Source organism: Corynebacterium pacaense, from assembly GCF_900169525.1.
In the GTDB taxonomy this organism is placed as follows: Bacteria; Actinomycetota; Actinomycetes; order Mycobacteriales; family Mycobacteriaceae; genus Corynebacterium; species Corynebacterium pacaense.
Genome location: NZ_LT821239.1, coordinates 1 through 115,343 on the forward strand (window position 1 = coordinate 1; position 115,343 = coordinate 115,343).

Annotated in this window: 101 protein-coding genes, 1 tRNA gene and 2 pseudogenes (1 of these 104 running past the window's edge); 43 read left to right on the forward strand and 61 right to left on the reverse strand. The window is 63.6% G+C overall.

The features are described from left to right. Positions 1–62 precede the first annotated feature (62 nt). From istA to B7E02_RS00245, 4 genes are all read right to left on the reverse strand, one after another. Positions 63–1,157 carry an IS21 family transposase gene (gene istA / locus B7E02_RS00230; protein ID WP_245802101.1) on the reverse strand — a complete coding sequence of 365 codons (1,095 nt, stop codon included), beginning with the start codon at positions 1,155–1,157 and terminating at the stop codon, positions 63–65. 260 nt (positions 1,158–1,417) lie between these two features. Continuing rightward, positions 1,418–3,331, reverse strand: coding sequence for a hypothetical protein (locus tag B7E02_RS00235; protein WP_080791604.1), 1,914 nt, complete (start codon positions 3,329–3,331; stop codon positions 1,418–1,420). A gap of 35 nt (positions 3,332–3,366) precedes the next feature. After that, a complete protein-coding gene (locus B7E02_RS00240) occupies positions 3,367–4,014 on the reverse strand; it encodes an AbfB domain-containing protein (protein ID WP_143336574.1) in 648 nt (215 codons plus the stop codon). Between the two features lie 206 nt (positions 4,015–4,220). Beyond that, positions 4,221–5,567 (reverse strand): LGFP repeat-containing protein, encoded by a 1,347-nt coding sequence (locus B7E02_RS00245; RefSeq protein ID WP_080791611.1) that lies wholly within the window; start codon positions 5,565–5,567, stop codon positions 4,221–4,223. A gap of 211 nt (positions 5,568–5,778) precedes the next feature. Here B7E02_RS00245 and B7E02_RS13875 point away from each other — a divergent pair, with 211 nt between their 5' ends. Together B7E02_RS13875 and B7E02_RS00260 are read left to right on the forward strand one after the other, a co-directional pair. Next, a complete protein-coding gene (locus tag B7E02_RS13875; protein ID WP_143336575.1) occupies positions 5,779–6,567 on the forward strand; it encodes a hypothetical protein in 789 nt (262 codons plus the stop codon). Between the two features lie 30 nt (positions 6,568–6,597). Further along, entirely contained in the window at positions 6,598–7,251 is a 654-nt protein-coding gene (locus B7E02_RS00260; protein WP_080791621.1) for a hypothetical protein, read from the forward strand. A gap of 27 nt (positions 7,252–7,278) precedes the next feature. On the opposite strand, the gene B7E02_RS00265 is transcribed toward B7E02_RS00260, so the two are convergent. From B7E02_RS00265 to B7E02_RS00280, 4 genes are all read right to left on the reverse strand, one after another. Continuing rightward, positions 7,279–8,097, reverse strand: coding sequence for an NADPH-dependent oxidoreductase (locus tag B7E02_RS00265; protein WP_080791625.1), 819 nt, complete (start codon positions 8,095–8,097; stop codon positions 7,279–7,281). Positions 8,098–8,230: 133 nt separating this feature from the next. After that, positions 8,231–9,157, reverse strand: coding sequence for a nucleoside hydrolase (locus tag B7E02_RS00270; RefSeq protein ID WP_080791628.1), 927 nt, complete (start codon positions 9,155–9,157; stop codon positions 8,231–8,233). Beyond that, on the reverse strand, positions 9,150–9,866 hold the full coding sequence (locus tag B7E02_RS00275; protein ID WP_080791631.1) for an AAA family ATPase: 717 nt from the start codon (positions 9,864–9,866) through the stop codon (positions 9,150–9,152). Before B7E02_RS00275 ends, B7E02_RS00270 begins: the two co-directional genes overlap by 8 nt. Continuing rightward, positions 9,867–10,586 (reverse strand): AAA family ATPase, encoded by a 720-nt coding sequence (locus B7E02_RS00280; RefSeq protein WP_080791634.1) that lies wholly within the window; start codon positions 10,584–10,586, stop codon positions 9,867–9,869. Positions 10,587–10,681: 95 nt separating this feature from the next. Here B7E02_RS00280 and glsA point away from each other — a divergent pair, with 95 nt between their 5' ends. The 3 genes and pseudogenes from glsA to B7E02_RS00290 all read left to right on the forward strand — a co-directional run bounded on the left by glsA (position 10,682) and on the right by B7E02_RS00290 (position 13,338). After that, positions 10,682–11,683, forward strand: coding sequence for a glutaminase A (gene glsA, locus B7E02_RS00285; protein WP_080791635.1), 1,002 nt, complete (start codon positions 10,682–10,684; stop codon positions 11,681–11,683). 133 nt (positions 11,684–11,816) lie between these two features. Beyond that, positions 11,817–12,044: pseudogene (locus tag B7E02_RS14545) on the forward strand (MFS transporter); the annotation flags it as partial. Between the two features lie 52 nt (positions 12,045–12,096). Continuing rightward, positions 12,097–13,338: an MFS transporter gene (locus tag B7E02_RS00290; RefSeq protein ID WP_245802214.1), complete on the forward strand. Its 1,242-nt coding sequence runs from the start codon at positions 12,097–12,099 to the stop codon at positions 13,336–13,338. Here B7E02_RS00290 and B7E02_RS00295 read toward each other — a convergent pair. After that, the gene (locus B7E02_RS00295) at positions 13,316–13,696 is read right to left on the reverse strand and encodes a DUF1304 domain-containing protein (RefSeq protein WP_080791638.1); all 381 of its coding nucleotides are present in this window, start codon (positions 13,694–13,696) and stop codon (positions 13,316–13,318) included. The genes B7E02_RS00290 and B7E02_RS00295 overlap by 23 nt on opposite strands. Before the next feature lie 104 nt (positions 13,697–13,800). Here B7E02_RS00295 and B7E02_RS00300 point away from each other — a divergent pair, with 104 nt between their 5' ends. Then, positions 13,801–14,385: a TetR/AcrR family transcriptional regulator gene (locus B7E02_RS00300; RefSeq protein ID WP_080791640.1), complete on the forward strand. Its 585-nt coding sequence runs from the start codon at positions 13,801–13,803 to the stop codon at positions 14,383–14,385. Here B7E02_RS00300 and B7E02_RS00305 read toward each other — a convergent pair. The 5 genes from B7E02_RS00305 to B7E02_RS14550 all read right to left on the reverse strand — a co-directional run bounded on the left by B7E02_RS00305 (position 14,366) and on the right by B7E02_RS14550 (position 18,749). After that, on the reverse strand, positions 14,366–15,691 hold the full coding sequence (locus tag B7E02_RS00305; protein ID WP_080791643.1) for a M20/M25/M40 family metallo-hydrolase: 1,326 nt from the start codon (positions 15,689–15,691) through the stop codon (positions 14,366–14,368). The genes B7E02_RS00300 and B7E02_RS00305 overlap by 20 nt on opposite strands. Before the next feature lie 12 nt (positions 15,692–15,703). Next, positions 15,704–16,369: a methionine ABC transporter permease gene (locus tag B7E02_RS00310; protein ID WP_080791646.1), complete on the reverse strand. Its 666-nt coding sequence runs from the start codon at positions 16,367–16,369 to the stop codon at positions 15,704–15,706. Beyond that, positions 16,366–17,370: a methionine ABC transporter ATP-binding protein gene (locus tag B7E02_RS00315; protein WP_080791649.1), complete on the reverse strand. Its 1,005-nt coding sequence runs from the start codon at positions 17,368–17,370 to the stop codon at positions 16,366–16,368. The genes B7E02_RS00310 and B7E02_RS00315 overlap by 4 nt, the downstream gene beginning before the upstream one ends. Continuing rightward, positions 17,370–18,203 carry a MetQ/NlpA family ABC transporter substrate-binding protein gene (locus tag B7E02_RS00320; protein ID WP_080791652.1) on the reverse strand — a complete coding sequence of 278 codons (834 nt, stop codon included), beginning with the start codon at positions 18,201–18,203 and terminating at the stop codon, positions 17,370–17,372. The genes B7E02_RS00315 and B7E02_RS00320 overlap by 1 nt, the downstream gene beginning before the upstream one ends. A gap of 243 nt (positions 18,204–18,446) precedes the next feature. Then, positions 18,447–18,749, reverse strand: coding sequence for a hypothetical protein (locus B7E02_RS14550; protein WP_245802102.1), 303 nt, complete (start codon positions 18,747–18,749; stop codon positions 18,447–18,449). A 74-nt stretch (positions 18,750–18,823) separates the two neighbouring features. On the opposite strand from B7E02_RS14550, the gene B7E02_RS00330 reads away from it, so the two are divergent. Further along, on the forward strand, positions 18,824–19,729 hold the full coding sequence (locus tag B7E02_RS00330; RefSeq protein ID WP_245802103.1) for a cytochrome b/b6 domain-containing protein: 906 nt from the start codon (positions 18,824–18,826) through the stop codon (positions 19,727–19,729). Between the two features lie 36 nt (positions 19,730–19,765). Here B7E02_RS00330 and B7E02_RS00335 read toward each other — a convergent pair whose 3' ends face one another. Next, positions 19,766–20,434 carry a DedA family protein gene (locus B7E02_RS00335; RefSeq protein WP_080791654.1) on the reverse strand — a complete coding sequence of 223 codons (669 nt, stop codon included), beginning with the start codon at positions 20,432–20,434 and terminating at the stop codon, positions 19,766–19,768. A 149-nt stretch (positions 20,435–20,583) separates the two neighbouring features. On the opposite strand from B7E02_RS00335, the gene B7E02_RS00340 reads away from it, so the two are divergent. The 5 genes and pseudogenes from B7E02_RS00340 to B7E02_RS14715 all read left to right on the forward strand — a co-directional run bounded on the left by B7E02_RS00340 (position 20,584) and on the right by B7E02_RS14715 (position 24,428). Continuing rightward, a complete protein-coding gene (locus B7E02_RS00340) occupies positions 20,584–22,467 on the forward strand; it encodes a potassium transporter Kup (protein WP_080791657.1) in 1,884 nt (627 codons plus the stop codon). A gap of 45 nt (positions 22,468–22,512) precedes the next feature. Next, positions 22,513–22,701, forward strand: a complete 189-nt coding sequence (locus B7E02_RS14450) for a transposase (RefSeq protein ID WP_218672363.1) — start codon at positions 22,513–22,515, stop codon at positions 22,699–22,701. Between the two features lie 247 nt (positions 22,702–22,948). Continuing rightward, positions 22,949–23,212 (forward strand): annotated as a pseudogene (locus B7E02_RS14865) (transposase); the annotation flags it as partial. Further along, positions 23,209–23,565 carry a transposase gene (locus B7E02_RS14460; protein WP_245802104.1) on the forward strand — a complete coding sequence of 119 codons (357 nt, stop codon included), beginning with the start codon at positions 23,209–23,211 and terminating at the stop codon, positions 23,563–23,565. The pseudogene B7E02_RS14865 and the gene B7E02_RS14460, both read left to right, overlap by 4 nt. A gap of 734 nt (positions 23,566–24,299) precedes the next feature. Next, entirely contained in the window at positions 24,300–24,428 is a 129-nt protein-coding gene (locus B7E02_RS14715) for a hypothetical protein (RefSeq protein ID WP_281248211.1), read from the forward strand. Between the two features lie 353 nt (positions 24,429–24,781). On the opposite strand, the gene B7E02_RS14555 is transcribed toward B7E02_RS14715, so the two are convergent. Continuing rightward, positions 24,782–25,048, reverse strand: coding sequence for an AAA family ATPase (locus B7E02_RS14555; RefSeq protein WP_245802105.1), 267 nt, complete (start codon positions 25,046–25,048; stop codon positions 24,782–24,784). Positions 25,049–25,381: 333 nt separating this feature from the next. On the opposite strand from B7E02_RS14555, the gene B7E02_RS00370 reads away from it, so the two are divergent. From B7E02_RS00370 to B7E02_RS00400, 7 genes are all read left to right on the forward strand, one after another. Beyond that, positions 25,382–26,362: an SPFH domain-containing protein gene (locus B7E02_RS00370; RefSeq protein WP_080791668.1), complete on the forward strand. Its 981-nt coding sequence runs from the start codon at positions 25,382–25,384 to the stop codon at positions 26,360–26,362. Positions 26,363–26,366: 4 nt separating this feature from the next. Further along, a complete protein-coding gene (locus tag B7E02_RS00375) occupies positions 26,367–26,561 on the forward strand; it encodes a type II toxin-antitoxin system antitoxin (RefSeq protein ID WP_080791670.1) in 195 nt (64 codons plus the stop codon). After that, a complete protein-coding gene (locus tag B7E02_RS00380; protein ID WP_281248212.1) occupies positions 26,558–27,148 on the forward strand; it encodes a DNA-3-methyladenine glycosylase I in 591 nt (196 codons plus the stop codon). Before B7E02_RS00375 ends, B7E02_RS00380 begins: the two co-directional genes overlap by 4 nt. A gap of 72 nt (positions 27,149–27,220) precedes the next feature. Then, the gene (locus tag B7E02_RS00385) at positions 27,221–27,820 is read left to right on the forward strand and encodes a DUF1707 SHOCT-like domain-containing protein (RefSeq protein WP_080791672.1); all 600 of its coding nucleotides are present in this window, start codon (positions 27,221–27,223) and stop codon (positions 27,818–27,820) included. Continuing rightward, the gene (locus B7E02_RS00390; RefSeq protein WP_080791675.1) at positions 27,789–28,562 is read left to right on the forward strand and encodes an NADPH-dependent F420 reductase; all 774 of its coding nucleotides are present in this window, start codon (positions 27,789–27,791) and stop codon (positions 28,560–28,562) included. The genes B7E02_RS00385 and B7E02_RS00390 overlap by 32 nt, the downstream gene beginning before the upstream one ends. 173 nt (positions 28,563–28,735) lie before the next feature. Further along, positions 28,736–29,995: a pyridoxal phosphate-dependent aminotransferase gene (locus tag B7E02_RS00395; protein WP_179129674.1), complete on the forward strand. Its 1,260-nt coding sequence runs from the start codon at positions 28,736–28,738 to the stop codon at positions 29,993–29,995. A gap of 14 nt (positions 29,996–30,009) precedes the next feature. After that, positions 30,010–31,260 carry a YibE/F family protein gene (locus B7E02_RS00400; protein ID WP_080791681.1) on the forward strand — a complete coding sequence of 417 codons (1,251 nt, stop codon included), beginning with the start codon at positions 30,010–30,012 and terminating at the stop codon, positions 31,258–31,260. 919 nt (positions 31,261–32,179) lie between these two features. On the opposite strand, the gene B7E02_RS00410 is transcribed toward B7E02_RS00400, so the two are convergent. The 7 genes from B7E02_RS00410 to dcd form a co-directional block, all read right to left on the reverse strand. After that, the gene (locus tag B7E02_RS00410) at positions 32,180–32,884 is read right to left on the reverse strand and encodes an ATP-binding cassette domain-containing protein (RefSeq protein ID WP_080791687.1); all 705 of its coding nucleotides are present in this window, start codon (positions 32,882–32,884) and stop codon (positions 32,180–32,182) included. Then, positions 32,884–33,657, reverse strand: a complete 774-nt coding sequence (gene urtD, locus B7E02_RS00415; RefSeq protein ID WP_080791691.1) for an urea ABC transporter ATP-binding protein UrtD — start codon at positions 33,655–33,657, stop codon at positions 32,884–32,886. The genes B7E02_RS00410 and urtD overlap by 1 nt, the downstream gene beginning before the upstream one ends. Then, on the reverse strand, positions 33,654–34,688 hold the full coding sequence (urtC, locus tag B7E02_RS00420; RefSeq protein ID WP_245802189.1) for an urea ABC transporter permease subunit UrtC: 1,035 nt from the start codon (positions 34,686–34,688) through the stop codon (positions 33,654–33,656). Before urtC ends, urtD begins: the two co-directional genes overlap by 4 nt. A gap of 113 nt (positions 34,689–34,801) precedes the next feature. Beyond that, on the reverse strand, positions 34,802–35,686 hold the full coding sequence (gene urtB, locus B7E02_RS00425) for an urea ABC transporter permease subunit UrtB (protein ID WP_080794312.1): 885 nt from the start codon (positions 35,684–35,686) through the stop codon (positions 34,802–34,804). After that, positions 35,686–36,978: an urea ABC transporter substrate-binding protein gene (gene urtA, locus B7E02_RS00430; RefSeq protein WP_080791696.1), complete on the reverse strand. Its 1,293-nt coding sequence runs from the start codon at positions 36,976–36,978 to the stop codon at positions 35,686–35,688. The genes urtB and urtA overlap by 1 nt, the downstream gene beginning before the upstream one ends. 398 nt (positions 36,979–37,376) lie before the next feature. Then, positions 37,377–38,696, reverse strand: coding sequence for a UDP-glucose dehydrogenase family protein (locus B7E02_RS00435; protein ID WP_143336577.1), 1,320 nt, complete (start codon positions 38,694–38,696; stop codon positions 37,377–37,379). A gap of 80 nt (positions 38,697–38,776) precedes the next feature. After that, positions 38,777–39,346, reverse strand: a complete 570-nt coding sequence (gene dcd, locus B7E02_RS00440) for a dCTP deaminase (protein WP_080791699.1) — start codon at positions 39,344–39,346, stop codon at positions 38,777–38,779. A 93-nt stretch (positions 39,347–39,439) separates the two neighbouring features. Here dcd and B7E02_RS00445 point away from each other — a divergent pair. Both B7E02_RS00445 and B7E02_RS00450 read left to right on the forward strand, forming a co-directional pair. Further along, positions 39,440–39,513: transfer RNA gene (locus tag B7E02_RS00445), tRNA-Gly, on the forward strand. A 278-nt stretch (positions 39,514–39,791) separates the two neighbouring features. Next, positions 39,792–41,258, forward strand: a complete 1,467-nt coding sequence (locus B7E02_RS00450; RefSeq protein WP_143336578.1) for an amino acid permease — start codon at positions 39,792–39,794, stop codon at positions 41,256–41,258. 86 nt (positions 41,259–41,344) lie between these two features. Here B7E02_RS00450 and B7E02_RS00455 read toward each other — a convergent pair whose 3' ends face one another. Together B7E02_RS00455 and B7E02_RS00460 are read right to left on the reverse strand one after the other, a co-directional pair. Further along, positions 41,345–43,033 carry a VanW family protein gene (locus B7E02_RS00455; protein ID WP_425429769.1) on the reverse strand — a complete coding sequence of 563 codons (1,689 nt, stop codon included), beginning with the start codon at positions 43,031–43,033 and terminating at the stop codon, positions 41,345–41,347. A gap of 64 nt (positions 43,034–43,097) precedes the next feature. Further along, positions 43,098–44,237: a glycoside hydrolase family 3 N-terminal domain-containing protein gene (locus B7E02_RS00460; protein WP_080794315.1), complete on the reverse strand. Its 1,140-nt coding sequence runs from the start codon at positions 44,235–44,237 to the stop codon at positions 43,098–43,100. Positions 44,238–44,338: 101 nt separating this feature from the next. Between B7E02_RS00460 and B7E02_RS00465 the strand changes: the two genes are divergently transcribed. The 5 genes from B7E02_RS00465 to B7E02_RS00485 all read left to right on the forward strand — a co-directional run bounded on the left by B7E02_RS00465 (position 44,339) and on the right by B7E02_RS00485 (position 51,048). After that, complete coding sequence (locus B7E02_RS00465; protein WP_080791706.1) at positions 44,339–44,815, forward strand: universal stress protein; 477 nt, start codon at positions 44,339–44,341, stop codon at positions 44,813–44,815. Positions 44,816–44,932: 117 nt separating this feature from the next. Further along, positions 44,933–46,093 carry an AI-2E family transporter gene (locus tag B7E02_RS00470; RefSeq protein WP_080791709.1) on the forward strand — a complete coding sequence of 387 codons (1,161 nt, stop codon included), beginning with the start codon at positions 44,933–44,935 and terminating at the stop codon, positions 46,091–46,093. 62 nt (positions 46,094–46,155) lie between these two features. Continuing rightward, positions 46,156–46,362, forward strand: a complete 207-nt coding sequence (locus B7E02_RS00475; protein ID WP_080791710.1) for a DUF2613 domain-containing protein — start codon at positions 46,156–46,158, stop codon at positions 46,360–46,362. Then, the gene (locus tag B7E02_RS00480; RefSeq protein ID WP_080791712.1) at positions 46,337–49,363 is read left to right on the forward strand and encodes an alpha-(1->3)-arabinofuranosyltransferase domain-containing protein; all 3,027 of its coding nucleotides are present in this window, start codon (positions 46,337–46,339) and stop codon (positions 49,361–49,363) included. The genes B7E02_RS00475 and B7E02_RS00480 overlap by 26 nt, the downstream gene beginning before the upstream one ends. Next, positions 49,363–51,048: a hypothetical protein gene (locus B7E02_RS00485; protein ID WP_080791715.1), complete on the forward strand. Its 1,686-nt coding sequence runs from the start codon at positions 49,363–49,365 to the stop codon at positions 51,046–51,048. The genes B7E02_RS00480 and B7E02_RS00485 overlap by 1 nt, the downstream gene beginning before the upstream one ends. Before the next feature lie 151 nt (positions 51,049–51,199). On the opposite strand, the gene alc is transcribed toward B7E02_RS00485, so the two are convergent. From alc to B7E02_RS00540, 11 genes are all read right to left on the reverse strand, one after another. Continuing rightward, positions 51,200–52,207 carry an allantoicase gene (gene alc / locus B7E02_RS00490; RefSeq protein WP_080791719.1) on the reverse strand — a complete coding sequence of 336 codons (1,008 nt, stop codon included), beginning with the start codon at positions 52,205–52,207 and terminating at the stop codon, positions 51,200–51,202. A 40-nt stretch (positions 52,208–52,247) separates the two neighbouring features. Then, positions 52,248–53,534: a DUF6986 family protein gene (locus tag B7E02_RS00495; protein WP_143336579.1), complete on the reverse strand. Its 1,287-nt coding sequence runs from the start codon at positions 53,532–53,534 to the stop codon at positions 52,248–52,250. A 78-nt stretch (positions 53,535–53,612) separates the two neighbouring features. Further along, positions 53,613–53,801: a hypothetical protein gene (locus B7E02_RS00500; RefSeq protein ID WP_080791721.1), complete on the reverse strand. Its 189-nt coding sequence runs from the start codon at positions 53,799–53,801 to the stop codon at positions 53,613–53,615. Beyond that, entirely contained in the window at positions 53,794–54,321 is a 528-nt protein-coding gene (locus tag B7E02_RS00505) for a class I SAM-dependent methyltransferase (protein WP_080791724.1), read from the reverse strand. Before B7E02_RS00505 ends, B7E02_RS00500 begins: the two co-directional genes overlap by 8 nt. Next, entirely contained in the window at positions 54,322–55,182 is an 861-nt protein-coding gene (locus B7E02_RS00510) for an urease accessory protein UreD (RefSeq protein WP_080791726.1), read from the reverse strand. Further along, positions 55,179–55,790 carry an urease accessory protein UreG gene (ureG, locus tag B7E02_RS00515; protein ID WP_080791728.1) on the reverse strand — a complete coding sequence of 204 codons (612 nt, stop codon included), beginning with the start codon at positions 55,788–55,790 and terminating at the stop codon, positions 55,179–55,181. Before ureG ends, B7E02_RS00510 begins: the two co-directional genes overlap by 4 nt. 28 nt (positions 55,791–55,818) lie before the next feature. Then, positions 55,819–56,514: an urease accessory protein UreF gene (locus B7E02_RS00520; RefSeq protein WP_080791730.1), complete on the reverse strand. Its 696-nt coding sequence runs from the start codon at positions 56,512–56,514 to the stop codon at positions 55,819–55,821. Next, positions 56,495–56,974, reverse strand: coding sequence for an urease accessory protein UreE (ureE, locus tag B7E02_RS00525; protein WP_080791732.1), 480 nt, complete (start codon positions 56,972–56,974; stop codon positions 56,495–56,497). The genes B7E02_RS00520 and ureE overlap by 20 nt, the downstream gene beginning before the upstream one ends. Before the next feature lie 20 nt (positions 56,975–56,994). Next, on the reverse strand, positions 56,995–58,710 hold the full coding sequence (ureC, locus tag B7E02_RS00530; protein ID WP_080791733.1) for an urease subunit alpha: 1,716 nt from the start codon (positions 58,708–58,710) through the stop codon (positions 56,995–56,997). Continuing rightward, entirely contained in the window at positions 58,707–59,048 is a 342-nt protein-coding gene (locus B7E02_RS00535; RefSeq protein WP_080791736.1) for an urease subunit beta, read from the reverse strand. The genes ureC and B7E02_RS00535 overlap by 4 nt, the downstream gene beginning before the upstream one ends. A 37-nt stretch (positions 59,049–59,085) precedes the next feature. After that, positions 59,086–59,388, reverse strand: coding sequence for an urease subunit gamma (locus tag B7E02_RS00540; protein ID WP_080791740.1), 303 nt, complete (start codon positions 59,386–59,388; stop codon positions 59,086–59,088). 436 nt (positions 59,389–59,824) lie between these two features. Between B7E02_RS00540 and B7E02_RS00545 the strand changes: the two genes are divergently transcribed. Beyond that, positions 59,825–61,123, forward strand: coding sequence for a dicarboxylate/amino acid:cation symporter (locus B7E02_RS00545; protein WP_080791742.1), 1,299 nt, complete (start codon positions 59,825–59,827; stop codon positions 61,121–61,123). A 29-nt stretch (positions 61,124–61,152) separates the two neighbouring features. Here the strand turns inward: B7E02_RS00545 and B7E02_RS00550 are convergent, their stop codons facing one another. Continuing rightward, positions 61,153–62,211: an acyltransferase family protein gene (locus B7E02_RS00550; protein ID WP_080794320.1), complete on the reverse strand. Its 1,059-nt coding sequence runs from the start codon at positions 62,209–62,211 to the stop codon at positions 61,153–61,155. Positions 62,212–62,250: 39 nt separating this feature from the next. Here B7E02_RS00550 and B7E02_RS00555 point away from each other — a divergent pair, with 39 nt between their 5' ends. Both B7E02_RS00555 and B7E02_RS00560 read left to right on the forward strand, forming a co-directional pair. Next, on the forward strand, positions 62,251–63,030 hold the full coding sequence (locus B7E02_RS00555; protein ID WP_080791744.1) for a porin PorA family protein: 780 nt from the start codon (positions 62,251–62,253) through the stop codon (positions 63,028–63,030). Between the two features lie 8 nt (positions 63,031–63,038). Continuing rightward, on the forward strand, positions 63,039–64,493 hold the full coding sequence (locus B7E02_RS00560) for an MmpA family trehalose lipid delivery protein (RefSeq protein WP_080791746.1): 1,455 nt from the start codon (positions 63,039–63,041) through the stop codon (positions 64,491–64,493). On the opposite strand, the gene B7E02_RS00565 is transcribed toward B7E02_RS00560, so the two are convergent. From B7E02_RS00565 to B7E02_RS00580, 4 genes are all read right to left on the reverse strand, one after another. Next, a complete protein-coding gene (locus B7E02_RS00565; protein ID WP_080791749.1) occupies positions 64,465–65,481 on the reverse strand; it encodes an ABC transporter substrate-binding protein in 1,017 nt (338 codons plus the stop codon). The genes B7E02_RS00560 and B7E02_RS00565 overlap by 29 nt on opposite strands. Positions 65,482–65,511: 30 nt before the next feature. Then, entirely contained in the window at positions 65,512–66,321 is an 810-nt protein-coding gene (locus B7E02_RS00570) for an ATP-binding cassette domain-containing protein (protein ID WP_080791753.1), read from the reverse strand. Then, positions 66,318–67,379, reverse strand: coding sequence for an amino acid ABC transporter permease (locus B7E02_RS00575; protein WP_080791756.1), 1,062 nt, complete (start codon positions 67,377–67,379; stop codon positions 66,318–66,320). The genes B7E02_RS00570 and B7E02_RS00575 overlap by 4 nt, the downstream gene beginning before the upstream one ends. A 140-nt stretch (positions 67,380–67,519) precedes the next feature. After that, positions 67,520–68,833: an ISL3 family transposase gene (locus B7E02_RS00580; RefSeq protein ID WP_080791761.1), complete on the reverse strand. Its 1,314-nt coding sequence runs from the start codon at positions 68,831–68,833 to the stop codon at positions 67,520–67,522. A gap of 206 nt (positions 68,834–69,039) precedes the next feature. On the opposite strand from B7E02_RS00580, the gene B7E02_RS00585 reads away from it, so the two are divergent. After that, positions 69,040–69,684: a GNAT family N-acetyltransferase gene (locus B7E02_RS00585; protein ID WP_245802107.1), complete on the forward strand. Its 645-nt coding sequence runs from the start codon at positions 69,040–69,042 to the stop codon at positions 69,682–69,684. 270 nt (positions 69,685–69,954) lie between these two features. Here the strand turns inward: B7E02_RS00585 and B7E02_RS00590 are convergent, their stop codons facing one another. From B7E02_RS00590 to B7E02_RS00605, 4 genes are read right to left on the reverse strand one after another with little or no spacing between them, the layout of a single operon-like run. Further along, positions 69,955–70,794, reverse strand: a complete 840-nt coding sequence (locus B7E02_RS00590; RefSeq protein ID WP_080791764.1) for a transglutaminase family protein — start codon at positions 70,792–70,794, stop codon at positions 69,955–69,957. Between the two features lie 11 nt (positions 70,795–70,805). Beyond that, complete coding sequence (locus tag B7E02_RS00595) at positions 70,806–71,717, reverse strand: alpha-E domain-containing protein (RefSeq protein WP_080791767.1); 912 nt, start codon at positions 71,715–71,717, stop codon at positions 70,806–70,808. Continuing rightward, complete coding sequence (locus tag B7E02_RS00600) at positions 71,711–73,315, reverse strand: circularly permuted type 2 ATP-grasp protein (RefSeq protein WP_080791769.1); 1,605 nt, start codon at positions 73,313–73,315, stop codon at positions 71,711–71,713. Before B7E02_RS00600 ends, B7E02_RS00595 begins: the two co-directional genes overlap by 7 nt. Positions 73,316–73,370: 55 nt before the next feature. After that, positions 73,371–74,498, reverse strand: coding sequence for a glycosyltransferase family 4 protein (locus B7E02_RS00605; protein ID WP_080791772.1), 1,128 nt, complete (start codon positions 74,496–74,498; stop codon positions 73,371–73,373). 97 nt (positions 74,499–74,595) lie between these two features. On the opposite strand from B7E02_RS00605, the gene B7E02_RS00610 reads away from it, so the two are divergent. Both B7E02_RS00610 and B7E02_RS00615 read left to right on the forward strand, forming a co-directional pair. After that, entirely contained in the window at positions 74,596–75,177 is a 582-nt protein-coding gene (locus B7E02_RS00610) for a hypothetical protein (RefSeq protein ID WP_080794324.1), read from the forward strand. Beyond that, positions 75,162–75,947 (forward strand): class I SAM-dependent methyltransferase, encoded by a 786-nt coding sequence (locus tag B7E02_RS00615; RefSeq protein ID WP_080791775.1) that lies wholly within the window; start codon positions 75,162–75,164, stop codon positions 75,945–75,947. The genes B7E02_RS00610 and B7E02_RS00615 overlap by 16 nt, the downstream gene beginning before the upstream one ends. Positions 75,948–75,975: 28 nt before the next feature. On the opposite strand, the gene B7E02_RS00620 is transcribed toward B7E02_RS00615, so the two are convergent. After that, entirely contained in the window at positions 75,976–77,808 is a 1,833-nt protein-coding gene (locus B7E02_RS00620) for a phosphoenolpyruvate carboxykinase (GTP) (RefSeq protein ID WP_080791778.1), read from the reverse strand. Positions 77,809–78,597: 789 nt separating this feature from the next. Here B7E02_RS00620 and trmB point away from each other — a divergent pair. The 5 genes from trmB to B7E02_RS00645 are packed head-to-tail and all read left to right on the forward strand — an operon-like array spanning position 78,598 to position 83,821. Then, positions 78,598–79,362 (forward strand): tRNA (guanosine(46)-N7)-methyltransferase TrmB, encoded by a 765-nt coding sequence (trmB, locus tag B7E02_RS00625; protein ID WP_080791780.1) that lies wholly within the window; start codon positions 78,598–78,600, stop codon positions 79,360–79,362. Continuing rightward, on the forward strand, positions 79,362–80,048 hold the full coding sequence (locus B7E02_RS00630) for an NYN domain-containing protein (protein ID WP_080791785.1): 687 nt from the start codon (positions 79,362–79,364) through the stop codon (positions 80,046–80,048). Before trmB ends, B7E02_RS00630 begins: the two co-directional genes overlap by 1 nt. A 7-nt stretch (positions 80,049–80,055) precedes the next feature. Next, positions 80,056–82,350, forward strand: a complete 2,295-nt coding sequence (locus B7E02_RS00635; protein WP_080791791.1) for an MMPL family transporter — start codon at positions 80,056–80,058, stop codon at positions 82,348–82,350. 11 nt (positions 82,351–82,361) lie between these two features. Beyond that, positions 82,362–83,459: a lysylphosphatidylglycerol synthase transmembrane domain-containing protein gene (locus tag B7E02_RS00640; protein ID WP_080791794.1), complete on the forward strand. Its 1,098-nt coding sequence runs from the start codon at positions 82,362–82,364 to the stop codon at positions 83,457–83,459. After that, entirely contained in the window at positions 83,456–83,821 is a 366-nt protein-coding gene (locus B7E02_RS00645; RefSeq protein WP_080791797.1) for a DUF3054 domain-containing protein, read from the forward strand. Before B7E02_RS00640 ends, B7E02_RS00645 begins: the two co-directional genes overlap by 4 nt. Before the next feature lie 183 nt (positions 83,822–84,004). On the opposite strand, the gene B7E02_RS00650 is transcribed toward B7E02_RS00645, so the two are convergent. The 11 genes from B7E02_RS00650 to B7E02_RS00700 all read right to left on the reverse strand — a co-directional run bounded on the left by B7E02_RS00650 (position 84,005) and on the right by B7E02_RS00700 (position 103,276). Next, a complete protein-coding gene (locus tag B7E02_RS00650; RefSeq protein WP_080791799.1) occupies positions 84,005–85,558 on the reverse strand; it encodes an acyl-CoA carboxylase subunit beta in 1,554 nt (517 codons plus the stop codon). Between the two features lie 6 nt (positions 85,559–85,564). Further along, positions 85,565–90,406 (reverse strand): type I polyketide synthase, encoded by a 4,842-nt coding sequence (locus tag B7E02_RS00655; protein ID WP_080791800.1) that lies wholly within the window; start codon positions 90,404–90,406, stop codon positions 85,565–85,567. A 374-nt stretch (positions 90,407–90,780) separates the two neighbouring features. Next, on the reverse strand, positions 90,781–92,646 hold the full coding sequence (locus B7E02_RS00660) for a FadD32-like long-chain-fatty-acid--AMP ligase (RefSeq protein WP_080791802.1): 1,866 nt from the start codon (positions 92,644–92,646) through the stop codon (positions 90,781–90,783). Between the two features lie 155 nt (positions 92,647–92,801). After that, positions 92,802–93,725 carry a cutinase family protein gene (locus tag B7E02_RS00665; RefSeq protein ID WP_080791805.1) on the reverse strand — a complete coding sequence of 308 codons (924 nt, stop codon included), beginning with the start codon at positions 93,723–93,725 and terminating at the stop codon, positions 92,802–92,804. Between the two features lie 3 nt (positions 93,726–93,728). Continuing rightward, on the reverse strand, positions 93,729–94,265 hold the full coding sequence (locus tag B7E02_RS00670; protein WP_080791809.1) for a DUF732 domain-containing protein: 537 nt from the start codon (positions 94,263–94,265) through the stop codon (positions 93,729–93,731). Continuing rightward, positions 94,265–96,214 (reverse strand): alpha/beta hydrolase-fold protein, encoded by a 1,950-nt coding sequence (locus B7E02_RS00675; protein WP_080791812.1) that lies wholly within the window; start codon positions 96,212–96,214, stop codon positions 94,265–94,267. Before B7E02_RS00675 ends, B7E02_RS00670 begins: the two co-directional genes overlap by 1 nt. 367 nt (positions 96,215–96,581) lie before the next feature. Continuing rightward, positions 96,582–97,607, reverse strand: a complete 1,026-nt coding sequence (locus tag B7E02_RS00680; protein WP_080791815.1) for an alpha/beta hydrolase — start codon at positions 97,605–97,607, stop codon at positions 96,582–96,584. Positions 97,608–97,778: 171 nt separating this feature from the next. Then, positions 97,779–99,734, reverse strand: coding sequence for an arabinofuranosyltransferase AftB family protein (locus B7E02_RS00685; protein WP_080791818.1), 1,956 nt, complete (start codon positions 99,732–99,734; stop codon positions 97,779–97,781). A 74-nt stretch (positions 99,735–99,808) separates the two neighbouring features. Then, positions 99,809–100,813: a decaprenyl-phosphate phosphoribosyltransferase gene (locus B7E02_RS00690; protein WP_080791820.1), complete on the reverse strand. Its 1,005-nt coding sequence runs from the start codon at positions 100,811–100,813 to the stop codon at positions 99,809–99,811. Continuing rightward, entirely contained in the window at positions 100,810–101,316 is a 507-nt protein-coding gene (locus B7E02_RS00695) for a phosphatase PAP2 family protein (RefSeq protein ID WP_080791822.1), read from the reverse strand. The genes B7E02_RS00690 and B7E02_RS00695 overlap by 4 nt, the downstream gene beginning before the upstream one ends. Beyond that, on the reverse strand, positions 101,306–103,276 hold the full coding sequence (locus B7E02_RS00700; RefSeq protein WP_080791825.1) for a glycosyltransferase: 1,971 nt from the start codon (positions 103,274–103,276) through the stop codon (positions 101,306–101,308). Before B7E02_RS00700 ends, B7E02_RS00695 begins: the two co-directional genes overlap by 11 nt. A 316-nt stretch (positions 103,277–103,592) precedes the next feature. Here B7E02_RS00700 and B7E02_RS00705 point away from each other — a divergent pair, with 316 nt between their 5' ends. Beyond that, positions 103,593–105,002: a DUF5129 domain-containing protein gene (locus B7E02_RS00705; RefSeq protein ID WP_080791827.1), complete on the forward strand. Its 1,410-nt coding sequence runs from the start codon at positions 103,593–103,595 to the stop codon at positions 105,000–105,002. Here B7E02_RS00705 and B7E02_RS00710 read toward each other — a convergent pair. Then, positions 104,959–105,444, reverse strand: coding sequence for a phosphatase PAP2 family protein (locus B7E02_RS00710; RefSeq protein WP_245802108.1), 486 nt, complete (start codon positions 105,442–105,444; stop codon positions 104,959–104,961). The genes B7E02_RS00705 and B7E02_RS00710 overlap by 44 nt on opposite strands. A 301-nt stretch (positions 105,445–105,745) precedes the next feature. Here B7E02_RS00710 and cysK point away from each other — a divergent pair, with 301 nt between their 5' ends. Continuing rightward, positions 105,746–106,702 (forward strand): cysteine synthase A, encoded by a 957-nt coding sequence (cysK, locus tag B7E02_RS00715; RefSeq protein ID WP_080791833.1) that lies wholly within the window; start codon positions 105,746–105,748, stop codon positions 106,700–106,702. A gap of 70 nt (positions 106,703–106,772) precedes the next feature. Here the strand turns inward: cysK and glf are convergent, their stop codons facing one another. Then, complete coding sequence (gene glf, locus B7E02_RS00720) at positions 106,773–107,978, reverse strand: UDP-galactopyranose mutase (protein ID WP_080791836.1); 1,206 nt, start codon at positions 107,976–107,978, stop codon at positions 106,773–106,775. Between the two features lie 206 nt (positions 107,979–108,184). Here glf and B7E02_RS00725 point away from each other — a divergent pair, with 206 nt between their 5' ends. After that, positions 108,185–110,269 carry an N-acetylmuramoyl-L-alanine amidase gene (locus B7E02_RS00725; protein WP_080791839.1) on the forward strand — a complete coding sequence of 695 codons (2,085 nt, stop codon included), beginning with the start codon at positions 108,185–108,187 and terminating at the stop codon, positions 110,267–110,269. 97 nt (positions 110,270–110,366) lie between these two features. Here the strand turns inward: B7E02_RS00725 and B7E02_RS00730 are convergent, their stop codons facing one another. Together B7E02_RS00730 and B7E02_RS00735 are read right to left on the reverse strand one after the other, a co-directional pair. After that, complete coding sequence (locus B7E02_RS00730) at positions 110,367–111,020, reverse strand: response regulator (protein WP_080791841.1); 654 nt, start codon at positions 111,018–111,020, stop codon at positions 110,367–110,369. Positions 111,021–111,029: 9 nt separating this feature from the next. After that, a complete protein-coding gene (locus B7E02_RS00735) occupies positions 111,030–111,857 on the reverse strand; it encodes an alpha/beta-hydrolase family protein (protein WP_245802109.1) in 828 nt (275 codons plus the stop codon). Positions 111,858–112,897: 1,040 nt separating this feature from the next. On the opposite strand from B7E02_RS00735, the gene B7E02_RS00740 reads away from it, so the two are divergent. The 3 genes from B7E02_RS00740 to B7E02_RS00745 all read left to right on the forward strand — a co-directional run. Then, positions 112,898–113,713, forward strand: a complete 816-nt coding sequence (locus tag B7E02_RS00740) for a sensor histidine kinase (RefSeq protein ID WP_179129620.1) — start codon at positions 112,898–112,900, stop codon at positions 113,711–113,713. Positions 113,714–113,867: 154 nt separating this feature from the next. Continuing rightward, entirely contained in the window at positions 113,868–114,056 is a 189-nt protein-coding gene (locus B7E02_RS14560; RefSeq protein WP_245802110.1) for a hypothetical protein, read from the forward strand. Positions 114,057–114,140: 84 nt separating this feature from the next. Beyond that, positions 114,141–115,343: the 5' portion of an HNH endonuclease signature motif containing protein gene (locus B7E02_RS00745; RefSeq protein WP_245802111.1), read on the forward strand. 15 nt of this gene lie beyond the right edge of the window; 1,203 of the gene's 1,218 nt are visible here — the first part of the coding sequence; it begins with the start codon at positions 114,141–114,143; its stop codon lies off the right edge, out of view.

Below are 115,343 nucleotides of genomic sequence, written 5' to 3' on the forward strand. Positions count from 1 at the left end.
AACAACCGAAGGCTTCACGGTAGCCTTGGAATGGTCAGCCCCGACGAGTTCGAGGCGACCTACTACGCGGCCCTCACCGAGGAGTCGCTCCCCGCATAGAAGCGGCACAGAACCCGGGCCGGTTCATGGCGGATAGCAACAGTGAGCAACCGATTGTGGAACGCGGGTCCTGCGAGGTAGAAATTATCATCGACGGTGATCGTTCCGGTGTTGTTGGCTTTACGGGTTTCATAGCGCACAGGGTCAAACCCGATTCCGGGGAGATCGATAAAGGCTTCACGATCTTCGGTGAATAGCTCGGCGATCGGCTGCTTCTTACGATAGTGGATCTGCTGTGCTAGGTGTTGGCATTTGTTGAGGAAAGTCGTGTTCAGGCTGCGTAAAGATGTGGTGACCGGTTCGGGGACCATGAAATTTCGGCGGAGGAATCCAACGGCGTTTTCGACGCTTCCCTTTTCGTTTCCGGAATAGGGGTTGCAGTAGCGGGCGGTGGTTCTGTAGTGGAGCTTGAATGCGGAGAACATCGTCGACTCCATGATGTGTGTACCGGTACGGCGTCCTGCGCCGGTGGCGTTATCAAAGATTAGTTGTTGGGGTACACCACCGATGTGTTCGAAGATGGTGCGTAGTCCGTGGCAGACGCATTCGGCGGTTTCGCCGCGGTATCCCTGGATAAAGCGCATGTTTGAATACGGGAATGTCACGATCAGAATGTGCAGGGCGAGACGATCACCGGCGATGATGGCTTCGGCTTGTCCGAAGTCCACCTGGGCTGTGCCGGGGTGCCATGTTAGTTCGAGGTATCCCTGGCTGGGAATGCGTTGGTTTTCTCTCCAGGCTTTGATGAATCGTTGCACTGGCGAATACGAGCCTTGGTAGTCGTATTCCTCCACGAGCCGGTCGAAGACTCGTTTGCTGGTGTGTCGTTGTTTACGGGGGCGGGTTTTGTCTTCGTTGAGCCATTCTTCGATGGTGGTGTGAAGTCCGTTGAGGGTTTTGGCTCCGGGGCGTCGGGTTGGGGTGGGAGGTTGTGGGGAGAAATCATCGATGCTGGTGTATTTGGTCACCGAGTCTCGGCTTATCCCTAGTCGGCGGGCGATTTCACGGCCGGATACTCCTTGGGAGTCAAGTCTTCTGATACTTTCAACAGTGGTCATGGGTACTGCCATCTTCTTTCGGGTTCCTCCGGTTGTCTTAGCGCTTCTGCTTGTGAAATGGATTGAGAAGCGTCAAGGAAGGAACTTAGCTAACAGTGGTGGACCTGTGGCCCTTTTGCTTTGGGGTGGGTGTCTTTGTGGGGGATTTGGGCGGTCGTGACTTGGTGTGGATTGGGTGGCTGGTTTCTGCGCTTTTCTGGCCGGAAACCTGCCGCTGAGATGGCCGGGATTCTCTGCTGAATCGGCCTACAAAGAGTTGATCACACACACTCATACTGACCTAGTGCAAAGGGATAACCGCTGACTGCGAACTCAATGATGGCCTCGTCGGTGCCGGAGGTCATCACCACCGCCGCGGCACCTCGAACCGGTTCCGGCGCATACTGCACCAGTTCCAATGTCTTCGAATACAGTTCCTCCGTGTGGTCCTCAAGATCCACATCCAGATCCTCGGCCAGCTCAACAATCCGGTCTCCGGAGGCACGCCAGTTCTTCTTCGCTCTTTCCTTCTCCGCTTCATCCCGCTTAACGTTCTCTTCTGCCTGAGCATTCGCATGAGCTTGTTCGTATCGTTGTTCACGTTCGTCGGTGAAGAGTTTTTCCCGGGCAGTATCAGCAAGTCGAGAGATTTCCAACGCCAGAGTCGCTGTCGCTTCCGCTGCATCCGCAGCCTGCTGCGCTTTCTGCGCAGATTCACCAGCTTTCTGAGCAGCGACGGAAGCATCACCTGCATGGGCAACCGCTTCATAGGCAGCCTGCGCAGCAAACTTAGCCTGGGATTCAGCCTCGACGGCCGCAGCCTGAACCTCATCGACCTTCCCGGCTACCTGAACGATGAGATCGTTGACTCGATTGGATGCTGCACGCGCACGTGAGGCGGCCGCACGTGCCACAGCAGCACCCTCTCGAGCCTCCGCAGCTGCCTGTTCGCTTAGACCAGCCGCCGACGATGCCTGCTCTGCCGCGGCCGCCGCCGCGTCAGCATTCGATGCGGCATTACCGGCTGCAGCACTGGCATTATTAGCGTGAAACTGTGTCTCCGCCGTTTTCGCAGCGATCAAGGAAAGATCCCTGGACAACCCGCCCAACCGCTCCGCTTCTTCAGCGGCCTTGCGAGCATCCGCAGCAACCCTCGAATCACCATAAGCTGCTGCCGCATGTTGTTGGGCAGTGGCTGCATAGCGCTGAGCTTGAGCTGCACCAGCCGCTGCACGGTTCATAGCTTCCGCAGTGCGTATCATCGCCGCCTGGGCTTCATCCGCCGCAGCAACCGCCTCGTCGGCGGACTGCCCCGCCAACCTCGCCATTTCACCAGCTTGTTGTGCTCCAGCCTCCGCCTTCTTCACCGCCGCGCCGGCAGCCAGCGCATGGTCGCGCGAACGCTCCGTGGCCAACCGGGCCGCCTCTGCAGAACGTTCTGCCTGTTTTCCGTTCTCTACAGCATCGTTGTAGGCGTCGATCGCGGCGTCGGTTTCAGAACGTACACGATCCACCAATGCTGAAACGTCGAGTACTTCCTGATCCGCGGCCGCTGCCGCGAACTGTCCGAACTCGAGGAACTCGGTGATCACCTGATCCGAACCACTCGTCAGTGCGTACTGAGAACCCGACGCAACAGATGGCAACGGGGAAGCAGCTAGTTCGTACAGGGAACGCCGCTTATCGTGGGATTCGGCCTCAAACTGACCTGAAGAGATGAAAGCGGTGACGGCCTCATCACCGCCAGCCAACGCCTCCTGCGCCCATTGGGTAACAACATCGTTCGGGTCACCTTCGCTCAGAGCTGTCACCGTTGCACGGTCATCAATCAGCTGAAGCGACTCCCACCCGGAGTCGATGAACTCAAGCATTTCATCGACGTTTCCGGTTTCAAGAATCCGGTTTGCCTCAGCACCCGCCGTTGGTCCCGTAACTTTCACCAGAAAGGCGAAGATTCGTTCAAGATCAGCCTTCTGTGCTTCCACATATCCGGTATCAGCGAACTCCTGAAGTCCTTCGCCGCCGTCCGCCAATGCTGCGATACCAGCCGCAGCCGCATTCGGGAGAGGACCCATGGCAGCATTGACTGCAAGTTGGCGTGCAGCAGTCGGAAGCTCCTGCGCGCGCGCTTCGGGAACGCCGTGGGTGAATACAGCACCGAAAAGAACTGCAATGAAGGCTACCGTGCCCACCACGCAACGGAACCACGACTTAACTGTTTTATTGCATCTCATGACTGCGGGTCCGCCAATCCGCGGTCAAGCCGCCACAATCCGCTATTTGAGGAGTTGGACTTCAACCCCACTGATCCCAGGCCGGTGTTCTCCAGCCAACGTCCGGTGCCATCGGCGAGCCGTAGACGAACCTGTGTGCTATTCACCTCAGTCACACACCATGTCGCGCGATTAGCCACAGGTGATGAGGTCCGCACCACCCCACCCGCAGTTGCTGCTGCAGCCTGAAGGTAAACCCCTGGATATGAAGCGCTCTGGAGGCTGACACACGAAGGGTCGGACAGGCCGGCCCGAACAACGAAGGACGCATCCAGTCGATCTTCAAATCCGCTGTTCTGATTGACCGATTTCAGCTTCGCTTTATCGTCGAAAACGTCAAACCCCAGCGTTCCCTGCGAGAGAAAGGCGCTGTTGTAGAAGGAGACAGCAGATCCTTCCTGTATGATCCCCTGCCCCTGCCCGGAGGTTGCCGATGGGGTGCCCACCACCATCTCAATGACTCTCGAACGAGCACGATCAACATCGAGAGTTCTCACGGCTCCGGCGGCGATTGTCTCTTGCCAAAACACATTTCCTTCCGGAAGCCTGAAAGCCACAGCAACGTCAGAAGCCGATCGGTTGTAGATTCCGTAGACTTTCGCCACGTCGGTTCTTATCCAGCCTGTACCAGTGGTTTCAAAACAAACGGATCCCTCCCACCGGAGGTGTCCAATTGAATCTGGGGCCGGCTGTAGTTACACACGGCAGCACTGACGCCACCATCGCTACCTGGCGTGGCATTGGCTATGGAAGGTGCCACGAGTAGCGCTACAAGTGCGGTTCCGAGGGTAAGGGCATGTCGCTTTATCATTTATTCAACCTCGCATCCCGCGACGGCGCATTCTTCCAGTGGAAGAAGCTCAGACGGCACCGGGGAAGTACGCTCCTCAAATGACGTCATGGTCGGTGAGAGCTGTTCTTCAAAAGGTGAGGCGGAAACACCCGCGAGAGAGTCCTCCTCGATTCCCTCCACCAGATACACGGTCTTCATATTGTCCGTCGCGGAAAGGATGTTCCCGCCCATCTTCGCCCAGGAAGCGGCACCGATCCGTCGATTGTTGAAGGGGCCAGACCACTGTGCAGTCGCAATCGGCCCGAATGACTCAACGCTCAGTGACACCCAGGATGTCGTCGGTTCCGAGGTTCCGAATAGTATCTGCGAGGCGGAATTGGGGAATACCAAATCGGCATCTGTCGATCTGCTCGATACCAGAGTGAACGTGAAGGTGGTCGTTCTCCCTGCGCCTTCAGGAGATCCTGCCGTGGTAGTCAACGCGAAGCCGTCATCAGCGATCGTGGATACCTTCACCGTCTCCTGCAGTCCGCCCATGGCTGTGAGTTCGCAGGTGGAGCCAACCGTGATTCTTGTCGGGCAACTGGAGTAGGGGAACAATGTGGAGAAAGCACGTTTCACATGCTGATTCAACCCCTCTGGTCCAAGATGAGCTGTTTTCGATCCAGCAGAGAAATCGACCGGAAAAATAGGTACAACAACGCGGTAGCTCGAATGCGGCTTCTTGTCGCTCACAGGCAGAGGAGTCAGGGAACGCAGTCCCACCCGCACGTCACCATTTTCAAAATGCTGGACACCTGTCGCGTCCAAGACATCAAGTCCAGGATCCGACGTGGGTAGCCCAAGCGGTGAATTCTCCCAGCCCTGTGTACTCCAGTATTCCTTGATGGCTCCAGATACGGGATGCGCCCCTGTCTCCGGGCTCCAATAGATGGAACCCCCTTCAAAGTGATTGAAGCGGCCCGTGCGGTTCGGCAGCGCTGTTTCGTCAGTGGTGGGATACCCCAGATAGCCGCGCTCCCAATCCTTTTCCTCCCACTTGGATCTGATGAGTCCACCAACCTGCCGTGCCACTCCACCGGAGACGTCCGCATTCCAGAAGATTGAGGCATCATTCTGAAAATGCTGGTTTAACCCTCCGCGGGCTCCGGGTGTCTCATCACTGATGGCATCTCCCCAGGCGGAATGCCCTCCCAACCTGAGGTAGGTCTCCGCTATCGCCCCGCGAATCCACTTACCATGAAATACATCGGCGTACGCGACCGGCGTAGCCACCATTGTTGCTATCAGTACAGTTGCGATAATGGCGCCAGTGAAAGCGTTCCTTTTTTTCGTTGGCCTCTCATAGTGAACGGACGCTATCATTGGAAATATCTGTGTGCAGGGTGAAAATCTGATGAATAAGAGCTGTTACCCCAATTCAGGGGGAACACGTTCCGCACTCCCAACCGGTGAAATACCCACTTTCGCACTACTCCCACCCATAACTTAAGCACCACTGGCAACAAACGCTTATGCTGATCCTGCACATTGGCTTCCAGCCTGGCCAACTAGAGGATAGACGACCTACTGAACCATGAGATTCCCCACGCGTTCCTGCCTGACTACACTGACACTATCCGCCACTGCACTGCTCTTCACTGCTTGTAGCAGCGAGAACTCGTCCACCGAAGTGACATCCTCAAGCTCAAGTACCAACAGCGCAACCAGCACCCAAAAGAAGTCCGCAGCGCTATCGGAACTCATCGTCGATACCTCCCTCACCCCCGAGGGATTCGAGTACACCCCGCCCGCCCAAGAAGGCGAACCTTCACTCAGCGAAATCCTTACAGCAGGCGGCGCCGAAGAAGGTCTGCCGATCGCGGACAGCATTTTCGAGCCGTCGCAATGCGAGGGCGTTGCCATCGACTCGCTCACCATTCTCGATTGGATGATGGAGCCGACCGACACCACGGCAACCGCAGGTTACAGCAGCATCGCCAATGCTTCCGATGCGGTGTTTGTCAATATCACCTCGGTCCCGGTAGATCCTCAGATCTATCCGGCCAGTCTCAGCGAATGCACCGAATTCACCCGCAGCACAGCAGAATCCGCGGACCAGGGTGCCATGCGCTACAGCACCCTCCCCGCGGATATCACCGTCGATGGTGCCGAGGTCCTGGTCTCCGCGAATGTGACGCTCAACGACGTAAGTCTGAATAACGCCGCCCTGAGCGGCGAGGCAATCGGGCAGAGCATCACCATGGTCACCGCGACCACCGACGGCATCACTTTTACTGTCGCCGCACCCGACACTGTTGACGTGGACCTGATCACGACCATCGCCAACGAGCAGGCGAAGCGCATCTCCGCCTCCCACAGCTGATCTCCATAAAACCACAGAAAGAGCACTCCAGTGTCTGACCTTCCCACCGAGTTTCACAGCGATCTCTTCCCCGCCATCAACGATCACCTCGAGTTTCGCGGCCTAACCTACGTCTTCTTCGAGCAGTTCACCCTGCCCACCCCTGAACAACTGGAGCTGGTGGCATCCCAGCTACCCGGTTGGTCCCTGATCACCTGGGGATGGTGGAACGGGGACGCTGACATCGAGGACCAGGATATTGAGGCGATCACCGACGACGGTGACAGCCTGAGCACCCTGTCCGAGACGATCATCCCGTCTGACCTGCTCGGCGAGGGACGCGAACCCCAGCCGATCGAGGCGGTCGAAAGCCTCGAAAGCATCTATGCTGAGCAGGACAACTGGGGATTAGTGGCAATCAGCTGCCCCACCTGGACCACGGTCGCGGCCTGCGAATGGCGTGGCTGCATGAATGTCGCGGAACCAGGCGAAATGGCACTGGCACTGAAGAGTTGGAACACCGCCTGGGGTGTGGAGGTCCTCGCCTTCGGCGGTGAGGAGGACGACGCGGACCTTCTCCTCCGCGTTCCCCCTGCCCATACCGACAATCCCGACATGATCCATGCCTTCGCCGTCGCCGCTGATCAAGTAACTGTTTTCAACGATCCTGCACTGGGGCAGCTGATCAGCTTGTGGTTCGACTAGGTCGTCGAAACGCAAGGAGAACGATTCCTACTTCAACCCGAACCCGGCGCGCTCCAGCACCCGCCGCAGGAACTGCCTGTTGGTTTTGGTCACGCTTTCCGACGCCGCCCTGTGCGCCGTCTGCCGCGACCACAACTGATGCTGCCCGTAGCGGGAGTAGTAGGTGTTGAGGGCTTGGTCGTAGGCGTCGATAAGCAAGGGATCGGGCGCGGAGTAGGTGTCCCAGTGCACGATCGCCTCCTGCGGAAGGCGCGGCTTGATGCCCGCGGGCTCGGAAGGATCGAGGTGTCCCACCTCCAGGCCAACAACGGGCACGATCTCCGGAGGAATGCCGAGCAGTTCCTGCACCGCCTCCACATCGTTGCGCACGGAACCGAGATAGAGGGTGCCCAGGCCCAGCGACTCAGCCGCGATGGCCGCATTTTGCGCCGCGATCCCCGCATCGAGGAAACCGAGCCCCACCTCATCGAGGTAGTCGAGCGCACCGGTGGGCAGATCCTCGCGGGCTGCCACAGCACGAATCCGCGAGTAATCGATGAGCCAGATCAGCACCACCGGCACCTGCTCAAGATGCGGGTACATCTGGCGGGTGATCGTGGCCAGACCGTTCTTCAGCTCCGGGTCGCGCACGGCGATGACGGAGATGACCTGCTTATTCGATGAGGTCGCCCCCGACTGCGCCGCAGAGATGATGGTGCGGATCGTGTCCTCATCCACCGGCTCATTCAACCATTTACGCACCGAACGGTGTCGGTGAAGCAGGTCGAGGGTGTCATTCCACTCCGGTGGCGTCCACTGGGTGGGTGCGCCATAGCGCGCAGCGAGGAGTTCTTCCGGTGTCGTCATTGATGTCCTTCGTCGGTGATCATTTGCCAGACCAGGCTACCCTCACCGCATGGGTGTGCTGCTGCTTTGCAACCGTGGTGGATCAAAAATCGGTGATGTCCAAAGCGATGCGCTGTTTCCAGCCAACTTAAACTCATGGAGCGGCGGGCGGGAACGGCGGCGACACCGCGCGGAGGAGTTCCGCGTGGGCGGCGGCGATGTCCACGGTATCCACGATGAGGGCGTTTCGCGGTCGGCCCCAGTGCCCGCGAACATCGGCGACCGTGGTGCCGCGCAGCAACGGGGAGTCCGCCTCAACGTCCACCGTCGCCTCGTAACCGGAGTAGGGGACCGTGTCCAGCGAGATCATGCAGGTGAGAAGGTCATGGATCTGCGCGAGGTAGCCCTCCCCCTGCTTTTCATGGAACTCGAAATAGAAGCGCAGCATCTCGGGCAGGTGGCGGGCTATGGGGATGGGTCCGAGGGCGTGGATAAGCATGGACAGTGAGGCCGGATCAAGGGTGAACTGCTCGGTCACACCGAGGGAGCATACTGTGATCGGTGACGTGGCCTGGGCAAATGCTTGCTTCGCCGCGTGTGGATCCACCCAGGTGTTCCACTCCGCCGTCGGCGTGGTGTTGCCGGGGTAAAGGTAGGCACCACCCATGAGGGCCGCCCCCGGGACAGGGCCATAGGCCGCGAGGTTGGTCGCGGGGCCGGTGATGATGTGGCGTAACTGCGCCCCCTTCCATAAGCGCCGCCAATCACCGGCAGGCACCTCCACCTGGCCCGGATCGACGTAGCCGAGGCCGTGCTCCCCGTGTGTCTCCGGGGTCGTGACCAGCGGAACATGCCGTGGCCCGGGCAATCCGGGGACCACGGGAATCTCGGGCACGCCGCACTGGTCGAGCACCCACCCGGTGTTGATCGCCGTCTGCTCCACGCCGACATTGCCCGCGGTGGTGGTGGCTCCCACAAGACGGATCTCCCCGCGCTTATGGAGGGCCGCCAGATAGATCAGTGCGAGAGCATCGTCGATGCCGGTGTCGCAGTCAATGAGAACGTCAGGTACATCAGTCATCGGTAATCCCCACCATATAATCGGCGATCCCGTGGGGATCATCAAGGAAGTCCCGCAGCGCACGAAACGGGACGGTCGCCTCCACGGGCACGCCGCGCCGGAACGTGGCATCGACGCCGAACTCCCAGATCTCGGCGCCGGGGAGGGCGAGCAGCACCGGCGAGTGCGTGGCGACGATGACCTGCGCACCCGCCTGCGCCACCGCGTGAAGCTCAGCCAGCAGAGCCATCTGGCGGATCATGGAGAGGCCGGATTCGGGCTCGTCGAGAAGATAGAGTCCGTTGCCGTGGAAGGCATGCTGCACGACCTGCATCACCGATTCGCCATGGGACATGTGGTGCAGGTTGGACACCCCCGGCGCGCTGTCACCGTAGTCGGAGGCGACGTTGAAGTGAGACTCAGCGCGAAGAAAGTACCCGTCCATCGGGCGGTTGCTCCGGACGACATCAGCGATATCGCGCAAGGGATTCGATCTGCCCGCCGCCTGCGCACCGAAGGGCCCGCCCCGCTCATTGAAATGGCAGCTGATCGCGATGCCCTCCAACAGGGTGGACTTTCCCACCCCGTTCTCTCCGGTCAAGATGGTGACCGGGGCACGGAAGTCAAGCGCCCTGTGCTGCTTGAGTACCCGGAACGCCGGGACCGTGGCGATCCAGGGTGGGGGAGCCTTCGTCGGGGCGTCGAGAAGCAGGTACCTACGGAGGAACACCTACTCATCCCCCACCAGGTAGCCGGCTGTTCCCCGCGGATCCGCGACGAACTCCCGCGCCGCCTGCACCGCCTCACAGTCCTCGAAATCCACCTCGGTGATGCCATCGTCGGATACCTGAAGAAGCTGCGCGCCGGGAATCGCCATGAGCACCGGCGAGTGCGTGGCCATGATGATCTGTGAACCTTTTCCTGCCAGGTGATGCAGTTTGCCCAGGAGTTCCAACTGGCGCAGGATGGACAGCCCAGCCTCGGGCTCATCGAGGATGAACAGCCCCCCTGCCCCGAAACGGCGCTGGACCAGTGTCATCAGCGACTGCCCGTGACTCATGTGCAGAAAATCATCCATCTTTATGGAACCCGGCGGCTGGCCCAGTGCCTCGTAGAAGCCGGCCATGGTGAACATGGTTTCCCCGCGCAGGAAGAACGCATCCTCCGGGTTCAAGGCGCGGGTCACGGTGATGCTTCTATAGAGAGAGGACACGGCATCCTCCCTGCCGAACCTCACATGACGCGACCCGCCCGAGGGGTTGATGCGCATCGCCACCGCCAACGCCTCCACGAGGGTGGACTTGCCCGCACCGTTGTCCCCGGTAATCACGGTGACCGGACGTGTGAACCGCAACGGCCATTCCTGGAGGGCACGTACGGCGGGCAGGTCCGCAACATACGGTTCGACGCCGGTGAGGGGGGCGTCGATACGCGCGGCGGTGAGAAACATGGGACCAAGGATACCGCCCCGTCACAGCGGTGTCAGACACTCTGGAGTAATCTGAGCCGATACTCACACCGCTCAGCAACAGGGGGAGCAGCTCCATGCACCTGGATATTCCCGACATCAAGCAGGAGGTCTCCACCGGCTCGCTGCCCTCCCGCGGGAGGGTCGATGAACTGGTGACGGCCGCCTATACGCGCTACCGCAACCACACGGCCGGGGCAGTCGCCGACTACATCCCTGCGCTCGCCGACGCCGACCCGAACCTGTTCGGTGTCTGCGTGGTCGAATCAGCGGGTGCCACGCACGCCGTGGGTGACACCGACACCCTGTTCAGCATTCAGTCGATCTCCAAGGCCTTCGTCTACGCGCTGGTGTGCGAGGCGTTCGGACACGAGGCCGTCCATAAGCGGGTGGGGGTGAACAACACCGGACTGCCGTTCAACTCGGTGATGGCAATTGAACTCAATCACGGTCATCCGATGAACCCCATGGTCAACGCGGGAGCCCTGGCCACCACCGCCCTGACGCCCGGGTGCACCTTCGATGAGAAGTGGGAGGGGATCCGCGCCACGCTCTCGGACTTCGCCGGGCGAGAACTGGTTGTGGATGATGAGGTCTACCGCTCCGAATCAGAGACCAACATGCGCAACAAGGCGCTCGCGCGGCTGCTGCAGAGTTACGGGCGCATCGACATTGACCCGCTCGGTGTCGTGGACATCTACACCCGACAGTGCTCCCTGTTGGTTACCGCGCGCGACCTCGCCGTCATGGGAGCCACGCTTGCCGACGCCGGCGTCAATCCGCTCACCGGGGAGCGCGTCGTCTCCGCCCGGGTGTGCCGCGACACCCTCGCTGTCCTCGCTTCGACGGGCATGTACGAGGGATCCGGAGATTGGCTGTTCGAGATCGGTCTGCCCGCCAAGTCGGGTGTGTCGGGTGGAATCGTCGCCGTGGCCCCGGGCAAGGGGGCCGTGGCCACATTCTCCCCTCCCCTGGATTCAGCGGGGAACAGCGAACGCGGTCAACGTGTCATCGCGCGGCTGTCCCGGGCACTCGGCCTCAATCTCTTCGCCTCCTCCGTCCAAGTCGCCACACGTTAGGAAAAACACCGTGAACACTCAAGCTGTACCCCATCACGACGAACACCGTTCCTGAATCCCGATGGTGGGCCCTTTCCTCGGGCAGGTTCTCATGTCATTCAACGTCACCGCGCTGCCCGTGTCGCTCGGAGGCATGGTGGGGGATTTCGGCGTTCCACCGACGACCATCAGCTCCACCATCGTGGTGTACGGCCTCGCAGTGGCCACGCTGGTGATGACCGGCGCGAAACTCGGCCAACGCGTGGGTTGGGTCCTCATCTTCCGTATCGTCATCGTCTCCTTCGGGGTGTCCGCGCCAATGATGCTGCTCTCGCCTTCGGTGGACTGGGCGATCGCGGGGCAGGCCGTCGCGGGCGCCTCCGCCGCCGTCATCGTCCCCTCACTGGTGGCGCTCATCGCGGAGAATTACCACGGTGATCAGCATCGGTGCCCTCGGCTCAGCGCGCGCCATCTCGGGTGTGACGGCCTTTTTCGACGGCGGTGCACCGGGCACCCTCATCGGATGGCGCCCGGTGTTCGGAATTGTTTTCGTGCTCGCTGTCGCGGTGTTCATCCTAAGCTCCCGGCTCACCTCCGCCAAGGGAGACGCCGGCATCCGCATCGATGCCATCGCCGCGGTCCTTATCGGCGCAGCCGTGGTCATGCTCACCCTCGGCTTCAACAACCTCAACTCCTGGGGACCCTTCTTCGCCGAGAACGGGGCGCCCTTTGACGTTGTGGGCCTTTCACCAGCACCCATGCTCATCGTCGCGGGCATTGTCCTCGGTCAGATCTTCTTCTGGTGGACGCGCAGACGCATCGCCCAGGGCAAGGTTCCGCTGGTGGATCTCAGTGTTCTCGGCCGGGGGAGCGAACGGGCCGCGGTGTACGCCAAGTTCATCGTCGTTGCGCTGGAAGCGGCACTGAACTTCACCATCCCGCTGTATGTCCAGATCATTCAGGGGCGGACCTCCTTCGATACCGCACTGGCGATGATGCCATTCAACCTCACCGTATTCGCCACCGCGACACTCGTGGTGCGCTTCTACAAGCGCTACCCACCGAAAACGATCGGCATGTTCGGCTTCACGCTCACCACTGTCGCACTCCCCTGGCTGTCACTGGTGGTGACGAACAACTGGGAGACGATCCCGACGATTCTCGGCCTCGTCGTCCTTGGAATCGGACAGGGCGCGCTGGTCATACTCGTTTTCAACGTCCTTGTCACCGCGGCACCGAAGCATCTGGCCGGAGACGTGGGCTCGATCCGCGGTACCTCTGAGAGCCTGGCGTCCACCGTCGGCACCGCTGTCGCCGGAGCATTGCTCGTGACCATCCCCAGCACGGTGGTAGGCAAGGCACTCATCGACCACCCTGAACTACCACCCGAGCTCGTCTCCCAGGTTGATCTGGATTCGGTGAACTTCGTGGCCAACGATGATCTCCGCGATGTCCTCGCCGCCACCGACGCCAGCCCTGCCCGGGTTGAAGCGGCGGTGGAGATCAACGAGCAGGCGCGTCTCGACGCCCTCAAGCTCGGCCTTCTCCTCCTCGCCGCGCTCAGCGCCACCGCGATCTTCCAGGCAAGCCGACTGCCGCGCTACCCGCCCGGGGAGATCCCCGATGGGGAGCACAAGAAGGAGGCTGCGGGCCTCACAGCGCCAGCACAAGAGTAATCACGGCAAACAGGGGAAATATGCCCTGCCTGATTGCCGCAGACCGCTTGTTCGGGCTGGTGACCAGGAGCAGGAGTGCTGCGGCCGCCATCGATCCGGCGCCGGCGAAGATGAGCGTGGCGCCAATACTCGTGTGTCCGGTGAGCACCAGGACGATACCCACGCCCGCGGATATGGCCAGGAAGAGATTGTAGAACCCCTGATTGAAGGCCATCTCCCGGGTTGCCTGCGCGCCCTCGGGGGTCGTGCCGAAGGTGGCACGCGCCCGTGGGCCGGTCCATGCGATGGATTCCAGGTAGAAGATGAACACGTGGAGCAGGGCGGCGAGTGCCGCCAGGATGAGGGCGACGGTGAGCATGGGATCTCCTTGATCCTTATAGATCGCAACTTTTTGTAACGACCATTCCGGAGTATTCTGAAACAGTCATTACAAAATTTCAACCCCACGAACCGAGGAGCATGATGGCGCGGTCCCAGGAATTCGATCACCTCACGGTTCTCAACGAGGCACTGCAGGTGTTCTGGACAAACGGCTTCGAGACGACGTCCGTGCCCACGCTCGAGCAGGCGACCGGCCTGGCCCGCTCCAGCATCTACAACAGCTTCGGTTCCAAGAAAAAGCTTTTCGACGCCGTGGTCAACCACTACCTCGCCACCATCATCCGCCCACGGCTTAAACCGCTCACCGAACCCGACGTCGCCCCGGACGCCCTCATGGACTACCTCGACGGACTGCGGGCAGTGTTCGCTGATGCCACCTCGTTCGCCGCGGTCAACGGCTGCCTGCTACTCAACTCCGCCGGCGCGCCGATCGGCCACGACGCCGCAATCTCAGCCATCCTCGTCGGCTACAGGAAAGAACTGCGCACGGCCATCCACGCAGGCACGGTCGCAGCAGGCTCACGCGATCCGGATCTGACCGCCGACACGATATCGGGACTCGTCATCGCCTCCTTCACCCTGGCACGCATGTCATCGGCGGAGGCGGCGGCGGCGATCAGCACCGCGCAGGAACTGTTGCGCCGAACTATCCCAGAAACTCCCTGACCACAGCCTCATAGCCACGGACCGTCAGCTCGAGGTCCTCCAGATACAGAGCCTCATCGTGGGAATGGAGCTGACCGAGCGCCTCCGCGACGGTCCGCTCCCGCGCATGGACGGCAAAGCCGTAGCCCACGCCGCCGAGCCGGCGCCCGAAGCGCAGGTCCGAGCCACCGGAGGATATGGTGGGCACCACGGTCGCGTCGGGGAAGAAGTCCCCGAGCACCTTCTCCAGCACGCGGTAGAGCCCCGAATCGGTGGAGCTGACGGTGGCCTCCTCGGAAATGAGGTGTTCGATCTCCACCTCATCGGCCAGATCGCCGAGAGCGGTGCGCAGCACATCGTCCACGTAATCGTTGGTCTGGCCCGGAAGCGTGCGGATGTCCAACTCAAGATGGGCGTGTGACGGCAACACGTTAATCGCCTGCCCCGCGCGCACGACGGTCTGGGCGATCGTCAGGTGCGAGACGGCATGGGCGTAGCGGGCCAGGGCGCCGAAGCTTCCATAAGCGGACGGGTCGGTACCGTCGAGTAGCGATTGCTCGGTGGCGGGATCGAAGCGGAAAGCGCGGACAAACCCCTGCCAGACATCATCCTTGGCCACGTTGAGGTCGACTGCGGCGATGCGCCTGGCCACCTCACCGATCTTCACGATGGCACTGTCGCGGTCGAAGGGGATCGACCCGTGTCCCGCATCGCCATGAACGTGGAGGCGTCGTTGTGCGGCACCCTTCTCACCGACAGTTACGATGACGGCGTCGCTGCCGTCCTTCGCCGGGATGTGTGACCCTCCGGATTCGGAGAGAGTGTTCCTCCAGCTGAAAGCCTCCGGATGCTCCTCGGACAGCCACTTGGCGCCGAGTCCGCCACGGGCTTCCTCATCGGCGACACCGACGAAGGTCAGCGTGCCGCGCAGGCCGCCCTCCCGGGCAATCAACCTGGTCACCGCGGCCTGGGCGGCGGTGATAAACAGCATGTCGACGGTACCGCGCCCCCAGATCCGGCCGTCCGAAATCTCAGCGGCGAAGGGATCCTTCGTCCACTTCGGTGCATCCACGGGCACCACATCGGTGTGGCCGAGCAGGGTGAGGGGCTCGGCATCGGGGTCAGAACCCGGCACCGTGACAATGATCGAGGTCCGGCCCGACCTCGGTTCCAGACGGGAAATCTCCACACCAGGGGTTCCCGCGAAGAACCGCTCCAAGGTGTCGGCGTTACGCACCTCCTGCCCGGAGTCCGGGGTGAGGTCGTTCACGCAAGCATTGCGGACCAGTTCCTTGAGCAGAGTGAGGGTGTCGTCGTATAGCGTCATGTGCTTTAGCTCCTAGTGCCGTGAGCGGGCAGCCAACCAGTTGCCCAGCGATTGAATTCCTTGAACAACAATGATGAGGATGACCACAGTCGCAACCATCGCCACCGTGTCAAACTGCTGGTATCCGTAGGAGATCGCAAGATCACCCACGCCACCGCCACCGATCACACCCGCCATCGCGGTCGCGCCGATGAGCCCGACACAGGCCGTGGTCATGGCGAGAATGATCGAGCTCTTCGCCTCGGGAAGGAGGAAGTAGCGGATCGTCTGCCACAGCGAGGCGCCCATCGACGCCGCCGCCTCGAGGATGCCCACGGGCACCTCGAGCAGGGAATTCTCGATCAGGCGCCCGATGAACGGCGCGATATAGATGGTCAGCGGAACAAGCGCCGCCGTCGTGCCTATGGACGTTCCCGAAATGAAGCGGGTGACCGGCACGATGGCGACCATCAGAATGACGAAGGGAAGCGAACGGACAATGTTGACCACAACGTTGAGCACGTTGTAGATCACCGCATTGGGCCTGAGCCCACCCTTGCGGGTCAGTACCAGGACCACGCCGATCGGGATGCCGATGAGGCAGCCGAGAAACAATGAGATACCCACCATGTAGATGGTTTCACTCAAAGCATCCAGGTACTGCTGATTGGACACCCTGGTATCAAAGAGTTCGGTCATGACAACACCTCCACGTCCAGTCCATCCTGTTCATTGGCCCAGCTCGCCGCGTCGACGGCCCGCTCACCATCGAGCCCGAGGACGAGGTTGCCCACCCTGGTGCGCCGCAATGGAGCCTCCGTCGCGTGCAGGAGCTGAACCGTAACACCGAAGCTCTCCGACAGTTCGGTCAGTAGTAACCGCGCGGCATCCTCCCGGTACGCCATGCGGATGACGGTGCCCGCCCGGCCCGCCACGATGTCGGCGACAACGGATTCGGGGAGTCGAGTGGGAACCACCGTCTCCACGAACTTGCGGGTCAGGGGCGCCCTGGGGTGGGAGAACACCTCCTCCACCTCTCCGTGTTCGATGAGGCGACCGTGCTCCAGCACCGCAACGCTGTCGGCGATCTTCGCCACCACATCCATCTGGTGGGTGATGATGATCACCGTGAGTCCGAGCTGAGCATTGATATCGACAATGAGGTCAAGGATCTGCGCGGTGGTCAGCGGATCCAGCGCCGAGGTCGGTTCATCGCAGAGCAGGATCTTCGGGTTGGTCACCAGTGCACGAGCAATGCCGACGCGCTGCTGCTGTCCACCGGAAAGCTGCCTGGGATAATGCCCCGCGCGATCGGACAACCCGACCACATCCAGCGATTCTCGGACGCGGCGCTGAATCTCGGCTTTTCCGACACCGGCGAGCACGAGCGGCATGCCGACGTTGTCCGCCACAGTGCGGGAGGTGAGCAGGTTGTAGTGCTGGAACACCATGGAAACGTTGCTCCGCAGTTCACGGAGACCTCTGGACCCCAGTGCAGCTGGTTCCACACCCAGCACTTCGACGGCGCCTGAAGTGGGCTTCTCCAGACCGTTGACCGTGCGGATCAACGTTGATTTTCCTGCGCCGGATGTTCCGACAACGCCGAAGATCTGGCCCTCCGACACGTCAAAGGACACATTCTCCAGTGCGTGCAGGTCCCCGAAGCTCTTGGAGACATCGCGGAAGGAGACGGCTGACATTACTTGTATTCCGGGACGAACCAGTACCCGTTGGAGTTCTCCTTGTCCAGGAAGGACGCGAACTCATCGGATTTATAGGCTTCCGTGACCGCCTTGGCCCAGTCCGTGTCCGTTTTGTCCTCGCGGGTGACCGCGACCAGAATCAACTCGTCGCGGAGATCCTCCTGGAGGAGCGACAGCTCGGGATCCACCTTCGAAGAGTAGGAAATCGATCCGGGGATCACACCCCAGTCAAGGTCGGGCAACGAACGGGGGATGGTCGCGGAATCCATCGGCTTGATGTCGAGGTTGTGCGGGTTGGACTCGATGTCATTCTCCGTGATCTGAACTGGATCGGTCCCCTGCTTGAGAGTGATCCATCCCGCCTTGACCAGGATGTTGTAGGCACGGGACTTATTGGAGGCATCCATCGGAATACCCACGCTCTGACCATCGGCGACATCATCGAGGGACCGATGCTTCTCGGAATAGAGGCTCGCGGGGACGGTGGGGATTTCCACCAGCGAAGCAAGATGGGTGCCCCGCTCGCGATTGAACACATTCATATAGGCCGTGTGCTGATCCACGTTGAGGTCAACGGACCCTTCATCGACTGCGACATCCGCCTGCTGCAGGTCGGAGAAGTTTGTGTACTCGATTGTGTAGCCCTCCTTGGTCAGGATCGGATCAATTCCGTCCTTGAACAGTTCGGAGTACGGCCCCGGGGAGGTACCCACCCGGATAGTAGTTCCATCCTGATCACTTCCGCTCTCGCTCGAACATGCCACGAGTGAGACAGTCAGTGCAGCGGCACCGATGAGCGCGCCGAGCGTACGAAAAACTGAATGAGCCATAATTTCTCCTGGGCTGGATGATGGTGATACATGCAGAGAACCACCTTAGACCGCTGCGTCCTCAATTGCTAGACTGTGTTGTCTACCACGGTCCGGGTCATCTTCCTGGCCCTTTGAATGCAAAGTCGGTTCCGATATGGAAAACAAGCCCCTGAACGCTAATCTTGGAACCTAGCCATTGGAGCTGAGGCCCCGGTACTCAGCCAATTTCCGTTCCCGATCTGCAGCAAGAGACGATACCGCTCATGGACCGCCACTCGCCCACCAACCCACTACCCACGACGCCTCCCGCACCCGGCGCAGCAGTCCCCGCACCCGGCAGTGCCACACCCGCACCCGGCAGTGCCACACCCGCACCCGGCAGTGCCACACCCGCACCAGGCGCAGCAGTCCCCGCACCCGGCAGTGCCACACCCGCACCAGGCGCAGCAGTCCCCGCACCCGGCAGTGCCACACCCGCACCAGGCGCAGCAGTCCCCGCACCCGGCGGTGCCACTGCCGGACCGGTGTCCCCGGTCGCACCAGCAGCGGTGGTGGCGTCGACAAGCGGGGGCGGCCGAGCACACACCGCTGCACAACCCGATGGTGAGAAAGTTCGGGACAGGCAACGCCCGTTGCGGGTGCAACTGGTCAAGCCGCTGACGCGGCAGCAGTGGGCGATTACGTCGGCGGTGCTGTTCGCGGGTGTGTTCATCGCCGCTGTGGTAGCGGTGCTGGTGGCGAAGTGGCTGGTCGGGCTTGAGCCGGTGGCGCAGTTCATCGACACATACCCTGGCAAGTATGACAATCCCGCGGGCGCCCCGGTGGGCATCCCGGCGTGGTTGGGATGGCAGCACTTCCTCAACATGTTCTTCCTGGTTCTGATTATCAGGACCGGCATCCAGATCAACCGTCAGCGCCGACCAAGAGGCTTCTGGACACCGAGGAAGGGCGGGAAGAAGATCAGCCTGACTCTCTGGATCCACCTTTCCCTCGATCTCTTCTGGATACTCAACGGCATCGTGTTCTACATTCTGCTGTTTGCCACGGGTCAATGGATGCGGATCGTGCCGACCAGCTGGGAGTTCTTCCCCAACGCCATCTCAGCGGGCCTGCAGTACGTCTCGCTGGACTGGCCCACCGAAAACGGGTGGGCAAACTACAACAGCCTGCAGGAACTCACGTACTTCTTGGTGGTTTTCGTGGCGGCACCGCTATCCATCATCTCCGGTTTACGCATGTCGGCCTACTGGCCGAGCAAGAACAGGACACTCGGCAAACTCGTGCCCATGGAGCTGGCCAGAAAGATCCACCTCCCGGTCATGGTGTTTTATGTTGTTTTCGCCGCGGTCCACGTCTTCCTCGTTTTCGCCACGGGTGCGCTGCGCAACCTCAACCACATGTACGCCGCCCAGGACGGTCCGGGGTGGACCGGATTCTGGTGGTTCCTGGCCTCCATGGTGGCCATCATCGCCGGAATCATCGCGGTGCGCCCCAGCCTGGTCGCCCCGGTGGCGAAGCTGTTCGGGACGGTGACCGCCCGGTAGAAGTCACCATCACACGCGGCTCCGGGAGGCGGGCCGTCAGCTGGCGCCACCGTCGGTGCGCTGTGTTCTGCGCGCACGCCTGCGCCTGGACCTGATCACAAGACGGACCACCACAACGAACACGGCCAGCACGAGGAGTGCGTACACCACCACCGAATACTTGTCGACGTACTCGGCGACCAGATGGTAACCCGAGCCCAACCACATTCCCAGCCCCAGCAGCACCGCGTTCCACAGACCCGAACCAATCAACGTGAGAATGCTGAACCTGAACAGGTTCATCCGATGGACCCCCGCGGGAATGGAGATCAGGGAGCGCACACCCGGAACCAGCCTGCCGAAGAAGATCGACCACGGCCCGTATCTTTCAAACCACGCCAGCGCCTTATCCACATCCTCCGGCTCCGTCAGCCACATCCACTGCGCGATTCCGCGCAAACGGTCCGCACCGATCGCGGCCCCCACCCAGTAGAGAAGATAGGCGCCGAGCATAGAGCCCGCGGTCGCCCACACAAACGCGGCAACGATACTGAGCTTGCCCACCGACGCCGTGAACCCCGCCAGCGGCAGCACAACCTCGGAGGGAATGGGCGGAAAGAGATTCTCCAGCAGGACCGCGATCCCCACCGCAGGAGCCCCGAGCGCTTCCATAAGCGCCACGATCCATTCAATGACTGAGTTGATCACGCGTGCACCGACATGCATGTGAAGTGTGTGAAAGTGAACATAGGGGCACCACAATAGCAAAACCTGCCCTGAGAGTCCCTGAGCAGCGACGGTGACCGCACCTGGCCCAGGGATGGAAAAACCCGTTCCGATGGTGAATCCCCGCATCGGGGAGCACACTGTAGTCCATGAGAACAGCACAGTCCCGGCTGCTTGCGCTGGGTGCCCTGGGCGTGGTCTTCGGAGACATCGGAACCAGCCCTCTGTACGCCCTGCACACCGCGTTCAGCATGGACCACAACGCGGTGACGGTCGAGCCGCACAACGTCTACGGCATCATATCGATGGTGCTGTGGACTATCACATTGATCGTCACCGCAAAGTACGTCGTCCTGGTCACCCGCGCGGACAACGACGGCCAGGGAGGCATCCTGGCGCTGGTGGCCCTACTGCGCCGGCACCTGACAGGGCGTCGACGACTCGGGGCGGCGGTTACCGTCTGTGGCATGATCGGCGCCGCTCTGTTCATCGGCGATGCAGTGATCACCCCCGCTATCTCGGTGCTCAGCGCCGTCGAGGGCGTCGCGGTCGTCTCCCCCGGACTGCGCCACCTCGTGGTCCCCATCGCCGTGGCGGTGCTGAGCGCACTGTTTCTGATCCAGCCTTTCGGAACCGGAAAAGTGGGCAGGGCCTTCGGACCCATCATGCTGGCGTGGTTCATCACCATGGCGGCTCTCGGCCTACCGCAGATCATCAGGCATCCGGCCATCCTCCAGAGCCTGTCCCCGCACTGGGCCTTCGCCCTGCTCTTCCGGGAACCGATGGAAGCGTTCATCCTCCTCGGTGCCATCGTGCTCACAGTCACCGGCGCCGAGGCGCTCTATGCGGATCTCGGACACTTCGGGGCCCGCGCAATCCGCTCCGCGTGGTTCTGGGTGGCGATGCCCTCCCTTATGCTCGTCTACCTCGGGCAGGGAGCACTAGTCATCGCAGAGCCTGAGGCGGTGTCCAATCCGCTATATCACCTGGCACCTCCCGGGTGGCAGATTCCCCTGGTCATCTTTGCCACCATGGCCACCGTTATCGCCTCTCAGGCGGTGATCTCGGGCGCATTCGCCGTGCTCCGTCAAGCCGTCCGCCTGGGCCTTCTCCCCCGGATGACGGTCCGCCACACCTCCACGCAGGAGGAGGGACAGATCTACCTGCCCATGGTCAACGGTCTGCTGTTCGCCGGCGTTCTGGTGCTCATCCTCGCATTCCGATCATCGGAAAGGCTGGCCGAGGCCTACGGACTCGCGGTCACGGGCACCCTCGTCCTCGAATCGCTGCTGTTCCTACTGTTCGCACACCTCGTGTGGAACTGGCGGTGGCTGCGCATCGGCACCTACCTGGTGTTCATCGGCGCACTCGAGGTGCTGCTCCTTGCGGCCAACAGCACGAAAATTTTCGTCGGCGGTTGGTTGCCGCTGGGAATGGCCTCCGTGCTGGTCCTCCTGATGGTGGTCTGGCGGCGAGGCAGCAGGCGGCTGACCACCCGTCGCGGACAGTTGGAGGGCTCCCTGACGGACTTTATCGCTGCGGTACGCACGCGGAAGGTGCGTCGGGTGCCCGGCACAGCGGTGTACGCCCACCCGAGCCGGGACACCACTCCCCTGGCACTGGTCCGCTGCGTCAAGGATTTCCACATCCTCCACGAACACGTCCTCATAGTCCGTCTCGTCGCCATGAACGTCCCGCATGTCCGCCACTCCGAGCGGATCACCGTGGACAACCTCGGTTCAACCACCGACGGCATCGTACACGTGACCATCAGGGTCGGATTCACCGACGACCAGGACATCCCGAAAAATCTCCGGCTGGCGGTGTGCCAGGACGGCGAGCTCGACGTCGACCTTGACTCGGCCCTGTATTTCCTCTCCGTGCTCACGCTGCGCCCCACCCCCGGACACCGCTGGAACAACTGGCACCAGCACCTGTTCCTGTCCATGGAACGCAACCAGGCCAAACGCACCGAAGCCTTCCATCTGCCACCCCGGCGAACCGTGGTGTTGGGTTCGGAGCTGCAGCTCTAGGGCGTGTCTCTTTAAACAGTGGCCGTACCCCGTCATACTCGGTTCATGGCCACCACCGGCCGCTACCAGCAGCTCGCCGATAACCAGTGGGCCCGCATCGAACCCCTCCTGCCCTCGAGTGACGGCAGGAGGGGTCGACCGTTCCGAAACTCCCGACAGATCCTCGAAGGGATGATCTACCGGTACCGCACCGGGATTCCCCGGCGTGACCTGCCTGAACACTTCGGCCCCTGACAGACGGTGTGGAAACGGCACCGCCGCTACACCGTCGATGGGACCTGGGACAGGATTTTGCAGTCCCTGCTCGCTGACGCCAACGCCACCGGGCTGATCAGTTGGATCGTCTCGGTCGACGCGACTATCAACCGTGCCCACCAGCACGCGACAAACATAACCCGCCCCGAGCAGCACACAGGGGGCACAGTCGAATTACAAGAATCAGGCCTGTTCTGGTCTTGACGAGCGTGAACCTACAGGTCACGGGATTGGCCGGTCCCGGGGAGGGCTGAGCACGAAGATTCACCACGCCGTTGACGGGAAGGGTCGAGCGCTGTCAGTGGTGGTCACCGGAGGCCAGCGTAACGACGGGGCGGTACTGCAGGCGGTCATTGACGATATCCGGGTCCCGCAGCCGGCAGGGCGTCCGGGTAGGCCACGGACCAGGCCCGATGCGGTGATAGCGGACCGGGCGTACCCAATCGGGCAAACCGGGAGTATCTATGGGACCGGGGGATCATCGCGGTGAATCCGGAGAAGATCGACCACGTCAACACCCGCAAGCGTAAAGGCTCCAGCGGTGGTCGGCCGCCGAAAATGGATTGGGAAGCCTACAAGGGTCGCAACGTGGTAGAGCGGTCATTGAACCTGCTCAAGCAGTGGCGGGAACTGGCGACCAGGTACGACAAGCTCGCGGTGGTCTACCGTGGAGCTGTTGTCCTGGCCGCGATTGTCGCCTGGGTCAAGGCATTAGGAGACACGCCCCAGACGCCATGGAGCCAAGATACATTCGTCGGAATCACATCAAGATCGGACTCGTGTTTGTCTACAGCGTCCTGCCGGTGTTCGCGTCTATTGCTGTCCCTCTCGTCGCTGACATGAATCCGCAACGGGTTGTGTCGATCTCCCTCATTATTTATGTCGCCGGCTTGTTCCTTATGACGCGTTTCTTTCGGCCGGCCACGCAGAACTATTCTCCTCGACCCCTGTGATGATCACCACCTCTCCCTTTTTGGCTGGTTTGTCACAGAGGCATTCACAACGATGGTACTTCGAGTGCTTTATGGGTTCGACCGTCCCCTGATGTCCATTCTCGCTGGTGTCCTATTCCCGGTTTTTGCAGCTCTCGGTGTTCTGAGCGCATGGCGTTCCTCAAAGCTCCGCACTGGGGGTGCAGATCTTTAGCAGATGGTTTGTGCTCGCCCCAACACTTGACGTGGGGCCGTAAACCTCACCGATAGAAAGCAATAAGCGGCGCTACAGGGCCAACACCACCAGAGCAGGAATCAACGCAACCAACCCCTTGAGGTAGTAGTCCAGGACGCCTGGTGGGATGTTCACCCCGAGACCTGTATCGAAAACCCTGAGGCCCGAGTTGCTGCGCGGGCGCCCCCTCACTATCGCCCCGCGTGCCATTGCCACAACGGACACCGCGCAACTTAGCACGTCCAGTCTCTCCGGCCATACCACGTAGATCAGGAAACCTCCGATGACGGCATGCCCTATAGCTGCATAGATCGGAAGGCGGGACGTGATATCGAGGCGGGTGAACTCCGCGCATCGGTAGACTCCCGCCCAGGATCGACCACACGGTCACGCATGCCATTGCTCCCGCGATGCCCAGCACTCCCGCTGTTGCCACCGCCCCGGTGGCAATGGTCACTGCGATGAGAAGCAGGTACGATCGACGGCGCAGACGCCTGAAGAAGATCATCGCGATGAGCGGACCACGGGCTGCCCTTTGAAGGGCTCCGCCACTCGCTACTCAGCGCATCGGAGACCAGCTCAGAATCCTGGAAATAGAGAGCCGAGGCCCCCACCACCCGCGTGCGTCCCGCCTTAAGGAGCGTGGACAGTCGTCTCCGACCACCGAAGCCGACAACAAGCCGGCACACCGCAGCGGCGATAGAACCCCTCACGGGATGCCCCACCGCCAGACCAGGGCAGGACACTGCTGCGATGGTGGACATCCATCCCGGGATCCACGTGTCCACGCGCCGCGCGGAAAGCCACTGCCACCCCGCCCAGATGAGTCCACCCGCCATCGCCAGCAGGATGATGTGGCAGATGGCGCTACTTAACTTGTCCAGGACCCGCGTCACGTCAGTTCGACGATCTCATTGCATTCGCCCAGTACCACCGAGGAATGGGAGGCGACGAGAACGGTGGCACCCTTATCGGCCAGGCCCCGGAGCTGTCCGACGAGGAACCCCACCCAGTCGACATCAAGATGCCGCTCCGGTTCATCGAGCACAATCACCTCGGAGGGTACCTCAAGTTGTGCTCTGAGGAAGAGTCGCTGGCGTTGACCGCTGGACAGCGATGAGGGGACAACTGCCAGGCATCGATGACGGGGCAGAATCAACACCCATCGCTCTGCCCAACAGGGCAAGATGCTCCCCGACGGTGAGGTCGGGGTAGAACACCGGCTCCGCAATGCGGGCGACCCTGCCCGCCCCGGCCGCGGTGGCGGGGTCCTGTCCGTCGATAGGCACCTGCCCGTCCACCGGATCCAGTTCCCCGGCAATGCCGTAGCACCGGCCCGGTTCAAAGGCCTTTCTCAGCGCACCCACGACACCATCAAATCCGTGGGAGCAGTCCACAGTCAGCAGACGCCCCAACCTACCCCGCCCTAATGTGATATCAGTTTTATGATAAACTGATATCACATTATCCCCACATGCCGAGGAGCGCACCCATGAACGCACACATTCCCGCGGAAGAGGCCCCGCCGAGGGCCGTCGCCACCGAACCTGTCGGACATGAGGGTGCGCGGGTGAACATCACAGAGAAGAAGGTCTGGTCACTGGGCGCAATCCCCGCGACGATCCTGCTCGTCCTTCTCATCGCCCTCATCATCGCTTCCACGGTCGCCTTCATCGACGGCGTCACTCAACTCGAGTCAGGCCATGAAGGCGGACTTGTAACCCTCATAGGCGGAATCGTGGTGTTCACCGTCGCTCTTCTCGTTCTGCTCACCTCCATCAAGGTGGTCAGTCCCGGCCACACCCTGACGGTGCAGTTCTTCGGACGCTACATCGGTACACTGCGCCGCACGGGCCTCTCATTCGTCCCACCGCTGACGGTGACCAAGAAGGTCTCGGTGCGCGTGCGCAACTTCGAGACCAACGAGTCCAAGGTCAACGACTATAACGGCAATCCCGTGACAATAGCGGCGATCATCGTGTGGCAGGTCGCCGACACCGCCCAGGCCAGCTTCTCCGTGGAGGACTACGAGGAGTTCCTGCACCAGCAGTCCGAGTCCGCACTGCGCCACGTGGCCACCCAGCACCCCTATGATTCGCCCGTCGATGGCCGGGTGTCCCTGCGCGGCTCCACCGACGACGTCAGCGACGAACTCGCCGAGGAGGTCGCGGCCCGCGCCGCCGTCGCCGGACTGGAGATCATCGAGGCCCGCATCTCCTCACTGTCCTACGCACCCGAGATCGCGCAGGCCATGCTGCAGCGCCAGCAGGCATCCGCCATCGTCGACGCCCGCGAGAAGATCGTCGAAGGTGCGGTCACCATGGTCGAATCCGCGCTCGCCCAGCTGGAGGAGCGTGAGATCGTTGACCTCGACCCCGAGCGCCGTGCCGCCATGGTGTCCAACCTGCTGGTGGTGCTGTGTTCGGACACGAACGCGCAGCCCATCGTCAACGCGGGCAGCCTCTACCACTGACATCATGGCCCGCAAACAGGTGCCGCTGCGGCTCGACCCGGCCGTCCACGACGCCATCGCACGGTGGGCGGCCGATGAGAACCGCAGCGTCAATGCACAGATAGAGGTCATGCTCAGGGAGCAACTGCACAGGGCCGGACGCCTACCGAAGAACCTCGGCGATATTCCACGCCCCGGACGCCCCAAGGAGAAACCGTGACCCTCATCATTGGCGAGGACGGGCTCGCCCGCCCGCAATGGGCCGCCTCCGATCCCCTCCTGCGCGATTACTACGACACCGAATGGGGCATGCCGGTGCGCACCGAGCAGGGACTGTTCGAGAGAATCTCACTGGAGGCGTTCCAGTCGGGGTTGTCGTGGGCCACCATCCTCCATAAGCGTCCGGCATTCCGCAGAGCCTTCGCCGGATTCGCCCCGGATGCGGTCGCGGCCTTCACCGACACCGACGTTGCACGACTGCTTCTCGACGCCTCGATCGTACGCAACCGTCGTAAAGTGATGGCCACCATCACCAACGCCCGCGCCACCCTCGCCCTCCGGGCGGAGGGCGGGCTGGCGGAGCTGGTGTGGGGATTCATGCCGGATCACACCCCGGAGCCCGACACACCACACGAGGTTCCCACCCGTTCCCCCGAATCAGAAGCACTGGCGAAGGCGCTGAAGAGGAAGGGTTTCACCTTCGTCGGCCCGACCACGATGTACGCGCTTATGGAAGCCATCGGAATGGTGGACACCCACCTGATGGGTAGTCACCGGCGTGGAACCTCCAAAATCTGGCCGCGGTGAACCCCCGCCCGTCGGGAAATCTCAGGGATTATCCGGATTCCGTGGACCGGCCTGGATCATTAGGCTGGGGGCATGGGCACAAACTTCCCGGGAGATCCACAGATTCGAGTCAGCGACAATGAGCGTTCGGCCGCCCTGGCGGCGCTCGGCCAGTTCTATGCCGAAGGCCGCCTATCCATGGCCGAAACCGACGAACGCTGTGCTGCCGTGGCGGAGGCCAGGACCCGCGCCGACCTGAACAGTCTCTTCACCGATCTGCCACAGTCGGAGATCGCCGTGCCCGGCGCCTCGGGCATAAGCTTCAGTGCCCATGAGGTCGCCGAGATGCACAGGAACGGTGCCCGCCCGCGCGCCGGAATCCTCGGCCTGAGCACCGTCCTGGCCGTCACTGCCACGGCCGCCCTCGCTCCGCTCAGCACCTTCGCCCCCATTCTGCTGGCCATTATTCCCATCGTGTTCATCCTGCTCTACGTGATGAAGGTCGGGCCGCGGTCCTGGTACGCACCCTCTCCACAGCAGTTGGAGAGGGAGAGGCTGAAGGCCCTGCGGGTGGAGGAGAAGCAACGCGAGCTCGAACTCAGGGCTCAGCGCCGTGAACGCACCCATGCGCTGACCACCCGCGCACTGGATGTGGCCCAGGATGCACTGGAGAAAAGGAAGCCCTGGAAATGAAATTTATCGCCTCCCCTTTTTGTTGACACATCACAGAAAGCTCATTAGCCTTGATTCAATCAAGGAAAAGGAACAGGGTGCAGGCACAATGACACAGACAATCGCAATTCTCGGCGCCGGTCGCGTCGGCTCCTCGCTGGCCCGGGTGGCTGTTGCCTCCGGATACAAGGTCAATGTCGCGGGATCGGGATCCGCCGACAAAATAGCCCTGACCGCGGAGATACTGATGCCAGGCGCCACCCCCATGACCGTGGCGCAGGCAGTCAAGGACGCCGAAATCGTCATTCTCGCGGTTCCCCTCCACAAGTACACCGAGATCGATCCGCAGCTCCTTGCCGGCAGGATCGTCATCGATACCATGAACCACTGGCGACCCACCAACGGTGCCATGGACGAGTTGGACAACGATCCCCGCAGCACCTCCGAGATCATCGCCGAGCACTTCACCGGGTCCCGGCTGGTCAAGACACTGAACCACATCGGCTACCACGAAATCGAGCAGGATGCCGTCCGCGAGGCGGGGAAGCCCCGCCGTGCCCTGGCCTATGCCAGCGATGACGCGAAGGCGGGCGCCACCGTCGCCGGAATGCTCGAGAATTTCGGCTTCGACCCCGTTTCCCTCGGTACACTGTCACACGGTCGCATCCTTGAACCGGGCCAGGAAGCCTTCGGCGTCTGGTTCAGCAAGCCGGAGCTTGAGAAACTGGCACGGGAGCAGATCTCGACCGCGGCATCGCACTGACCGTATGGACCGTACCCGGTCCGGGTTCCCGCTGCTCACGCCGCCCGGGGGGTGGAGGTGGGCGTCGATAAGCGGGGTTCTACTACCCACGAACGAGACAAAGTGGCAACATTGAGCGGGTGAGTAAAAACAAGCGCGACACCCCAGAGACCACCGACACCGCCACACAGGCTGTGGGCGCGGATCAGGCGGCGCGTCCGGGCAGGCGCAGAGGGCGCCGAGTCTTCGACCAGTCGGAGAAGATGAAGGACGTGCTGTATGAGATCCGTGGCCCGGTGGCCGCGGAGGCGGAGCGCATGGAGCTCGACGGGCACAACATTCTCAAACTCAATCCCGGCAATCCCGCCATTTTCGGCTTCGACGCCCCCGACGTGATCATGCGCGACATGATCGCCTCACTGCCCACGTCCCAGGGGTACTCCACCTCCAAGGGGATCATCCCCGCCAGGCGCGCGGTGGTCACCCGCTATGAGGTCGTCCCCGGCTTCCCGCGATTCGACGTCGATGACGTCTTCCTCGGCAATGGCGTCTCCGAGTTGATCACCATGACCACCCAGGCCCTGCTCAACGACGGCGACGAGGTGCTGATCCCCGCCCCCGACTACCCGCTGTGGACAGCGGCGACCTCGCTGGCCGGTGGAAAGCCGGTGCACTACCTCTGCGATGAGGACGATGACTGGAACCCTTCCATAGAGGACATCCGCTCCAAGGTCACCGACCGGACAAAGGCCATCGTGGTGATCAACCCGAACAACCCCACGGGAGCGGTCTATCCACGGAAGGTCCTCGAACAGATCGTCGATATCGCCCGCGAGCACGACCTGCTGATCCTCGCCGACGAGATCTACGACCGGATCCTCTACGATGATGCCGAGCACATCAGCCTGGCCACACTGGCGCCCGATCTGCTGTGCATCACCTACAACGGGCTGTCCAAGGCCTACCGCGTCGCGGGCTACCGTGCCGGTTGGATGGTGCTGACCGGTCCGAAACAGTACGCAAAGGGATTCATCGAGGGCCTCGAGCTCCTCGCCGGGACCCGCCTGTGTCCGAATGTGCCTGCGCAGCATGCCATCCAGGTGGCCCTGGGTGGCAGGCAGTCCATCTACGATCTCACCGAGGAGCACGGCCGACTCTGGGAGCAGCGCAACATCACCTGGGAGAAACTCAATGAGATCCCCGGCGTCAGCTGCGTCAAACCGATGGGTGCGCTCTACGCCTTCCCGAAGCTGGACCCCAACGTCCATGAGATCCACGACGACACCCAGCTCATGCTGGACCTGCTGCGCGCCGAGAAGATCCTCATGGTCCAGGGCACCGGCTTCAACTGGCCCACCCCCGACCATTTCCGCGTGGTCACCCTGCCCTGGGCCTCCCAACTGGAAAATGCCATCGAACGCCTGGGCAACTTCCTGAGCACCTACAAACAGTGATTTAAGGAGTACCAGTGGGCAGGCACGCCACCTCTGACAAGCCGACACGCTCCCCCTGGCGTGTGGGCCTGCTCGCATTCCTGATCGGCTCGCTTCTGGCCACGGTGCTCGGACTGATCAGCCTGTGGCCCGGCGGCCGCGAGCCGGTCGTTTCCGAGAGCTTTCAACAGACCTTCTCCTACAACCACGAACAGGTCGACGGCACCATCACGCTTGTCGACGCCTCCGCCTGCAACTCACCCGACACCGGACGGGTCTTCGACTCCAACCCGCGGGTGTCCACCGACACCGCCACCGTCACCTGCCAGCGCGCCCTGGTTGATATCACCTCCGGGACCAACGAGGGCAGGAAGACACAGCTGGTTGTCTATGGTCAGGCCGGCGAACCCGTCTTCGCGGTGGGCGATAGGATCCGCATGGTGGAAACCCCGGACGTGGACGGTTCCGTCATGTACACCTTCGCCGACTATCAGCGCGGTTCCGCACTGATCATCTGGGGCATCATCCTGGTAATCGCCATGGGTGTCTTCGCGGCCTGGCGCGGACTGCGTGCACTGTTCGGCCTCGTGCTCACGCTCGGAATCGTCGGATACTTCCTGTTGCCAGGTCTCGCCCGGGGCCTGGATCCACTGTGGTTGGCTCTGGTCTGCGGCGCAGCGATCCTGATCCTCGTCGTTCCCATGGTCCACGGGCTGAATTGGAAATCCGCGGCGGCACTCGCGGGAACGCTGGTGGCGCTGCTGCTGTCGGCGGTGCTGTCATGGGCCTCCATAAGCACGACGAACCTCCGGGGTCTGGGCGATGAGAACCACCTAAAGATCCTGCTCTACCTACCTGAGGTGTCCATCTCGGGGCTGGTGCTGTGTTCCTTCATCATCGGCACGCTCGGTGTGCTCAATGACGTCACCATCTCCCAGGCCTCCACCATCAACGAACTCGCCGAGATCGACGCCAAGGCCTCACCCTGGCGTCTGTTCACCGGTGCCATGACCGTCGGACGCGACCACATCTCCTCGATGATCTATACCCTCGTGCTCGGGTACACCGGCGCCGGCCTCCCCCTCCTTCTCCTGCTCTCCCTGAGTGACCGGCCGTTCATCCAGACGCTGACCAGTGATGTCATGGCCGGCGAGTTGCTGCGCTCCGGCGTCGGCGCACTGACCCTGACCCTCGCGGTGCCGATCACCACCCTCATCGCGGCCTGGACGGTTCCAGAGAAGAACCGCGTGCAGAAGGAGAACGTCGGATTCGTGCACAAGCATTAGGCGCCTGCTTCCGCGGGACTGTATACGGAAACCACCACCGTTGACGCTGCCTGGTTCGCCAAGGCCGAAGCGGCGATCACCGCCGACGGGCGTGTCGACGCCACCTCCTGCAGCTTCCCGGCGCCCCTGCCCGATCCTGCCTGGCACGGGGACGTCATGGATCAGCCCGCGTTTGATCCGGTGGCGTATCTCCCTGATCTCCCCGGAGCCCCGCGCCAGTTCCGAAGTGGGTTCGCATCACCCGGATCGTGGCCGGGATCGGATTCAACCGGTCGTGTCGAATCACCGCACACGCTCCTCCAGGAGGTCGAGAGCACCGGAGAATGCCACACGCACCGGGACGGATGGCATCCACGGTCACTGGTGCTGGATGTGCGCACCGATGTGGAGCCACCCCCTGCGGGATCCAGGCGGTTCAGGTGCAACCTCGTCGCAGCGGACCGCACCCGCCTCTGGATTCTGGAGCGCGACCGCCCATCCGCCGGAGCTTTCGACCCCGACACCCGGTGCTCCTGACGGCTGGGCCCAAACGGACGCCTGGATGATTCCCCGCGGGCACTCACGCGGCTTTACGCCGGCTCCCGGCAGTTCCCGCACTGGGGACGGGAATCCGCCAGACTGACGACGCCCACCCCCGCATCCGCCACGGTTTCCGGCTTGGCCGCGGTTCTCTCGTGGCCGATGGCGACGGCCGTTCCATCTGGATCGGCACCCTGCACATCGTTGAGGTCTCACGCCGTTCTTCCATAGGCAGAATGAGAACAACCGCGCATGCGAAGCCAGCCGTGGGTGTTCCGACCTCACTGTTGCATCCGACAGGTGCCGCGGAATCCCGGTCCGTTGATGATGAGAGGAACCTGGGGGGTTCTCTTCTGTCTCTTCCCGGGGTTGAGCAGTGGCGGAGGGCGCCGGGCGGGCGCTAGATCGCGAGGGCCCTCTTCACCTTCTCCATCTCCGTTACACCGGCCTCGACACCACCGCGGCCGCGCTCAATGACTTCACCCACGGAAAGCACGAGGTACCTGCTTGCCACCGACAGGGCGAAGTCCACGTGCTGTTCGACGAGGAGGACACTGATGCCCTCGGCGGCCAGGGAAGCGATCGTCCGCTGGATCTCGGTGACCACCGACGGCTGGATTCCCTCCGTCGGCTCATCGAGAATGAGCAGCTCCGGTTTGGTGATCAGGGCCCTCGCGATGGCCAGCTGCTGGCGCTGACCACCCGATAACAGCCCGGCCTGCCTGGCCAGAACCGGTTCGAGGGCGGGGAACCGGGCCACGGCCTCGTCGATAAGCTCCTGGCTCCTGCCTGGCTGCAGATCGGCGACCACCTGAAGGTTCTCCTTCGCCGTCAGCTGCTCGAATGACTGCTGACCCTGCGGAACGTATGCCATGCCGAGTGCCACCCGCTTATGGGGGGCGAGTCTGGTGATGTCCCTGCCCTTGAAGGTGATCGTGCCTGCGGTGGGTGCCAACAGACCGACGATGGCGCGCAGGGTTGTCGATTTTCCGGCACCATTGTGCCCGAGAATCGCGGTGACACCACTGTCACCGGTGGAGAAGCTGACACCATGAACAACCCCGGTGCGCCCGTATCCCACGGAGATACTGTCCACGTTCAACATCAGATGATCCCTTCGCTGTGCAGTTGATCGGGCGAGGTGCCCAGGTAGATCTGCTGTACCTCCGGGTGCGCCTGGATCTCCTCCACGGAGCCCTCCGCGAGGATGGTCCCGCGGTTGAGCACCGTCACACGCGAGGCGAATCGACGCATGAAATCCATATCGTGCTCAACGACGAGGATGACGCGTCCCTGCCTGATCCTGGCCAGAAGTTCACCGGTGGCGATCCGCTCTTCCTCGCTCATTCCGGCCACGGGTTCATCGAGCATCAGGGCGCGGGCATCCTGGATGATGAGCATGGCGATCTCCAGCCACTGCTTCTGACCGTGGGAGAGTTCCCCGGCGCGGCGGTTGGCCACCAATCCGAGACCGGTGAGTTCGAGGGCCTCATCGATCCGCGGGTCCACGTGGGTGCGGATGCCGAAGAGCGACCACCTGGAGCGATGAATGCCGCAGGCGATGTCGAGGTTCTGGAGGACCGAGAGGTCCTCGAAGACGCTGGCGGTCTGGAACGTCCGTCCCACCCCCATCCGCGCAATCTTCTCCACGGGTGTGCCGAGGATCTCCCGGCCGTCGAGAAGCACGGAACCCGTGCCCCGTGCAAGTCCGGTGATCGCATCCACACATGTGGTTTTTCCCGCTCCGTTGGGTCCGATGAGGAAGTGGACCTCCCCCGCTGCCGAGTGGAAACTGACGTTGTCCACCGCGGTGAAGTCACCGAAGCGCACGCTCAGATCGCGAACCTCCAGGCCCTTGGCAGTCACTGTGCCGCTCATGCGGACACCTCCTTGGATTTCATCAGACGTGGTCCCAGAATCGCCCCGATCGAGGCCAGCCCGCCGGGCAGAAGGGTGATCACCAGCACCAGGATCAGTCCCTGGAAATAGGACCACGCGCCGGGGAAGGACTGGGCCAGACTGGACTCGACGGTGCCCAGCACGAGGGCACCGATGGCGGGACCGAAGAGGCTGAAACGACCACCAGCGGCGACTGCGATGACGAAGACGATCGAGGGGACGACACCGATCTGGGCCGGGGAGATGATCCCTACGATGGGTACGAACAGCGCACCGGCCACCCCCGCCATCGCGGCGGCGATCGAGTAGGCGGCCGTCTTGATCAGGGCCGGATCATAACCGAGGAAACGGACCCGTTCCTCGGCGTCCCTGGTGGCCACGAGCAGTTCACCGTAGCGCGAACGCATGAGCCAGTAGTAGATGGCAAGGGTCACCAGCAGGACGACACTCGCGATGGTGAACAGCATTCGCTTGTTCGCCGGATCGTTGAGACTGAAACCCATGAAGTAGCGGAAACCGCTCAGTCCGTTGGAGCCTCCGAGGGTGTCCTGCTGTCCCACGAGAAGCACCACGATCGCCGCGACCAGCGCCTGGTTTATGATGGCGAAGTACGCGCCCTTGATCTTGCGTTTGAAGATGGAGAAACCCAGGACGAAGGCCAGTGCGGCCGGTAGCGCCACGACTGCAACGAGCGCGACGACGGGATTCCGGAACGGCTCCCACCACGCCGGCACCGAGGTGGCCCCGGCCAGCGACATGAACGACGGAACACCCGAACCGGCGATGTCGGCATCCGCCATCTGCATGTGCATGGCCATGATGTAGGCGCCGAGACCGAAGAATGCTCCCTGTCCGAGCGTGAGCATTCCTCCCCTGCCCCAGGCCAGCCCGATTCCGACCGCGACGATGGCGAAGCACACCAGGCGACCGAGCTGGTTGAGCCCGAAGGTGGACAGCACCAGGGGTGCGATCACCAGGAGGGCGACGGCCAGTATCGTGGTTCCGGCCATAAACCAACGTAGACGTGGCGCACCGGTGACAGTCACCGTGGGGCGGCCCTTCCGTGGCCGCGCGGTATCCTCGGCGGTCCCCGCCGTGGAATTGCTGTGGGAGGTTGCGATGCTCATACGAGACTCCTGGTGCGAACTTGGAAGAGACCCTGCGGACGGAACTGAAGAAACGCGACGATGATGACCAGGATCAGGAACTTGGCGATGCTCGCCCCGGTCGAATACTCAATGAACGCCTGGAGCACCCCGAGAACGAACGCGGCTATCACCGCACCCTTGATCTTCCCGATACCACCGGCGGCCACCACCAGGAAGGCGTCGACGATGAAGTTCTGCCCGATGGTCGGCCCCGTCGCGCCGATCTGGGTCACGGCCACCCCGGCGACGGCGGCGAGGCCGGAGCCGATGAAGAAGGTCAGTCGGTCGGTTGCCCTGGTGTTCACACCGTTGGTCTCCGCCAGGTCGCGATTGAGCACGACGGCTCTGATCCGGCGTCCCTGCGGGGTCTTTGTCATGAACGCCCCGAGCGCCACGACGGCACACAGCGCCAGTACCAGGATGAACACACGCGAGGTGGGGATGGTGGTTCCGAAGAGCTCACTGTTTCCGCGCATCCATTCCGGGGCGCGGACATCGACCGCCGGTGCGCCGAAGATGTCCCTGGCCACCTGTTGGAGGATCAGTCCGACACCAAAGGTGGCGAGCAGGGTATCCAACGGGCGGTTGTAGAGATGACGGATGAGCACCTGTTCCAGCACGATCCCGAGCACCCCACCGACCAGGAACGCCGCGGGGATCGAAATCAGCAGGGACAGCCCCGCACTGCCGAGGATCTGCTGGATGGTGAAGGTGGTGTAGGCGCCGATCATGATGAACTCGCCGTGCGCCATGTTGATTACGCCCATCTGGCCGAAGGTCAGCGACAACCCGATCGCCACGAGCAGGAGCACCGAGCCCACGCTCAGTCCCGCGACCAGCTGCTGCATAATGACGTCGATCATTGTGCCGACCCCGCCGACTCGGCGTCGGAGACCTCGGCCCAGTCGTATCCGGTGAGATAGGGGTCGGGCACGATGGGCGCGTCGGACTCCTTGATCGTATCGATCAGTCCATCGGCGTTGATCCTTCCGATGCGGGCGGTCTTGGTGATGTGGTGGTTGTCCCCATCGACAACCACCGTGCCCTCGGGCGCGTCGAAGGAGACGCCGTCGGCTGCCGCCTTGACATCGTCGACGGCGAAGGAATCCGCCTTCTCCACCATTTCCTTCCAGAGGAAGAGGCTGGTGTAGGCGGCCTCCATCGGATCGGAGGTGACACGGTCCTGACCGTAGCGCTGCTTGAAGCGCTCGACGAACGCGACGTTTTCCGGGGTGTCGATTGTCTGGTAGTAGTTCCAGGCGGTGAGCTGGCCCTGGACCGTGCTCGGGCCGATGCCCTGGACCTCCTCCTCCGCGATGGACACGGAAATCACGGGCATGGTCTCCGCGTTGAGGCCGAGGCTGTTGTACTGACGGAAGAAGGCGACGTTGGAGTCACCGTTGAGGGTGTTGAACACGGCGTCGGCGCCTGAGGATGCGATCCGGTTGGCGATGGTGGTGAAGTCCGTCGAACCCAGCGGGGTGTACTGCTCGCCGACGATCTCCATGCCGTTGGCCTCCGCGTACTGCTTGATCAGCATGTTCGCGGTGCGTGGGAACACGTAGTCGCTGCCGACGAGGAAGAGCTTCTTGGCGCCCAGGTCATCCTTGAGGTAGTCCAGTGCGGGGACGATCTGCTGATTGGTGGTGGCTCCGGTGTAGAAGATGTTGGGCGAGGATTCGAGGCCCTCGTACTGGACCGGGTAGAACAGCAGCGCATTGTTGTCCTCGAACACCGGGAGCATGGCCTTTCTGGAGGCCGAGGTCCATCCGCCGAACACCGCGGCGACGCATTCATCCTGGATCAGACGCTGGGAGCGTTCCGCGAAGGTGGTGGCCTCAGAGGCGCCGTCCTCCTCGACGATCTCCAGCTGCTTGCCCAGTACACCGCCGTCCGCGTTGATCTCATCGGCGGCCATCTTGAGTGACTGGTTGACGGTGGTCTCGGAGATGGCCATCGTTCCCGAGAGGGAGTTGATGAACCCCACCTTGATCGAATCACCGGAGGTATCGACGCAGGACTCCACCGCGGAGCTCTCGTCCCCGACGCGGGCGCCGCTGCAGGAGGCAAGGAAGAGGCTCGCGCATGCGCCCGCCGCGACAACCGAGTAACGAAGGGCACGCCTGGAATCAAACTTGGCAAAAGAGCTCATTGGTATCTCCTGGGAACAAGGGGGCTGGTCGCGTGGACTGAGGCGTCCACATGGGGTGCAACGGATTGAATCTAACAATTGAGCAGAAACCTGTCAATTGACCAATATTTAACTACTTATCTATCGATCTATCAACATGCCAGTTCAAACTATTTTAATTCAAATCCACAGCCAGCGAACTGTGTCAGGAAATACCTATCGTTTTATTGAAAACTCTGCCTCTCACTTGTTCCTGGCAGTCACCTGTATGCCCCGATCCGCGGGCGCGAAAAAGGGCCCCCGGCTATTGAAGCGGGGACCCGGTGGAGTTTGTCCTACGGCGACGGCCAACCAACCGAACAACAGACGCCCGTCGACGCCCCGACCCCACGTCCGGACGGATTGCGGGCCGGGGATGCCTAGAGGTTGCGGCCCAGGGCCTTGATCGTCCAGCCAGCCGCCTTCCATAGGCGGACGTCGAGGACGTTGCGGCCGTCGATGATGATCGGGGTGCTCACCAGTTCCGCAACCCGGACCGGGTCGAGTTCCCGAAACTCCTTCCACTCGGTTGCTAGGACGACGAGGTCGGCGTCGGCAAGCGCCTGCACGGTTGATTCCGCATAGTTGAGCGTGGGAAAGATCCTCCGGGCGTTGTCCATCGCCTCCGGATCGTAGACGGAGACATCCGCACCCTGAAGGGAGAGCGAACCGGCAACGGACAGTGCCGGCGAATCGCGGACATCATCGGAGTTCGGCTTGAACGCCGCGCCGAGCACGGTCACCCGTTTGCCCAGCAGGGAGCCACCGCTGACCTCCTTCGACAGCTGTACCACGCGCTCGCGGCGGCGCATGTTGATGGAATCCACCTCGCGGAGGAAGGTGAGGGCCTGATCAGCACCCAGTTCCCCGGCGCGGGCCATGAAGGCGCGGATATCCTTGGGCAGGCAGCCGCCACCGAATCCGAGACCGGCACCGAGGAACTTACGACCGATGCGGTCGTCATGGCCGATGGCGTCGGCGAGCGCGACCACGTCCGCGCCGGTGGATTCACAGATCTCCGACACCGCATTGATGAAGGAGATCTTGGTGGCCAGGAAGGCGTTCGCCGAAACCTTCACCAGTTCCGCCGTCGCCAGATCGGTGACCAGGAAAGGGGTGTCAGTGGCGATCGCCGTCGCGTAGATCTCCCGCGCGATCTCCTCAGCCCGCGACTCCCCGCGCACGCCGACGACTATGCGGTCCGGGGTAATGGTGTCCTTCACCGCGAATCCCTCGCGGAGAAACTCCGGATTCCAGGCGATCTCCACCGAGGTGCCGGGGCCGGCCAGGAAATCGGCCAGTTCCTGCAGCTGCACTGCCGTGCCCACGGGCACCGTGGACTTACCGAAGATGACATGGTCCCCGCGAAGCAGGGGCACCAGATCGGTGATCACCTGAAAAACATAGGTGAGGTCCGCGGCGAAGGATCCCTTCCGCTGCGGCGTGCCGACGCCCAGAAAGTGGACATTGGCAAAGCCCGCGGCCTCGGCGTAGTCAGTGCTGAAGCCCAGCCGACCGTCCTCGAGGTTGCGCGTGAGCACCTCCGGCAGGCCCGGCTCATAGAAGGGGACCTCGCCCCCGCGCAAGGAGGCGATCTTCGCCTCATCCACATCGACGCCGAGCACCTCATGACCCAGTTCAGCCATGCACGCGGCATGGGTGGCTCCAAGATACCCCGTACCAATCACTGTCATCCGCATTGTGGGGAGATTCCTTTCGACGAACGTGCCAGAGGTTTATCTCAACATGTTTTCCACCGCTCCGCGACCGGAACGCGACGCTACTGACCTGTGAAGTTGAGATAGGCCTTCGACGGGGTGGGCCCGCGCTGCCCCTGGTACTTCGATCCGAGCTTTCCCGTTCCATAGGGATTCTCCGCCGCGGAACTCATCTGGAAGATCGCCAGCTGCCCCACCTTCATTCCCGGCCACAGCATGATCGGGAGATTGGCCACATTCGACAGCTCCAGAGTGATGAATCCGCTGAAACCGGGATCGATGAACCCCGCCGTGGAATGGGTGAGCAGACCGAGCCGCCCGAGCGAGGACTTGCCCTCCAACCGTCCCGCCAGGTGGGCGGGCAGTGTGAACTTCTCCAGGGTGGAGGCGAGGACGAACTCCCCCGGATGAAGCACGAACGCGTCACCGTCGGCCACCTCGACCAGACTGGTCAGCTCGTCCTGCTTGAGCTTGGGATCAATGTGGGTGTACTTGGAATTGTTGAACACCCTGAAGAAGCGGTCCATCCGGACATCGATGCTCGACGGCTGAATCAGCGCGGCATCGAAGGGCTCAATCCCGAGGTCGCCGGAATCAATGGACTTGGCAATATCTCGATCTGAAAGAAGCACGCCGACAAGTCTACGTTCCCGCTTATGGGGAGGTGGCGTTTAGGCTTTCAAAGATGCAGTGCTAAAGTGGTGCACTAGCTCATCACGAGCACCGCCGGTGTAGTTCAATGGCAGAACCCCTGCTTCCCAAGCAGGCGGCGCGGGTTCGATTCCCGTCACCGGCTCCACATAGAAACGCACCCTGACCTGGCCTTTGCAGACCGCGCAGGGTGCTTTTCCCTTCCGTGCCCGATGGCACCATCGGTGGACCGAGACTTAGACGGAGTCTGAAATATCACACCGGGGCATTCGGTCTGTTCAGCCGGGGAAATCAACAGTAATATAGTTTCTGCAATTCAACAGGTATTTGCATGTGATCTCCCTGACCCCCGTATGTGAGGAGAAACCGATGTCCCCGAAACCAGATACCAGCCGTAGCGGCACCCCAGAAGTGAGCGGGGGAGCAATGATCGATAAATCCGACGCCGGGTATGCGAAGGCGATGCAACCCCGCCACCTGCAGATGATCGCCATCGGCGGCTCCATCGGCACCGGCCTGTTCCTCGGCGCCGGCGGCCGTCTCGCCGCGGGTGGGCCGGCACTGGCCATCGTGTACGCGGTGTGCGGCTTCTTCGCATTCATGATGGTCCGCGCACTCGGTGAGCTGAGCATCTACCGGCCGTCGTCAGGCGCGTTCGTCTCCTACGCCAGGGAGTTCATGGGTGAGAAGGGCGCCTATGCCACGGGCTGGCTGTTCTTCCTCGACTGGGCCACCACCGTCATGGCAGATATCACCGCCGTGGCGCTCTACCTGCACTTCTGGTCCGTGTTCGTTCCGGTACCGCAGTGGCTGCTGGCCCTGGTAGCCCTCGTCCTGGTGTTCACCCTCAACATGCTCAGCGTGAAGGCCTTCGGGGAGTTCGAGTTCTGGTTCGCCATGATCAAGGTCGCGGCAATTCTGATCTTCATGGTGGTGGCCATCGGGTTCATCGTCACCGGTCACGCGATCGACGGTCATCCGGCGGGATTCGGAAACCTCGTCCAGGACGGCTCAGTGTATGACGGCATATTTCCCCACGGCCTCGCCCCCATGATCACTCTGGCGCTGGGCGTCGTCTTCGCCTTCGGCGGCACCGAGATGGTCGGGGTCGCGGCCGGGGAGACCAGGGACGCGGCGCGAATCATGCCGAAGGCCATCAACTCCATGATCTGGCGCATCGCCCTCTTCTACGTCGGCTCCGTCATCCTGTTCACCCTGGTCATGCCCTGGACCGCGTACTCGGCCCAGGAATCACCCTTTGTCACCTTCTTCTCCGCCATCGGCGTCCCCCATGCCGGGGACATCATGCAGGTAGTCGTGCTCACGGCGGCTCTGTCATCGCTGAACGCGGGTCTCTACGCCACCGGCCGGACCCTTCGTTCCATGGCGGTCGCGGGTTCGGGACCGCGGTTCGCCAAGCGGCTCAACCGCCATCAGGTTCCCTCCGGCGGCATCATCATCACCGCATCGCTGGGGCTGATCGGAGTGCTCATCAACTACGTTTACCCCACACAGGCCTTCGACATCGTGATGAACCTCGCCGGCATCGGCATCGCGGGCACCTGGATGTCCATCATGATCAGCCACTGGCTGTTCGTGCGCAAGGCCGCTCGCGGCGAGGTCGAAAGACCCGCCTACCGCCTCCCCTTCGCCCCGTGGACCAATCTGGCCACCATCGTCTTCCTCACCGCCATCATCGTGTTCATGTGGTTCGCCGACGAGATCGGACGCCCGACCATTCTGCTGGGCACGGGGATCGGAATCATCATGGTGGCCGGTTGGTTCCTGGTGCGCAAGCGTATCGACGCCACCCTCCTCGACGACGCCTTCCTCTCCGGTGAGGAGGAGCTCATCAACGCCGAGGACGCGGCGGCGGAGAAGTGGGACCGCTAATCCTTCCGGTGGCGCCGGTCGCCCACGCTAAGCGTGATCGACGGCCCACCACCCCACAACCGGCCGCGGAAGGGGTGCCGGCAGGCTCAGCTGCACCGCACGATCGGTGAAGGATCGTAGACCGTGGTGGTGGTCTCGCGACGGATCTCGCCGCCGGAGGCATCACTGATCACCCGCGTATCGGAGGTGGTGAACCCCGGCGCGCCGCCGGACGGGCTGCAGCTGTCGCCGGAGACGGTCATGGGCTTCGGATCCGTCTGTGCCCAGCGGCCGTTGTTGATGGACTGCACCGACCTTGTTTTCACACCCATGATCTGCACGGTCACGTTGGAGGAGTCGGCGTTGGCCCTGATCATCACCGGATACGGGGTGTCATTGCGGAACTTCAGATCGATGGCGCCCTCATAGACGGTGGCCTCACGTCCCGCGGGGTAGCGGGAGATGTAGTAGCTGTGCGGGGTATGGGCGATGTCCTCCAGGCCGGCGAAGTAGTAGGCGTTGTAGAGGGTGGTGGCGAACTGGCTGATACCGCCGCCGACAGCGGTGTCGGCATGGCCGTTGAGGATGATGCCGGAGTCGACGAAGCCCTGTGCACTGCCACGCGGACCGGTGTAGCCGTTGAGGGAGAAGGTATCCCCGGGTGCGACCACGGCCCCGTCGACCATCCGGGCCGTCAGGCCGATGTTGGTTCCCGACGCCGCCGAAAAGCCACCGGTGGTGAACTCACCCATCACCTGATCGAAGGTGGCGGCCTCCGCGTCCGCGGTGGTGAAGGTGGCCGGAGTGTCCACGTAGGCGGCGTCGACCTCCCGCGGCCCGTTGCCGGTGATGCCGGCCTCGGCGTCGGCAAGCGTGGCATCCCAGTCAATTTCGGAGCCGTTAACCTCGGGGGTGACCACGCGGGATCCCGAGGCGAAGCTGATCTGAGCGTTCCGCGGCTTCTGCTCCGTGCCGGCGAGCGCCTCGGAGAGGATACCCACTGCGGCCCCGCGGTTGATGTCCACCCGGATGTCACCGTCTTGTTCGGGGAAGGTGACAACCTCGCCCATGCGCTCAACGGGGATGGTGCCCTCGACGTTATCGCGACCGCGTATGACGAAAGGCGCGGAAACGGCTTTTGCGGCCGGGCCCGCAGCCACCTCATCGACGCGGTCCTGGCTGATCGCGGCGGGGATGACCGTCGGTTCCACCTCGATGCCCTCCGGGTTGAGCCAGTTGTCGGTGATATCGGACTCGAGTTCCGCACGGTCCACGGACTGGCCGTTGACGGAGTCCTGGGTTGCCACGGTGCCTGCGTCGATACGCACGGTGCCGTTGACCGGGTCACGGTGCAGCTCCGTCACGGCGGCGTCCAGACGCGGGCCGAAGGCGGCCACATCGACGGTGCTCACGATCGGCACCTCGGTCTCACGGAACAGTGACATCAGCCGGGTGACGGGGTTGTAGGACTGGCCGGGCACCGCGGCGACGGTGGCGTCCCAGTCGATCCCCAGACCGGAGGTGGCCGGATCGATCTGTGTGTGCGCCTCCCCCGCGGTGACCGTGACCGGGCGGGAAAGATCGCCACCGAGGTTCGTCTCCAGGGTGCTCAGCGCCTCCTGCCTGCTCATAGAGGATATGCTCACGCCGCCGACCGCGGTCCCGCGCGGGATCCGGTCCTTGGACAGCATGATATCGGCCAGATACACCAGCACTGCGATGGCCACCAGACCGACAATGACGCCGATGACCACGCCCGCCGTCCGATTGCGCTTTTTGCTTCCCGCTTGACTCACAGCCATCAAGGCTAGTGCTCACCCGGCATTTTTCCCACTTAACCGATACCACGGGCAGGCAACATCACTGTGCCGCGGGTCCTGTGACGTGCTGCCTTTGGACCCGCAGCGCCGAATCCAGCATCTGCTGACGGGGATAATCCCCGCTGCTGACAGCGGAATCAACGCGGTCAATGGTGGAGGTCAGGGCGGTGTGATCGATCCACAGTGCCTGGTCCGCGCCAGCCCTCAGGGCTCCGAGCACCGCATCCGGTGCGCCCATTGTCGAGGAGATGGCACTCATCCCGGAGAGATCGTCGGTGTAGATGATTCCCTCATAGGCGGCGCCGCCGGGATAGTCCCCGCTGCGCAGCAGCTCATAGGCCGCGGGATTGATGCTGGCCGGCAGATCGGGATCGCCGAGGCCCGGAACGATCATGTGGCCCATCATCACCGCGCCGCGGGTCCCCGACAGCGCCGGCCCATAGGGAATCAGGTCATACTCCCTGAGCTCCCCCAGCGGTGGCGTGACCACACCCTGGGTGTGACTGTCACCGCTTGCCCTTCCGTGACCGGGAAAATGCTTGAACACCGCGTGGACCCCGGCCGCCTCCAACCCTCTTGCGAAGGCCGTGGCGTAGGTGGCGACGACCCCGGGATCATCGGAGAAGGATCGGTCACCGACCACGGGAAGCCCCCAGGCATCAACATCGAGCACCGGCGCGAAATCCACCGTGACCCCGCGGGCCGCCAATGCCGTGCCGAGAGTCTCAGCGAGCTCCTCCACCTGCTCCGGGGTCATCGTCTGCGCCATCACCCGCGGGGCGGGAAAATCCCCGAAGAGGTCGGTGGCCCGCTGCACACGGCCACCCTCAAAATCAATGCTCACCGAGAAATCCCTGCCGACGATCTCACGCAGCGCGGCGATGTTCCGACCCTGATCCGACAGCAGGGACTCATCGGTCCAGGAACCGATGAAGATGCCACCGACCCCCTGTTTCAGTGCATCCAGTGCCTGATCAAAGTCGGCCACTCCCACCACCATAAGGGAGGCGACCTGTTCGCGCTGGGTCGCGGGAAGCTGTGCCCGGGCCTGGTCATCCGCGCTCGAGGGGGCGGGACCCGGTGTCGGGGCGGTCGAGGACGAGGCAGCGGATTCCGGCGCCTCCCGCGCCGTGGACCCCTGCTCCGGTGCGGGCGCACCCTGGGAGCAGGAGGTCAGCATCGACAGGAAGACTGCCGCCGCGAGAATCCCGCCCCAATGTTTGAACACGGGTATTTACTATAGGGGTTAAGCTTGTGAAAAAGCACAAAGGAGTCCGAGCCATGACCGATGCTTCACGGGAGCTGACAATGCTCATCGCCTATGACGGATCGCCGGAGGCGCGGCGCGCCATGGAGTACGCAGCCAGGCTGCTCCGCCCGCGGAAAGTGGAGATCCTCACCGCCTGGGAGCCGCTGCACAGACAGACCTCCCGGGCCATGACTCTTAGTTCACTCGGGGTCGAGGGCGAGGATCCCGCATTCATCGCCGGGCGTGAAACCTGTAGGGAGGGCGTGGAGCTCGCCGAATCGCTCGGGCTCGTCGCCCGCGCGCACATGGTGGAATCCGCGACCGCCATCTGGAGTGCCATCGTCGACGCCGTCGGCCTGCTGCGCCCGGATGTCATCGTCACCGGAACCAGATCCATCACCGGTCTGAAGTCGCTGTGGCAGTCCTCCACCGCGGACAACGTGCTCCACCACGCCGGTGTCCCGGTATTCGTCGTCCCTCCGATGGCGGATGAACCCCAGGCAACGTAGCCGTGCCCACCACAACGGGAAGGGACCACGCGATCGGGCACCGGAGCATCGGCCCGCTCCTCCGCGGTTGAGCGCGATCGCCCACATTCACCAACAAGGCAGGGGCAGGGTCCAAACATGAAACAGGCTGAAAACGGCGGTCCGCTGACTCTTGAACGCCTCCGCCGACTCGGGATCGCGAGCTGGTCCCTGCTGGGAGTCATCGGTGTGATTGTGGTGCTCGCGGGTGGGCTCGCCGCCCTGAGTGGCATTTTGATCCCGCTGGTTGTCGCAGTGATCATCGGGACGGTGCTCGAACCGTTGACGGAGTATCTGGTGCGGGTCCGCGTCCCACGCACCCTTGCCGCCGTCATCGGCCTCCTGGTGTCCATCCTCGCCCTCATCGGCATCATCGCCGTGGTCATCTGGGGCTTTGTGGACCAGCTGCCTGAAATCTCCAGGCAACTGATGCAGGGCTGGAACTACGCGGTGGAATGGGCCAGGTCCCTGGAACTGGAGGCGTCCTCCCTCCAAAGGGCACGGAGCACCTTCAACGACTTCGCCCCGCAGGCCGGTCTGGGCCTCCTCGGATTTCTCAGCAGCACCGTCTACGGGGCGATCTCCTTCGGCATCGGATCCTTCTTCGCGCTGTTCTTTCTTTTCTTCATTCTCCGGGACGGTCGGCTGTTCCCGGTCTGGCTCGCGCGGGTGAGTGCACAGGATCCCGCAGCGGTCTCCCAGGTGGACAGCAATGTCAGGCACTCCCTGCGCGGCTACTTCAAGGGCGTCGCGGTCACCGCGGTGGTCACCGCCCCCATCTTCATCATTCCTCTGCTGATCCTGCGGGTTCCGCTGGTGATCCCGATCCTGATCCTGTACTTCTTCCTCTCCTTCCTGCCCTTTATCGGTGCCTGGATCACCGGAGCCTTCGCGGTGCTCATCGCATTCGGTTCAGGTGGTGCGACCGCCGCACTCATCGTCTCGCTGAGTCTGCTGATCTCCAACGGCACCATCCAGAGCGCGGTCAGCTCCTGGGCCCTGGGCTCCTCGCTGAAGATGCACCCGGTCCTGGTCATGCTCTCAACACTGATCGGCGGTGTGATCGCCGGAATGCTCGGAATGGTGCTCGGCGCCCCGCTGCTCGCCGCGGTGCAGAATTCCATCGCGGGTCTGCGCGCCACGGAGGGGACCGATGCCGAAACCGTGGCCGGGGTCGCGGCGGCACCGGATACCGCGGCACCGGATACCGCCGAAGGCACCGCGCCCGGGAGCGGAACCACCGGCCCGACCACCACTTGACCTCGGCGTGAGCACCATGTCCACTGTTTTCTCCCCGATTGCTGGTATCCTCGTGACCTGTTATGGCTTATGAATCCGATTCACTCAACCGCCGCACCCTGGGCCCCGCGATCGCCAGTGCGGCGGTCGGTGTCGCCCTGGGTGTGGTCGCTGTGGCGGGGGTGGCCCTGATCTCGGGTCAGGACACGGTCCCCGCGGGCGCCACCGTCCCCGCAGACGACGCCCTCCTCGGTGGCCCGGAGTATGGTTCCCGCCAGACTGCGCAGTAGCACCGCCTGCACCCACCTGGGCGCATGGTTGCTGCTGGCGGTGCTGAGCTTTCTCCAGCCACCCGGACAGGTCGCGGCCGACACCAAGCTCGATCTCGTGCTCAACCCCGCGGGGTTCCTCTCCGGTGGACTGCATGCCTGGACCGACACCTTCACCCTCGGGCAGCTGCAGAACCAGGCGTACGGATACCTTTTCCCGCAAGGCCTGTTCTTCCTTCTCGCCGAGCCCCTGCCCGACTGGATCGCTCAGCGCCTGTGGTGGTGGCTGGTGCTCGGGACAGGATTCTCCGGATTCCATCTCCTGGTCTCGCGACTGGGTATCGGCAATGCCGCAACACGCGTCATCGCCGCGGCCCTGTTCACCCTCTCGCCGCGGACACTGACCACGCTCACCGCGATTTCCTCGGAGGCCTGGCCGATCATGCTCGCCCCCTGGGTGTGCCTGCCGCTGCTGAGCACGCGTATCGACGCCCGTGCCCTCTCCCTCTCCCTCCTGCCGGCCGCGGCCATGGGCGCTGTCAACGCCACAGCGACGCTTGCCGCGCTGCTGCCCGCCGCGATCATCCTCGCCTATCGGCGCGCCCTGATCCACGGCCTCGCGTGGGGGGCGGGAATCCTCGCCGTCAACGCCTGGTGGATCGGACCGCTGATCATCCTCGGCCGCTACGCCCCGCCCTTCACCGAATTCATCGAAAGCGCGGCGGTGACCACGCACTGGCTCACCCCGGTGGAGATCCTGCGTGGTGCCACCAGCTGGACGCCCTTTGTGGATACCGAGCGACGGGCCGGCTATCTGCTGGTCAATGAACCACTCTTCGTCATGCTCACGGTGCTTGTCGCCGCAGGCGGACTCACCGGCCTCGCTCTGATGCGCAGGCGTGGTCTGTGGGTGCTCATGCTCAGCATCGGCCTGCTCATCCTCGGTGCAGCCCATCTGGAGGTGGTGCGGTCATTCCTCGACGGCCCCGGCGCGCCGCTGCGCAATCTCCACAAGTTCGATGTTCTCGTGCGCATGCCGCTGATGGTCGGCGTCGCGGCGCTGGGGGGCGTGCTCGAACCGCCACGATCGTCCCTTCTCACGCGTCGACAGGCGGGCTTCGTCCTGGTGGCGCTGGTGGCGGTGGGTGCCACCGCCCCCGCCTGGTCGGCACGGCTCCTGCCGCGCGGCACCTGGACTGCCGTGCCGGACTACTGGTACCAGGCCACCGCGTTCCTCAACGAACACGCATCCGGCACCCGCACACTGATCCTCCCCGGCGCCCCGTCCGCCAGGCAGACCTGGGGCTGGACGCGCGATGAACCGGCCCAGCCGCTTCTCGACGTCCCCTGGGCCGTCCGCGACGCCATCCCGCTCGTGCCACCCGAGGCGATCCGAGGCCTCGACGGCCTGGACGCCTCCCTGTCGAATGAGGCGCTGCGGCGCATCGGGGTGGGTGCGGTGATCGTGCGGCATGATCTGGAGGTGCAGCCGGAGCTTCCTTCCATAAGCGGATTGGGCGGGGCGGAGAGGCACACCTTCGGCGAGGTGGATGTGTACCTCCTCGACACCGGACGCAACATGTGGCTGAGCGGGACGGACCTGCCCACCGTGGCCGGGGGCGGGGAGATCCTCAGCCTGCTCGATACCCTCGACGGCTACTCCCCGCGCACCCTCGTGGACCGTGGTGCGGACATCGTCACCGACACCCCGCAGCTGGTGGGCACGAACTACGGCGACGGGCGCAGTTCCGCCGCACTGGCCTCCGCGGAGGAGACGGAGGTGCGCAACCGGATCATCGACTATCCCTCTGCGGGGCCGCTGACCTCGGTTGTCACCGAAGGTTCCATTAGCGCGTCATCCTCGGCCTCCGACGCCACCAGCTTCGGCGGATCCGATCCCTCCCGCTCACTCAACGAGGTCGTCGACGGCCGCGGGGACACCGCCTGGTACCCCACCCCTGGTGATCTCACGCCCTGGTTGGAGGTGTCCGGATCCGGAGGTTCGATGCAGCTCACGCCCACCGAGGACGTACGGGTCACCGTACGTTCCGGGGATTCGGTGTCCGTGCGCGACCTCACCGCGGGGAAACCGACCGCGTTCCCCGTCCCGGGCGGCTCCGCACGGATCGAACTGGACCGCTACGCCGGGATCACCGAGGTGTCCATGGAAGGTCTCTCGCGCACCATCACCGTGCCCGACACCTCGCCGGATGTCTCCCGATTCCTCTTCCAGCGCCTGACGGTGCCCACCGGCTATCTCGACCGTGCGTTCACCGCACCCCGTCCCATGACCGTCGATGTCACCGCCTCCTCCTGCGCCGATCTGGAACTGGACGGACGGAAAATCGACTGCGGGCCGCTCGATCTGGAATCCGGACGCCACATGCTGCGTAGCGACGCCGAGTGGGTGAGCCTTGACGCCGGCACGCCCTCCACCGCGGCGCTGCCCGCCGGGACCACCATCGACGCCACAGATGAGGATCGTTTGCTGCTGACCACCCGCGCCTTCAACCCTGGCACCGTCGCGCTTATCGACGGCCACGACCTCACCCCGGTCGAGGTCGACGCGGCGGCCCAAGGCTTCATGATTCCGGCAGGTGTGGGCGGGGAGGTGGAGTTCAGCTTCGCCGGGGAGCGACCCTACCGGATGGGTCTGTTCACCGGGGCGGGATTGGCCGCGATGGTGGTGCTCGGTTGTATGATCATGGCGGTGCGGTGCCGGGAGAAAAACCCCGGGGCATGGTCCGATCCGGGGAATGCGCCGTGGGCCGCTGTCCTGCTCATCCCCGTCTTCGGCTGGCTGTTTCTCCCCGCGGCGGCGGTGGCCTGGGCGGTTCCGCGGTTCACGCTCATTCCGCGGTGGATGGTGTCCTTCGTACTCCTGGCTGTCGCGGGGCTGTGGCTGGCCCAGGCCCCGTGGCCGAATCCCGCCTACCCCGGGGATTCCGCTGCGCTCGCGTTGTTGGCGGCGGTGTCGGTGCTGGCGGTACCCATGGGGTTCGCGAGGGAGCGCAAACACTGATGCGGTTCACCGTCCGACCCCTCATTCCCCTGATCCTCGTGGCGATCATCGGGATCACTCTGCGTTCCGCCATTTCCGCGTCCGGGTGGTTCTACTGGGACGACCTGCTGCTCATCGCCCGGAGCCGGGAGTACAGCCACCCCTCCCCCGAGTTTCTGCTCACACCCCACGACGGCCATCTCATGCCCGGCTCATGGCTGCTCATCTGGATCCTCGCAGCCACCACCACAGGTTTCTCCTGGCCCGCCGCGGCCTTCCTGAATACGCTGCTCAACGCGGCGGCGGTCTCAGCGGTTGCCACCGCCGCGGTGACCATCGCACGCAGACACGCATGGTGGATCACCCTGATCTACGTGCTCTCCCCTCTCGTACTCCCCACGGCCACGTGGACAGCCGCGGCCATCAATTCCCTGCCGCTGCACGCAGGTATCGCCCTCATGCTCCGGCACGGATGGCTGACGCTTACCACCACCCGCCGCCGGGATCCGATCATCGTCGCGTCCACGGTGCTGGTGGCCGCGCTGTTCAGCGAAAGGATCCTTTTCGCCGCACCAGTCGCTTTCCTCCTGGTCATCGCCTGGGTACGGGCGCGCGGCCTGCCGGTCCGGCGCCTGCGGGCGCTGGCTGCGGCAACGTGGATACCGGTGGTGTCCGTGGGGGCGGCGTATGCGCTGATCGTCGGGGATCCCCGTCACACCGCTGAAATCACCGCCCCCGGCGTGGCGGAGATCCTCATCCGGGGCTACACGCACGGCGTGCTGCCGGTGCTCGCCGGCGGTCCCGTGCTCTGGGAGCGGTGGGATCCCGGTCCGCCTTTCGCCGGCCCGACCCCGATACTCACGGTTCTCGGCGCAATCGTGGCGGTGGCTCTCCTTGTCCGGGCCGCCCGCTGCACCTCCGGCCGTGGTTGGGCAGTGGGCGCCCTGCTGCTGTGCCTCGCCTATCCCGTGCTCCCCTTCCTCGCGATCGCGTTGGCACGCACCTCGGCGGACACCTCCGTGGAGATCGTCCAGACACTGAGGCACTTCGGCGAGGTCGCGGTGCTCCTCGCACTCACCATCGGTGTGCCCATCTCGCCGAATTCCCCACGCGAACCCGGAAGGCTGCGCCATGCCGGCATCGCCGCGCTGGGGATCTGGTGCGCGATCGCCGTGGCCGGAAATGTCACCTACCTGCAAGTCTGGCACCCGCAGCCCGCTCGCGGATACTTCACCCACCTGAGTTCGGAACTCGCCACCCGGGACCAGCCCATCCTCAACCAGGCGGTACCGCTGGAGGTGCTCACTCCCGTGACCCACCCCTACAATCAGCTCGATCACCTCATCGGTGCACCACAGGTGGAATCCTGGACCGGTGAACCCGTGATTGTCGACGCCACCGGCACACTGCGCCCGGCCACCCTGATGATCCTGCGCGGCTACGCCGGGACCTGCATCGAAGGTCGGACCACGATCGAACTCGACGGTCCGCTCCTTGATCGTGAATGGGTGGTTCATGTCAACTACCTGGCGGAGCACTCCGGCGAGTTTGAGCTCGCCCTCGACGCCGGGGCCGTGACCGTCCCCGTTGATGAGGGACTACACCAGGTCTATGTTCAGGTGTCCGGCGGAGGGGAAGCAATCACCATTACCGGCGACGGGCTCTGTCTCGGGCGGGGCGAGGTCGGGGTACCGGGGGTGAAGTAGGCGGGCATCCGTTACACACGCACCTCCCCTTCGGCGTTCGCTCGTTGAATGCCTGATCGGGATCCAAAGACCCCACGACCCCGCGGACCACTTCCATGAGAGGTTCGGTACCGGACCGGTTCAACAGTGGTCAAAAGGGGAAGAACGCGACCTAGTACACCGAACGCAGCGTCTCAAAGCCATTTTCGGTGAGCTCCCCGAAGATCCGCAGGCGGGAGAGCCCGCCATCAGGGAAGACGTTAAGACGCACCGAGGTGAACGGGCCGGAGGCGGCGCCCTCCACGGCGTAGTAGTGCCTGGTGTCGGGCAGCACCCGGGCGCGGGGGATCACGGTGGTTTCGGTGCCATCGGCGGCGATTCCGATGAGTTCCGCTTCGTCGGGTGCGTTATGGAGGAAGTAGGAGGTGTCCATCTCCACGCGGCGTATCACACCCTCGCCGGCCAGCTGCACGGTGACATAGTCGTTGTCCCCGGAGCGTCGGCGGGCATTTTCCCAGCCCTCGCCCATGTTCCGTGATCGACCGAGGCCGAGGATGTTGTCGGGTGAGGAGTAGAACCTGTTGGAGCAGTCGATCACGCGCCCGCCGTATTCGGCGGCGGCGAGGTCGATGGTGCCGGTGAGGAAGGCGAGTTTGGGCCGCGGGATCCCGTGGACGCGCAGCCGGGTGATGCCGCCGTCAGGGATCATGTCCAGGCGCACGTGGGAGACCCTGCGCCGTTCGCTCACGTCGAAGTCGTGCTTGTGGTCGCCCCGGGCGTCGAAAAGCGGGACCAGCGGGAACCATTCCGCATCGGGGATCTGCGCCATCTCCTCACCGGTGTGCAGTTCGTGCACGCAGATTCCCCACACGGCGATCTGTGGCGGGAAGTTGCCGGTGAACCACGACGTGTCCACCGTGATCCCGTGGATCTCGCCGGGAATCCCCAGGCGGATGATCGCGGAATCGAATCCGCCGATTTCCGCGCCCCTGCGGCGCCGTGTCTCCCAGCCGTCGTAGACCTTGCCCTTGTGGCCGAAGGCACCCGGATCGAATTCCGCATCCCCCGGGGTGATCAGGTTCTCCTTCTCGGCGAAGGCCTCATCGCTGGCCCAGATCACGGAACCGGCGAGCGCTCGGCTCGCCAGGTCGGGGTAGTCATGGAAGGTCTGGAAAGTCATGGTGTCCTTTGATCAGTGTCGAGGATAGGTCCCCTCCAGCTTAAATCCTGCGGAGAATATCCTCGTTCAACCCAGCGTCCCGCAGATCGGTGCTGCTCACGGCTCCGCAGTCCAGTCCACGGAGGAGGAAGCGGGCGAGAGGTCGGGCGGTGGCGGGCTCGTCCATCCACCGGGTGCTGACACCGACGGTGTAATCATGAAGCCGCTGCAGAGCCATGTCGGAGCCACGGACGTAATAGCCGATCGTTGCCAGATGGCGGGTGATCAGCTGGTTGGGGTGCAGATCCCAGCCCTGCCTGATACCCCTGGCCAGCTGCTCGTGGACGTAACGGTGGTGGAGCCTCCAGGCGGAGAGCAGCTCCGCGGAATTCCCGAAGGGGATCCGGTTGAGCGAACCGTCGGACAGTTCCACCCCGGCGCAGGAGCAGGCGACCTGGAGGACGTCCTTGGCGTGGTGGGCGACGGGGTGCTCGAGCGACTGCTGGGCCGGATCGATGCCGAGCGCCGCAGAATAGTCGTAGGTGCCGTAGTGCAGCGCCAGCAGGCGCCCCTGCGCCGCGGTGATGATGTGCGCGGGCTCGGCCGAGCCGTCCGCCCCGAGGATCGCCTGCGGTGTCTCAATCTGCACCTCGAATTTCAGGGGATACTCCAGGCCGAGTTCATCCTCGAGCCGCTCGAGCACGGCCACCATCGCGGTGACCTGCAGATGGTGCTGCACCTTGGGCAGGGTGATCCGCAGGGCCCGGGAATCGGCGAGTTCACGGAGGGTACCGGCCTCGGCCAGGCCCCGGACGATGATCGCCAGGGTGCGCAGTCCCCGCGCACGGGTCTCGGGGGAGAACGACTTGATGCGCACCCCCGCGAACGCCGGTGCGCCCTCCTCGGACAGCCACTTCGCCAGAATATCGACGGCCTGGTGCGCATGGTCATCCTCATCCGCGTCGCGGCACCGCGGTGGCAGACCGTTCTGGGTGAATCCATCCTCGAAGTCGATCCGGAGATCCTCGATCGCCTGTTTGCGCAGCTTGTCGACGACCAGGCCACCCACCTCCTCAGGTTCCCCGAGCTGCACGGCCAACTCGGTGGCGGCGGTGACAGGGTCGCCGCCGTAGGCGTCGACAAGCGTGGTCAGTGCCGTGTCCGCCCATGCGGACACGGTGCCCGGGCCGGACAGCTTGTCGACGGGCACGTACACGGTGTGTACCGGCTGCCGCCAGGTCACCGGCGTGGACCACCGGGTGGCGATGCTGCGGTCAACGCCCTCCAGCAGTGAATCACTTTCTTCCATAAGCGCTCGGACGTCGGGGGATATCTGGGCGATTGTCACTTGAGGGCCTCCTTTAAACTTCCGGACAAGGAAATCTATTGATCTATAGAATAGCGGTGTGAGGCCCCACACTCAAGGTCACCGTCTGATTCCGGTCAGCGCATACTGCAGGGTGACCTCGTGACCCGGCAGCGCCCCGAGCGCGGAATCCAGGCTGTGGAGCCGACGAAGGGGGATGACCCGGACGTTTCCGAACCCCGCCGATCGGAGCACTCCTGCGCTGTCGCCGATGGCGCCCGATTCAACCAGGGGGAGATGATCACGCACCCGCGGCGAGTAGAGCCCGGCGAAACCCGGGGTCAGATTCGCCTCCAGCCCCCCCGGGAAACCATGGTGCGTCGAACATGATCACCCGTCCCCCCTTTCGCAGCAGCCGGTGCCAGCTCAACGCCGCGGCCAGGGGATCACGCAGCGTCCACAGCATATAGCGCCCCGTCACCGCGTCCACGCTGGCGGAGGGCAGATCCGGGGCCACCGCATCACCGAGCATCCAGGACGGAGCGGTGGGGTACCCGCGCCCGCGTGCATGCAGCAGCATCTGCTCCGACAGGTCCAGCCCCGTCACGCGGTGTCCGAGCCCCGCCAGGTGGTGGGCGAGAAAGCCACTTCCCGTCCCCACGTCAACAACATCCACCGGCGGCGCGGGCAGCAGCCGACGGAGCATCCCGCGCCAGATCGCGGTCTCCGGAGCGGCCCTGCGCGGATCCTGCTGGGCCAGGTGATAGGACTGTGCCCGCAGGTCCCAGTATCCGGTGATATAGCCCTGCACGGTCAGTGACGTTGTCATCTACACCGACCTCCGCAGCTCCCCGACCACGGCCGCGTGGAGGGCGGCGATGTCGCCGGTGCGGTGGGCGAGCGTGCGGATGAGCACCACATCCGGCGCCCCACCCCGAACCGTAACCCCCGCCCTGGTGATCCCGGACCGGCCGGAGATCTCTGCGTCCATCGACGAGACGATCGTGGCCAGCCTGTCGAACAGTGCCTCATCGATGTCCGGGGCGGCGCACACCAGCTGCCCGCTGTGGGAACGACCCTCCATCACCCCGACCCCGCGGACGCCCTCCTCGGGAACCAGCCGCAGCCGGTCCGCCGCGAGCAGGAACTCGCCCTTGTCACAGTCCTTGTCACAGTCCTTGTCACAGTGGACCATGATGTCGGTGGACATGCGCAACTCATCGAAGGCGAAGTCGGACCCGTCCGGCGACCATCCCGGGGTGATGATCTCCGCCATCACCACACGGGCGCGGGGGTGCATGTGCACCACCGTGTGCTGCCGGAAGGACGCGCCACGGTACATGATCAGCTGATCGGGAAGGTACTCCATGCTCGCCCCCTCGGCGAGGTGCACATCCATGGTCTGCTCGGCCCGCCCCTGCGGTGTCCGGTACACCTTCGTCGCCGACTGCGTGTACAGGCTCAACGACGCACCGGGGTCCACCCGGACATCGAGCAGGTAACTGTCGCCGCCGAAATACGCCCCGCCCGGGTTGAGCACCGTGTAGGTGAGCCGGCCGGAGGTTTCCAGATAGTGGGGGCGCAGCACCCGGAGGGTGCCGCTGTGCCGCTGGTGGCGTGCGTAGGAACGACCATTTTTCACCGCGATACCCAGCTCCAGCAGACCCGAGGGCTCCCGCGCAGGCGTCACCGCAGATCCAGCATGAGGGCCTCGTGCCGGATCCAATCAAGGACCTGGTCCAGCCCGTCATCGGTCATGAGGTTGGTGAACACGAAGGGCTTGTCACCACGGAACACCCGCGAATCGCTCTCCATCACCGACAGATCCGCGCCTACGTACGGCGCGAGATCGGTCTTGTTGATGATGAACAGATCCGACCTGATCATTCCCTGCCCCGCCTTGCGCGGGATCTTCTCGCCCTGGGCGACGTCGATGATGTAGATGGAGAAGTCCACCAGCTCGGGGCTGAAGGTGGCCGAGAGGTTGTCGCCGCCTGACTCGATGAAGATCACCTGCACATCCGGGATCCGCCCGCGCAGCTGCGCCACCGCAGCCTCGTTCATGGAGGTGTCCTCCCTGATCGCGGTGTGCGGGCAGCCCCCGGTCTCGATACCGATGATCCGCTCCTCCGGCAGCACCGAATTGCGGGCGAGTATCTTCGCATCCTCGATGGTGTAGATGTCATTGGTGATCGCCGCCATCGAGATCTCACCATCCATCGCGCGGGTGATCCGCTCGATCAGCTGGGTCTTTCCGGATCCGACGGGACCGCCGACACCGATTATCACTGGTTGCATTCTGCTCTTCCTTCCATAGGCGGCTGATCTAGCTCATGAACAGCCGGGCGTGTTGTCTTTCATGGCGCATCTGCGCAATCTCGAGCCCGGGTACCGTCGCCCCGAGGTCGTCCGGATCGAGGTCCCGCGAGCGTTCGACGGCGGCGAGGACGGCCCCCCGCGCCCCCGCGATGGCGCGCTGCCCGGCATTCTGCCCGAGGGGAACGGCACGGACCGCATTCTGGGTCAGCGAGATCACCGTGGCGTAGAGGTGCTGCGCAACCGCCTGCTCCTCGCCCAGCCCCAGCTCCCTCGAAAGCACGCCCCAGGCCACGGCCTGGTGCCCGAAGGCCGTGCCCGCCTCGGCGTCGCCGTGCAACCGGATCGCCCAGGGCCCGGGCCGTACCCGGACCCCGATGGTCAGGAGTCTGCGTCCGATGGTCATCGACGCCTGACGGATCTGCCGGGGCGACGTCAGCGCCATGATTCGGTGATCCAGGTCAAGGACCTCAGCGTAGGTGCCCGCAGCATGGATCATGCGGATCGCCAGCGCATCGGTGAAGGTGAGCTGGCTGGAGATGAACGCCGCGAGCCAGGCTGAGAATCCGTCCGCATCGTCGAAATCACCGGACGCGAGGTAGCTCTCGAATCCGAAGGAGTGGCTGAAGGCCCCCGTCGGCAGCGCCGAGTCCAGCAGCTGCATCGCCGCGAGCGACGTCTCCAGGTCAGTGGGAATGCTCGGCATGGCGGAATGGGGTGGGCATGACACGGTCCTGTCTGCTGAAGGGGATCCCGTGATCGCTGAGGAAACTCTCGACGGTGTGATCGAAGCGCACCACCATCACCTCGGCGGCGTAGTCGCTGCCGGCATCGAAGAACTGCGCCTGCAGATGCCGGTTGCCCAGACTGTGGGCGAGAAAACCCATCTCGGTGATGGATCGCGGGGCGATGACCAGCACATCGGTGGGCAGCACCGACACCACCACCGCACCACCGGCGTCGATGTGGAGGATGTCGCCGTCGTGAAGCTCGGGTGCGTGCTGCGGCAGCTGCAGGCCGATCTCGGTGCCGTGGTCGGTGGTGACCCGCTGCCGGCGTTTGAGCAGGAGGTCACCGGGGAGCGCGACCTCTTCCACATGCCGACCGCCGATCAGGGCGGCGCCTGCCTCGTCGTGGGTGTTGCCCAGAATTTCGGTGATGATCATGGTGCTCCTTGTCGCGATGGTCAGAACAGGAAGTAGCGCTGGGTCAGGGGGAGCGTTTCACTCGGTTCGGCGGTGATCAGGGCACCGTCGACGCGGACCTCGTAGGTCTGGGGGTCCACATCGATCTCCGGTGTCTCACCGTTGAACTTGAGATCGGACTTCCTCAGGTTCCGGATTCCGTGGCAGCCGCGGATGACCTTGTGCAGTGCCAGTTCACCGGGCACGCCGGCATCGATCGCCGCCTGGGACAGAAAGGTTATCGAGGAGGTGGACACCGCCGTTCCATAGGCGCCGAAGGAGGGGCGGTACATGTTCGGCTGCGGGGTGGGGATGGAGGCGCCGGGATCACCCTGGGCGACGCTGACCACCTGACCACCCTTGATGATCAGTTCCGGTTTGACCCCGAAGAACCTCGGCTGCCACAGCACCAGATCCGCGAACTTGCCGATCTCTACTGACCCGACCGAGTCTGAGATCCCCTGGGCAATGGCCGGGTTGATCGTGTACTTGGAGATGTAGCGGCGGATGCGGGTGTTGTCCCCGACGATGGCGGAATCCTCCGGAAGGGTTCCACGCTGGCGTTTCATCGCGTCGGCGACCTGCCACGTCCGGATGATCACCTCGCCGACGCGGCCCATCGCCTGGGAATCCGAGGAGGTGATGGAAAAAACCCCGAGGTCGTGCAGCACATCCTCGGCGGCGATCGTCTCGGCGCGGATCCGGGAATCGGCGAAGGCGACATCCTCCGGAATGTCGGCGTTGAGATGGTGGCACACCATGAGCATGTCCAGATGCTCCTCGATGGTGTTGCGCGTATATGGAAGGGTCGGATTCGTCGACGCGGGGAGAACGTTCGGATCCCCCGCCAGCTCGATGATGTCGGGCGCGTGCCCGCCGCCGGCACCCTCGGTGTGGAAGGTGTGAATGACGCGCCCGCCGATGGCCTCGCGGGTGCTGTCGACGAAACCGGCCTCGTTGAGGGTGTCGGTGTGGATGGCCACCTGGACATCGTATTCATCGGCCACCCGCAGCGCCGTGTCTATGGAAGCGGGCGTGGAACCCCAGTCCTCGTGCACCTTCAGCCCGATCGCGCCGGCGGTGATCTGCTCGCCCAGCGCCTTCACGGAGGTCCCGTGTCCCTTGCCGAGCAGTCCGAAGTTCATGGGCCAGTGCTCGAAGGAGCGCAACATGTTGTGAATGTGCCAGGCGCCCGGGGTGATGGTGGTCGCCTTCGTGGATTCCGAAGGGCCGGTACCCCCGCCGATCATGGTGGTGATCCCGGAGACCAGTGCCGTCTCGATCTGGTCCGAACCGATGAAGTGGATGTGGGTGTCAATGCCACCCGCGGTGAGGATCCTGCCCTCACCCGCGATGATATCGGTGGCCACGCCGATGGTGATGGTCACCCCGTCCATGGTGTCAGGGTTTCCGGCCTTGCCGATGGCGAAGATGTGGCCGTCGCGCACCGCCACATCGGCCTTGTAGATGCCGGTCCAGTCGATGATGAGCACGTTGGTGATCACCAGGTCGGCGATCCCCTCCCCGCGGGTGGCCCTGCCATCCTGCCCCATGCCCGCACGCAGTACCTTTCCGCCTCCGAACACCGCCTCCTCCCCGGGGACGGTGAGGTCCCGCTCCACGGTGGCGAAGAGCTCGGTGTCCGCCAGCCGGACGGAGTCACCCGTGGTCGGGCCGTAGAGGCTGGCGTACTTCTCACGACTCATTTCAAAACTCATGCCCGATTCTCCTGCGCATCGTCGAGGGGGCCATTGACAAGGTTCCGGAAGCCGTGGACCTCGCGGCGGCCGGCGTAGGGCACGAGCCGTACGGTTGTGGCGTCCCCCGGCTCGAGTCGGACGGCGGTGCCGGCGGGAATGTCCAGCCGGCGGCCACGGGCCGCGGCACGGTCGAAGTCCAGTGCCGGGTTGGCCTCGGCGAAGTGGTAGTGCGAACCCACCTGGACCGGGCGGTCACCGCGGTTGACCACATCGATCTCGATGGCCTCACGTCCGGCATTGCAGACTATCGCACCCGTCCCAGGGACCAGTTCGCCCGGTATTGAGCCTGGATTCATGGTCTTTTACCCTCTCATCGGTGTTGGTCGGACCTGATCAACGAATCGGATTGTGCACTGTGACCAGCTTGGTGCCGTCGGGAAAGGTCGCCTCGACCTGGACATCGGGGATCATTTCCGATACGCCCTCCTGGACATCGTCGACGGCGAGGATCGTGGAACCCCAGCTCATGAGATCGGAGACGGTGCGTCCGTCGCGGGCACCCTCGAGCAGTTCATAGGTGATGATGGCCACGGCCTCGGGGTAGTTCAGCTTCAGTCCGCGCGCCTGACGGCGCCTGGCCAGGTCCGCGGCCACGACGACGAGCAGCTTTTCCTTCTCCCGTGGCTGCAGGTACATGTCCGGCTCCTTAAACGCATCCAGAATTGAAACAATAGACCAATAGAAACCTTAGCGTACCCCGTCTTTCAATGCATCACGCCTTAAGGTTGGCACGGGCATGCGCCGCCGGCCGACGCGAGAAGGCGACCGGAAGTCCACGATCGTTGCAGCCCAGGGCCTGTTTTCAGAAACCTTTTGATTAACCGACAGGTATTAAATAGACTAAGAAAATCCCGTCAGAGCACAACTGCTATCCCGGACCGGACCGGCCATCCGGAAACACAGGCCCTGCAGGTTTTCTTGAGTTCCCCCTCCGAGGAGTCGCAACACCAGTTGACCAAACTCGTGGACCCGAGCCCCCACCGGCCCCTCCTGCCCCATGTGGTGCCGGAGCCAATCGACGGAATCACATACCTTCACCCGTACAGCCCTACAGAGAAACCAGGAATCCATCATGAAAGCACTGAAAAACCCGGCGACCCTGATCGGACTCGCAGCAGTCGGCGGAATCATCTTCGGCGTGATCGTCGGGCCGTGGGCCGACAACCTGCAGTTCGTCGGCGATATCTTCATCAGACTGATCCAGATGGCCATCGTTCCCCTGGTCATGTCCTCGGTGATCGTGGCCACCGGCTCCATGACCGGCTCCGGAATGGGCAAGATGGCCAGCCGCACCTTCGGCTGGATGCTCGGACTGTCCGCGGTGTCGGCGGTGGTCGCCTGGATCCTCAGTTCGATCATCAAACCGGGATCGGGAATGACCTTCAGCGGTGAACTCGACCCCACCCTGCAGTCCTCGGCGACGGAGGCGACGGGATGGCAGGACACGCTCGTCGACTTCGTCTCCACCAACATCTTCTCCGCCATGTCAACGGCGACCATGGTTCCGATCATCGTGTTCTCGCTGCTCTTCGGTCTCGCGCTGAACAACTACATCACAAGAACCGGGAACCGGATGGTCCTGGACTTCCTCGACCAGGCCCAGCAGATCATCCTGACCATGATCCGCCTGATCATGAACATCGCCCCGATCGGTGTGTTCTGCCTGCTCGCCAGCCTCACCGGCAAATCAGGAATCACCGTTGTCACCACCGCGCTGTCCTACCTCGGCACCACGCTGATCGGCGTACTCATCATGGCCGTCTTCTTCGTCATCGTGGTCACGTTGAAGACCCGGCTGAACCCGATGAAGCTTCCCCGCAAACTCGGCGAGCAGACCATGATCGCCGTCACCACCACCAGCTCCGCGGTCACCTTCCCCACCGTCCTTCGCAATGCGGTGGAAAAGGTCGGAATCAGCCAGCGGGTGGCCAACTTCACCCTGTCCGTCGGCCTGACAATGGGGTCCTACGGAGCGGTCCTCAACTACATGATCGTGGTGATGTTCCTGGCACAGGCCGGAAACATCAATCTCACACTCGGTCAGGTTCTCCTGGGGATGGGCCTGGCGATCCTGCTCAACATGGGTACCATCACCGTTCCCGGTGGCTTCCCGGTGGTCGCCATGTTCCTGGCCACCTCCCTCGAGCTGCCGATCGAAGCCGTCGGACTGCTCATCGCCGTCGACTGGTTCGCCGGAATCTTCCGCACCTTCCTCAACGTCAACGGTGACACCGTCGTTGCCATGCTCGTGGCCAACGCCACCGACGATATCGACCGCGAGGTCTACAACGAGACGAAGACCGCCGTGGCCGAGGACATCAACGAGGAGGAGTTCGCCGAGAAATTCGCCCTCGCCGACGCCGCCGATTAATCCCGCCCGGTAGGTGAACGCCTGCGCCCTCAGCGCAGGACCGCGGTGCGGATCCACCGCATCACTGGTTCCTCAACGAGGGCATGGCTCACCGCCGCGACCGGCACGGTGATCAGCACCGTCGCCGCGAACACCACCATGAAACCACCGCTGAACAGCTCCAGACCGAGCAGTGGAAAGACAATTCCCATCACCGGCAGATGCCAGAGGAAGATCGAGTAGGACCACCGCCCCATGGCCAGCATCACCGGACTGCTCAACCACCTGGACCGTGGATCCAGGGCATGGGGCACCACGATCAATGCGGCGAAGGCGGTTCCCGCGAGGACGCGCCGCACAAACTCCCCCGGCGCGGGATGTGTCAGCCCGAGCGGCCCGAACCACTCCCGCCCCGCCATCCACGCCACACCCAGCGCCAGCGCCCACCACACCGCGCGCGGCACCCGCGGAAACCGCATCCCCTCGGCCTCCGCGGCAAGCATGCCGACGGCGAACCAGCAGGCGTAGGCCGGAGGCCAGATCTGCATATTCGGCCATCCCCTGCCTATCGACGCCTCCACCACGGGTACGAACGCCCACCCGAGGCTGAGCACGGCCGCACCGACAATCGCGGCGATGCGCACCCGTTGCGGGAGGCGATCGAGCACCGCCGCCAGAAGCGGCATGACCACGTAGAAGGAGACCTCGACGCACAGTGACCACAGGTGCGTCAGTCCCGTCATCAACCCATCGGTGACATAGATCTGCGTCATGGTCAGGTTCGCCAACCATGGTCCACCCGGAACAAACAACAGGACCGTGAACACCGTGACCCAGTACGCCGGAAGGATCCGCGCGGCGCGCTTGAGATAGTAGCGGCCCACCGCCTCGCCGCGTCTGCGCCACAGCAGAAAGGCCGACAGTGCGAAGAACACCGCGACGAAGTAGTCGAAGCGCGCGAGGACGCCCCCGATGTCCGTCGCCGGATCGACCCCCGTCTGGAAGGCGGCATGAGTGGCAAGCACGCCCAGTGCGGCAACGGCGCGCAGCCCCTCCAGCGAGCTGATGAATCCACCCCTAACGGGTGGTGGGTACGATTGTGTAGACATCATTTACGTCTGAGACTAGTGGATTGGGGCGACACAGCCGTGAAACGATCAGCCGTGACTCTGCTGGTGTTCGGCATCGCCTTCCTCCTTTTCGCCTTCACAGTCCCGCCATACATGACCGGCACACTGCGCACCCTGCCCACCGATCTGGATTTCACCCTCACCAGCACCGGTAGCCGCGGGGTCACCCGCACCGAACACATCCGCTCCGAGCCGACCCCCAAGATCGACGAGATCCGCATCAACGCCGACCAGACCCTCGATACCGACGATGGGAGGCAGCTGGCTTCCATAAGCGAATCGGTGACCCTGATCGGGCACTCCCGCTTCCCCGTGTTCGAGCCCACCGCCACCATATCCGGTACGCCCGTGGACTCGGAGAACCAGACACGCGAGGGACTGCGCTACTTCTTCCCCGCCAACACGCTGCGCCAGTCCTACCTCTATTATGATGAGCTGCTCGGGGAGGCGGAGTACGTCGACTACACCGACCGCGGGGGTGACACCTACATCTTCCACCAGTCCCTCGACGACCGGCGGCTCGCCGACGGTCGCAGCTATTCGGTTGATCGGACACTGTGGGTGGACCGCTATTCCGGACTGGTCCTCGACAGGCACGAGACGGTCACGCTCGGCGACGCCCCGACCCAGGAATTCTCCTTCACCGACGCGACCCGCGCGCTTATGGAAGATTGGGCCGCCGAGACCACCAGGGGGCTACTGGTCGCGAAGGTCCTGGCCTTTTCGGCCAAGTTCCTCGGGCTGGTCCTGATCGGTATCGGTCTCTGGCGCACCGGGTTCCTCCACGGGAAGACCTAGGCTCCGCCATGCAGCTTCGGCGGACACTGTTGTGGGCGTGGGCGACCGTGCTGCTGGCGTTGCTGCTGTGGCCGCTGGCCGCGCCGGGCGAACTCCTGCTCCGTGACATGGCGGTGGTTGATTCCCCCGCCCTCAGCCTGAATGCGTTCGGCTTCGGGGATCTGCCCGCCCGCAATGCGCCGCAGGACGGTGTTCTGGCACTGTTCGGTTTCCTGCCCGTCAGTTGGCTGGTCCGGGTTATCCTGCTGGCCTCGGGTCTGGCCGGGGCCTATGGGGCGATGCGCCTGGGTCCGGCGCAGTTCGCCGCGGTGACCATCACCATCTACAACCCCTTCGTGGTTGAGCGGCTGCTGCAGGGTCACTGGTCGCTGGTGATGGCAGCATGGCTGCTGCCACTGATCGCCGCACTGCGCGAGCATCCCCGCTGGCAGATTGTTGCCATGTGGGCGGGGTCGCTGACCCCGACCGGGGCGGTGGTCGCGACGGTGGTGGGGGTCGTGGCGTCGAGAAGCAGGGTGCGCACCGCGTGCCTCGGTGTGGTGACGTGGCTGCCCTGGTTGGTGCCCGCACTCCTATCGACGCCGACCTCCGGCGGTGCCACGGCCTTTGTGGTGCGTGCGGAGGCGCACGCCTCCACCCCCGGCACGATGCTCGGCCTTGGCGGGATCTGGAACGCCGACGCCGTGCCCGCCTCCCGGGAGTCCGGCTTCGCCCTGTTCGGGATTGCGCTGTTTGCCGTGCTCATCACCGGATTCCGCAACTGTCCGCGGCCGGTGCTGATCCTGGGGACCTGCGGACTGCTCGCGTGTGCGGGGTCGTGGCTGCTGCCCGGGGTGTTCTCCTGGGTGGTGTCCACCGTTCCCGGCGCCGGGTTGTTCCGGGATTCCCAGAAGCTGCTGATGTTCGCCATTCCCGCCTATGCGGCCATGGCAGGTGGCCTGAGCAGGCCGCCGGTGGAGGAACTTGCCGTGGCCCTGGCGCTCGTGCAGATGCCGGACGCGCCACGGGAGGTGGCGGTGCTGCGCCCCGAGTACTCCGACACCGCCGAGCTGGCGAACCTGGCACGGGGGCGCGATGTGCTGCTCGTTGATGCCCCGCCGCTCGTTGCCAGAAGCGATGGTCTGCCCGTGGTGGATCCGAGATCCAAGGCCCTGTCGCTGGTGGAATCCGGAGAACTCCGGGTGGACGGGGAGATCACCGACTCCCGCTCGCAGCGCCACGTGGAGGCGAGCCGCGCCTGGGGAGACGGTGATCTCAATGAGCTCCGGGAGCTGGGGGTCGGGGTGGTCGTCGACGGTGGGACAGTCACCGAGACCGGTGCCGGGCCGCGGCGCGGCTGGCGGTTCCACCTAGGAATTGCATTGAGCCTGATGTGGCTGGTCTTCCCGCTGGTCTTCCCGCTGGTTGCGGCACTGCGCCGGCGTCCGACCCTCCCTACTTCCGGGGCAGGCCCGGCGGGTTGATCTCGATGGCGTCCACGGCTTCCTCCTCGAGGCCCCACCGCTGCAGCACCTCATCATAGGCGCCGTCGTTGAGCGCCTCCTGGAGAACGAGCGCGACGGGCTCGATCAGTCCGTTGCCCTTCTTCGTGGTCGCGCCGATATTCGCGGTAAGCGGCCAGCCGCCGGGGACCACGCCGGCGAGTTTGGTGTCGCCGGTGTTCCTCGCGCCAAAGGCCCCGGTGGCATTGGGTCCGAAGGTGGCGTCGACACGACCGGACTGCAGCGCCAGCTGGCCCGCGGCCTGGTCATCGTAGTAGACCAGTTCAGCGGGTTGCTTCCCCTGCTCCTCGAGCTCCTCGTTCCAGCGCAGCAGCACCTCCTCCTGGTTCGTGCCTGAACCCACGACGATCTTCAGTCCGCTGATGTCCTCCGCGGATTCGATCTTTTCAATGTCGCTGTCGGCCGCCACGTAGAAACCGAGGAGATCGACGCGGTAGGTGGCGAAATCGAAGATGTCCAGTCTCTCCTCCGTGACGGTCACGTTCGTCACCGCCAGGTCATACTTCCCCGAGGACACCCCCAGTGGCCAGTCCGCCCAGCTCACGGGGACAGGATTGAGTTCCAGGTCGAGTCCGTCGGCGATGAGCTGCGCAAAGTCCAGCTCGGAGCCGATCAGGGTGGTGTTGTCATCGGAGGCGAAGATACTCAGCGGTGCGGCTCCGCCGGTGGTGGCGATGGTGAGCTTTCCCTCTTCGATCGGGGAGAATCCGCTGGAGCGAAGGGCGTCGACGGCTTCATCGACAACCTCCAGGCGCGGCCGGTCCTTCGCGTTCTGGGAGGTGAGATTGAATGAATCGGTGCCTTCGCCCGTCGCGGTGGCTACGATCGTCTCCGCCTCCGCCTCGGCGTTGTCATTTCCGACGACCACGGTCGTGATTCCGGCTACGAGTACCGCCACGGCGAGTGCGCCGCCAACGAGAACTCCGGTCTGTTTCCTGCTGAGAGCCATGATTGTTCCTTTTATTTTCTGGAGGGTGTTCTAGAGGATGCTGTTGATGAAGGTTCTGGTCCGGTCGTGCCGGGGGTTGTCCAGGACGGCGCCGGGTGGACCTATCTCCACCAGCGCGCCGTCGGAGAGAAGGGCGATTCGGTCCGAGATCTCCCTGGCGAAGGAGATTTCGTGGGTGACAATGATCAGGGTCTTGCCGCTGGCCGCCAGTTCCCGGATCACACTGAGGACCTCACCGACGAGCTCCGGGTCGAGTGCGCTGGTCGGTTCGTCGAAAAGCATGACGTCGGGATCCAACGCCAGCGCCCTGGCGATGGCGACGCGCTGCTGCTGTCCCCCGGAGAGCTGACGGGGGTAGTGGTGCTCCTTGTCGCCCAGCCCGACGCTGTTCAGCAGGTCCCGCGCGCGGGTGAGGGCGTCGGCCCGGGACAGGAGCTTCAGCGCCGTCGGGCCCTCGGCCACATTCTCCAGCGCCGTCAGGTGGGGAAAGAGATTGAAGTTCTGGAACACGATCCCCACGCGGGCGCGTCGCCGGAGCACCTCGCGCTCGGGGAGTTCGTGGAGCTGCGCACCCTTCTGGCGGTAGCCGATGTACTCTCCGTCGACGGTGATCTCGCCGGCATCAATGGGTTCGAGGTGGTTGATGGTCCGAAGGAGGGTGGATTTTCCGGATCCGGAGGGCCCGATGAGCGAGACCACCTCGCCGGGGCTGACCGTGAGCGAGATGCCTCGGAGCACCTCCTGCTCACCATAGAACTTGTGCACATCGCGTATTTCCACGAGACCGCTGACACAGTCGGTGTTCGTGGCGGAGTCCGGGGCGTGAAGAAGATTGCTCACAGTCGTTGCACCTTCGGGTTCGTGGTGGATACGGCGGGTGGGGCGACCGGCGCCGGCGGGGAGTCATCGGCGAGCGCACGCCAGGTCCGGGTGGACCATGCCCTCAATTTCTGGAATGGCGTCGGCGGAAGCTCGCGCTCCGCTCCCTTGGCGTAGTGCCTTTCGACGTAGTACTGGAGGATCGACAATGCCGTGGTGATCAGTGCGTACCAGGCCACGGAGACCATCAGCAGCGGAATGGGGGTGGATGTGCGGTTGTAGATGACCTGAACGGTGTAGAAGAGCTCCGGAAGCGCGACCACGAACACCACCGAGGTGCCCTTGACCTGACCGATGATCTCGTTGAAGGCATTGGACACGATGGAGCGGGCGGCCTGGGGCAGGATGATGCGGAAGAAGCGGCGGCTCGCGGGAATGCCGAGGGCCGCCGCGGCCTCGCGCTGTCCGGCGTCCACGGAGAGGATCCCGGCGCGGATGATCTCCGCGGAATAGGCGGCCTGGTGCAGGGTCAGACCCAGTGCCGCCGCAAAGAACGCGGAGATCAGGGCGGTGGTCTGGACCTCATAGAGCCAGAAGTCGGTGGTAAAGGGTGTCCCCAGGCCCAGTGTGGGATAGAGGTACCCGAGGTTGTACCAGAGGAGGATCTGCACGAGCAGGGGAACGGATCGGAAGAACCACACGTATCCGAAGGCCGCCGCATTGAGAATCGGTGAGGAGGACAACCTCATCAGGGCGAGCACCGCGCCGAGGATGAAGCCGCCGACGATGGAGACCACCGTCAGGGTCAGGGTCAGCTGCAGTCCGCGGAGGATGGCGTCATTGAAGAAGTACTCCGCGAATACACCCCAGTTGTAGTTCTTCACGGTGACCAGTGACCACAGGAACTGTGCCAGCAGGAACAGCACGACCGCGGAGCTCAGGTACAGGCCCCACTTCCTCTGTCGCACCACCGTCCTGGCCACGGGGGCACCGGAAGCCGTGCCCTCGGATACCTCAACCACCTCACCCTGCCGGTCCACCGGTGCGTCGGGACTCTTGGCGTCCAATCTGATTGTCATTGCGCATTCTCGTTTCTTATGGGGTGGGAACTGTTAACCACAGCCCGTTGGAATACCGAGTCACACTACATAGACACCTCTGTCTATTCCAGATAGACAGTTCATTTCATCTAGGGCGAAACAAAGCGGCTCTTCACGATTTAGAGTGCGTTGATCTTTCCCTGCAGCTGTCCGGAGTGGATCAGGCACCGCAATATGTAGTGGTTGATGTTCCTGAACCCGAGTGCGATCCCGCGCAGGTGCTCCAGCCGACCATTGATCGCTTCGACCGGGCCGTTGGACGCGCCGATGTCGAAATAGGCGAGCACGTCTTCGCGTCGGCGCCACAGGGTCCGCCCCAGTTGGGCGAGTTCCTCCAGCCCTGCGGGTAGCCCCTTGCGGATGCTGTTGATCACCCTGCTCATCAGCTTCTTGCCCTCCGACTTCTTCGGATGCCCGTAGGCTGCGATCAGATCCTGGTAGAACAACCACGTCACTTCCAGGGCGACGTAGTCATCGTCGGTGGCCCACAACATGTCGAGTCGTTGTTTCTGCCGGTCGGTGAGATAGTTCGTCCTGGTCAACAGGGTCCTCCGGTACTTGTACAACGGATCATCCTTGCGCCCACGCCGCCCGGTCGTCTCACGTTGGAGGCGTTGCCGGCACCCGGTGAGCTTGTCGGCAGCCAGATGCACCACATGGAACGGGTCCATCACCTTGCGGGCATCCGGGAGCACCTGGTCCACGGCTGAGGCATAGCCGGTGAACCCGTCCATCGTCACCACCTGCACGTTTTCCCGGAAATCAGGGTCGCGTTCCTGCAGCCACGTGCGCAGCACCTGCGCGCTACGACCGGGACGGATGTCCAGCAGGCGGGCATGCCCACGGCCATCCACCAGCGGGGTGAGGTCGACAAGGATGGTCACCAGATTCGACGGCTCAGTCGGTCGTCGGGTGTGCTTCCAGACGTGCTCATCGACGCCGAGGATGCGCACGCCGTCCAGATGTCCGGGGTCGTCGTAGACGAGGCTCCGGCAGGCATCGAGTGCGACCTGGTTGACCAGTTCCCAGCCCACGCCGAGTGCTTTGGCGGTGGCGGACACGCTCATCCGGTCGATCGCCAGGCGCTGGAGAATCCAGCGGGTGACCCGGTGGGTGATCTTGGCCCCGTCATCAGCGCAGTTGAGTGAAGCCTGGAAAATCTTCCTGGCACAGGACAGATTGCTGCAGGTGAAACGGGGGACGCGGACGTGCAGGCGGGTGGGGAACCCGACGACCGGCAGGGCGACGAGCCGGCGGAGAGTGTGGTCGCGCAGCTTCCCGGACTGTCCGCAGGCCGGGCAGAGGGTGTTTACGGTCACGGGGGGGGCGTCGATGATGGTGATGTTTCCGGCGTCGGCGGCACCGGTGATCGTCAGGCCGATTTCCGCGGTGCGGCAGATGGTGTCGGCGACGAGGTTGCCACTAGGCTGCACAGTAGGGTCCTGGTTCGGTCAGATGATGGTGTGGTAACTCTCATCTTGTACCGGCCAGGGCCCCTCTATGTTGTGCCACCCCGAACCCCACCTCGTGGTCAGCTACGCACTCCGAAACGCGAAGAGCCAACAAAGCCTTGTTCGCGCGGGCAGTGGCAACCTAGGCTCTGAGACCGCCCCTGCCCGCTTCACAGACGAGGTTCACCTTGAGCAATCCGAATGACATTCTGATCCACAGCAGCATCGATTCCCGCGACGCCCTGCCCATGGTGGAGGAGCTGGACCATGAATACACCACGCGCTACGCCGATTACGAGGGCTTTGACAAACCCGCGGATGCGCCAAGTGAAATCGAGCTCTTCCCTCCCCTGGTCTTCTCCGCGCCCTACGGCGACTTCCTTCTGCTCCAGCGCGACGGCCGCACCATTGCCGGTGGCGCCTTCATGTATCTGGACCGGAAGACTGCGGAGATCAAAAGGGTGTGGACATCCGCGGCACACCGCAGGCAGGGCCTGTCCAGGCGGATCATGGCCGAACTCGAGGGCGCCATCGCCGCCCGCGGCTACCGCCAGATCTACCTGACCACCGGACCCCGCCAGCCGGAGGCGAAGAACCTGTACCTGAAGCTGGGCTACACGCCACTGTTCGACCTCAACGAGGATCCCGAGAAGATCGGCGCCCTTCCCTTTGAGAAGGTCATCGCCCCGGACAACACCGGCCCGCGACTCCGCGGCGTGTCCGACCGCTGGCGGGGCCTCCGGCAACGCCGCACCGTGGAGAGGACCTACCGCTGGCGCCCCCGACCGGAACAGCGGCTGACCGCACAGATCGGCGCCGATGTGAACATCTAGGGAAGAAGGCGCGTGGATCAAGGTGCGCGTCGCCCAAGGGTGGATGTGATCCCATGACAGGTGCAGGAGCGGTCCCCTCACCGCACCACTGCGCACACCGTGTGAAACACGTGTGGATCGCGTTAGGCAGCCCGGACCGCCCCGGCACCCCACGCGGGGCGGCCACCGTCCGGATCTCCATACCCCCGACCGCGAAACGGTGGTCCGGACACAGCCCGCACCGCGTCGGGCCCCACCGAGAGATACTCCGGGGGATCTGCTCGGCGCGCCCTAGCTCAGGCGGGTCATTTCCACGGAAACGAACATCCCCGAACGGGCCTGACCTGTGAACATCCCGCGCAGCGGTGCCACATCGGAGTACTCCCGCCCCTGCCCCACCATCACATGGAGTTCGCCCGGAACCAGATCGTTGGTGGGATCGTAGCTGAACCAGTCGCCGTTGAACCACTGCACCCAGGCGTGGGACTCGCCCCTCACCGGCTCACCCACCGCGGCCTGGCTATCGGGAAGAATATAGCCGGAGACGTACCGTGCGGGGATGCCGAGAAGCCGTAGGGCCCCGATCATCAGGTGGGAGAAGTCCTGGCAGACTCCCTTCCTGCTGTCCCAGGCTTCCTGCGCCCTCGCGGTGACCTCGGTGGATCCGCTCTCATAGTTCATCTCCTCATGGATGAGCGTGCCCACGGCCAGGGCGATCTCATCGACCTGCCCGCCGCCGGCGGCGATCTCAACGACGCGGTCGCCGAGGTCCTCCCCCGGTGACACCGCCGGGGTCAGTTCCAGATACTCGTTCCAGCGGTCGGAGTAGCGGCCCACCTCATCCAGGCGCAACTGTGTCCGCCTTGCAGGGATGGAATCCACGTCCACGCAGGTGTTGACGGTGACGGTGAGCCTGTCATGCGGTTCATGCAGCTCAAAGGCGGTGACATTGGTGCCCCAGTAGTCAATGTAGGAATAGGACCATGGCTTGGGTTCAATCTTCAGCTGCCTCTCGCGGATCAGCTGCTGGGGCGTGTAGAGGGGACTCATCCGGATTTCATTGAAGGAATCGGTCACGCTGGATGAGTAGCTGAAACCGGTGGTGTGTGTGATCTGAAGTGTCGTGGTCATGACGGTTTCCCCTAACGTTCGTGCCATTGTGAGGACAAGGTGGCCTCGAAGTAGTTCGACGTCAGCGCCTCTGTCGCGCGGACCCCCGTCTGCTGGATCTCGAGGGTGATCTGATCGAGGGAATCGAGGCTGTCCTCGACGGTCGCGTACTGGATTCGTGCGCGCAGCTGTCCGAGCTGGCGGATCGCCTCATCCTCCAGCGCGCGGGACTGCCTGTCCACGACGAGGCTGTCCAGGCACGCCAGCGCCTCGGTGAGGCAGTAGTAGATCGACCGCGGCGACATCGGATCGCGGAGGATGAAGTCGACGGCGGCGGAGAGCGTGTCCTCACGGCCCCTGGCCATGACAAATGACTGCTGGGCGCCGCAGGCCTGAAGCAGAAGATGGTGGTGGGCGGGGAAGGGGGGCGCGACGACGGTGGAATGGAGCACCCTGGCGGTCATGTCCATCCGCTCGATCAGCCTTCCGAGCTGGAGGAAGTGCCACGCCTGATCCCGGGGCATGGTCGCCGCAAGCGTACCGATGATCATCGAGCAGGAGTCCCTGACCTCGCGGCAGGCCAGTGGAGGACGCACCAGCGCCAACCTCCCGGAGGTGGCCTTGCGGTAGGAGCGGTTGATCGCCTCCCAGGTGGACATGGACAGAATCTCCCGCGCCCGTCGGGCACTTCCCCGGCAGTTGCTCAGGGCCGTGACCATGGAGTATGGGGAGGTTTCGTCGATTCCAAGCACGGCCCAGGCCTCCCGTGGACCCGATCCCGAGTCCACGGGATTGCCCATGGCACGGCACAGTTCCGTACTGAATGAGACGGCATCGGCCTCCGTGCCCAGTTCGAGGTTGACGGTAAGCACCCGCGCCTGGTCATCGGCACGCTCGACATAGCGGCCGATCCAGAACATCGATTCTGCGATTCTGCTCAACATGAGGGGCTCTCCTCGGTGACTGACTGCTGCTGTTGTTGCTGCTGTTGCTGTTCCAGGTACTCCTCGCTGCGGACGTCGAGGATCGAGGTGCCGAGCCTCTCGAGTGCCTGGGCATCGGGATTGGGAACCGGAACGGAGCGACCGGTCTCCGAATCGGGTCCGCCGGAACCCGGTGAGATCACCCAGGTGTCCTTGGAGCCTCCGCCCTGGGAGGAGTTGACGATCATCTGCCCCTTCTCCAGTGCGACCCGGGTCAACCCGCCCGGGGCTATCCACATGTCATCGCCGTCATTGACGATGAAGGGACGCAGATCCACGTGCCTGGGTTCAAGCCCCGAATCGGTCATGGTGGGCACCGTGGACAGCTGGATCAGCGGCTGTGCGATCCAGCCACGCGGATCGGCGATGATCCTCTCCCGAGCGGCGTCGAGTTCCGCCCGCGAACAGCTCGGGCCGATGAGGATACCCTTACCGCCGGAGCCGTCGACAGGTTTGACCACCAGCTCATCGATACGGTCGAGGACCTCCTCCCGGTGGACCGGATCCTCCAGCCGCCAGGTGTCCACATTCGGGATCAGCGGCTCCTCGCCCAGGTAGTAGCGGATCAGGTCGGGTACATAGGAATAAACCAGCTTATCGTCGGCGACGCCGTTGCCCACCGCATTGGCGATGGTGAGGTTTCCGTTCGCCTGCGCGGAGATCAACCCCGCGCAGCCGAGCAGGGAATCGGGACGGAACTTCACGGGATCGATGTACTCATCGTCCACGCGCCGGTAGATCACGTGCACCTGGGTCAGGCCGGTGGTCTCCCTGAGATAGGCGACGCCGTGTCGGACGACGAGGTCACGCCCCTCGACCAGGGGCACGCCCATCGTCCGGGCCAGCATGGCGTGCTCGAAGTAGGCGGAGTTGTGGACACCGGGGGTCAGCACCACGATGGTGGGGTCCGCGATCCCGGACGGAGCCGCCTTCGCCAGCGCGGTGCGCAACCGCGCGGGATAATCATCCACCCGCGCCACGTTGTACCTGGCCACCGCCTCGGGAAGGGCCGCGGCGGTCGCCTGCCGGTTGGTGAGGACATAGGACACGCCCGAGGGGATGCGCGCGTTATCCTCGAGCACCCTCAACCCACCGGCATCATCACGGATCAGGTCAATCCCGGCGACGTGGATGCGGACACCGTTGGGAGGGGTGTAACCCGCGACCGCGCGGATGAAGTGCGCGGAGGTGGTGACCACCGCCCGCGGGATGACCCCGTCATTGAACAACTGCCCGGAGCCGTAGACGTCGGCGAGAAAGGCCTCGAGCGCCCGGACGCGCTGTTTGAGTCCGAGCTCGGTCTGCGCGAACTCCGCCGCGGAGATCAGACGGGGAACGATATCCAGCGGGAACGCCTCCTCCTGGCCGGAGAAGTCGAAGGTCACACCGGTATCCAGGTATCTGGCGTTGAGATATGCGACCCGGGACTCCAGGTCCTCGGTGGCAAGACCGTGATAGACATCGAAGAGTTCACGGTAAATGGGGCGGATGCCATCACGGCCCATCATCTCGTCGAACACGAGATCGTTCACCTGATACTGCGTGTTAGCTATTGTCATACGCACAGCATAACCCAGATACCTGTAGAACTATAGAAAAATGGAGGGCTTTCCCTCAGTTATCGTGGCGCGGTTCCCCCTCGACCTGACCGACCAGGCCGAGCAGGAGCCTCTCCACCTCCCGGCCGGCGGTGTCCCAGGAGTAGCCGGCGGCGCGTTGAGCCGCCCGCCCACCGAGAGCGCTGCGCAGAGCGGCGTCGTCAAGCAACCGGCGGGTCGCCGCAATCAACCCGGCCTCGGTGTCCACGAGGATTCCCGTTTCATTGTCGATCACCGAATCACGCAGCCCCCCCGAGCCGCGGTAGCCGATGGTGGGCACGCCGTGCTGGGCCGCCTCCGTAACGGCCAGACCCCAGCCCTCCTTACGCGAGGGCATGAGATGGATGACCGCCCGTGCCAGCAAGGCGTGCTTGTGATCCTCGGCGACCTGCCCGTGGAACACCACGCGATCCCGGACGCCGAGGCGGTCCGCGTACTCCACCAGCCGATCCTCCCACCAGCCGCTGCCGACGACATCGAGCACGACACCGTCGATCGCCGCGACGACATCCATGGCGTGCTCTATCTGCTTGTGAGGCACCAGACGGGAGAGGGTGACCAGGTGCACACCCCGGTCGTCGAGACGCGGCACCTGCGCGGGCACCGGATCGACACCGTTGCGGATGATGTGGATGCGCTCCCGGTCCACACCGAGGCCGACCAGCTCCTCGGCGCTCGGTGTGGAGACCGTGATATAGGGGGAGAAACGGTAGGCGCGCGGTGCGACCCTGCTCTCCAGGAACCATCCGAGCGGGGCCAGCACCGGCCCCACCACCGGCCACTGCTCACGGTGGCAGTGGTGGGTGAGCAGGACCGTGGGCCTGCCGGAGAAGAAGCGGCCGAAGAAGGGGATACCGTTCTGCGTATCGACGACCACGTCCACACCACCGAGGGTCCCCCGCCCGGCCCGGCCGAGCAGCATCGCGGCCCACGCCTTCGGATACACCGTGAACTTTCCGCCGCTGCGCGAGTAGCGCACGCCCCCGCGCACCGATCGACGCGGTGCGTCGGTATGCCCCGCGGTCCGGTAGATCACCTCATGGCCCCGGCGCGCGAGATACTCACCCACCCGCTCAAGGTAGCGTTCGCTGCCGCCGCCCTGCGGATGAGTGGTGTCGCGCCAGCACAGGAGAAGGATCTTCATAGCGGCCTCAGTCTAGCCGAGTCATCCTCCCGCCCCGAGATCCTGATCCTGGGCGTCGGGGCCGCGGGGTCGAAATCAAGGGGTCATAATGGAGACCATGAGTTCCACTGATTCCACCCTGGTCCTGTTCTCCCCCACCGGCCGGTCCCCGGAGGAGATCCGCAACCTGCTTGTCAGCCTCGCCGACGAGGACGGGTTCACCCTCCCCGGTGCACCGGTCGCCGCAGGTCACGGCGCGGTGCTCTCGGTGCCCGAGGATGAACTCAACGATCTGCTCGCCTGGCTCGATGATGTTGCTCTCGCCGAGGGCCTGGGGGTGCGTCTGGATGGCGCGACGCTGCGCTTCGGGGATGAGGACGTCGCGTTCACGGTGGGGGTCCGCGGCGAGGACGACGCCCGTCTGGGGGCCTCCCGCTTCGGCATCGAACCGACACTGAACTCACTGGAGACCGCGGAGGATTTCATCACCGTCACGCGCTTCACCATCGATGATCCCGCCAATGAGGAGGATTTCATCACCGCACGTCCGCTCACCGGACTCGACGCGATGACGCTGGAGCTCGGGCGCGCCGGCGAGCACTCCACCACCATCGTCGCCGATGCCGGACGCGCGGCGACCGTGGTGCTGCGCTGGATGAACGGCGAGGATCTCAGCGATCTGGATTGGACCAGGAGTTGATCCACACCCGCCGCCTGGCAACGCTGTCCCGCTCGATCGGCCTGCTCCGCGACTTCCGCTATGAACAGACCCGGCCGGACATCTTCTACGGCAACCTCGCCGCCGACACCGCCCTGCTTATCGACGCCGCCCTCACCGACACCACCGGACGCGGCCTGGCGGGGCGTTCAGTGCTCGACGTCGGTGGTGGCCCCGGCTACTTCGCGGAGGCCTTCGGGCGGGCGGGTGCGTACTACACCTCGGTCGAACCGGACGTGGGCGAGATGGCGGCGGCGGGGATCGAGGTGAATGCCTCGGTGCGCGGATCCGGTGAGGATCTGCCGTTTATGGAGGACAGCTTCGATGTCGTCTACTCGAGCAACGTCGCCGAGCACATCCCGGACCCCTGGCGCATGGGAGAGGAGATGCTGCGCGTCGCCCGGCCCGGTGGCATGGTGCTTCTCAGCTACACCATCTGGCTCGGCCCCTTCGGCGGGCACGAAACCGGGATGTGGCAGCACTACATCGGCGGTGACTTCGCGCGGAACCGCTATCAGCGCAGGCACGGGCACCCGCCGAAGAACGTCTACGGACACTCGCTGTTTGCGGTCTCCTGCGCGGAGGGACTTCGCTGGGCGGACACCGTGGCCGATGCTGAGCTGGTTACGGCCTTCCCGCGCTATCACCCGCAATGGGCGTGGTGGATGGTCAGGGTGCCGCTGCTTCGCGAGTTCCTGGTGAGCAACCTGGTTGTCGTGCTCCGCAAACGACGGGACTCCCGCCGGCCGTAGCCGTCGGGAGCCGAGGTGGCCGCCGCTGCTAGGCGGTGGCGGCCCGGATGCGCTTCTTCAGTGCCTCGAACTGCTCATGAACCTCGGCGGGAACCCGGGGTCCGAGAAAGGTGAGGTACTCGGCGTTGTCGTCGAGATCGCGGGCCCAGTCGGAGGCGGGAGCGGTGAGCGCCTCCCGCACATCCTCGATCGGGGTGTCCAGGCCCTCGAGGTCCAGGTCCTCGGCGCGGGCGGTGTGGCCAACAACGGTCTCATCCGCCTCGACGCGTCCCTCGATGCGGTCGATGACCCACTTGAGCACGCGGGAGTTGTCGCCGAATCCGGGCCACAGGAAGCGGCCGTCCTCGCCACGGCGGAACCAGTTGACCAGGAAGATCGCGGGCATCTTGTCCCCGCCCTTGTTCCCCATGTCGATCCAGTTCTGGAGGTACTCGCCGGCGTTGTAGCCGATGAAGGGCAGCATGGCCATCGGATCGTGGCGCAGCGCGCCGACGGTCGCCTCGGCCGAGGCCGCGGTCTGGCCGGAGGCGAGCAGTGAACCCACCATGGTGCCGTGCTCCCAGTCATAGGTCTGGGTGACCAGCGGGACGGTGTCGGGGCGGCGGCCGCCGAAGAGAATGGCGTCCAGCTTCACGCCCCTCCAGTCGTTGAACTCCGGAGCCGCGGCCGGGGACTGCTCGATGGCGACGCAATAACGCGAGTTCGGATGTGCCGCCTTCTCACCGGACTCCGGGGTCCAGTCGTTGCCCTTCCAATCGATGAGGTGCTGATGATCGCCCTCGAGGCCCTCCCACCAGATATCGCCGTCATCGGTGAGCGCGACGTTGGTGAACAGGGTGTTTCCCGGTTCCATGGTCTGCATGGCGATCGGGTTGGACGCATAGTTGGTGCCCGGCGCCACGCCGAAGAATCCATTCTCCGGGTTGACCGCGTGCAGATAGCCGTCCTCGCGAAACTTCAGCCATGCGATGTCGTCGCCGACGACCTCTGCCTTCCACCCGGGGATGGTGGGGGTGATCATGGCGAGATTGGTCTTGCCGCAGGCCGAGGGGAAGGCCGCCGCGATGTGGTAGGCCCTGCCCTCCGGGTTGATCAGCTTCAGGATGAGCATGTGCTCGGCCATCCAGCCCTCCTCACGGGCCATGACCGAGGCGATGCGCAGCGCGTAGCACTTCTTGGCCAGGATCGCGTTTCCGCCGTAGCCGGAACCGTAGGACCAGATCTCCTTGGTCTCGGGGAACTGGGTGATGTACTTGGTGTCATTGCAGGGCCATGCGACATCCTCCTCGCCGGGCTCCAGGGGTGCTCCCACGGAGTGCAGGCAGCGGACGAAGGCGCCGTTCTCGCCGATCTTGTCCAGGGCGTCCTTTCCCATGCGGGTCATGATGCGCATCGACATGACCACGTACTCGGAGTCGGTGAGCTGAACACCGAGCTTGGGGTCCGGATCATCGATGGGTCCCATGCAGAAGGGCACCACGAACATGGTGCGGCCCTTCATTGAGCCTGCGTAGTGCTCGCGCATCTCCTCCTTCATGGCCGCCGGCGGTGCCCAGTTGTTGGTCGGGCCGGCGTCCTCCTCCTTTTCGGAGCAGATGAAGGTCCGGGATTCCACTCGCGCCACATCCGAGGGGTTGGAACGGGCGAGGTAGCTGTTCGGGCGCTTCTCCTCGTTGAGCTTGATGAGGGTACCTGCTTCGACGAGTTCTCCCGCAAGGCGATCCCATTCCTCCTGGGAGCCGTCCGCGAATACAACTGCCTCCGGCTGAAACAGGTCGACCGCTTCCGCGATCCAGTTCAACAGTTCCTGATTCTTGGTCGGCGCCTCACCTTTAAGGCCCCTAATTGCAGCTGTGGTCATCATTTCTCCAGACAATTTGACACTCGACAGAGTTCTCGCCTTCAAGCGTAGCTTTCAGACCCTGATCTGGTTAACGGCTTTGATGAGACGCGGGACACATTTGTCATTACCAGTCACCGTACCCCCTGTCCACACGGGTCCATGGACGGAAGGTACGCACTCCACGCTAGGGGAGATACCCCCAAACAGGGGTGAACCATGCCCACCCCCTCACACCCCACGGTCCCGTGGTCGACACATTCATCCACCGCCGAAAAAACCGGCACCACCCCGGAGGCTCCGCCCGACCGGCCCCCACCCGCAGCGGGCAACACCGCAGGAAGAGAGCCGGGTCACGGTTGAAAAGTCATCCCTTTCACTTCGCCGGACCTCTCGAACAACACGGACATTGCAACCCTGGATTCACGCCCGCACCACCGCCCCTGCGGACCGCGACGACGCCCGCCCGCCGGCCACCATCCATTCACCCGGACTTTGTTAAAACAACATCGGAACCCAGGGGAATTGTTAACTTTTCGGAATTGGCAACACCTCCGCCTGGAGGGGAATTCATACCCAGTCACCCAACTGGTACTACCCAGTTGAAGGAATTAACAAGCTTAGCCGGGCGGGAATATCCGCCATGCACTATTTAACTCTCCCCGGCCGGCGTGCGGTCGGTGCGACACCCCTCCCGCCCGTCGTCACGCAACTCCCCGGGCCCGGTGCATCCGCCCGCATCCGTACACGGCCGTGGCCCGGGATGGCGCCGTATTGAAGTTTGACGGCTGAACAGGAAAAATGAAGATAATGTCTATCTCCGATATCCCTGAAAGCAAGATCGGCGAGCTCCCCGCTGGCCGCCCACCGCAGTCCGAGTTCAGCGACGGCCTCGACTACCCCAGGCTGGGGAGCGTGACCTTCCGTCGCGGCACGCTGACCGAGAACCAGCAGGCCATGTGGAATGAGCACTGGCCCGAACTCGGTCGCGTTCTCGGGGATCAACTGATCGACCTCGATGACTGGTTCGGACGCGAGGGCGCCCGCACCATCGTCGAGATCGGATCGGGGACCGGCACCTCGACGGCCGCGATGGCGCCCCTGGAACCCGATGCCAATATCATCGCCATCGAACTCTACAAACCCGGACTGGCGAAACTGATGGGTGCCGTCATCCGCGGCGGGATCGACAACGTCCGCATGATCCGAGGTGACGGCATCGAGGTACTCAACCGGATGTTCGCCGATGCGTCCCTCGACGGTGTCCGCATCTTCTTCCCCGATCCCTGGCCGAAGGCCCGTCACAATAAGCGGCGCATCATCCAGTCCGGTCCGCTGAACCTCATCGCCCGTAAGCTCAAACCGGGAGGCGTTCTCCACGTGGCCACCGACCACGCGGACTACGCTGAATGGATCAATGAGCTCGTGGAGGTCGAACCGCTCCTCGAGTACCGGGGCTGGCCGTGGGCGGACTGCCCGCAGCTGACCGACCGCCAGGTGATCACCAAATTTGAGGGCAAGGGTCTGGACAAGGACCATGTCATCACCGAGTATCTGTGGCAACGGAGAAACTAATGGCTGACGTTCACGAAACCGTTCACGGTTACTCGCACTCCGATCCCGCGGGACCGGAGAACCTGCTGCTGGTGTGGGACGCACCGAACCTCGACATGGGATTGGGTGCCATCCTCGGTGGCCGCCCCACGGCGGCCTACCGACCGCGTTTCGACGCCATCGGCAAGTGGTTGCTCGCCCGTGCGGGCAGGCGCGCCCACGAACTGGGCCGCCACATCGAACCGGAGGCGACGGTGTTCACCAACATCGCCGCAGGCGGCGCCGATGTGGTCCGGCCCTGGGTGGAGGCGCTGCGCAACGTCGGTTTCGCCGTCTTCGCCAAGCCGAAGATCGGCGAGGATTCCGATGTCGACATCGACATGATCAACCACATTCGCCGACGATTCGATGAAGGGGTCCTGCGCGGGGTGGTGGTCGCCAGCGCCGATGGCCAGAACTTCCGCGACACACTCGAGGAACTGGTGGCGCAGGGCGTCCCCGCCACCGTCATCGGTTTCCACGAGCACGCCTCCTGGGCGGTGGCGAACCCGGACATCGAGTTCGTCGATCTCGAGGAGATCCCCGGGGTCTTCCGTGAGCCGCTGCCGCGTGTCAGCCTGGACAACCTCCCGGACAGCGGTGCCTGGCTCCAGCCCTTCCGCCCGCTGTCCGCCCTCCTGCCCAACCGCAACCCTTCCCAGGAGTAATGCACCCGTGTTCTCAAGATGGGGCCACTTCGCCTACCGCCACCGACGCATCGTCCCGCTCATTGTCATAGCCGCGATTCTCGCACTCTATGTCGCATTCGGCCTCAGACTGGGTGAGCGCATGAGCCAGGAGGGTTGGGATGATCCCGGTTCCTCCTCGACCGCGGCGGCACAGATTGAACAGGAGACCTTCGGCCGGGACAACAATGGCGATGTGGTCATCCTGTTCACGGCCCCCCGGGGCACCTCCTTCGATGACCCGGCCGTGTTCACGGCGATCTCCGATCACCTGAACACACTGCAGGCCGACAATCCGGGCACGGTCAGCCACATCAACTCCTATTTCGACACCCGCAACCCCGCCCTGCTCAGCGAGGACGGAACCAGGGCCTTCGCCGCCCTCGGCCTGGTCGGCGACGGGGAGCAGACCCTGAAGGACTTCCGCTCGATCGAGGATCAACTGGTACCCGTGTCGCTTCCCGGAAATGTCACGACCCAGGTCGCCGGCGCCACCGCCGTGGCGGACGCCCTGGACAAGGGCATGGCCGGCGACATCTCCCGTGCCGAGCTCTACGCGCTGCCCGCGGTCGCCGTGCTCCTGATCATCGTCTTCGGCTCGGTTGTCGCCGCGGGCATGCCCCTGATCGTGGGCATCCTCTCCATTCTCGGATCTCTCGGCGTGCTCTCGATACTGGCTGGATTCTTCCAGGTCAACGTCTTCGCCCAATCCGTGGTCACGATCCTGGGACTGGGCCTGGCAATCGACTACGGGCTGTTCATGGTTTCCCGCTTCCGTGAGGAGATGGACAAGGGATCCCCGGTACCCCAGGCGGTGGCGACCACCACGGCGACGGCGGGTAAGACCGTCGTGTTCTCCGCGGCGATGGTGGCCGTGGCGCTGTCCGGGCTGTTCGTCTTCCCCCAGGCCTTCCTGAAATCGGTGGCCTTCGGCGCGATCTCGGCCGTCGGGCTGGCGGCACTGCTCTCGGTGACGGTGCTGCCCTCACTCTTTGGAATCCTCGGCCCGCGGATCGACAAACTGAGCGTGCGCCGCACCGCGCGCACCGCACGCAGGCTGGAGGACACGATATGGTTCCGCATTCCGGCGTGGGCGATGCGGCACGCGAAGTCGGTGACCGTGGCGATCGTTCTGCTACTCCTCGCCCTGACCATTCCCTTGACGGGAGTGAAGTTCGGCGGCATCAATGAGACCTACCTTCCGCCGGGCAACGCCACCAGGGTGGCGCAGCAGGATTTCGACGAGAGCTTCCCCACCTTCCGTACCGAGCCGATCAAGTTGGTGGTCACCGGCGCGGACAATGCCCAGCTGGTTGATGTGTTCACCCAGGCCAACCGGGTGGAGGGACTGACGGGCCGTTTCGGGGCGTCCTCGGCGACCGTGGACGGCACCACCGTACTTTCCGCGGGTATCCAGGACCGCTCCCTCAATGCATCGGTGATCGATCAGCTGCGGCGGATCACCCCGCCGGAGGGGGTGGAGGTCCACATCGGCGGGACGCCGGCGATGGAGGTCGAATCCATCGAGGCGCTCTTTGAGAAGCTGCCCGCCATGGCGATCTACATCGTGCTCGCCACCTTCATTCTCATGGCCCTGGTGTTCGGCTCGCTGATTCTTCCGGCAAAGGCGATCATCATGACCATCCTGGGAATGGGCGCCACCCTCGGCTTCCTCACCCTGGTCTTCGTCGACGGTCTCGGTGCGGGACAGCTCAACTTCTCCCCCGGCCCGCTGATGAGTCCGGTGCTGGTTCTGATAATGGCCATCATCTACGGACTCTCCACCGACTACGAGGTCTTCCTGGTCTCCCGGATGGTCGAGGCCAGGGACCGTGGCAAGTCCACAGATGATGCGATCCGTTATGGAACGGCGCACACCGGATCGATCATCACGGCCGCCGCGCTGATCATGATCGTGGTGTGCGGAGCCTTCGGCTTCTCCGAGATCGTCATGATGAAATACATCGCCTTCGGCATGATCGTGGCCCTGTTCCTCGACGCCACCATCATCCGCATGCTGCTGGTCCCCGCGGTCATGCACCTGCTGCGCGATGACAACTGGTGGGCTCCGGGCTTTGTGAAGAAGGCCTATGAGAAGCTCGGTCACGGATCGGGTGCACCGGCCGATCCGCTTATGGAGGAACTGTCGGTCCACCACAGCGAACCGCTGCCGGAAACCGTCGCCTCACGCAGCGGTCGCAGCACCGAGGAGAACAGCGAACTGGTTTCCTTCGTCGAACTCAGGGCGCGGTTGGAGAACCGGCCGCTGGATGACGTCGACTAGACTCGTGCCCTATGCGGAAAATTTTGGGCAACCCCTGGGCGCGGTGGGCGATTTCCCTGCTGATCCTGGGGGTTATCCTCTTCTTTCTCCGTGATCAGCTGGAGTTTCTGGCAACCGGCATCAGTGAGCTGAGGCAGGCGAATCCCCTCGGCGTGCTGCTGGCGGTCATAGCGGTGACCGCATCGATGTACGCCATGGCCGAGGTCATGCGGATCATGTTGCGCGCCGGTGGTCTTGATCCCTCCCGTGGCAGCACCTCGGCGCTGACCTTCGCCTCGAACTCGTGGTCGGCGACGTTTCCCGGTGGCCCCGCGCTGTCCGCGATCCTCACCTTCCATGTGCAGCGCAGCTGGGGTGCGAGCGTGGTGGTGTGCTCGTGGTTCTTCGTGCTCTCCAGCGCGTTGTCGACGATGTGGCTGGTGGCGATCGGAGCCACCGCCGTCTTCTTTCTGGGCGCCAACATCAGTCTGTGGTCACTGATCGCGAGTCTGCTCGCGATGATGTCGCTGTCGGCTCTGGTGTACTGGGCGGCCAGCAACCCGGAGAGGGTCGTCGCCGTCGTGGAGAACCTGATGCCGCGGGTGAACCGCCTGCTCAGGCGGGATGCGGAGGCGGGCGTCGACAAGCTTGTCTCGCACATCAGGCAGCTGAACTCGGTGAGGCTCACCTCCGCGCACTTCACCTCAACCGCGGTGTGGTCACTGCTGAACCGGCTTCTCGACGCCGCGGGCCTGTGGGTGTGCGTGTGGGCGGTGACCGACCACCTGCCGCTGCTGGCGAGCCAGAAGGACAACACCAACCTCGGCGGCATCTTCCTCGCCTATGCCACGGCCAAGATCGTGGGCAGCCTGCAGGCGACCCCCGGTGGGATCGGGCCGGTGGAGGCCACCTACATCGCCGCACTGGTCACCAGTGGAATGACCGCGGTCGATGCCGCGGGCGCCGTGATCATCTACCGGCTGATCTCCTTCATCCTCATGGCGCTGATCGGCTGGGTGGTCTACTTCCTCTACTACACCCCGAAGGGGATCAGCGCCCGCGAAATACAAAGCGATAGCATGGAGGCGTTGGAAGCCCCGTCAGCCGCCCCCGAAAGGTTTGAGAAGTGAATCGCTGGACAGCCCTGCTCTTCGATGCCATCTCCATCGGTCTTTTCGCCCTCTTCGCGCGGATCGCCCACCAGAGCGAGGAGATGCCACTGACAGTGATGGGTTGGTTCAAGACCCTGCTCCCCTTCCTGGCGGGGGTGTTCCTGGCCTATCTGTTCGCCATCATCCCGGCGAAGCTCCACCCGCAGCTCTTCTGGCCGGCAGGCGTGGTGGTGTGGCTGTCCGCGGTGGTGGTGGGCCTGGTCATCTGGGGGATCAACAACGGCGGCGTGCCGCACTGGTCCTTCATGATCGTGGCCACGACCGCCTCGGCGATCCTGGTCCTTGGCTGGCGCGCGCTGTTCCGGGTGATCATCAAGTAGATCCCCGGGGACAGGGGCCTAGTAGCTGAACAGCCCCTGGATGTAGGAGAGAACGGTGCTGAAGATGTCGAGGCCGAACAGAATCGCGATAATGGTCATTGGTGGTCACTTTCTCGGACGGTTTACGGGAAGCCCAGCTTAACACCGCGGTACCGTCCCCGTGTACTTTAGATCGGCACGAACTCACATGGGCATGATGTTGTGTTTCTTGGGCACCTGGAGCTCCTCCTTGCCCTCCATCTGCCGCAGTGCGCGCCGGAGGACCAGCCGGGTCTCCGCGGGTTCAATCATGGCGTCGATGAAGCCACGCTCCGCCGCGACGTAGGGGCTGGTCATGTTCTCATCATAGAAATCCATGAACAGCTTCTTCATGTATCCGCGCTGCTCCGGGGGCGCCGCCTCGAGCTGCTTGCCCTGGATCATCACCACCGCGGCGGCCGAGCCCATGACGGCGATCTGGGCGGTCGGCCAGGCGAAATTCAGGTCACCGGTAAGATTCTTCGAGCCCATCACGGCGTAGGCGCCTCCATAGGCCTTGCGCACAATGAGCGTCACCTTGGGTACGGTGGCCTCCACGACCGCGAAAGCCAGCTTGGCGCCACGGTGGATCAGTCCAGCCTTCTCCTGATCGACGCCGGGAAGGTAGCCGGGGGTGTCGACGATGAAGACGATGGGGATGTTGTAGGCGTCGCAGATCCGGATGAAGCGCGCACCCTTATCGGCCGCGTCGGCGTCAATGCAGCCCGCCTTTTCCATCGGCTGGTTGGCCACCACGCCTATGGAACGGCCGTCGATGCGGGCGAAGGCGGTGATCAGATTCGGCGCGAACTCCGCCTGGATCTCCAGCAGATCGGGATCATCGAAGAGCCTGCCCAGAAGATCGAGCATGTCATAGCCCTGATTGGTGTCATCGGGCATGAAGGAGTTGAGGGACTCATCTCTGGCCACGGCCTCGTCGCCGGGTGCGAGATAGACCGGCGCCGGGTCGTTGCAGGTGGTGGGCAGGAAATCGAGAAGATCATGGACCACGTTGAAGGCCTCCTGCTCCGACTCCGCGATATAGGAGATGTTGCCGTTGCGCATCTGCTGGCTGGCTCCGCCGAGCTCCGCCGAGCTGATGGTCTCACCGGTGACCTCCCTGATCACCGCGGGGCCGGTGACGTACATTTCCGTCTCCCCTTCGACCGCTATGACGAAGTCGGTGGTCACCGGCGCGTACACGGCACCACCAGCGGACTTGCCCAGCATGATCGAAATCTGCGGGGCGTAGCCGGACAGCGGCATCTGCCTGCGGGCGATCTCGGAATACATCGCCAGGGAGGTCACGGCGTCCTGGATGCGGGCACCGCCGGAATCCTGGATGCCGATCACCGGGCAACCGATGCGGATGGCCATGTCCATGACCTCGCTGACCTTCCTTCCGAAGGTCTGACCCACCGACCCTCCATAGACGGTCTTGTCGTGGGCATAGACCACCACGGGACGGCCGTCGATCCTTCCATAACCCGTCACCACACCGTCGGAGTAGGGGGCGTCCTCCTCGTCCGGGGTCCTGCCGAGGGCGCCGATCTCCATGAAGGAGCCGGCGTCGAGAAGCATGCCTATCCGCTGGCGCGGGGTGGTCCGACCCTCATCGTCGCGCTTCTTCCGGGCGCGTTCGCTTCCCGGATCCTGCGCCTTCTCCAGACGGGCGCGCAGGTCAGCCAGCTTCCCTGCCGTGGTGGTGGTGGTACTCAACTTCCGTCAGCTCTCCGTTAAGTTATTCTTGTGCGCGATCTCCTCGATGCGGCGGGTGAGATGCGCGCCAACAGTTCCGATCTCCGGCTCATCGACAACCGCGAGGTGGTCGCCCCTGAGCTGAATGATCTCCAGTTCTTCTACGATAACCGACCATCCGCCGTCCGGGTCAATCGTGGCGTAGCTCGGCTCCAGCTCGATCGCACCCTCGTGCATGCGCTCGGCGCGGAAGAGGAGCACCGGGGCGCTCACCGCCGCCCACCGGGTGAAATCGAGTTTGTCCAGGATCCGGTTGTCCACGAATGAGGCGCGCTGGTGCTCCAGCACACCTGCGGAGATGCCGTGCTCCGAGGCGTCGGTGGAGGAGAGGAACTCCCCCAGCATGCCCAGGAGGGCATCCTCGCCCGCGGTTTCCAGCAGCTCGAAGGGGACGGGGAAATCCAGTCCATAGGTCTTCTTGGCGAACGCCTGGTAGCGCTCCCACCTGGCGCGGGTCTCCTCCGGGGTGTCGGGGCTCGGCTCGGCGGCCTGAACCGTGTCCAGCAGCGCGATGGTGGCAACCTCAACGTCGGAGTCCTGCAGCTGCGAGGCGACCTCGAAGGCGAGTGCCCCGCCGAAGCTCCAGCCACCGAGGATCACCGGCAGCCCATCGCTGTAGGCCTTGACATCCTCGACATAGGCGGCCGCCCGATCCTCCAGCTGGCCCTCCAGTCGCTCGACCCCGTAGACCGGGACGTCCTCCGGCAGGCGGCGCATCAGCGGCTGGTAGACCACCGAGGAACCGCCAGCTGGATGGAACATGAACACCGCGGGCTTTTCCGAACCCTCCGGCCGCGGGCGCAGCACGCGGATATTGCCCTCGACCTCCGTCTCGAAGCCCTCGCGGACCGCGTCCGCGAGCGGCTCGAGGGTTTCAGCGGCAAGGACCTGCTCTACGGAGATGCTCACGCCGGAGCGCTCGGTGAGGCGCTCGGCGATCTCCGTCGCCTTGTCCACATCGATCTTCGGCAGCGGACTGGTCACACCGGCCGCGGCGGCCCCGGTGAGACCCGCCCAGGTTCCGAAGACCATGCGCTCGGATGCGTCGCGGGGGGCGACACCAACTCCGTTGCCGGTGGCAGACTCGACCGGGGTGCCGACCCGGACCGCCGGCTCCGTGGGTGCCGGCTCCGTGGGTGCCGGGGAGGCATCCGGGGCGTCGTCAAGCTGTTGTCCGGCGACGAGATCCTCAACCAGGTGCACGACATCGGCGACCGAGGCGTCGCGGAGCGCCTGGACCTGCAGTGGTGGGATCTGGAAGTCATTTTCGATGCGGTTCTTGATGCGCATTCCCATGAGGGAATCCAGCCCGAGATCGATCAGCGGAAGCTCCCGCGGGAGGTCGTCGACGTCATATCCCATCGCCTCCGAGACAATCGCCTTCATGCGCTGTTCCACGGTCTCGGTGTCCGGATCCCAGCGCACGGCCTCAACATCGAGAGGCAGGTCGGAGAGCGCGGAGTCGGGCTCCTCCACCTCGGATTCGAGCGGGGGTGTCACCGCGCCGAATCCGCCCGTGGTGGCAAAACCCTCCGCGACCAGCGAGGTGACATCGCCGTGGACCTTGTACACGCTCAGGCTGAGGCCGCCGAGGTGGCGGCTGACCAGCGTGGTGATCTCCCCACTCGGCGGCAGGGAATCACGCTCATCCGCGGCGACGAGGGTGGAGCCGCGGAGCACGGCCTCCGCCGCGGTTTCCATAACGGCCACGGCCGAGGGCACCATCTCGGCCACGGTGGTGAAGGCGACGGTGTTGTTGGGCAGGGTGACGCGGGTGCCGGGCAGTTCACGGCGATCGCCGCTGCTGGGGCGCGCGGAGGTCCAGAAGCGCTGGTGCTTCCAGGTGATGTGCGGGGGATCGATGATCTCTCCGTCTCCATAGAGCGGCGCGAAGTCCACCGGCTCACCGTTGACGTAGAGCTTGGACAGCAGATCACGGATCGTTTCGGCCTCGGGAACCTTGCGCTTGAGCACGAAGAGCAGCTGGGCGTCCGGCCTGCCGACCGAGAAGGCGGTGTTCATCATCCCCATAAGCGCCACCGGATTCGGCGAGATCTCAACGAGGGTGTTGTACCCCTCGGAGAAGGCCGCCTCGGTGGCGTCCTGGAAGTAAACGGGGTTGCGGGTGCAGCGCAGCATGTAATCGGCGTCGTGGACAACGGCACCTGGCCGGTAGATCACACCCTTGTCCACCGAGCTGAACAGCGGAATCCGCAGGGGCTTCGCCTCCACCCCGGCGATCTCCCCGGCGAGTTCGCCGAGCAGGGGCTCCACGGCACTGGTGTGTCCGGCTCCCCGGACGTTGAGCAGGCGGGCGAACTTGCCCTCGGCCTCCAGCTTCTCCACAAGTGCGACGACCGCTTCGCGAGGTCCGCCGACGGTGGTCATCCCCGGACCCGCGTACACGGCCGGCTCAATGCCCGCGTACTCCGGGTTGGTGTCGATGAAGGCGTCGAGGGACTCCGGGGAGAACTCGACAACCGCCATGGCGCCGAGCTCATCCTCGGACAGGGACTTCTCGCCCTCACCCATCAGACGGGAACGGTGACTGGCGATCAGCATGGCGTCACTGTCACTCAGTCCACCCGATGCGTATCCCGCCGCGATCTCACCCATGGACATGCCCATCACCGCTGCTGGGCGCACGCCGAACTCCGCCAGGAGATCGGTCAGCGCAATCTGGATGGCGGTGATGGCCACCTGGGCGGTCTCGGTGTCATAGGTCTGCTCATCATCCAGGACAATGTCCATGATGGACCAGCCGGACTCGAACTTGACCATCTCATCGAGTTCCTCGATGCGCTCGCGGAAGTGCGGGGAGGTGGAACAGAGATCCTTGATCATCTTGCGGTGCTGGGACCCGAATCCCGAGTACACGAACACCGGGCCATTCGCAGCCGGCGCATCGGCGGCGGCGATGCCGACGCTGACCTTGCCCTCCGCCACCTTCAGGAGACGGTTGATGGCATCGTCGACGGTGCCTGCGAGCACGACGGCCCGGGAGCGGCCGTGGTTGCGGCGCGCAAGGGCGCGGGCGACGGGGATGAGATCGGCGTCCGTGCGCCCGCTGAGGAACTCAGCGAGGTCGGCCGCCGCCTGTCGACGCCTCGACGGCAGGTGGCCCGATACCGGCAGGGCAACCACCTCATCGGGAAGCTGCGCCGCCTTCTGCACCGACGCCCTTCCATAAGCGGAGGAATCGAAGTCGGTGACCACGACGTGAGCGTTCGTGCCGCCGAAACCGAAGGCGGAAACTCCCGCGGTGGGGCGCTCGGAGTACTCCGGCCATTCGCGCGGGTCCTCCACGACCTCCAGGTGCTCCGCGTCGAAGTCGATGTACCGGTTGGGGCCGGAGAAGTTGACCGAGGGTGGCAGGGTCCTGTTCCGCATGGCAAGAACCACCTTGATGATGCCCGCGATACCGGCCGCCGCCTCGGTGTGCCCGAAGTTGCTCTTCGCGGATCCGAGCAGTGCGGGGTTCTCCGCGGACCTGCCGTGGCCGAGCACGGCGCCCAGTGCGGTGGCCTCGATGGGATCACCGAGTATGGTGCCCGTTCCGTGCGCCTCGATGTAATCGACAGTGGTGGGATCGACCCGGGCGTCCACATAGGCGCGCTGCAGCACATCGATCTGGGCGTCGGGGTTCGGGGCTGTCAGTCCGTTGGAGTGCCCATCGGAGTTGACGGCGGAACCCTTGAGCACGGCGAGGATCTCGTCGCCGTCGCGGATGGCGTCGTCGACACGCTTGAGCACGATCACCCCGGCACCGTCCGAGCGGACGAAACCGTCCGCATCGTCGGAGAAGGCATGGATCCTGCCACTCGGGCTGATCACGCCGAGCTCGGCGAAAGCCGTGGTGACGAAGGGTGATGCGAGAATGTTCACGCCACCGGCGACCGCATGATCTGCCTCGCCGGTCCGCAGTGCGCGGATGGCCTGGTGGACGGCCACCAACGAGGAGGAGCAGGCGGTGTCCACGCTTATGGAAGGACCGCGGAAATCGAAGACATAGTTGATGCGGTTGGCCACGATCGCACTCGAGGTACCCGTCAGCGCATAGGGGTGAGCCTCGGCAGGATCGGCGGTGATCAGCATGCCGTAATCGTTGTTGGTGGAACCCATGAACACTCCCACGGGTTCACCGCGCAGTTCATTCGGTGCGATCCGCGCGCTCTCCAGCGCCTCCCAGGTCAGTTCCAGCAGGATACGCTGCTGGGGATCCATGTTGGCGGCCTCCAGCGGGGAGAGTCCGAAGAACTCCGCGTCGAAACTGGAGATATCCGGCAGGTAGCCCCCGACGGTGCTGTACTCCTCCATCTTCTTCGACATCACCTCATCGCCCGCGTACTCGGACCAGCGTCCGATGGGCAGTTCTCCGATGCCGTCCCTGCCCTCGATGAGAAGTTTCCACATCTCCTCGATGTTCTCGGCACCGGGGAAGCGCGCGGCCATACCGACCACCGCGATGTCGTGGGTACCGGGCGTCTCGGCCGCGTCGCCGTTGGTGGAGAAGCTCAGGGGGCGGGCGCTGCCGGTGCGGGCGGGTTCTCCGTCGACCAGCCGCCTGGCCAGATCGCGGATGGTGGGGTACTCATATGCGATGGTGGCATCAAGCGATACATCGAGGAGATTCTCGAGTTCCCCGGAGAGCACCACGACATCGCGGGAGGACAGACCAAAGGTCTCCATCGCCTTATCGTCGGAAACTTCCTCCTCGGGAAGGCCGGTTGTCCTGACAACCCAGTCCCGAAGCCAGGTGCGGACCTGATCGGTTGTCATTTTCTGATCCGACGAGTGGCTCTGTTCCATGCGGATGGCCCCAGCCTTTCACAACGATTGATTAAAACTCTGCATTCAAATGTCCATCATCTGGCGGTGCCACGGAACCTCGAGCGACCGTGCACCGTGGCGGTGGCGAGAACACCCGCCGATCTGAAGGACCCGTATCCGAAGCTATATCGCCACGGATTCCGAAAGTGTTTCATCCGCGGGCGCCCAGCCGATTCGACTACCGCCGGACAACCTGGCCAACCGACCTGGCACACCAACCTGCCAAACCAACGAAATAAACAAGGAAGAGATACTACCAAGAACTCGGGCGCCGGAGAGAATCCGACCCTGGCACGGCCTCTGTCCACCCCCGGCGATATCGTGCCGGGGGTCCCGGCCGCACAGTTGCCGACCTAGTTGCCCTCTTCCGCGTTCTCGCGGAGGAAGGTGGCCTGATTCACGCGGCGGGCGATCTTGCCCGAGGAGGATCGCGCGATCTCGTCCGGGGCCAGGATGCGGATGACCTCCGGCACCAGGCCATGCGCGTTGGCCACCGCCGTGCGAATGGCGTCGATGGCGGCGGCATCACCGGATTGCTCGGCTGCGGGATCGCGCTCGGCCAGGATCACCAACTTCTCCACATCCTCGCCGGGGACCGCGAAGGCGGCGACGCAGTCGACCCTGACGTGGTCCGTTGCCGCCTGAACCGTGAACTCGATGTCCTGGGGGTAGTGGTTGCGTCCCGCAACCACGATGAGATCCTTGCGGCGACCGGTGATGTAGAGCTCATTGTCAACGATGGCCCCGAGGTCGCCGGTGGCCATCCAGTGGTTGTCTTCCACCGCGCCCTCGGCCCGCGAACTCTCCGGCAGACGGTGTTCCAGGGTGTTGCGGAAGGTCTGTGCGGTGTCCTCCTCGCGGTCGAAGTAGCCCACCGCGGTGTTCTCACCGTGGGTCCAGATCTCACCGATCTGCCCGTCGGGAAGCTCAGTTGCGGTGTCCGGATCCACTATCACCAGCTGCTGCGGGGTGACCACCTGACCGTTGGAGACGAAAGCCACCGCGCTGGGGGCACCCCTGTCCACCAGGATGGCCCTGTTGCGCGCCAGCTCCTCGCGGTCGAAGTAGGAGATCAGGGGGCGGTTCTCCGTCTGCGGGGTGGATACCAGCAGCGAGGCCTCCGCGAGACCGTAGGAGGGGCGCAGGGACTTGACAGGGAGGCCGTAGGGTTCGAATGCCTCGCGGAATGTTGTCAGGGCCTTTTCCGTCACCGGCTCGGATCCGATGATCACGGCGTCGATGGCGGAGAGGTCGAGCTCCTCACCCTCGGCCGGCCTGGCGAAGCGCGCGGCCAGCTCAAGGGCGAAGTTCGGGACCACGGTGTAGACGTTGTGGTCACCCTCGCGCCGCGAGAGCTGCCTGATCCAGCGAGAGGGCTGCTGCACGAAGTCACGGGGATTCATGAACTCATTGTCCAGGCCGAGCATGGTCACGAAGGCGCCGAGGATGATGCCCATGTCGTGGTGCAGCGGGAGCCAGGAGACCAGACGCAGAGGAGTGCGCAGATTGGCGGCGGTGAAGATCTGCAGCACGTTGGTCAGGATCGAGCGGTTGGTCAGGACCACGCCGGCGGGAGTGCGGGTGGATCCGGAGGTGTACTGCAGAAAGGCGGTGAGGTCGATGGGTGCGGCCTGGCGCATGGCGGACAGGCGTTTGCCCGCTTCGGTCATCATGGGGTTCTCGTAGGACTCCGCGAGACTGTCCGGCAGGGAATCCACGGACAGGATTCGTGGCCGCTCCGCTGCCGGGATGGAGGAGAAGTGCCTGCGCACGGCGGCTGCGGAATGTGCGTTGGTGAGCACGACCTGTGGTTCACAGTCGGCGAACACCGCATTGAGGTGATCGGCGTGACCCGGCTCGGTGGGATCATAGAGGGGAACCGGAACCATGCCCGCATAGATCGATCCGAGGAAACTGAAGAGGTACTCGGGGCTGTTGTTGGCCAGAATGGCCGTGCGGTCACCGATGGAGGCGACCTGCTGGAGCCGGCCCGCGACAGCCTTGATCCGGGTGTTGATCTGCTCGCGGGTGTACTCGATGCATATTCCCTCGCGGGAGTTGGAGAAATCCCAGAAGCGCATACGCACCTTGTCCCCACCGCCCTCGGCGATATCGGACTGGTACATGAGCTCGGCCATGGCTGCCAGGGTCAGAAAGGGCGGAAGGTTGATTTCGCCGTTCTCATCGAAGAATGCTCCGATGGCTTTGTCCAGATCCATAAATCTTCCTTAATCGTCTATTGCGGGAATTCAGGCCGGGGCAGCCCCATCACCACTTTGCATTTCGAATTTGGTCTCAATTTCATTACGTTCGGGAAATAACCCTAGCGGACGGCGGCGTCCAAGCCCCAACTTTCGGGGCCCCGGTTCCGAATTCAGCCGTTGTCGATGAGGTTTTCAGCCCAGTTCACCAGCCAGGCGTTGGTGGTTGTACCCGGGATCACGTTCGGGTTGGTGGCGTACTGCGCATGGATTCCGTTCGCGGCGACCATGGCCATGGCCCGGTCCAGTGCATTGCCCACATTCGCGGGGGCATCGCAGATGGAGTCGTCGGGGGCGCAGATATCGAAGACGCGGTCATTGAGTTCGCCGAATCCACCCACCCGCGGTCCGCGCATGGTGGCACCGGGAACGATCGGCTGCACCAGCAGGCTCAGGGGCTGCAACGCGACCTCGGCTCCGACTCCGGAGACGAAATTGCCAGGGAACTGGCCCACACCTGGTTCCCTGCGGCCGTCAGCAACCAGGGCGACACCCCTGATGCTGTCCGCCGGCACCGCCGCCTGCCCCGAACCGATCTGCGCCGCCAGGTCACCGGCAATCACCGCGCCCTGGGAGAATCCGGCGATGACGAACTGGGTCAGCGGGCACTCGTTGTGGGTGCTCACCATCTCACCCGTCATCCTGGACAGACCCTCGGTGCGCGACTGATCATAGGACATCTCATTCTGCGCATTGATGTTTCGGAACTGCGCGGTATATGGAAGGGTCCACACCTTCACCTCATCGGCGCTGTAGCGTTCCTGCAGCGGCCTTGTCACCGACAGCATGAAGGATGCCGGGTTCGCCGTAGGGTTCACCGGGTCGTCGTTCGCCGCGGATTCCCAGGTGCCCGGGGCTGCAATGAATTCCACCGCCGGACACCATTCCGGCTGTTCCGGGGCCGCCGATGTCCCGGTTCCACCCGGCCCGCCGGTGCCCCCCTCATCATCGGAGGTGTTGTTCACCCATTGGATCGCACTGACTCCGATGATCACGAGCACCACGATGGCGGCAATGACGATGATCGTTTTCCTCATCGTTTAACAGTACGCCCGTTCCGCGGTGCTCCTGATCAGCTCGGTGATAGTCGCACCCTGATCCTCTGCAACGTCGGTGCGCCCCTGAGCGATCAGCTGCCCTGCAATGGCGTCGAGCGTGAAGTTGTCCACGCCCTCCTCCCTGGAGCGGCACACGGTGTTCGCTGCAGCGATCATCTGATCCTCCACCCCGTCGACGTTCACGCCACCCGCCCTGAGCCCGTCGAGGAAGTCCAGTTCCGCCGGAGTGCGTTCAACGGTGAACTCCGGCAGTTCCGAAACCTCCTCTGCCGGCTGATCACGCGGCGCGGGGTTCGACCCGCCCCCGGAGGCACGCGGGGAGCTGGAGCTTCTCGACGCCTCGGAACCGGCACCGGCCTCCGAGGACCCAGTGGTCGCGCTCTCCCGCGCAACCGAGGTGGTTGCGGATTCGGTTGCGGTTCCGGATCCCTCGACGGTGACTCCGCCGCACGCGGCGAGCGTGGCGGCGAAGCCCAGGACTGCCGCCACAAGGGCGGTTCGGGTTCTAGTGAAGGTCACTACGAACGATTCTCCTCAATTCGACCGTTGACCTGTCGGATGGTTCCGTGCTGGAAGGTGATGCTCTCCCCGCCGGCGCTGATGGCGGACTGATCGGTGGTCGGCCATCCGTACTCGCCCTGCTCCCAACCCTTCGCGCCCCAGGCGTTGAAGATCTCGCCGTACTTGATGTAGTGGGCACCGGTGGATTCGGACCAGTAGATGTTGCCGTTATCAAATTCCTGGAAGGCGCCGCCGTTGATCAGCTTCTCATCGCCCTTGGGGAAGCCGAGGGTCTGCGCGACACCGTCCGCCATGTACTTCCTGGCGATTTCACCGCGGACCCAGAATGCCTGCTTCTGCGGCGTGCGCAGAACATATCCTCCCTGGAACTGCTGTGACAGGCCTCCGTTGAAGGACACCGCCGCACCCGTCGGGTAGCCCAGGCTTCCCTGCTCATATCCCTGGGTACCCCATGCGGCGAGCATGTCGCCGGGGATCTCCCACGGACCGGTGGTGGCGGTCCAGTAGATGGATCCGTTTTCGAAGGTCACGAAGCGTCCCCGGCCGTCCGGCGTTTTCATCTCGCTCGAGGTCGGGAAGCCCAGCCAGGACTCCGGGCCACCGAGCTCGGAGTAGCGGGCGTTGATGCGCCCGACCAGGCCGAAGGCGCCGGTCTCGGCGGACCAGTATGCCCGGCCGTTGGCGAAGTCCTGGGCCATTCCACCCGAGGTGGGGTATTCATTGGTCAGGCAGGTGCCCATGGCACCGTCCCTGGTCGCCTCTGCGATGGCTCCCACGGGCGCACAGTTCGCTCCGCGATCCTCCTGGGACAGCCCCAGGGAATCGGCGATGAAAGGCCAGGCCTGGGTCATCTCGAACTGCCAGTAGGGCCATGCGTGCACGCCGGAGGGGCGGAAGCGCGAGGTGACCTCGACCCCCGCCTTGTTGGCCGCATCCACGAAGGTCTGGGTGGACATCCGGGAGATGACCTCGAGGCCGACGCCGGCGGCGTTGGCCGGACCGGTGGCAACGGATCCCTGCTGGCCGAAATCGTCCGCTCCCGAACCAGCGGAGACGTAGATGGACTTGCCCTTGAGTGCTGCGACATTGCGCTTGGGATCATTCTCCAGCCAGCGCTGCGATCCCGCGGTGCCCCACATGGCGTTGACGTCGTATCCGCCGGCATCGGCGAGAGCGGCGCCGATGGCCGCGGGCATGCCCATGGAGGTGGTGTCCAGGTAGCCGGAGAAGGACCCGACGAAGTTGAACAGCTCGGGGTGGTGGGCGGCGATGTTCACCGCGGCGGTGCCACCCATGGAGATACCGGTGATGGCGCGCTGTTCACTGGAGCGAAATCCGTTGGCCAGGATCGGGGTCAGTTCCTTGGTCAGGAAGGTTTCCCACTTGTAGTTCTTGCCGTTGTTGGGCTGTTCCCAGTCCGAGTAGAAGGAGCTCTCGCCGCCGACGGGCAGCACGACGATGGCGTTCTTGTCCGCGTAGAACTGCTCGATGTTGGTCTCGATGGTCCAACCGCTCTGCTCCTCGATGGCGCGCAGGCCGTCCAGCGCCCAGACCTCGGGGAATTCACGGCCGGGATCGGAGTACCAGTCGCGGGGAAGCAGCAGCTGGACCTTGATCGGGCGGTCCGGCATCGCGGCCGACTTGATGGTCAGGATGACGTGATGGGAGGTTGCCCACTCCGCGCTAACCACCTGGACGCCCTCGGGAAGGCCCGGGATACTCGGATAGGTCACCTCGCCGTGGGGCAGCTCCTCAACGCGGGGCTGCAGGTAATCGGTCAGGCCGTCGGTGATACTGCCGATCTCTGAGCTTGAACTCGAGCTCTGTGCCATGGCGACAGGGCTGGTCAATGTCATTCCCAGCGCAATCGCGGTGGGGATGGCGCCCGCCGTGATCCAGAGGGAACGGAATCTGGCCTTGGTCGAACGGGATGCGGTGTCGCGCATGAATGTGTCCTTTTTCTTATTTCGAGTGCTACCTGCCCAGTCCCTCATAGAATCACGGTGCCGTCAACCCGGAGGTTCCCCGCCTCCGGCCTGACCGCTCCGATGGGAGGGACCGTGCCCGTGTTGAATCTTCAGTTCTTCACTGTGTGTCGTAATCCCGGGGCGAAGAGTTACACATGTGGGTGTGCAGCCGACTCCGAACCCAGATTGCCCTCAAGTTTAAGTTCAACTTGAGACTTTTATCAATGCCACACCGAAAATCGGTGAAATAATCAGCATCCGTGGAGCCCGAACGCCCGACCGATATGCGTGCACCCCCGGCGCATCCCCTGTGGGGGTGCGGTGGGGGCGTCGAAAAGCATGGGTGCTACCAGGCGTTCATCACGTTGAGCACCCGTTCGCGGGTGTTGTAGAGCTGGGAATTGAACTGCGCCCAGCTGTGGATGCCGGTCACCGGATAATCGGCTGTGGGGTTGAGCCCCTCGAGGCGCGCCTTGGCCTCCCAGGCCCTCGTCGAGGTCATGGCCACGAACTCCAGGACCGAACCCGTCATGCGGTGATCGACGCGGGTACCGTTGTCCGCCGGACCCCAGAGACCGGAGGCGGCGGAGATGTATACGTCGGTCCCGTGCAGCCCCGCCATGTTCCAGAAGGGATCATTCTCGAAGCGGCGCGGGTTGATGATCGAGCCGTACATGGCGTTAACGTTGAACCCACCGGTATCGAGCATGGCCAGGCGGAGCATGGTCTGCATGCCGGGGGCCGTGGTGTTGAGGTACCCGGACCATGACATGGCCTGCCGGAACTGGGCGGGGTGCTTGGCTGCGAGGTTGAGCGCGGCCGTACCACCCATGGACAGTCCCGCAATGGAGTTGTTGTTGCGGGCGACGCCGAAGTTGGCCTCAAGGTATGCGGGAAGCTCAGAGGTGAGGAAGGTCTCCCACATGTAGATCACGGGATCCGCCGAGGACAGTGACGCCTGCTGGTTCCAGTCAGCATAGAAGGAACCCGCACCACCGACGGGCATGACCAGCGTCAGGTTATAGTCCGCGTAGGCCGCGGCTGCATTGGTGTCCACCAGCCAGGCGTTGGAACGGTCGGTGGCACGCATGCCATCCAGAAGGTAGAGGGAGGCGTTTCCGCCTCGTTGGGCCGGTTGGATCTGAACGGGGATGTTTCGACCCATGGCGGGTGAGTAGACATCACAGCGCTGGACCCACCAGTTGGCGGGATCCCAGTCACAGGAGCCTGTTGCGTCGGGGCGCAGCCAGTCACGGTTGGCTGCAGAGGCGGTTCCGGCGCCTACGACCATGAGACCCGCCGCGGTTGCGAGTGCCACCAGCATTGCGATGAGCCTTCGGCTCACCGCGCCGGCACGCGTAAATACGGACATGTTTCTCCTCCGGCAGAAAAAGTAGTTGTAACTCGGCGAGGATGCCACCGAACTCTCTTCGTGCCTATCTCGGTTTACGGCGCTCACGTTACCAAGTTGTAATCAGATCCGGTAGTCATGGGAGGAAACTGCCCGGGTTTTAGGGGTTCACTGGGAATCCCCCGTCCCCTCTCAGCGGGGTGAATCCAGATGGATATCCACTGGCCAGGCTATCTGCGGCAGACCCTCCTGAAACTCCGCCGGGGTGGGGTCAAATTCTTTGAGAAGATCTTCAGGATCATTTGATATTTGCAGTGTCCTACCATCGGTGAGGGCATATTTGATGTTGGCCAGGAAACGATGCAGGGACATCGGCTCCCTGTAGACATGGAACAGATGCACGAGCTCGGGGTGGCGCAACGCCTGTCGTGCGCGGTAGGTGGTATCGAAGTCGATCCATCCCGGAGTGTAGGCGAGGGGTGTGGCTGATTCGGCGACCTGCCACTCCAGACCCATGAGTTTGTCGTGGCCGATTCTTCCACCCTCGATGCGCGGCTGACGAGCGGCCAGCGGCGTGGCCAGACCGATGAGATCGGTCACCCGCACATCCAGCGGCGCGTTCATCGAGGACATGCCCAGGTTCACCAGGAACACCGTCGGCGGCAGATTCCCCAGATCCCCGGCCTCCGGACCCTCCATCCGCGGCGTGGTGATCCAGGAATAGGTGTTCGGGTCCGTACCCACCAGAATGTTCAGCTGTTGGCCGGTCGGCCGCGCCAGCGTCTGATCCCGCATCACCTCGGTGAAATCATTCATCGAATCGACGGTGAGGAAGTCCTCCGCATAAAGCGGCGGATTGTCCTGGTCGCGGTTGGTGAAGTCTATCCAGAAGTCTCGCTCATCCACGACGTCCTCACCGGTGTTCTCCCAGCCGTGGCCGTTGACGAAGACCACGGCGGAATAGATCCAGACCGCGACCACGAGAACCCCCGCAACGGCATCGCGCCAGCTGCGCTCGACGACATTGACCGGGATCACGGCCACCGGCAGCAGTATCGCGAACAACGGCAGCAGCAGCATCCGCCCGTGCATGAAATCCCCACCGACCCGGATCACGTAGAGGAAGTGCACGAGCGCGCAGACAACGAGCACGCCGACGGCGACGCCCGGGGTCCGCAGACCCGTCCGGGTCAGGTGCCTTCCATAAGCGGCTGCTCCGAGCATACTTGCCGTTACCGCACCGGCCGCGAGCAGGATGGCCAGACCCAGCCACAGGTTGTAGGGTCCGGTGAAATCCTCCACGTAATCCCAGCCCGTGCCCCACATCGCATCGCTCGCGGATTTCGCCACCGCGGTGTGCGGGACAATCAGACCGTAATATCCCATGCGGAAGATCTGGTAGGCCAGTGGCAGCGGCAGGGCTGCGGCCAGGATGCCCGCCACCGAGCTTCTCGACGCCGCCGTCAGTAGCAACAGCACACCGGTCAGTCCACCGTAGAGTGCCAGTTCCGGACGAACCAGCCAGCTCAGGCCCGACCAGAAGGCCAGGACATAGGTGACCGCGCCCGGATTGAAGAGTCCGTTTGCCTTGAACTTCGCATCCCCGGAAGCGGGACCGGTGGACGCCCAGAGAACGAGCAGCAGCCACTGGACGGCGATCCACAACAGGGACAGGCCCCATTCCAGCCCCGAGGTGGCGAAGTCGCGGGCCGGGGAGAGACTGAAGTAGGCGATGATGCCGGCGGGCAATAAAACAGCGATCTTTCCGCGGTGCAGGTGCGCGGTACCCAGCACGCCCACCACCGCGGCCGCCGTGGTGAAGATGATGGCCAGCCACAACGCGATATCCTCAAGCCGCGCATCGGTGACCAGGGCGACGAGATAGATAAGGTACTGCCACAGCGTGGAGGTGTTGGTTTCCACCCGCTCCCCCGCGTTGAACACCGGGCCGTTGCCCGCCAGGAGGTTGCGGACGGTGCGCAGCACGATCAGCCCGTCATCACTGATCCATCTGCGTGTCCATCCCGCCCAGAAGGCGAAGATCCCGGCGGTGAGCGCAGCGAGGACAGCGGTGACCGCGGTGATACCGGGCGCTTTCGGGCGCTCCTGCACGAGTTCCGAATCCGGACGCGGGGCGGTTAACGTCATGAGGCCACATGCTATCACTGCATGTGGCCCCGGAAGCTAATGGACATGCTGGTCAGAGCATGTTCCTGAACGGATCAGGCGAGAGCGGGCATGACATAGACCGCCATGACGATGCAGAACACCCAGGCCAGAGCCAGGACCTGGAGCACCCGGTCGCTCAGTGCGACCTCGTCGGGTGCACCGCCGTCGCCGGTGTCCACACCCGCGGCGTAGCGCAGAATCGCCACCGCGAAGGGAACCATGGAGATCTGGTACCAGGGCCCGGCGTCGGAGGTGCCCTGGGAGAGGTCGAAGCCCCACAGCGCGTAGGACATCACCACCGCGGTGGCGGCCATAGTCCATACGAAGCGAAGGTAGGTCGGGGTGTAGCTCTCCAGGGACTTGCGGATCTTCGCACCCGTGCGCTCGGCGAGAAGGATCTCCGAGTAGCGCTTCCCGGAGGCCATGAACAGCGATCCGAAGGCGGCGACCAGCAGGAACCACTGCGAGAGCTCGATCCCCGCCGCTACACCACCGGCCATGGCGCGGAGCATGAAACCGGAGGAGACCAGGGCGATGTCGATCACCGGCTGGTGCTTCCAGCCGAAGCAGTACCCCAGCTGGAGAATGATGTACACACCCACGACCATCGCCAGGGAGCGGCCATCGGTGGCCAGGAAGGACAGGCCGAGGGCGGCGATGATGAGTACCACCGCCATGGCGTAGGCGAGCGAGACCGGAAGCACGCCGGCCGCGATGGGCCGGAAGCGCTTGGTCGGGTGCTCGCGGTCGGCCTCGACATCGCGGGCATCGTTGACCAGGTAGATCGAGGAAGCCGCGCAACAGAAGACGACGAAGGCCAGCGCGATGTCGAGGAGGGTGCGCTGATTGAAGATGGCATCCGCACCGGCCGCCAGCGGCGCGGCGAACACCAGGACGTTCTTCACCCACTGCTTCGGGCGAAGCGCCTTGATCATGGCATCGGGAAGATTCCTCGGGGGCTGCCTCTTCTTCGAATCGTTCTCGATCGCGGAGGTGTGCGGTTCAGAGCCCAGAAAAGCCTCATGCTCCGCAGGCTTTCCAGCTACGTTCTCACTCACGCGGTTGCCCTTTCAATCTTGTGGACGGCCTCAGCGGTGGCCGCACCCAGGATCGCTCCGGCGAGCACATCCGTGGGGTAGTGAACTCCGAGAACCATACGCGATAATGCCATCACCGGGATACCCAGCAGTGGCAGGGGTGAACGCGTGATACGCGAGAGATAGAACATCGTCGCCGTCGTGGAGGTGGAATGCGAGGAGGGAAAGCTCAGCCGGGACGGAGTTCCCACACCGATCCTGATCTCCTCGTCATGCGGCCTGGGACGGCGGACGATCCGCTTGAGCACCACGGAGGCTGCGTGACTGAACAACGCTGCGGTGAACAGCCCCGCCCACTGCCTGCGTCTCCTTCGGTCCACGATAGCTCCGGCGGCACCCAGTGCCAGCCACCCCGCGGCGTGTTCGCCGAGGAGGCTCAGTCCCCTGGCCGCGGGGAGGACACCGGGAAGGTCGGCCAGGGCACCCTGGATCCCGACGAGGATCCGTGCTTCGCTACTGCTCATCGAAGACCTTTCCCCAGGACTCACGGCTGACCAGATCCCCATGGGCGCCGCGGTAGCGGGTGCGGAGCTCCTCGAAACGCTCCTCCACCTCCTGCTGGAGGCGGGTCGCCTCACCGGCCAGTTCCCTGGCCCTGTCACGGTCGCGTTTCCGGTAGACAACGCCGCGCCCGTCGGCGGTGGTCACGGTCGCGCCGTCGACACGCGAAAGGCTGAACCAGCGTGCCTCGATGGGGGCGAAGTTGGCCTGCGGAACCTCATGATGTGCGGGGTTCTCCCTGGAGAGTGAGTGCTTGAGCCCCCTGGCGAGCCACACGGCCTTCTTCAGGGGAGCCAGACGGCCGCCGATGTCCTTGGTTGGAACGCCCGGCGCGCCGGAGGGCGAAGGCAGCTCGGCGGCGGTTGGCAGAACCACCGCGTCGGGGTAGGTTTTGCGGATCGCGGCGATCCGCGGCAACGAGGTATCCAGAATATCGAAGAGTTGCTCGGGTCCGGCCAGAAAATCCTTCATGGCTTCGTTCTGGATGGCCACGGTGGAGTATTCGAGACAGAGCAGGTGCTTGAAGGTCGCCTTCTGCATTGAGCGGATGATTCCGTCGACCCGACCGTTGTGTGTCATCGCCGCGACGATCAGCCGGTTGCGCAGATGGAAATACGCCTGCCAGTCGATGGCGTCATCCTTGTCCGACCAGGCCATGTGCCAGATCGCGATCCCGGGCCACGTGGCCGTGGGGAACCCCTGCGACCCTGCGCGCAGCCCGTACTCCACGTCATCCCATTTAATGAACAGGGGAAGGGGTTGGCCGATCCGCTCCGCGACGACGCGGGGGATCATGCACATCCACCATCCGTTGAAATCCACGTCGATGCGACGATGCAGATCGCGGGAGTTCGGGGCGTCCGGCTTGTCGCCGAACCTGCCACGGTCCGACAGTGGGTGTTTGGCGAAGTCGTGATCATAATGAACATGGGGCGCCGCGGTCCACATGAAGTCATGGTGGTTGATCACTTCACCCATGGAATGCAGATGGCTGCGTTCCTGCAGGTTGAGCATCTGGCCGCCGACGAGAATCGGTGATTTCGCGTAGCGCGCCACCTGGAGAGCCCGAAGGACGGAGTCCGGTTCGATGGCGATGTCATCATCCATGTAGAGAATGTAGGGGCTCTTCTTCGCCCCCGCGGCGCCGTCACCGTCAACGCCGCCGAGGGCCTCGAACATGATGCGGGAGTAGCCGCCGGAGCCGCCGAGGTTGCCCTGGCGGAACTCGAAGAATCGATCGCCGAAGGCGCCGGTCGCAGCCTTGTACCCCGGTTCATCCGAGGGGTGCCTGTTTCCCTGGTCGGGCATGATCACGGTATCGATCACCGCGTCCACGGCCGGATCGGAGGCCAGGGCTTCGAGTGCGGCCACGGCATCGGCGGGCCTGTTGAAGGTGGGGATGCCGATGGTCACACGCGGTTCGAAGGGGCCGACCTCGGTGCCGTCGGGCATGATCTGCGCTCCGGGTGCGACCGGTGCGAACCAGCCCGCCTCAATGATCTGCGCATCCGTTTCGGCGGTCATATCGAACCAGATCCAACCGCCGTCCTCGAAGGGCGCCAGGGACACCTCGAATTCAACGGTCTCATCCTTGACCACCGATCCGTCGATGCCGATCCTGGCCCCGTCAATCTTGGAGCGGTAGAGGTCCACCCTGGCCTCCCCGGCGACCTTCAGCTTCAAAACGACGGAGTCCAGCTGGGACCAGCGCCGCCAGTAGCTGGCGGGAAAGGCGTTGAAGTAGGTTTCAAACGACACCTCCGCACCAGCGGGCACGCTGACGCTGAAACGGTCCTCCCAGCTCAGGCGCTCCTTGTTGATCTCCGCTTCAAGCAGGTACAGGGACCTGACATCTGCTGGCTCGCCTCGCCGTGGCAGGAGCACGCGTTGGAGCTGCTCAACCGCCAGGTTCGTTGTGCTCATTGACGTATCTTCACCCTTCATCTTCGCTTGAGGCAGGGCCCCGGGTTTCCGGGCCACATTGATCTCACATTAACCTCCGTCAAGCGTAGTGGTCGGCCGCCCGCTTCACCGAACTCACGCGCCGCATTCTCGCTGGAAAGTGGCTGTGAATCCCTGCGTGTACGTTGCCGGTGAGTCGCAGGCGTGACCACCGCCCACCTCCTGGACACGGTCCGCACCATCGGGCGAAGGCCACTATCTGATCACGATCCATCGTTTTTGTGGAATGCGTCGCCCACGGCGACGTACCCTGGCGACCATGGAGACTAAGGCAACCATGTCGACTAAGACTACTGAGGCGACACTCCCAGTGAAGAGGGCCCTGTTCGGCATCACCGCGGCAGCCGGCTTGCTGCTGATCTCAATGCCCCTGGCAGCGGCCCAGTCCACCACGACGACACTCGATGTCTCCGTCCTGGACGGCGCGGACCAGATCACGCCGGAGGACGAGGACTTTCTGCGCGCGGAAACCCCCAAGATCGGGTTTCCCGAAGAGGTCAGGGCGGTCCGCTACATCACCTTCGCGGAAAACTCCAGCAACCTCAACGATGACGTGGAGAATCTCCTTCGCACCGAGCACCCCGAGTGGATCCAGTCCGACTCCTTCGCCCCGGGCGAACTGATCATCGTGGTCGGCTTCGACCCCCACGAGGTGGGCACCTACGCCGGTAATGACGTCGATTCCGCGATCGGCCTCTCAGAGCAGGGACGCCTCGGCGGTGTCAATGATTCCATGAAGCCACTGCTGCAGGATGGCCGTACCGCATCGGCGATGTACAAGGGCGCCGAGTCGGCCGCGGATCCCTCCGTGGTAGAGGAAACCGGTGGTGGCATCAATGGCAGAGTTGTCGCAGGAATCGCCGGCGGAGGCCTGGTGGCGGTCGGCGGGGCGGTTGCCGCGGCGGTGGTTGTCAGCAGGGGCAAGAAAGCGAAGAAACTGCGCACGGACTTCGATTACGCCAGCAACCATTACGGCGAGGTGGCCCAGCAGCTCGACGGGATCAACGTGAGAGCCCATTCCCTCACCTCCCCGCTCGCCGATGACGAGCTGCGCAGACAGTGGGAGGATGTGAACTCACGGTTCCTCGAGCTCAATGACACCTTCGGCACAATGGAGGCGCTGAACGCCTCCTCTGCGGATAAAGAGTTCCTCGCACACGCCGACGCCATTGAAAAGGCCCACACCACGGTGACCCAGATGGAGACCGCACGGGAAAACATTGACACCCTATACAACATGGAGCACGGCGACGAGGGCGTCCGACGCCGCGAGCTCACCGAACTGCGCGAGGATGTGCAGGAGGCGCGCCACGAGATCGACGAAAAGGATTCGGTGCTCGACGGCACCCTCGCCGAACTCATCTCACGCCTGGAAGCGATGGATCCGGCTTCACAGTCCTTCATGGACGAGTACGCCCGGGTGATCAGGGATTACGCGGCCGCGCTGCGCGGTGTGGAGAGCCATCTGGAGAAGGTCGAACACAGCACCGACCGCTCCACCCCGACGATCTACGACGCAGATTGGCGGGTGGGTACCGGCTACAACGCCTTCGTGCCCTACTACATGATCAGCACATGGCACGCCGCGGACGTCCAGTCCGCCGCCGCCTCCGCGGGCACCAGCTCCACGCAGAACACCACCTTCAGCTCGGGCTTCTCCGGAGCCGGAGGAAGCTCCAGCTGGTAAGGGCTGCGACGCCGGCGCCGAGCGCCCACCCGGCGAGGATGTCGCTCGGCCAGTGCACGCCGACGTACACGCGCGACAACCCGACAAGCAATGCAAGCAGCCACACCGCGCTCACCCACCACCGCCGCACAAGCAGGGTGAGCACCATGGCAAAGGCCGCCGCACCCACCGCGTGCCCGGAGGGCAGCGAGGCGTTGGTTTCCTCGACCAGCTGGGACGCGCCGGGCCGCTGCTTATCGACGACCTTCTTGAGCACGTGGCTGATGATGTTCGCGGCCCCCACCGCCACAGGCGGCCAGATCCTTCTCGTGGCACACCCGACGATGATCGAGTAGATCCACATGAAGGTGGGGCCGGTGAGGGTGGTGAACGCAATGACCAGCGGGGTCAGCCAGGCGAGGCGGTGGTTGATGAAGAGATCGAGAATCTGCTGATCGAGCACGCGCTCAACTGTACGGGAGCCACCGGGGAGTACTGCACACGCCATCTCGTGAAAAAGGCACCGTCACCGGGTTTCAAATGATCGTTTCCCCATGAATGAAACGCACGTTTCCCGCGGAGCCGGGCCCACCCCTGCCGAGATGCATTTAAACCCCGTCAACTGCTGATATCGGCTTCGCCCAGCGCCTCTGCGGCGCTCACCGCGTTGATGCAGGAGGGAAGACACGACCTTCAACGGATGACATGGGGGTATTGATGTAGTCAGTACTGGTTGAACACGCCCTCAGAAAGGGACTCCCCCCATGGCACGGATCTACGGAAATCTCACAGAGCTCGTCGGACGAACCCCACTGCTCGACATCACCGATGCCATTCCGGGGGCGAAGGCCCGCGTACTGGCGAAACTGGAATACTTCAATCCCGCATCCTCTGTGAAGGACCGCACGGCGCTGTCCATCGTGCAGGCCGCGGTCGCGGATGGCAGGTTAAAGCCCGGTGGGACAATCGTCGAGGCATCGAGTGGAAACACGGGGATCGCCCTGGCGTGGATCGGCGCGGCACTGGGGTACAGGGTGATCATCACACTGCCTGATGACGTCTCGCTGGAACGCCGCGGACTGCTTGAGGCACTTGGCGCGGAGGTCGTGCTCACCCCCGGTGTCAACGCCATGGCCGGGGCAAACCAGCGCGCGAGCCAGATCGTTGAGGACAATCCCGGCGCGTTCCTGTCGGGACAGGGCGGCAACCCCGCGAACACCAGGATTCACCGCGACACCACCGGGCCGGAAGTCTGGGAGGACACCGACGGCGAGGTGGACTTCCTCGTGGCCACGGCGGGTACGGGTGGCACGATCACCGGCTCCGGCTCCTATCTGAAGGAGCGCAACCCCGACATCACGGTCGTCGGCGTCGAACCCGCTGAGGCTCCCGTGCTGAGTGGCGGGAAGTTCCAGCCACACCTCATCCAGGGGATCATCGGCGGTGACGGATTGCCCCCGATCCTGGATATCACGCTAATCGACGAAATTATCGGTGCCCCCGGTGCCGAAGCCTTCCGTATCGCCCGCGAGATCGCCAGGAAGAAGGGCCTCATCGTGGGCATCTCCTCCGGTGCCGCGATCTGGGTGGCGGAGAAGCTCGCCACACGGCCCGGGAATGAAGGGAAGACCATTGTCGCGGTGCTTCCCGACGGCGGCGAACGCTACCTGTCCACCGGGCTTTACACCGGAGAGATTCCCACTCCCGGCCAGCGCGTATAGGCGGTGCCGGAAAACACCACACCCCGCTTCCGCTGTTGGAGGCCGGGTGGGGGCGTCGACAAGCGGGTGTCTAGTGCCCGCGGTCCTGCGTGATCGGTGCACCCTCGACGAAGTAGGGTGTGAGTTTGTTGTCGAACATCGTCAGCGCCGATCCGATCGCCATGTGCATGTCCAGGTACTGGTAGGTTCCCAGACGCCCGCCGAAGAGGACCCTGCTGTTCGTGGCCTCGGCGGCGGCGAGTTCACGGTACTTCTTCAACTTCTCGCGGTCATCGGGGGTGTTGATCGGATAGTAGGGCTCATCTCCCTCCTCGGCGAAGCGGGAGAACTCCCGCATGATCACGGTCCTGTCCTCCGGGTAGCGGTCGGCGCGCTCCGGGTGGAAGTGGCGGAACTCGTGGATGCGGGTGTAGGCGACGTCCGCGTCGTTGTAGTTCATCACCGGGGTGCCCTGAAAGTCACCGACGGGCAGGACCTCGGTGTCGAAGTCGAGGGTGCGCCAGCCGAGCTCCCCTTCCGCGTAGTTGAAGTAGAGATCAAGGGGTCCCGTGTACACGACGGGGGCATCGGGATTCTCAGCGCGAACCCAGTCGCGGACGTCGAACCAGTCGGTGTTCAGCTCCACCTCGATGAGTTCGTGGTCCGCCATGCGCTCCAGCCAGGCGGTGTAGCCGTCGACGGGCAGGCCTTCGTAGGTGTCATTGAAGTAGCGGTTGTTGAAGGTGTAGCGGACCGGAAGTCGTGTGATGTTGCCCGCAGGCAGGTTCTTCGGGTCCGTCTGCCACTGTTTTGCCGTGTAGTCGCGGATAAATGCCTCGTAGAGGGGTCGTCCGATCAGGGAGATGGCCTTCTCCTCCAGGTTGGCGGCGTCCTGGGTGCTGATTTCCCCCGCCTGCTCGCTGATGAGCTCGCGGGCCTGGGTGGGGGTGTAGTAGCGGCCGAAGAACTGGTTGATAAGGCCGAGTCCCATGGGGAACTGATAGGCGGTGCCGTCATGCATGGCGAAGACGCGGTGCTGGTAGTCGGTGAATTCGGTGAACTGGTTGACGTAGTCCCACACCCGCTTGTTTGAGGTGTGGAAGAGGTGGGCGCCGTATTTGTGAATCTCAATGCCGGTCTCCGGCTCCGCCTCCGAGTAGGCGTTGCCACCGAGGTGGTTTCGACGCTCGATGATGAGCACCTTCTTGCCCAGCTGGGAGGCTGCGCGTTCGGCCACGGTGAGGCCGAAGAAGCCCGAGCCCACGACAACCAGGTCATATTTTTTCGAATCCGTCATGGCTTCGACACTAACCGACACCGGCCCGCCCGGAATCCCGAACACCCCGGTGCGGGGGCGTCGAAAAGCAATAGAGGCAGTTCACAGCATATTCACGGACCACATTCATTTAAATGTCTAACGCAGGAAACTTCCGCAACAAAGGTACCATTAACCCCAAACGTGCACTATGATTTGCAATTGTTTTAAATTGTCTCAGCCGCACCATGATCATCAGGGAGAAAAACGTGCAGCAACGACGCCGCATCACCGCCGTCCGGCACAAGCCGACACTGGCGGTCATTCTTTCCGTCGCCCTCGTCGCCTCAGGCCTGGTCGCCGGAAATCAGATCACACGTACGCAATCGGAGGGTATCGGTCCCGTATCGGTGCTCAATCAATCCGAATCATTCGGATCGGGCACCAACGTGATCGTTGACGACCCGGCCATCAGGGCCCAGGGCGAGGGGGACGGGCCCAGGACCGTAAAGGAATTCCAGCGCAACGACCCCTTCTCCATGTTCGCCCTGACTTGGCAGGGCGATAAGGATGTCACCGCCTTCGTCCGCGCCGAGCAGGCGGATGGAAGCTGGTCCCAGTGGTACGACATGGATCCGCAGACCCCGGACGAGAACAGGGCCGGCAATACCAACGGCACCGAACTCATCTTCCTCGGCCAGACCAATAAAATTCAGGTCTCCACACACAACGTCGAGCTTTTCGACGGCATCGCCGCGGACGAAGCGGGGCAGGAAATCCCACAGACAGGGGCGGAGGTTGGTCCGGAGGCTACCTCCGGTGAGGCTGCTGCGGATACCGTTGCTCCGGCACAGGGCGCCGACGGCACCGGCGTGACCGGTGGCCTGGCACCGCTGCCCACCAACTACGGTGACATTCAACCGGTTGCCGAAGCGAGCGACGGACTGGATGCCGTCTTCATCGACGGCAACGCCGATGCGGGAGTCGGCGGAGTGGATCTCATGGCGGACACCGACGGCATGCCCAAGGTGGTGTCGCGCGCGTCCTGGGGCGCCAATGAAGCTCTCCGTTGCAGCACCCCCACCATCGATGACCGCGTCTCGGCCATCACGATTCACCACACCGCGGGAAGCAACGACTACACACCTGCCGAAAGCGCCGCCCAGGTGCGGGGAATCTACACCTACCACGCCAAGAATCTCGGCTGGTGCGATGTGGGATACCAGTCCCTGGTTGATAAGTACGGAACGATCTACGAAGGCCGATACGGCGGAATGACCAAGGCGGTGCAGGGCGCACACGCAGGTGGTTTCAACCAGAACACCTGGGCAATCTCAATGATGGGCAACTACTCCGCCGTTGCCCCGTCGGATGCCACCATCAACGCGGTCGGCGAGTTGGCCGGCTGGCGCGCGAAGGTTGCGGGCTTCGATCCCAGGGGCACCGACACCCACTACTCGGAGGGGACCTCCTACTCGAAGTTCCCCAGGGGCGCCGAGGTCCAGCTGCCGAATATCTTCGCGCACCGTGACGTCGGCCTGACCGAATGCCCCGGCAATACCGGTTACGCCCAGATGGACCGCATCCGCACCATCGCTGCGGCGAAGTATGCTTCACTGCAGTCGGGTAACCCGGGTGGGACCGGCAACCCGGGTGGGACCGGTAACCCGGGTGGGACCGGTGGAACCACGACGCCCGCCCCACAGCCGGAGGCTCCCTCCAGCGAAGACCCAGCTGATTCAACGAAGGTTCTGGCCAGCCTTCTCACCGGAGGATCCTCGGGAGGCTCCCAGCTTCTCAACGGCGCAAACAACGAGCAGATCCTCTCGGGAATCGGTTCAATCGCGGCCATCGCGATCGCCGCCGCTCTGAGCCAGGGCAGTATCGGAGGTTCCCTTGGAAACATCAACGGCGTTCCGATCCTGGAGAATCTGAAGCTCAAGGACATTGTCCCGGTTGTAAACACCGTGATCAACCTCAGCGGGGATAACAAGTATTCCCGCGCATGGAACGATCTGAACAGGGTTCTCGGGCCCGTTCTGGGCACTGCCACTGGAGGCGAAACCACTGTCGGCTACACCAGCGAAAAGAACTCCGAGGTTTCCTACGTTCCCTTCGAAAACGGCATCATCGTCTCCTCACCTGAGGCGGGAACGCATGGGCTCTGGGGCGCAATCGGTGACGCCTGGACCCAACAGGGAGCAGATCTCGGCCCCCTGGGACTCCCGCTCAACTCCGAATACCAGGCAGGCGACCGGATCAGGGTCGATTTCCAGGGTGGTGCCATTACATACAACCCTGCAAGCGGCGAAACGAATATCGAGTTGAACTAGCCTTCACGACGATTCCCCGGAATCTGAGCCCCGCCGACTTCCCTGAGTCGGCGGGGCTCAATTCTGTTGACGCCCGTTGAGCCGTGTTCAGGCCGTTTCAGGCCACTCCGTTTTCGTAGGCGAACACCACAGCCTGAGCCCGATCGCGGAGCTGGAGCTTCTGCAGTACCCGACCCACATGAGTCTTCACGGTCTCCTCCGCCACGAAAAGCTTGTCCGCGATCTCGGCATTGGAACGGCCGGTAGCGATCTGCTCCAGCACCTCACGCTCCCGTGGAGTCAGGGTGGTCAGAATTCTGGGTTCATGACGGGGACGGGACCGACGGGCGACCGCATCAGCAATGAGCCTGCGCGTGATCGTCGGCGCGAGCAGTGCCTCCCCTGCCGCCACCACATGAACCGCCCGAATCAGTTCATTCGCGGGAGCGTCCTTCAACATGAACCCCGAACAGCCCAGGCGCAGTGCCTCATAGACATAATCATCAAGATCAAAGGTTGTGAGCATCACGATCTTCGGAAGCGGATCATGGCCACGGGTGAGTATCTGCTCGGCCGCCTCGAGTCCGTTCATGTTGGGCATCCGCACATCCATGAAGACGATATCGGGCCGGAGGCCCTCAACCGCCTTGACCGCCTGCTCACCGTCTGCCGCGTCACCGACGACGGTGATGCCATCCTGGGCGTCGAGAAGCGCTGCGAAACCCTGACGGACCATGGCCTGATCATCTGCGATGAGCACTGAGACAGTCATGTCCACAGTCTAATGCACCTCTTCAGCTGCGGGTATGCAGCCAATGGGAGGAAGCGCGGGCAGGTAGCTGTGGCCGGTTCCTCGTCGTTGCAGATGGGATCTGGGGATCGCGCGCAGCGTGCTGATGAGTTCGGGATCGCCGATCAAGTCAGGTCCAAGTTTGGCGATGGGGTCATCATCATTGACTACGGAAAGCGTGCAGGTTTCGGCTGCTCGAGCAGGTGTGTGCCGTGGTGCCTGATTGGATGCGGACGTGGTCGCGCCGCCGGGAAGGCCCTGCCAAATCCGGACTGCGATGAAGCTGTCCAGCCCGGGATCCCGCAGCACTACCTCTCCGGCGTAGGCACCAAGACTCTGACCCTGCACGATAACCTTGGGACGAAGATTCTCCGGCATTCGATCGAGTCGCATCTTCAGTTCAGTCAGGAGTGCACGTACCGAATTTATGGCGCGATCCCTGTGAAGCAGATAGACCACAGCTGAAGGAGCGGCCGAATAGCGCATGGACACGGTCGAAATATCTCCTTCGGCCCAGGATTCCAGGGCTTCAATCTGCATGTCATCAACCCATCCGGATCCGGTGGGAATCGCGACCGCAAGTACCCGCCGGCTGAAACCGCCCGCGGACTCCAGATCATCCACCGTGGTCCGCGCCGCATCCTCGTCGCTCAGCTCGCGGTGATCACCATATACACGCACTCCTCCGACCGCTGAGCCTTCGGTCAACACCATCCTCGGGGAGGACGACAGCGGACCGGAGTCGAAAACCCACCACAGAATCGGCCACATCAGAAGAACGAGCAAAACCAAAGACAGCTGCCTCATGACCATGGCCATGACTCCTCCACGGGCACTCCGCCGCGCTGCCGAATGGTGTTGGCTCCAACTGCCAACACCACCACACCAGCCATGACCCGGCAGCCCGCCCCCTCCCCGGCACAGGACTCGAACAGCCGGCCGAAAAATTGACGGTCAATTGACCGTCTTGCTCCTGCCGGCACACTTGATCCCTCCTCGGCAGTGGAACGGAGAAGGTCATAGCCAAGATCGTGGGTCCTGCAGGCGGGTTCGAACACCTCCGGGAGCGGGACGGGTGAAGAGCATGACCCATGCGGGTTTGTTGCGAAACCGGCTTCCTCTCCGAGCGCGTAACCCAGGATCGAAGAGGATGCGTCGTCGAGTCGGCCCGTTTCCGTAAGTTGCCTGATGGCCACCGCCGCACCGTTCTGGCTGCCGTTGACAGACATAGTCGCTGCAGCCTGCCCATGAGCGATGCTGCAAATGACGATAAGAACAGACAGTTTCACAACCCAGTTTGCTTTCATGCACCGAACACTACGAACGGTATGTACCGGAGCAGATCCCCCTGCAGAGCGGTTTCCTCATCCCTCCCGAGGGGTATCACAGTGAGGGGTAGCACCATAGAGGTAGGTGAAAGTAGCTCCTGAGAGGGACGACTTCCGGCAACCAAGTTCCCTATCGTTCTAGTTATGAAATCCCCTGCGCCCCGGAAAAGCTCCACTCGCACCTGGATTGCACAACACCGAGTGTGGATCTTTATCGTGCCGGTCTCGCTGATCCTCTTCACTATCACCTGGCCGACTTTCTCTGCGACCCATGACGCACCTGTCTACTTGTGGCCGATTCTCGCAGCGATCGGCACGGCCCCACTGCTCCTGTGCCCACTCCACCCGTTCTGGGCCTGGGCCGGCGTTTCACTAGCTTGTCTCGTCGTAGCACCACTACATGCAAACCCCGATTTTCACCTCGCCTGGCCGGTGACCTTCCATCTGGCTCTCGGAATCTCATTCATCTGGGCTGGAATGACGGTGCGATCAAAGGAGCTTCCGTGGGTTTTCGTAGGGACCACTGCCTTGATGCTGGTCAATCCCACCTGGGATTCACGCTTTGGATGGGCGATCGGTGTACTGACAATCTGCGCATTCATTCTGCTGCTTCGACGACTCACCTCCTCACGCCGTGACCTTGAAACCTCCGCAGTGGAGCTCGCGCTTCAATCCGAGCTGAGGACCCAGGAGGCGAACCGACGGATTGCGGCGGAGGAACGCACCCGGTTGGCCAGGGATCTCCACGATGTCGTGGCTCATGAAATGTCCATGGTGGTGGTACAGGCGCAATCGGCCCCCTACCGGTTGAAGAATGTCACACCCGCGGTTCATGCTGAATTTGACGCCATCGCCGAAACTGCCCGCAAGGCTCTCGATGAGGTGCGCGGCATGCTCGGTGTACTCCGTTCCGATGCGGAGGCCCTGGCAACCACGCCGATCGGGGCCAGTCAGATCCTGCCGACCCTTCAGAATGCCAGACGCTCAGGAGTCGATATCGCATGGACCATCAATGGCGATCTGAACAATGTGGATGAAGCAACCGGGGTGGTACTCCACCGGGTCCTTCAGGAATCCCTCTCCAACGCGTCACGGCACGCCCCCGGCGGTGCGGTACTGGTCACGGCGGATCTGGAGGCACGCGACAGCCGGGACAATCCCCTCGCTTACCTGCAGATCACAAACAGCCCTGCCGCCAATGGCGAGTTGCCGACTCCGGAAAGCACCGGTGGCTCCGGGATTAAGGGCATGGCCACGCGGGTACGGGCGGTTGGAGGTGCGTTCTCGGCGACGCCTGAATCAGATGGCGGTTTTACCGTCACGGCGGAGATACCCTTGAAACGGTGATCGGCCAAGGAACACTCACCCGTTTACATTAGAACATGGGATCGGTTTATGTTGCAGTAATAGCACTGTAAAATAACTAAACTACTCTCAAATAGCTCTTGTGTTCTATTGCCTTAATTGGTAGAATTATAGCTAACTTGGGAAAGGGGGAACGATGTCAAGCATCGCGGATGACGTCCGGCAGATCGAAACAGCACTCAACCGCATTATTGATGTCTTCACCCCCAACCCCACCGCAGAGGCCTTCAGGAACAACGTCGAAGCACTTGTGGCACTGGAAAAGGTGGTCAATCTCAAATCAATCATCGATGCCGGCGTGGCAAAGTCCGCGGAACGCGCCTAGGCAGGTGATCTTGTCGGATCCATCAATTTCATCGACTTCCTGATCAAGAGACTCGGGATCTCCCGCTCCGAGGCTTTCCGCCGCGTGCAGCTGGCTGAACAGTATTTCGGGGACACCGAACCTGAGCCCGAGAATCACTCAGAACCGGACTCCGGTTTCAACAAAGAAACCGAGGAGCAGCGCCGCCAACGCGAGGCTGCGGAGAGGGCACGTGCCGAGGAACGGCGCCGCCGTCGCGAAGAAGAGGAGCGCAAGAAGCAGGAGGCACTCAGACGCGCCCGTGCGGAAAAACTCAGCCGCGAGAAACAGGACATTATCAATCAGGAACTCCGGCATCTCAACGGTGGGACAAGCCCGTCCCGCCCTGACCTGTTCGCCCGGGCCATGCAGCAGGCCGAATCGCGCACCCCAGAGGACCTTCGCCAATGGGTTCGTGCCCAGGTCCATAAGGCCAATGCATCCACCATCGATCCCTTCGCGGCGATCAAGAAGCGCAAACTGAACATCTCCAAGCAGGACTCCGACGGTGGAGCCTTTGTCAATGGCTACTTCCCTGCCGAGGTCATCGTGATGCTCTCCGCCGCACTTGCCCCCTCCGGCAGGCCGGGCCATCTTCTGGAGGATCCGACGGTCCAGGACAAGCGGACCCTACCTCAGCGCAGGGCGGATGCCTTCGCAGAGATACTCCGGAGGTACTCCTCGGATTCGCTGAAAAACCGCGGCGGGATCGGCACCATAGTCGTCTCCCTCTCCGCCAAGGACATATCCGATCTGGAAAGCACCGGCCCGGGCAACCGTTACCCGACCATGCAGGGTGTTGCACTGACACCATTCGAGATCCTTCGACTCGGCGCCGCCAAGTTCGACTTCGGTACGGTGCTCGACACCAAATCGGGCAGGCCACTGCACCTCGGGCGAACCTCCCGCTCAGCGTCCCTGGAACAACGACTGGCGCTACTGGCCTCGCAACTGGTCTGCTCCGGCGTCGACTGTGATGAACCCCTCGGCAATTGCGATGTCCACCACATCAGATCCTGGTTCGACGGTGGGCCCACCGACATCGAGAACCTCACCGGCCTCTGCCGCCGCGACCACGGCAACAACCGGGATCAACGCGATGGATTCCGGAACCAGGGACATTGCGACACTGATCCGAAAACCGGGCGAGTCGGATTCAAACCCCCCGACGGAGGGATTGTGTTCAACGAATCCTTCGCCCAACAACAATCCGGTGGTGCGAGGACCAGGAATCAATCATGGCCGGATCTCGGAGATGACCCGCCCGAA

What these genes read in the sequence shown, in the direction of transcription:
- B7E02_RS00245 (WP_080791611.1), bottom strand. Translation starts at nt 5,567, where the DNA reads ATGATAGCGTCCGTTCACTATGAGAGGCCAACGAAAAAAAGGAACGCT.
- B7E02_RS00660 (WP_080791802.1), bottom strand. Translation starts at nt 92,646, where the DNA reads ATGGATCTGGACAAAGCCATCGGAGCATTCTTCGATGAGAACGGCGAA.
- B7E02_RS00640 (WP_080791794.1), top strand. Translation starts at nt 82,362, where the DNA reads ATGCGGAAAATTTTGGGCAACCCCTGGGCGCGGTGGGCGATTTCCCTG.
- B7E02_RS00590 (WP_080791764.1), bottom strand. Translation starts at nt 70,794, where the DNA reads ATGACCACGACACTTCAGATCACACACACCACCGGTTTCAGCTACTCA.
- B7E02_RS00390 (WP_080791675.1), top strand. Translation starts at nt 27,789, where the DNA reads ATGCACTGGAGAAAAGGAAGCCCTGGAAATGAAATTTATCGCCTCCCC.
- B7E02_RS00460 (WP_080794315.1), bottom strand. Translation starts at nt 44,237, where the DNA reads ATGCTGACCTCCTGCTCCCAGGGTGCGCCCGCACCGGAGCAGGGGTCC.
- urtD (WP_080791691.1), bottom strand. Translation starts at nt 33,657, where the DNA reads ATGAGCGGCACAGTGACTGCCAAGGGCCTGGAGGTTCGCGATCTGAGC.
- B7E02_RS14450 (WP_218672363.1), top strand. Translation starts at nt 22,513, where the DNA reads ATGGCCACCACCGGCCGCTACCAGCAGCTCGCCGATAACCAGTGGGCC.
- B7E02_RS00665 (WP_080791805.1), bottom strand. Translation starts at nt 93,725, where the DNA reads ATGAGGAAAACGATCATCGTCATTGCCGCCATCGTGGTGCTCGTGATC.
- B7E02_RS00295 (WP_080791638.1), bottom strand. Translation starts at nt 13,696, where the DNA reads ATGCTCACCGTCGCCCTCATCCTGGCGGCACTCGCCGCCCTGCTCCAC.
- B7E02_RS00605 (WP_080791772.1), bottom strand. Translation starts at nt 74,498, where the DNA reads ATGAAGATCCTTCTCCTGTGCTGGCGCGACACCACTCATCCGCAGGGC.
- B7E02_RS00315 (WP_080791649.1), bottom strand. Translation starts at nt 17,370, where the DNA reads ATGTCAGCCGTCTCCTTCCGCGATGTCTCCAAGAGCTTCGGGGACCTG.
- B7E02_RS00680 (WP_080791815.1), bottom strand. Translation starts at nt 97,607, where the DNA reads ATGTCCGTATTTACGCGTGCCGGCGCGGTGAGCCGAAGGCTCATCGCA.
- B7E02_RS00265 (WP_080791625.1), bottom strand. Translation starts at nt 8,097, where the DNA reads ATGACGACACCGGAAGAACTCCTCGCTGCGCGCTATGGCGCACCCACC.
- B7E02_RS00610 (WP_080794324.1), top strand. Translation starts at nt 74,596, where the DNA reads ATGAGTTCCACTGATTCCACCCTGGTCCTGTTCTCCCCCACCGGCCGG.
- B7E02_RS00560 (WP_080791746.1), top strand. Translation starts at nt 63,039, where the DNA reads ATGCAGCTTCGGCGGACACTGTTGTGGGCGTGGGCGACCGTGCTGCTG.
- istA (WP_245802101.1), bottom strand. Translation starts at nt 1,157, where the DNA reads ATGACCACTGTTGAAAGTATCAGAAGACTTGACTCCCAAGGAGTATCC.
- B7E02_RS00540 (WP_080791740.1), bottom strand. Translation starts at nt 59,388, where the DNA reads ATGTACCTGCAGCCACGGGAGAAGGAAAAGCTGCTCGTCGTCGTGGCC.
- B7E02_RS00630 (WP_080791785.1), top strand. Translation starts at nt 79,362, where the DNA reads ATGGCTGACGTTCACGAAACCGTTCACGGTTACTCGCACTCCGATCCC.
- urtA (WP_080791696.1), bottom strand. Translation starts at nt 36,978, where the DNA reads ATGAGCTCTTTTGCCAAGTTTGATTCCAGGCGTGCCCTTCGTTACTCG.
- B7E02_RS00305 (WP_080791643.1), bottom strand. Translation starts at nt 15,691, where the DNA reads ATGACGCTATACGACGACACCCTCACTCTGCTCAAGGAACTGGTCCGC.
- B7E02_RS00435 (WP_143336577.1), bottom strand. Translation starts at nt 38,696, where the DNA reads ATGCGGATGACAGTGATTGGTACGGGGTATCTTGGAGCCACCCATGCC.
- urtC (WP_245802189.1), bottom strand. Translation starts at nt 34,688, where the DNA reads ATGGCCGGAACCACGATACTGGCCGTCGCCCTCCTGGTGATCGCACCC.
- B7E02_RS00450 (WP_143336578.1), top strand. Translation starts at nt 39,792, where the DNA reads ATGATCGATAAATCCGACGCCGGGTATGCGAAGGCGATGCAACCCCGC.
- B7E02_RS00320 (WP_080791652.1), bottom strand. Translation starts at nt 18,203, where the DNA reads ATGGCTCATTCAGTTTTTCGTACGCTCGGCGCGCTCATCGGTGCCGCT.
- ureE (WP_080791732.1), bottom strand. Translation starts at nt 56,974, where the DNA reads ATGATCATCACCGAAATTCTGGGCAACACCCACGACGAGGCAGGCGCC.
- B7E02_RS00470 (WP_080791709.1), top strand. Translation starts at nt 44,933, where the DNA reads ATGAAACAGGCTGAAAACGGCGGTCCGCTGACTCTTGAACGCCTCCGC.
- B7E02_RS00485 (WP_080791715.1), top strand. Translation starts at nt 49,363, where the DNA reads ATGCGGTTCACCGTCCGACCCCTCATTCCCCTGATCCTCGTGGCGATC.
- B7E02_RS00370 (WP_080791668.1), top strand. Translation starts at nt 25,382, where the DNA reads ATGAACGCACACATTCCCGCGGAAGAGGCCCCGCCGAGGGCCGTCGCC.
- B7E02_RS14560 (WP_245802110.1), top strand. Translation starts at nt 113,868, where the DNA reads ATGTCAAGCATCGCGGATGACGTCCGGCAGATCGAAACAGCACTCAAC.
- B7E02_RS00595 (WP_080791767.1), bottom strand. Translation starts at nt 71,717, where the DNA reads ATGTTGAGCAGAATCGCAGAATCGATGTTCTGGATCGGCCGCTATGTC.
- B7E02_RS00725 (WP_080791839.1), top strand. Translation starts at nt 108,185, where the DNA reads ATGATCATCAGGGAGAAAAACGTGCAGCAACGACGCCGCATCACCGCC.
- B7E02_RS00475 (WP_080791710.1), top strand. Translation starts at nt 46,156, where the DNA reads ATGGCTTATGAATCCGATTCACTCAACCGCCGCACCCTGGGCCCCGCG.
- ureC (WP_080791733.1), bottom strand. Translation starts at nt 58,710, where the DNA reads ATGAGTTTTGAAATGAGTCGTGAGAAGTACGCCAGCCTCTACGGCCCG.
- B7E02_RS00520 (WP_080791730.1), bottom strand. Translation starts at nt 56,514, where the DNA reads ATGCCGAGCATTCCCACTGACCTGGAGACGTCGCTCGCGGCGATGCAG.
- cysK (WP_080791833.1), top strand. Translation starts at nt 105,746, where the DNA reads ATGGCACGGATCTACGGAAATCTCACAGAGCTCGTCGGACGAACCCCA.
- B7E02_RS00700 (WP_080791825.1), bottom strand. Translation starts at nt 103,276, where the DNA reads ATGAGCACAACGAACCTGGCGGTTGAGCAGCTCCAACGCGTGCTCCTG.
- B7E02_RS00385 (WP_080791672.1), top strand. Translation starts at nt 27,221, where the DNA reads ATGGGCACAAACTTCCCGGGAGATCCACAGATTCGAGTCAGCGACAAT.
- alc (WP_080791719.1), bottom strand. Translation starts at nt 52,207, where the DNA reads ATGACTTTCCAGACCTTCCATGACTACCCCGACCTGGCGAGCCGAGCG.
- B7E02_RS00270 (WP_080791628.1), bottom strand. Translation starts at nt 9,157, where the DNA reads ATGACTGATGTACCTGACGTTCTCATTGACTGCGACACCGGCATCGAC.
- B7E02_RS00620 (WP_080791778.1), bottom strand. Translation starts at nt 77,808, where the DNA reads ATGACCACAGCTGCAATTAGGGGCCTTAAAGGTGAGGCGCCGACCAAG.
- B7E02_RS00705 (WP_080791827.1), top strand. Translation starts at nt 103,593, where the DNA reads ATGTCGACTAAGACTACTGAGGCGACACTCCCAGTGAAGAGGGCCCTG.
- B7E02_RS00655 (WP_080791800.1), bottom strand. Translation starts at nt 90,406, where the DNA reads ATGGAACAGAGCCACTCGTCGGATCAGAAAATGACAACCGATCAGGTC.
- trmB (WP_080791780.1), top strand. Translation starts at nt 78,598, where the DNA reads ATGTCTATCTCCGATATCCCTGAAAGCAAGATCGGCGAGCTCCCCGCT.
- B7E02_RS00550 (WP_080794320.1), bottom strand. Translation starts at nt 62,211, where the DNA reads ATGTCTACACAATCGTACCCACCACCCGTTAGGGGTGGATTCATCAGC.
- B7E02_RS00730 (WP_080791841.1), bottom strand. Translation starts at nt 111,020, where the DNA reads ATGACTGTCTCAGTGCTCATCGCAGATGATCAGGCCATGGTCCGTCAG.
- B7E02_RS00340 (WP_080791657.1), top strand. Translation starts at nt 20,584, where the DNA reads ATGAGAACAGCACAGTCCCGGCTGCTTGCGCTGGGTGCCCTGGGCGTG.
- B7E02_RS00545 (WP_080791742.1), top strand. Translation starts at nt 59,825, where the DNA reads ATGAAAGCACTGAAAAACCCGGCGACCCTGATCGGACTCGCAGCAGTC.
- B7E02_RS00535 (WP_080791736.1), bottom strand. Translation starts at nt 59,048, where the DNA reads ATGAATCCAGGCTCAATACCGGGCGAACTGGTCCCTGGGACGGGTGCG.
- B7E02_RS00310 (WP_080791646.1), bottom strand. Translation starts at nt 16,369, where the DNA reads ATGACCGAACTCTTTGATACCAGGGTGTCCAATCAGCAGTACCTGGAT.
- B7E02_RS00575 (WP_080791756.1), bottom strand. Translation starts at nt 67,379, where the DNA reads ATGACAATCAGATTGGACGCCAAGAGTCCCGACGCACCGGTGGACCGG.
- B7E02_RS00565 (WP_080791749.1), bottom strand. Translation starts at nt 65,481, where the DNA reads ATGGCTCTCAGCAGGAAACAGACCGGAGTTCTCGTTGGCGGCGCACTC.
- ureG (WP_080791728.1), bottom strand. Translation starts at nt 55,790, where the DNA reads ATGCAACCAGTGATAATCGGTGTCGGCGGTCCCGTCGGATCCGGAAAG.
- B7E02_RS00375 (WP_080791670.1), top strand. Translation starts at nt 26,367, where the DNA reads ATGGCCCGCAAACAGGTGCCGCTGCGGCTCGACCCGGCCGTCCACGAC.
- B7E02_RS00480 (WP_080791712.1), top strand. Translation starts at nt 46,337, where the DNA reads ATGGTTCCCGCCAGACTGCGCAGTAGCACCGCCTGCACCCACCTGGGC.
- B7E02_RS00695 (WP_080791822.1), bottom strand. Translation starts at nt 101,316, where the DNA reads ATGAGCAGTAGCGAAGCACGGATCCTCGTCGGGATCCAGGGTGCCCTG.
- B7E02_RS00685 (WP_080791818.1), bottom strand. Translation starts at nt 99,734, where the DNA reads ATGACGTTAACCGCCCCGCGTCCGGATTCGGAACTCGTGCAGGAGCGC.
- B7E02_RS00335 (WP_080791654.1), bottom strand. Translation starts at nt 20,434, where the DNA reads ATGCATGTCGGTGCACGCGTGATCAACTCAGTCATTGAATGGATCGTG.
- B7E02_RS00300 (WP_080791640.1), top strand. Translation starts at nt 13,801, where the DNA reads ATGGCGCGGTCCCAGGAATTCGATCACCTCACGGTTCTCAACGAGGCA.
- B7E02_RS13875 (WP_143336575.1), top strand. Translation starts at nt 5,779, where the DNA reads ATGAGATTCCCCACGCGTTCCTGCCTGACTACACTGACACTATCCGCC.
- glf (WP_080791836.1), bottom strand. Translation starts at nt 107,978, where the DNA reads ATGACGGATTCGAAAAAATATGACCTGGTTGTCGTGGGCTCGGGCTTC.
- B7E02_RS00410 (WP_080791687.1), bottom strand. Translation starts at nt 32,884, where the DNA reads ATGTTGAACGTGGACAGTATCTCCGTGGGATACGGGCGCACCGGGGTT.
- B7E02_RS00675 (WP_080791812.1), bottom strand. Translation starts at nt 96,214, where the DNA reads ATGCGCGACACCGCATCCCGTTCGACCAAGGCCAGATTCCGTTCCCTC.
- B7E02_RS14715 (WP_281248211.1), top strand. Translation starts at nt 24,300, where the DNA reads ATGCCCAGCACTCCCGCTGTTGCCACCGCCCCGGTGGCAATGGTCACT.
- B7E02_RS00465 (WP_080791706.1), top strand. Translation starts at nt 44,339, where the DNA reads ATGACCGATGCTTCACGGGAGCTGACAATGCTCATCGCCTATGACGGA.
- B7E02_RS00280 (WP_080791634.1), bottom strand. Translation starts at nt 10,586, where the DNA reads ATGTTTCTCACCGCCGCGCGTATCGACGCCCCCCTCACCGGCGTCGAA.
- glsA (WP_080791635.1), top strand. Translation starts at nt 10,682, where the DNA reads ATGCACCTGGATATTCCCGACATCAAGCAGGAGGTCTCCACCGGCTCG.
- B7E02_RS00505 (WP_080791724.1), bottom strand. Translation starts at nt 54,321, where the DNA reads ATGACAACGTCACTGACCGTGCAGGGCTATATCACCGGATACTGGGAC.
- B7E02_RS00735 (WP_245802109.1), bottom strand. Translation starts at nt 111,857, where the DNA reads ATGGCCATGGTCATGAGGCAGCTGTCTTTGGTTTTGCTCGTTCTTCTG.
- B7E02_RS00600 (WP_080791769.1), bottom strand. Translation starts at nt 73,315, where the DNA reads ATGACAATAGCTAACACGCAGTATCAGGTGAACGATCTCGTGTTCGAC.
- B7E02_RS00740 (WP_179129620.1), top strand. Translation starts at nt 112,898, where the DNA reads ATGCTGGTCAATCCCACCTGGGATTCACGCTTTGGATGGGCGATCGGT.